This is a genomic window from Streptomyces sp. Y1, assembly GCF_041053115.1.
Classification (GTDB): Bacteria; Actinomycetota; Actinomycetes; order Streptomycetales; family Streptomycetaceae; genus Kitasatospora; species Kitasatospora rubellomurina.
The window spans coordinates 1,480,604-1,594,287 of the sequence record NZ_CP163445.1; the positions used below are offsets into that span (position 1 = coordinate 1,480,604).

At 75.6% G+C, this 113,684-nt stretch carries 94 protein-coding genes (2 of these 94 running past the window's edge); 40 read left to right on the plus strand and 54 right to left on the minus strand.

Annotated features, from left to right (window positions below; translation table 11 throughout):
- A protein-coding gene (gene fahA, locus AB2U05_RS06255) for a fumarylacetoacetase (protein ID WP_369182654.1) crosses the window boundary here: on the plus strand, positions 1-866 show its 3' portion. 364 nt of this gene lie to the left of the window's left edge; 866 of the gene's 1,230 nt are visible here — the last part of the coding sequence; its start codon lies off the left edge, out of view; it ends in the stop codon at positions 864-866.
- A gap of 203 nt (positions 867-1,069) precedes the next feature.
- Here fahA and AB2U05_RS06260 read toward each other — a convergent pair whose 3' ends face one another.
- The gene (locus AB2U05_RS06260; protein WP_369182655.1) at positions 1,070-1,843 is read right to left on the minus strand and encodes an SDR family oxidoreductase; all 774 of its coding nucleotides are present in this window, start codon (positions 1,841-1,843) and stop codon (positions 1,070-1,072) included.
- 99 nt (positions 1,844-1,942) lie between these two features.
- Between AB2U05_RS06260 and AB2U05_RS06265 the strand changes: the two genes are divergently transcribed.
- From AB2U05_RS06265 to AB2U05_RS06275, 3 genes are all read left to right on the plus strand, one after another.
- Positions 1,943-2,620 carry a TetR/AcrR family transcriptional regulator gene (locus AB2U05_RS06265; RefSeq protein WP_369182656.1) on the plus strand — a complete coding sequence of 226 codons (678 nt, stop codon included), beginning with the start codon at positions 1,943-1,945 and terminating at the stop codon, positions 2,618-2,620.
- A gap of 108 nt (positions 2,621-2,728) precedes the next feature.
- Positions 2,729-3,850, plus strand: a complete 1,122-nt coding sequence (locus AB2U05_RS06270; protein ID WP_369182657.1) for an enoyl-CoA hydratase/isomerase family protein — start codon at positions 2,729-2,731, stop codon at positions 3,848-3,850.
- A gap of 187 nt (positions 3,851-4,037) precedes the next feature.
- Positions 4,038-4,823, plus strand: a complete 786-nt coding sequence (locus AB2U05_RS06275) for an enoyl-CoA hydratase (protein WP_369182658.1) — start codon at positions 4,038-4,040, stop codon at positions 4,821-4,823.
- A 100-nt stretch (positions 4,824-4,923) separates the two neighbouring features.
- Here AB2U05_RS06275 and AB2U05_RS06280 read toward each other — a convergent pair whose 3' ends face one another.
- Positions 4,924-6,864: an NAD-binding protein gene (locus AB2U05_RS06280; protein WP_369182659.1), complete on the minus strand. Its 1,941-nt coding sequence runs from the start codon at positions 6,862-6,864 to the stop codon at positions 4,924-4,926.
- A 255-nt stretch (positions 6,865-7,119) separates the two neighbouring features.
- On the opposite strand from AB2U05_RS06280, the gene AB2U05_RS06285 reads away from it, so the two are divergent.
- Positions 7,120-7,719, plus strand: a complete 600-nt coding sequence (locus AB2U05_RS06285) for an HdeD family acid-resistance protein (RefSeq protein ID WP_045704648.1) — start codon at positions 7,120-7,122, stop codon at positions 7,717-7,719.
- Between the two features lie 129 nt (positions 7,720-7,848).
- Here the strand turns inward: AB2U05_RS06285 and AB2U05_RS06290 are convergent, their stop codons facing one another.
- The gene (locus AB2U05_RS06290) at positions 7,849-8,559 is read right to left on the minus strand and encodes a DUF6461 domain-containing protein (protein WP_369182660.1); all 711 of its coding nucleotides are present in this window, start codon (positions 8,557-8,559) and stop codon (positions 7,849-7,851) included.
- An 88-nt stretch (positions 8,560-8,647) separates the two neighbouring features.
- Positions 8,648-10,135: a CoA transferase gene (locus AB2U05_RS06295; protein WP_369182661.1), complete on the minus strand. Its 1,488-nt coding sequence runs from the start codon at positions 10,133-10,135 to the stop codon at positions 8,648-8,650.
- 287 nt (positions 10,136-10,422) lie between these two features.
- Between AB2U05_RS06295 and AB2U05_RS06300 the strand changes: the two genes are divergently transcribed.
- Positions 10,423-11,118, plus strand: coding sequence for an N-acyl homoserine lactonase family protein (locus AB2U05_RS06300; RefSeq protein WP_045704653.1), 696 nt, complete (start codon positions 10,423-10,425; stop codon positions 11,116-11,118).
- A 115-nt stretch (positions 11,119-11,233) separates the two neighbouring features.
- Positions 11,234-12,100: a hypothetical protein gene (locus AB2U05_RS06305; protein WP_369182662.1), complete on the plus strand. Its 867-nt coding sequence runs from the start codon at positions 11,234-11,236 to the stop codon at positions 12,098-12,100.
- A 342-nt stretch (positions 12,101-12,442) separates the two neighbouring features.
- On the opposite strand, the gene AB2U05_RS06310 is transcribed toward AB2U05_RS06305, so the two are convergent.
- A complete protein-coding gene (locus tag AB2U05_RS06310) occupies positions 12,443-12,691 on the minus strand; it encodes a zf-HC2 domain-containing protein (protein WP_052706661.1) in 249 nt (82 codons plus the stop codon).
- A gap of 55 nt (positions 12,692-12,746) precedes the next feature.
- Here AB2U05_RS06310 and AB2U05_RS06315 point away from each other — a divergent pair, with 55 nt between their 5' ends.
- The 5 genes from AB2U05_RS06315 (at position 12,747) to AB2U05_RS06335 (ending at position 18,075) form a co-directional block, all read left to right on the plus strand.
- Positions 12,747-13,316 carry a sigma-70 family RNA polymerase sigma factor gene (locus AB2U05_RS06315; protein WP_045704658.1) on the plus strand — a complete coding sequence of 190 codons (570 nt, stop codon included), beginning with the start codon at positions 12,747-12,749 and terminating at the stop codon, positions 13,314-13,316.
- 191 nt (positions 13,317-13,507) lie between these two features.
- The gene (locus AB2U05_RS06320) at positions 13,508-13,864 is read left to right on the plus strand and encodes a hypothetical protein (RefSeq protein WP_369182663.1); all 357 of its coding nucleotides are present in this window, start codon (positions 13,508-13,510) and stop codon (positions 13,862-13,864) included.
- Positions 13,865-14,080: 216 nt separating this feature from the next.
- Entirely contained in the window at positions 14,081-15,388 is a 1,308-nt protein-coding gene (locus AB2U05_RS06325) for an MFS transporter (RefSeq protein ID WP_369182664.1), read from the plus strand.
- A 137-nt stretch (positions 15,389-15,525) separates the two neighbouring features.
- Positions 15,526-16,920, plus strand: coding sequence for a cytochrome P450 (locus AB2U05_RS06330; protein WP_369182665.1), 1,395 nt, complete (start codon positions 15,526-15,528; stop codon positions 16,918-16,920).
- Between the two features lie 78 nt (positions 16,921-16,998).
- Positions 16,999-18,075: an L-tyrosine/L-tryptophan isonitrile synthase family protein gene (locus tag AB2U05_RS06335; RefSeq protein ID WP_078861021.1), complete on the plus strand. Its 1,077-nt coding sequence runs from the start codon at positions 16,999-17,001 to the stop codon at positions 18,073-18,075.
- A 40-nt stretch (positions 18,076-18,115) separates the two neighbouring features.
- Here the strand turns inward: AB2U05_RS06335 and AB2U05_RS06340 are convergent, their stop codons facing one another.
- Genes AB2U05_RS06340 through AB2U05_RS06350 form a run of 3 tightly spaced genes read right to left on the minus strand, consistent with a single transcriptional unit; the run spans position 18,116 to position 21,102 of the window.
- On the minus strand, positions 18,116-18,901 hold the full coding sequence (locus tag AB2U05_RS06340) for an ABC transporter ATP-binding protein (protein WP_369182666.1): 786 nt from the start codon (positions 18,899-18,901) through the stop codon (positions 18,116-18,118).
- The gene (locus tag AB2U05_RS06345) at positions 18,898-19,989 is read right to left on the minus strand and encodes an iron ABC transporter permease (protein ID WP_045710594.1); all 1,092 of its coding nucleotides are present in this window, start codon (positions 19,987-19,989) and stop codon (positions 18,898-18,900) included. The genes AB2U05_RS06340 and AB2U05_RS06345 overlap by 4 nt, the downstream gene beginning before the upstream one ends.
- Positions 19,990-19,992: 3 nt before the next feature.
- The gene (locus tag AB2U05_RS06350; protein WP_369182667.1) at positions 19,993-21,102 is read right to left on the minus strand and encodes an ABC transporter substrate-binding protein; all 1,110 of its coding nucleotides are present in this window, start codon (positions 21,100-21,102) and stop codon (positions 19,993-19,995) included.
- Between the two features lie 201 nt (positions 21,103-21,303).
- Between AB2U05_RS06350 and AB2U05_RS06355 the strand changes: the two genes are divergently transcribed.
- Both AB2U05_RS06355 and AB2U05_RS06360 read left to right on the plus strand, forming a co-directional pair.
- Positions 21,304-22,110: a helical backbone metal receptor gene (locus AB2U05_RS06355; protein WP_369182668.1), complete on the plus strand. Its 807-nt coding sequence runs from the start codon at positions 21,304-21,306 to the stop codon at positions 22,108-22,110.
- A 50-nt stretch (positions 22,111-22,160) separates the two neighbouring features.
- Entirely contained in the window at positions 22,161-23,192 is a 1,032-nt protein-coding gene (locus AB2U05_RS06360) for a lytic transglycosylase domain-containing protein (protein WP_052706939.1), read from the plus strand.
- Between the two features lie 132 nt (positions 23,193-23,324).
- Here AB2U05_RS06360 and AB2U05_RS06365 read toward each other — a convergent pair whose 3' ends face one another.
- From AB2U05_RS06365 to AB2U05_RS06410, 10 genes are all read right to left on the minus strand, one after another.
- A complete protein-coding gene (locus AB2U05_RS06365) occupies positions 23,325-25,487 on the minus strand; it encodes a hypothetical protein (RefSeq protein ID WP_369182669.1) in 2,163 nt (720 codons plus the stop codon).
- Between the two features lie 187 nt (positions 25,488-25,674).
- Positions 25,675-27,312 (minus strand): lipase maturation factor family protein, encoded by a 1,638-nt coding sequence (locus AB2U05_RS06370; RefSeq protein WP_369182670.1) that lies wholly within the window; start codon positions 27,310-27,312, stop codon positions 25,675-25,677.
- 168 nt (positions 27,313-27,480) lie between these two features.
- On the minus strand, positions 27,481-27,933 hold the full coding sequence (locus AB2U05_RS06375; RefSeq protein ID WP_045705262.1) for a MarR family winged helix-turn-helix transcriptional regulator: 453 nt from the start codon (positions 27,931-27,933) through the stop codon (positions 27,481-27,483).
- A gap of 133 nt (positions 27,934-28,066) precedes the next feature.
- Positions 28,067-30,016: a hypothetical protein gene (locus AB2U05_RS06380; protein WP_369182671.1), complete on the minus strand. Its 1,950-nt coding sequence runs from the start codon at positions 30,014-30,016 to the stop codon at positions 28,067-28,069.
- On the minus strand, positions 30,013-34,020 hold the full coding sequence (locus AB2U05_RS06385) for a DUF5682 family protein (protein ID WP_369182672.1): 4,008 nt from the start codon (positions 34,018-34,020) through the stop codon (positions 30,013-30,015). The genes AB2U05_RS06380 and AB2U05_RS06385 overlap by 4 nt, the downstream gene beginning before the upstream one ends.
- Before the next feature lie 3 nt (positions 34,021-34,023).
- Positions 34,024-35,178 carry an AAA family ATPase gene (locus AB2U05_RS06390; RefSeq protein WP_045705256.1) on the minus strand — a complete coding sequence of 385 codons (1,155 nt, stop codon included), beginning with the start codon at positions 35,176-35,178 and terminating at the stop codon, positions 34,024-34,026.
- The gene (locus tag AB2U05_RS06395; protein WP_369182673.1) at positions 35,175-40,481 is read right to left on the minus strand and encodes a hypothetical protein; all 5,307 of its coding nucleotides are present in this window, start codon (positions 40,479-40,481) and stop codon (positions 35,175-35,177) included. Before AB2U05_RS06395 ends, AB2U05_RS06390 begins: the two co-directional genes overlap by 4 nt.
- Positions 40,478-41,326 carry a DUF4132 domain-containing protein gene (locus AB2U05_RS06400; RefSeq protein WP_369185912.1) on the minus strand — a complete coding sequence of 283 codons (849 nt, stop codon included), beginning with the start codon at positions 41,324-41,326 and terminating at the stop codon, positions 40,478-40,480. Before AB2U05_RS06400 ends, AB2U05_RS06395 begins: the two co-directional genes overlap by 4 nt.
- 270 nt (positions 41,327-41,596) lie before the next feature.
- Positions 41,597-42,454 (minus strand): ABC transporter ATP-binding protein, encoded by an 858-nt coding sequence (locus tag AB2U05_RS06405; protein ID WP_045704379.1) that lies wholly within the window; start codon positions 42,452-42,454, stop codon positions 41,597-41,599.
- A 28-nt stretch (positions 42,455-42,482) separates the two neighbouring features.
- Positions 42,483-43,499 (minus strand): ABC transporter substrate-binding protein, encoded by a 1,017-nt coding sequence (locus tag AB2U05_RS06410; RefSeq protein WP_369182674.1) that lies wholly within the window; start codon positions 43,497-43,499, stop codon positions 42,483-42,485.
- 150 nt (positions 43,500-43,649) lie between these two features.
- Here AB2U05_RS06410 and fhuB point away from each other — a divergent pair, with 150 nt between their 5' ends.
- The gene (fhuB, locus tag AB2U05_RS06415; RefSeq protein WP_369182675.1) at positions 43,650-45,848 is read left to right on the plus strand and encodes a Fe(3+)-hydroxamate ABC transporter permease FhuB; all 2,199 of its coding nucleotides are present in this window, start codon (positions 43,650-43,652) and stop codon (positions 45,846-45,848) included.
- Positions 45,849-45,910: 62 nt separating this feature from the next.
- On the plus strand, positions 45,911-47,020 hold the full coding sequence (locus AB2U05_RS06420; RefSeq protein ID WP_369182676.1) for an alpha/beta hydrolase-fold protein: 1,110 nt from the start codon (positions 45,911-45,913) through the stop codon (positions 47,018-47,020).
- A 24-nt stretch (positions 47,021-47,044) separates the two neighbouring features.
- On the opposite strand, the gene AB2U05_RS06425 is transcribed toward AB2U05_RS06420, so the two are convergent.
- The 4 genes from AB2U05_RS06425 to AB2U05_RS06440 form a co-directional block, all read right to left on the minus strand.
- Positions 47,045-47,596: a Uma2 family endonuclease gene (locus AB2U05_RS06425; RefSeq protein ID WP_369182677.1), complete on the minus strand. Its 552-nt coding sequence runs from the start codon at positions 47,594-47,596 to the stop codon at positions 47,045-47,047.
- Between the two features lie 129 nt (positions 47,597-47,725).
- Positions 47,726-49,090 carry a DHA2 family efflux MFS transporter permease subunit gene (locus AB2U05_RS06430; RefSeq protein WP_369182678.1) on the minus strand — a complete coding sequence of 455 codons (1,365 nt, stop codon included), beginning with the start codon at positions 49,088-49,090 and terminating at the stop codon, positions 47,726-47,728.
- Positions 49,087-49,272 carry an MbtH family protein gene (locus AB2U05_RS06435; protein WP_045704387.1) on the minus strand — a complete coding sequence of 62 codons (186 nt, stop codon included), beginning with the start codon at positions 49,270-49,272 and terminating at the stop codon, positions 49,087-49,089. Before AB2U05_RS06435 ends, AB2U05_RS06430 begins: the two co-directional genes overlap by 4 nt.
- The gene (locus AB2U05_RS06440) at positions 49,265-56,512 is read right to left on the minus strand and encodes an amino acid adenylation domain-containing protein (RefSeq protein ID WP_369182679.1); all 7,248 of its coding nucleotides are present in this window, start codon (positions 56,510-56,512) and stop codon (positions 49,265-49,267) included. The genes AB2U05_RS06435 and AB2U05_RS06440 overlap by 8 nt, the downstream gene beginning before the upstream one ends.
- 152 nt (positions 56,513-56,664) lie before the next feature.
- Here AB2U05_RS06440 and AB2U05_RS06445 point away from each other — a divergent pair, with 152 nt between their 5' ends.
- Positions 56,665-57,861, plus strand: coding sequence for an amidohydrolase (locus AB2U05_RS06445; RefSeq protein WP_369182680.1), 1,197 nt, complete (start codon positions 56,665-56,667; stop codon positions 57,859-57,861).
- Between the two features lie 134 nt (positions 57,862-57,995).
- Here AB2U05_RS06445 and AB2U05_RS06450 read toward each other — a convergent pair whose 3' ends face one another.
- The 7 genes from AB2U05_RS06450 to AB2U05_RS06480 all read right to left on the minus strand — a co-directional run bounded on the left by AB2U05_RS06450 (position 57,996) and on the right by AB2U05_RS06480 (position 65,142).
- A complete protein-coding gene (locus AB2U05_RS06450; protein WP_369182681.1) occupies positions 57,996-58,829 on the minus strand; it encodes an AMP-binding protein in 834 nt (277 codons plus the stop codon).
- Positions 58,829-59,062: a phosphopantetheine-binding protein gene (locus AB2U05_RS06455; RefSeq protein ID WP_045710385.1), complete on the minus strand. Its 234-nt coding sequence runs from the start codon at positions 59,060-59,062 to the stop codon at positions 58,829-58,831. Before AB2U05_RS06455 ends, AB2U05_RS06450 begins: the two co-directional genes overlap by 1 nt.
- Positions 59,059-59,724, minus strand: a complete 666-nt coding sequence (locus AB2U05_RS06460; RefSeq protein ID WP_045699022.1) for an isochorismatase family protein — start codon at positions 59,722-59,724, stop codon at positions 59,059-59,061. Before AB2U05_RS06460 ends, AB2U05_RS06455 begins: the two co-directional genes overlap by 4 nt.
- Before the next feature lie 29 nt (positions 59,725-59,753).
- Positions 59,754-61,439: a (2,3-dihydroxybenzoyl)adenylate synthase gene (locus AB2U05_RS06465; protein ID WP_369185913.1), complete on the minus strand. Its 1,686-nt coding sequence runs from the start codon at positions 61,437-61,439 to the stop codon at positions 59,754-59,756.
- Between the two features lie 101 nt (positions 61,440-61,540).
- Positions 61,541-62,740 carry an isochorismate synthase gene (locus AB2U05_RS06470; RefSeq protein WP_369185914.1) on the minus strand — a complete coding sequence of 400 codons (1,200 nt, stop codon included), beginning with the start codon at positions 62,738-62,740 and terminating at the stop codon, positions 61,541-61,543.
- Between the two features lie 222 nt (positions 62,741-62,962).
- Positions 62,963-63,742, minus strand: coding sequence for a 2,3-dihydro-2,3-dihydroxybenzoate dehydrogenase (locus tag AB2U05_RS06475; protein ID WP_369182682.1), 780 nt, complete (start codon positions 63,740-63,742; stop codon positions 62,963-62,965).
- Positions 63,743-63,978: 236 nt separating this feature from the next.
- Entirely contained in the window at positions 63,979-65,142 is a 1,164-nt protein-coding gene (locus tag AB2U05_RS06480; RefSeq protein ID WP_045699028.1) for a CapA family protein, read from the minus strand.
- 306 nt (positions 65,143-65,448) lie between these two features.
- Here AB2U05_RS06480 and AB2U05_RS06485 point away from each other — a divergent pair, with 306 nt between their 5' ends.
- Positions 65,449-66,231 (plus strand): universal stress protein, encoded by a 783-nt coding sequence (locus tag AB2U05_RS06485; RefSeq protein ID WP_369182683.1) that lies wholly within the window; start codon positions 65,449-65,451, stop codon positions 66,229-66,231.
- Positions 66,232-66,363: 132 nt separating this feature from the next.
- Here the strand turns inward: AB2U05_RS06485 and AB2U05_RS06490 are convergent, their stop codons facing one another.
- Positions 66,364-67,686, minus strand: coding sequence for an MFS transporter (locus AB2U05_RS06490; protein WP_045699110.1), 1,323 nt, complete (start codon positions 67,684-67,686; stop codon positions 66,364-66,366).
- Positions 67,687-67,796: 110 nt separating this feature from the next.
- Positions 67,797-68,588, minus strand: coding sequence for a glycerophosphodiester phosphodiesterase (locus tag AB2U05_RS06495; RefSeq protein WP_045710381.1), 792 nt, complete (start codon positions 68,586-68,588; stop codon positions 67,797-67,799).
- Positions 68,589-68,841: 253 nt separating this feature from the next.
- Between AB2U05_RS06495 and AB2U05_RS06500 the strand changes: the two genes are divergently transcribed.
- The 3 genes from AB2U05_RS06500 (at position 68,842) to AB2U05_RS06510 (ending at position 72,031) form a co-directional block, all read left to right on the plus strand.
- Entirely contained in the window at positions 68,842-70,134 is a 1,293-nt protein-coding gene (locus tag AB2U05_RS06500; protein WP_369182684.1) for a M48 family metalloprotease, read from the plus strand.
- Positions 70,135-70,164: 30 nt separating this feature from the next.
- On the plus strand, positions 70,165-70,587 hold the full coding sequence (locus tag AB2U05_RS06505; RefSeq protein ID WP_045699031.1) for a MarR family winged helix-turn-helix transcriptional regulator: 423 nt from the start codon (positions 70,165-70,167) through the stop codon (positions 70,585-70,587).
- Positions 70,588-70,759: 172 nt separating this feature from the next.
- Positions 70,760-72,031: a PP2C family protein-serine/threonine phosphatase gene (locus AB2U05_RS06510; RefSeq protein WP_369182685.1), complete on the plus strand. Its 1,272-nt coding sequence runs from the start codon at positions 70,760-70,762 to the stop codon at positions 72,029-72,031.
- 108 nt (positions 72,032-72,139) lie between these two features.
- Here the strand turns inward: AB2U05_RS06510 and AB2U05_RS06515 are convergent, their stop codons facing one another.
- Both AB2U05_RS06515 and AB2U05_RS06520 read right to left on the minus strand, forming a co-directional pair.
- Complete coding sequence (locus tag AB2U05_RS06515; RefSeq protein ID WP_369182686.1) at positions 72,140-73,486, minus strand: ABC transporter substrate-binding protein; 1,347 nt, start codon at positions 73,484-73,486, stop codon at positions 72,140-72,142.
- A 104-nt stretch (positions 73,487-73,590) separates the two neighbouring features.
- Positions 73,591-74,208, minus strand: coding sequence for a hypothetical protein (locus AB2U05_RS06520; RefSeq protein ID WP_045710379.1), 618 nt, complete (start codon positions 74,206-74,208; stop codon positions 73,591-73,593).
- A 210-nt stretch (positions 74,209-74,418) separates the two neighbouring features.
- Here AB2U05_RS06520 and AB2U05_RS06525 point away from each other — a divergent pair, with 210 nt between their 5' ends.
- From AB2U05_RS06525 to AB2U05_RS06545, 5 genes are all read left to right on the plus strand, one after another.
- Positions 74,419-75,057 carry a hypothetical protein gene (locus AB2U05_RS06525; RefSeq protein ID WP_369185915.1) on the plus strand — a complete coding sequence of 213 codons (639 nt, stop codon included), beginning with the start codon at positions 74,419-74,421 and terminating at the stop codon, positions 75,055-75,057.
- A 12-nt stretch (positions 75,058-75,069) separates the two neighbouring features.
- The gene (locus AB2U05_RS06530) at positions 75,070-77,118 is read left to right on the plus strand and encodes an ABC transporter permease (protein ID WP_369182687.1); all 2,049 of its coding nucleotides are present in this window, start codon (positions 75,070-75,072) and stop codon (positions 77,116-77,118) included.
- Positions 77,119-77,299: 181 nt separating this feature from the next.
- A complete protein-coding gene (locus tag AB2U05_RS06535; RefSeq protein ID WP_167352941.1) occupies positions 77,300-78,022 on the plus strand; it encodes an ABC transporter ATP-binding protein in 723 nt (240 codons plus the stop codon).
- Between the two features lie 84 nt (positions 78,023-78,106).
- Complete coding sequence (locus AB2U05_RS06540) at positions 78,107-78,841, plus strand: ABC transporter ATP-binding protein (protein ID WP_369182688.1); 735 nt, start codon at positions 78,107-78,109, stop codon at positions 78,839-78,841.
- Between the two features lie 150 nt (positions 78,842-78,991).
- A complete protein-coding gene (locus tag AB2U05_RS06545; protein ID WP_045699036.1) occupies positions 78,992-79,456 on the plus strand; it encodes a hypothetical protein in 465 nt (154 codons plus the stop codon).
- Between the two features lie 283 nt (positions 79,457-79,739).
- Here AB2U05_RS06545 and AB2U05_RS06550 read toward each other — a convergent pair whose 3' ends face one another.
- From AB2U05_RS06550 to AB2U05_RS06560, 3 genes are all read right to left on the minus strand, one after another.
- On the minus strand, positions 79,740-80,519 hold the full coding sequence (locus tag AB2U05_RS06550; protein ID WP_369182689.1) for a GNAT family N-acetyltransferase: 780 nt from the start codon (positions 80,517-80,519) through the stop codon (positions 79,740-79,742).
- Between the two features lie 77 nt (positions 80,520-80,596).
- Positions 80,597-81,379, minus strand: coding sequence for an SDR family NAD(P)-dependent oxidoreductase (locus AB2U05_RS06555; RefSeq protein WP_369182690.1), 783 nt, complete (start codon positions 81,377-81,379; stop codon positions 80,597-80,599).
- A gap of 76 nt (positions 81,380-81,455) precedes the next feature.
- Complete coding sequence (locus AB2U05_RS06560; protein WP_045711113.1) at positions 81,456-82,424, minus strand: NADP-dependent oxidoreductase; 969 nt, start codon at positions 82,422-82,424, stop codon at positions 81,456-81,458.
- Between the two features lie 174 nt (positions 82,425-82,598).
- On the opposite strand from AB2U05_RS06560, the gene AB2U05_RS06565 reads away from it, so the two are divergent.
- From AB2U05_RS06565 to AB2U05_RS06580, 4 genes are all read left to right on the plus strand, one after another.
- Entirely contained in the window at positions 82,599-83,984 is a 1,386-nt protein-coding gene (locus tag AB2U05_RS06565; protein WP_369182691.1) for a LuxR C-terminal-related transcriptional regulator, read from the plus strand.
- A 416-nt stretch (positions 83,985-84,400) separates the two neighbouring features.
- On the plus strand, positions 84,401-84,859 hold the full coding sequence (locus tag AB2U05_RS06570) for a hypothetical protein (protein WP_045699044.1): 459 nt from the start codon (positions 84,401-84,403) through the stop codon (positions 84,857-84,859).
- 74 nt (positions 84,860-84,933) lie between these two features.
- Positions 84,934-85,311, plus strand: coding sequence for a hypothetical protein (locus tag AB2U05_RS06575; protein WP_045699045.1), 378 nt, complete (start codon positions 84,934-84,936; stop codon positions 85,309-85,311).
- A gap of 94 nt (positions 85,312-85,405) precedes the next feature.
- Entirely contained in the window at positions 85,406-86,197 is a 792-nt protein-coding gene (locus tag AB2U05_RS06580) for a class I SAM-dependent methyltransferase (protein WP_107073030.1), read from the plus strand.
- A gap of 19 nt (positions 86,198-86,216) precedes the next feature.
- Here AB2U05_RS06580 and AB2U05_RS06585 read toward each other — a convergent pair whose 3' ends face one another.
- The 4 genes from AB2U05_RS06585 to AB2U05_RS06600 all read right to left on the minus strand — a co-directional run bounded on the left by AB2U05_RS06585 (position 86,217) and on the right by AB2U05_RS06600 (position 91,942).
- Positions 86,217-89,099 carry a hypothetical protein gene (locus AB2U05_RS06585; RefSeq protein WP_369182692.1) on the minus strand — a complete coding sequence of 961 codons (2,883 nt, stop codon included), beginning with the start codon at positions 89,097-89,099 and terminating at the stop codon, positions 86,217-86,219.
- Positions 89,100-89,473: 374 nt separating this feature from the next.
- Positions 89,474-90,532: an urea transporter gene (locus AB2U05_RS06590; RefSeq protein WP_369182693.1), complete on the minus strand. Its 1,059-nt coding sequence runs from the start codon at positions 90,530-90,532 to the stop codon at positions 89,474-89,476.
- A gap of 92 nt (positions 90,533-90,624) precedes the next feature.
- Positions 90,625-91,365 (minus strand): dienelactone hydrolase family protein, encoded by a 741-nt coding sequence (locus AB2U05_RS06595; RefSeq protein WP_045699051.1) that lies wholly within the window; start codon positions 91,363-91,365, stop codon positions 90,625-90,627.
- A 220-nt stretch (positions 91,366-91,585) separates the two neighbouring features.
- Positions 91,586-91,942 (minus strand): hypothetical protein, encoded by a 357-nt coding sequence (locus AB2U05_RS06600; RefSeq protein ID WP_045699053.1) that lies wholly within the window; start codon positions 91,940-91,942, stop codon positions 91,586-91,588.
- Between the two features lie 185 nt (positions 91,943-92,127).
- Here AB2U05_RS06600 and AB2U05_RS06605 point away from each other — a divergent pair, with 185 nt between their 5' ends.
- Positions 92,128-92,661: a SigE family RNA polymerase sigma factor gene (locus AB2U05_RS06605; RefSeq protein WP_369182694.1), complete on the plus strand. Its 534-nt coding sequence runs from the start codon at positions 92,128-92,130 to the stop codon at positions 92,659-92,661.
- The gene (locus AB2U05_RS06610) at positions 92,658-93,539 is read left to right on the plus strand and encodes a hypothetical protein (protein WP_369182695.1); all 882 of its coding nucleotides are present in this window, start codon (positions 92,658-92,660) and stop codon (positions 93,537-93,539) included. The genes AB2U05_RS06605 and AB2U05_RS06610 overlap by 4 nt, the downstream gene beginning before the upstream one ends.
- Positions 93,540-93,602: 63 nt before the next feature.
- Here the strand turns inward: AB2U05_RS06610 and AB2U05_RS06615 are convergent, their stop codons facing one another.
- The 4 genes from AB2U05_RS06615 to AB2U05_RS06630 form a co-directional block, all read right to left on the minus strand.
- Positions 93,603-93,950 (minus strand): hypothetical protein, encoded by a 348-nt coding sequence (locus AB2U05_RS06615; protein WP_052706915.1) that lies wholly within the window; start codon positions 93,948-93,950, stop codon positions 93,603-93,605.
- A 164-nt stretch (positions 93,951-94,114) separates the two neighbouring features.
- Positions 94,115-95,362: a glycosyltransferase gene (locus tag AB2U05_RS06620; protein ID WP_369182696.1), complete on the minus strand. Its 1,248-nt coding sequence runs from the start codon at positions 95,360-95,362 to the stop codon at positions 94,115-94,117.
- A 147-nt stretch (positions 95,363-95,509) separates the two neighbouring features.
- Positions 95,510-99,619, minus strand: coding sequence for an AAA family ATPase (locus tag AB2U05_RS06625; protein ID WP_369182697.1), 4,110 nt, complete (start codon positions 99,617-99,619; stop codon positions 95,510-95,512).
- Positions 99,616-100,068 carry a hypothetical protein gene (locus tag AB2U05_RS06630; RefSeq protein WP_369182698.1) on the minus strand — a complete coding sequence of 151 codons (453 nt, stop codon included), beginning with the start codon at positions 100,066-100,068 and terminating at the stop codon, positions 99,616-99,618. Before AB2U05_RS06630 ends, AB2U05_RS06625 begins: the two co-directional genes overlap by 4 nt.
- Positions 100,069-100,394: 326 nt before the next feature.
- On the opposite strand from AB2U05_RS06630, the gene AB2U05_RS06635 reads away from it, so the two are divergent.
- Positions 100,395-101,594 carry a hypothetical protein gene (locus tag AB2U05_RS06635; protein ID WP_052707473.1) on the plus strand — a complete coding sequence of 400 codons (1,200 nt, stop codon included), beginning with the start codon at positions 100,395-100,397 and terminating at the stop codon, positions 101,592-101,594.
- A gap of 80 nt (positions 101,595-101,674) precedes the next feature.
- Here the strand turns inward: AB2U05_RS06635 and AB2U05_RS06640 are convergent, their stop codons facing one another.
- The 4 genes from AB2U05_RS06640 to AB2U05_RS06655 form a co-directional block, all read right to left on the minus strand.
- On the minus strand, positions 101,675-102,763 hold the full coding sequence (locus AB2U05_RS06640; protein WP_369182699.1) for an ABC transporter substrate-binding protein: 1,089 nt from the start codon (positions 102,761-102,763) through the stop codon (positions 101,675-101,677).
- A gap of 38 nt (positions 102,764-102,801) precedes the next feature.
- Positions 102,802-103,797: a hypothetical protein gene (locus tag AB2U05_RS06645; RefSeq protein ID WP_369182700.1), complete on the minus strand. Its 996-nt coding sequence runs from the start codon at positions 103,795-103,797 to the stop codon at positions 102,802-102,804.
- A gap of 119 nt (positions 103,798-103,916) precedes the next feature.
- Positions 103,917-104,387, minus strand: coding sequence for a hypothetical protein (locus AB2U05_RS06650; RefSeq protein WP_369182701.1), 471 nt, complete (start codon positions 104,385-104,387; stop codon positions 103,917-103,919).
- Between the two features lie 236 nt (positions 104,388-104,623).
- Entirely contained in the window at positions 104,624-105,094 is a 471-nt protein-coding gene (locus tag AB2U05_RS06655; protein WP_045699072.1) for an ATP-binding protein, read from the minus strand.
- A 125-nt stretch (positions 105,095-105,219) separates the two neighbouring features.
- Here AB2U05_RS06655 and AB2U05_RS06660 point away from each other — a divergent pair, with 125 nt between their 5' ends.
- From AB2U05_RS06660 to AB2U05_RS06675, 4 genes are all read left to right on the plus strand, one after another.
- Positions 105,220-106,098, plus strand: a complete 879-nt coding sequence (locus AB2U05_RS06660) for a helix-turn-helix domain-containing protein (protein ID WP_369182702.1) — start codon at positions 105,220-105,222, stop codon at positions 106,096-106,098.
- Entirely contained in the window at positions 106,095-106,286 is a 192-nt protein-coding gene (locus AB2U05_RS06665) for a DUF397 domain-containing protein (RefSeq protein ID WP_369182703.1), read from the plus strand. Before AB2U05_RS06660 ends, AB2U05_RS06665 begins: the two co-directional genes overlap by 4 nt.
- A gap of 65 nt (positions 106,287-106,351) precedes the next feature.
- Positions 106,352-106,543, plus strand: a complete 192-nt coding sequence (locus tag AB2U05_RS06670) for a DUF397 domain-containing protein (protein WP_369182704.1) — start codon at positions 106,352-106,354, stop codon at positions 106,541-106,543.
- Positions 106,544-106,700: 157 nt separating this feature from the next.
- Positions 106,701-106,982, plus strand: coding sequence for a hypothetical protein (locus AB2U05_RS06675; protein WP_369182705.1), 282 nt, complete (start codon positions 106,701-106,703; stop codon positions 106,980-106,982).
- A gap of 65 nt (positions 106,983-107,047) precedes the next feature.
- Here the strand turns inward: AB2U05_RS06675 and AB2U05_RS06680 are convergent, their stop codons facing one another.
- A complete protein-coding gene (locus AB2U05_RS06680; RefSeq protein WP_369182706.1) occupies positions 107,048-107,953 on the minus strand; it encodes a hypothetical protein in 906 nt (301 codons plus the stop codon).
- 75 nt (positions 107,954-108,028) lie between these two features.
- On the opposite strand from AB2U05_RS06680, the gene AB2U05_RS06685 reads away from it, so the two are divergent.
- A complete protein-coding gene (locus tag AB2U05_RS06685) occupies positions 108,029-108,337 on the plus strand; it encodes a hypothetical protein (RefSeq protein ID WP_369182707.1) in 309 nt (102 codons plus the stop codon).
- A gap of 39 nt (positions 108,338-108,376) precedes the next feature.
- Here AB2U05_RS06685 and AB2U05_RS06690 read toward each other — a convergent pair whose 3' ends face one another.
- Both AB2U05_RS06690 and AB2U05_RS06695 read right to left on the minus strand, forming a co-directional pair.
- Positions 108,377-108,745, minus strand: coding sequence for a hypothetical protein (locus AB2U05_RS06690; RefSeq protein WP_369182708.1), 369 nt, complete (start codon positions 108,743-108,745; stop codon positions 108,377-108,379).
- A gap of 18 nt (positions 108,746-108,763) precedes the next feature.
- On the minus strand, positions 108,764-109,456 hold the full coding sequence (locus AB2U05_RS06695; RefSeq protein ID WP_369182709.1) for a DUF4937 domain-containing protein: 693 nt from the start codon (positions 109,454-109,456) through the stop codon (positions 108,764-108,766).
- 303 nt (positions 109,457-109,759) lie between these two features.
- Here AB2U05_RS06695 and AB2U05_RS06700 point away from each other — a divergent pair, with 303 nt between their 5' ends.
- On the plus strand, positions 109,760-110,596 hold the full coding sequence (locus AB2U05_RS06700; protein ID WP_369182710.1) for a hypothetical protein: 837 nt from the start codon (positions 109,760-109,762) through the stop codon (positions 110,594-110,596).
- Here the strand turns inward: AB2U05_RS06700 and AB2U05_RS06705 are convergent.
- From AB2U05_RS06705 to AB2U05_RS06715, 3 genes are all read right to left on the minus strand, one after another.
- A complete protein-coding gene (locus tag AB2U05_RS06705) occupies positions 110,580-111,401 on the minus strand; it encodes an alpha/beta fold hydrolase (protein WP_045699088.1) in 822 nt (273 codons plus the stop codon). The two genes, AB2U05_RS06700 and AB2U05_RS06705, sit on opposite strands and share 17 nt — an antisense overlap.
- A gap of 40 nt (positions 111,402-111,441) precedes the next feature.
- Positions 111,442-111,732 carry a DUF4287 domain-containing protein gene (locus tag AB2U05_RS06710; protein WP_045699090.1) on the minus strand — a complete coding sequence of 97 codons (291 nt, stop codon included), beginning with the start codon at positions 111,730-111,732 and terminating at the stop codon, positions 111,442-111,444.
- Positions 111,733-111,867: 135 nt separating this feature from the next.
- Positions 111,868-112,350 (minus strand): YbaK/EbsC family protein, encoded by a 483-nt coding sequence (locus AB2U05_RS06715; protein ID WP_045709204.1) that lies wholly within the window; start codon positions 112,348-112,350, stop codon positions 111,868-111,870.
- A gap of 435 nt (positions 112,351-112,785) precedes the next feature.
- Here AB2U05_RS06715 and AB2U05_RS06720 point away from each other — a divergent pair, with 435 nt between their 5' ends.
- Positions 112,786-113,684 carry the 5' portion of a nitrate- and nitrite sensing domain-containing protein gene (locus tag AB2U05_RS06720; protein WP_063889700.1) on the plus strand. It continues 1,687 nt past the right edge of the window, so only the first 899 of its 2,586 coding nucleotides appear in the window; it begins with the start codon at positions 112,786-112,788; its stop codon lies beyond the right edge, outside the window.

Sequence of the window (113,684 nt, forward strand, 5' to 3'; positions counted from 1 at the left end):
ACTACGTCGACTTCTACGCCTCCGAGCACCACGCCACCAACCTCGGCAAGATCTTCCGCCCCGGCTCCGAGCCGCTCACCCCCAACTGGAAGCACCTGCCGATCGGTTACCACGGCCGGGCCGGCACGGTCGTCGTCTCCGGCACGCCCGTCGTGCGGCCGCAGGGGCAGCGCAAGGCGCCCGCCGACGCCGCGCCGACCTTCGGGCCGAGCCGGCGCCTGGACATCGAGGCGGAGGTCGGCTTCGTCGTCGGCACGCCCTCGCAGCTGGGACGGCCGGTGGCGCTGGACGACTTCGAGCAGCACGTGTTCGGCGTCTGCCTGCTCAACGACTGGTCCGCGCGCGACATCCAGGCCTGGGAGTACGTGCCGCTCGGGCCGTTCCTCGGCAAGTCCTTCGCGACCTCGGTCTCGCCGTGGATCGTGCCGCTGGACGCGCTGCGGCACGCCCGGGTCGCGCCGCCGCGGCGCGATGTCGAGCCGCTCGCCTACCTGGACGACCGCGGCGGCGAGCCGTGGGGCCTGGACCTGGCGATGGAGGTCCGGCTGAACGGGCACCTGGTGTCCCGCCCGCCGTTCGCCACCATGTACTGGACGGCGCAGCAGCAGCTCGCCCACATGACCGTCAACGGCGCCTCGCTGCGCACCGGCGACCTGTTCGCCTCGGGCACCGTCAGCGGGCCGGAGCCGGACACCCGCGGCGCGCTGATCGAGCTGACCTGGAACGGCGAGGAGCCGGTGAAGCTCCCGGACGGCACCACCCGCACCTTCCTGGAGGACGGCGACGAGGTCGTCATCACCGCCACCGCACCGGGGCCGGACGGGACGGTCGTCGGCTTCGGCGAGGTCGCGGGGCGCGTGGGCTGACACCCCGGGGGCCCGGCCGGCGGCGGACGGCGGAGGCCGCGGAACGAGTGACGAACGACGGCTGACAGATGACAGCTGACAGATTTCAGATGATGAAATCTGTCAGCTGTCATCTGTTTTCTGTGATCCGTTTCCTGTCAGCTGTGACCGGTCGGCTGTTCGCCTGTGACCGGACAGCTGTTCGCCGGAGCCCGCCCTCCGCGCTACAGCGCCGACCCTCCGGTGGCGTCGACCACCCGCCCGGTGACCCAGCGCGCGTCGTCGGAGGCGAGGAAGGCGACGACGCCCGAGATGTCCTCCGGCTGCCCGACGCGGCCGAGCGCGGAGAGCGAGGCCGCGTGGGCGGCGGCGGCGGGGTTGCCGCGCAGCCAGCTCGCGTTGACGTCGGTGTCGATGATGCCGGGCGCCACCGAGTTGACGGTGATGCCGCGCGGCCCGAGTTCCTTGGCCAGGTTGAGGGTGAAGGTGTCGAGCGCGCCCTTCGTCGAGCCGTAGGCCATGATCTCCGGCATCGCCACCCGGGCGAGGCCGCTGGAGATGTTGATGATCCGGCCGCCGTCGCGCAGCCGCTCCAGCCCGTGCTTGACGATGAAGAACGGCGCGCGGACGTTGACCGCGAAGACCTCGTCGAAGCCCTCCTCGGTCAGGTTCGCGAGGTCGGCGCTGCGCCCGATCCCGGCGTTGTTCACGATGATGTCGACGCCGCCGGTGGGCGCGTGCTCGACGATCCGCTCGTCGAAGGCCTCCCACAGTGCGACGGCGTCGCCGTGCCACCCGAGTGCGGCCGGCAGCGCGAACGCCCGGCCGCCGGCCGCGCGGATGCCGTCGACCACCTCGGCGGCCGCGTCCTCCTCCCGCGCGTAGCCCACGGCGACGACGGCGCCGTCCCGGCCGAGCCGCTCGGCGGTGGCCCGCCCGATCCCCCGGCTGCCGCCGGTGACCAGCGCCGTCCTGCCCTCCAGTGCGCGCCCTGCCATGGCTGACCCTCCCTGTTCGCGTCGCCACCCATTTATTGAGTGATCGCTCAAGAAATAACCTAGCACACCCTTCTTGAGCGACTGCTCTAAAATTTCGGCATGGCCGAGAAGACACCCCCGTTGCCGCCGCCGTCGCCGACACCCACGACGACGACGACCCCGCCCGCACCGGGCACCCGGCCGGCCCGGCGCGGCCGTCCGCCGGCCTTCGACCGCGCCGAGGCGCTGACCGCCGCCACCCGCCTGTTCTGGGAGCGCGGCTACGAGGCGACGTCCGTCGCCGACCTCACCGCCGCCATGGGCATCCGGCCCGGCAGCCTGTACGCCGCGTTCGGCGACAAGCGCGCGCTCTTCGAAGAGGTCGTGCGGGAGTACGGGCGCTCCCCCGCCGGCGCGTTCCTCGGCGCGGCCCTCGCCGAGGAGCCCACGGCCCGCGCGACCTTCGCCCGCATGCTGCGCGACGCCGCCGCCGTCTACGCCGACCCCGGCCACCCGGCCGGCTGCCTGGTGATCAGCGCCGCCACCAACGTCTCCGCCCAGGACGCCGAGGTCCAGACCCACCTGCGCGACCTGCGCAACGCCAACCTGCAGGTCTTCGAGGCCCGGCTGCACGCCGCGCAGCGGGACGGCGAACTGCCGCCGGAGGCCGACCCGCCCGCGCTCGCCCGCTACTTCGCCGCGGTGATCCAGGGCATGTCGCAGCAGGCCCGGGACGGCGCCACCGCCGCCGAACTGGCCCGCACCGCCGAACTCGCCCTGCGCGCCTGGCCCGGGTAGCCGCCCGGGGCCGACACCTCCCGCACCTCCCACCCCTCCCGCGCCTCACCGGCCCCGGTACGGTGGACGGCGGAAGTCGACATCGCCGAGGGGACGGGAGCGGGCCCGATGAGCGCAGAGGTGACGGCAGGGGTCGCGGCGCAGGTCGCGGCGGGCGGCGCCGAGGAGGCCACGGCGGAGGTCCGGACCTTCCTCGACGGCGGGCTCGGACGGATCGTGCTGAACCGTCCGCGTGCCCTCAACTCCCTGACCCACGACATGATCACGGCCCTGCGCGCGACGCTGGACGCCTGGGCCGCGGACGACCGGGTGCGCGCCGTCGCCCTCACCGGCGCGGGCGAGCGCGGCCTGTGCGCGGGCGCCGACATCCGCGCGATGCACGACGACGCCAAGGCCGGCGGGGCCGGCACCCGCGCCTTCTTCCGCGACGAGTACCGGCTGAACGCGCTGATCGCCCGCTACCCGAAGCCGTACCTCGCGGTGATGGACGGCATCACCATGGGCGGCGGCGTCGGCCTGTCCGCCCACGGCGCGGTGCGGATCGTGACCGAACGCTCCGTCGTCGCGATGCCCGAGACCCGGATCGGGCTCACCCCGGACGTCGGCGGCAGCTTCCTCCTCGCCCGCGCCCCGGGCGAGTTGGGCACCCACCTGGCGCTGACCTCCTCCTCGATGGGCCCCGGCGACGCGCTGCTGTGCGGGTTCGCCGACCGCTTCGTCCCGTCCGCGCGCGTCCCCGACCTGCTGGCCGAACTGCCCGCAGCGCTCGCACGCGGCACCGAACCGGCCTCGACGGTCGGCGGCCTCGTCGCCGCGCACGCCGAACCCGCACCGCCCGCCGCCCTCGACGCCCGGCGCGACTGGATCGACGCCTGCTACGCGGCCGACACCGTCGAGGAGATCGTCGAGCGGCTGCTGAACTCCGGTGTGGCGGAGGCGAAGGAGGCCGCCGAACTGGTCCTCGGGAACTCCCCCACCGCCGTCAAGGTCGCCCTCGCCGCGCTGCGCCTGGCCCGTACGCTCCCGTCGCTGGAGGCGGTGCTCGACCAGGAGTACCGGATCTCCTGCGCGGCGCTGGAGAGCCACGACCTGGTCGAGGGCATCCGCGCGCAGGTGATCGACAAGGACCGCGACCCGCGCTGGTCGCCCGCCTCGGCGGCGGAGGTGACGGCGGCGGACGTCGCGCGCTTCCTCGCCCCGCGCACGGACGACGAGTTGGGCCTGGCCTGATCCGGCCGGGTCCGTCCTGGCCCGTCCTGGTCCGGCCGGCTGCCTGCTCCCGGCGGCCGGCCCCCGGGCGACTCGTGACCGGCGTCTCGCATGCCAAGACTGGCGCCAGGCGGCTCGCGTCGTGGATCGTTGGGGGGTCAGAGCGCGCCCCCGGGGCGCCGAGCAGCGGAAATGGGAGTCAACGGCGATGACCGAGACCGACACGTACGAGACGATCCTGGTCGAGCGCAGGGGCCGGGTGGGGCTGATCACCCTCAACCGGCCCAAGGCGCTGAACGCGCTGAACACCCAGCTGATGAACGAGGTGGTCGCCGCCGCCACCGCCTTCGACCGGGACCCGGAGATCGGCTGTCTGGTGGTCACCGGCTCGGAGAAGGCCTTCGCGGCCGGCGCCGACATCAAGGAGATGCAGGGCAACCGGTTCCCGGACGTCTACCTGGACGACTGGCTGGGCCCGTGGGACCGCTTCGGCGCGCTGCGCAAGCCGGTGGTCGCGGCCGTGGCCGGCTTCGCCCTCGGCGGTGGCTGCGAGTTGGCGATGATGTGCGACGTGCTGCTCGCGGCCGACACGGCGAAGTTCGGGCAGCCGGAGATCAAGCTCGGCGTGATCCCGGGCATCGGCGGCTCGCAGCGGCTGACCCGGGCGATCGGCAAGGCCAAGTCGATGGAACTGTGCCTGACCGGCCGGATGATGGGCGCCGAGGAGGCCGAGCGGGCCGGACTGGTCTCCCGCATCGTCCCCGCCGACCAGCTGCTCGACGAGGCGCTGTCCACCGCCGAGACCATCGCCGCCATGTCCACCCCGGCGGCGATCATGATGAAGGAGGCGGTCAACCGCGCCTTCGAGACGACGCTGTCCGAGGGCGTGCGCTTCGAGCGGCGGCTCTTCCACGCCGCCTTCGCCACGGCGGACCAGAAGGAGGGCATGACGGCCTTCGCCGAGAAGCGCCCGCCGAAGTTCGAGAACCGCTGACGGACGACAGTCGGCGCATGACGGCGAACAGATAACAGCTGACAGATAACAGCTGACAGATTTCAGATTTCATCATCTGAAATCTGTCAGCTGTTCGTCGTCAGCTGTCCGCCGTCTCCTCCTCCACCAGCGCCGTGTTGAGGCGGGCGAGCCCGCTGCGGGTGGCGGCGACGACGATCCGGTCGCCCGGGGCGAGGCGCCGGGTGCGGTCGGGGAAGTTCCAGTCCAGCCGGGGGCTGCGGGCGAACCCGACCGCGATGACCCGGACGCCGCCCGGGTCCTCCAGGTCGTGCCGGTTCAGGTCGATCAGGGGGCTGCCGTCCTCCACCGTCAGTTCGGCGATGAGCAGCACGTGCCGGAACACCGACAGCGTGCCGCGCACCTCACGCCCCATCAGGGCGGCGGCGAAGGCCGGCGCGGCCAGATAGGAGACCGAGCGGGAGGCCGCATTGTCCAGCGTGGCGTAGAAGTGCCTGGCGAAGTCGTCGTCGAACAGCCGCACCACCACCCGGACGTCGGGGTTCCCGTGCCGGGCCTCCAGGGCCGCCTCCACGTTGGTGGCGTCGTCGCCGCTGACCGCGACCAGCGCCCGGCTGTACCGGAGCCGGGCCCGGCGCAGTTGCTGCTCCAGCGGCCCGTCGCCCATGACGACCGGGATCCCGAGCGCCCGGACGGCGCCGATGCCGCGCGCCTGCGGGTCGCGTTCCATGCAGACCACCGGCACGCCGAGCTGGTGCAGTTGGACGGCGACGCGGGTGCCGACGTTGCCGAGGCCGACGACGATCACGTGGTCCCGGGTGCCGGCTCCGGGGTTGCGGGGCTGCCCGCGGCGTCCGGAGCCGAGCACCTCGACCGCGATGGCGGTGGCGACCGGGGCGAAGGTGATGCCGCAGACGGTGATGACCACCTGGGCGACCCGCTGCCAGATCCCGCCGGTGCCGGTGCCGTTGGCGATGTCGGCGAGCTGGTCGGGCTGGGCGGCGCCGGCCAGGTCGAGCAGCGAGATGTAGACCGTCCAGCCGAAGTCCCGGTTGAGGTACCAGAGCACGCCGAACGCCATGAGCACTGCGGCCAGGGCGGTGAGCAGCACCAGCCGCATCCGGGCGCTGGTGAAGAAGCGCATGGTGTCGAGCAGTCGCCAGCGCAGCCGCCGCGCCCAGCTGATCGGTTCGCGGGGTTCCATGGGCAGCGCCTGGAGGGCGGCGATCCCGCCCGGGTCGGCCGGGCCGCTCTCGTCCGCCGGGTCGTACTCGTTCGCCGGGCCGTGCTCAGCCGCCGGATCGTGCTCGTTCGCCGGGTCGTGCCGGCCCGGTGGGTCCTGGGGCGCGTCGGCCTGTTCCGGGATCGTCCCGGACCGCTCCGGTGGGCGCCGCACGCCACCGGGTCGCACCGGGCCGTCGTCGCCGAACTCGCGGGCGAGCTTGACGAATTCGGCGAACTCCTGCTGCTCCGGCAAGAGGCGGATCCGGCTGAGGTCCTGGCGGTCGACGTGGTCGGCGACCACGCAGATCCGGTCGGGGGTGATGGCGTCGTCGAAGGCGACGTGCAGGAAGCGCCCGCCGACCTCGACGGAGTTGGGCCGTCCGAGCGCGGCGGCGGCGAAGGCCGGGGCGGCGGTGGCGGAGCCGGAGAGTGCGGCGCCGTTCTTGAGCAGCCGTTCGATGTGGTCGCCGAGGCGCTGGTTGAACATGCGGAACACGATCCGGATGTCCGGGTTGTGGCCCTGCGCGCTGAGTGCGGCGTGGATGTTGTCCTGGTCGCTGCCCTCGACGAGGGCGAGGCCGCGGGCGGTGCCGATGGACACGGCGCGCAGGGCCTCGTCGGTGATGGTGGCGTACTCGACGACGGCGGAGACGCCGGGTAGTTGCTCGATCTGGGGCGCGTGGTCCCGGGTGCGGTCGGCGACGAGGACGACGACCGGGACTTCGTAGTGTTCGACGAGTTCCAGTACCAGTCGGTGGGCGAGCGCGTTGCCGCCGCACACGATGTAGTGCTGGCTGATCGGTTCGACCGGCGGGGTCCCCCACCCTGCAGGAGTCATACCACCGGATGGTATCGACCACGGGTGGATGGAACATGGCATTCCGGCAACCGGGCGCCCATCCACTGTGGCACGTGGGGCACCGGGCGTCTCCGAACCGATGGCCCCCGAACGGCGGTGTCGGGCGCGCGGACCGGCGGCGGCGCGGTGAGGCTGGGGACCGTCCCCTGTCCGTTCCCTGTCCGTTCCCTGTTCGTCCGCCGTCCTCGCCCGCCGCGCGGGCCGGCCGGCCGCCAGTCCGAGGAGTGCGCCACCGTGGTTTCTCCGATCGTCACCCCCGAGGGTTCCCCGGTCCAGGGTCCGCTCGGACTGCTCGCCAAGGCGGCGTGGCAGATCCTGCTGGCCGCCGGGATCGCCTCGCTCGCCCTCGGGATCGTCGTCTTCGCCTGGCCGCGCGAGACCCTGCTGGTGGTGGGCGTGCTGTTCGGCCTCTACCTGCTGGTGATCGGCGTCGTGCAGCTGGCCGCCGCGTTCGGCACCCACGTCACCACCGCGCTGCGGGTGATGGCGTTCATCAGCGGCGCGATCTGCGTGCTGCTGGGCCTGCTGTGCTTCCGCAGCGCCGTGCAGTCGTTGCTGCTGCTGGGGTTGTGGATCGGGATCGGCTGGTTGTTCAGGGGGATCACGCAGCTCGCGGCGGCGGCGTCCGATCCGCTGATGCCGGCCCGGGGCTGGCAGGCGTTCGCGGGCGTGGCCAACACGCTGGCCGGGGTGCTGCTGATGGTGTGGCCGGTCGGTTCGATCGCCGCGTTGACGGTGTTGGCGGGCTGCTGGCTGGTGATCCTCGGGGTGATCGAGGTCGCGACGGCGATCCAGGTGCGGGGGCGGGCCAAGCGGATCCCGTCCGGGATGTGACACGGCGAGGGCCCCGAGGTCGGGCGCGGCCCGGCCGGGCGCACTGCGGCAGGGCGCAGCGGGGTCGGACCGTCAGCGGGCCCGGGCGGGGCGTCTGCTCTGGGCCGGGCCTCAGCCCCGGGCGGGGCGTCAGCTCTGGGCGGACGGGCTGACGGGCCTCGGCGCGTAGCCGAGCAGGAAGGTCGCGGCCTCCAGCCGTTCCGGGCTGAGCCGGACGTCGGTCAGCCGCTCGGCGAGGGCGAACGCGGCCTCGGTGCAGAGCTCGTGGTCCTCGGTGTCGAGGTGGAAGCCGCAGTGGGTCATCAGCTCGGGGATGCCGGGGGCGTCGGCGTCCGAGCCGTGGCGGTCGTCGGGGAACAGCGGCTCGAAGTGCAGTCGGCAGGAGCCGTGCTCCCACCAGTCGAAGGTGTCGGCTGCGTTGACGTTCCGGTAGTGCGAGACCAGCCGGGTGCCCTCGGCGAGCCGCGGTATGACCTCCCACAGGGTGCCGAGGTAACCGTACGGCTCCACGGCGATCGCCCAGCCGTCGAGTTCGGTGACGGCGACGAAGATCCGGTCCTCGGTCGGGTCGGACTGCGCCGCGGCCTCCCCGGGCCCCTCGCCGTCCTCGTCCTCGTCCTCGTCCTCGTAGTCGTCGTCGTCCTCGTCCTCCCCCTCCTCGTACGCGTCCCAGGCGGCGAGGACCGCGTCCAGGCCGACGACGCTGCCGGCGGGCAGCGCGTCGTAGCGGCGCAGCAGTTCCTCGGCGTCCAGCCCCTGGACCTGGGCGAGGCAGTAGGCCTCGCCCAGGATGGGGTAGCGCTGGGCGGTCCACGTGTAGTCGGCGGCGTGTGCGGTCATGGCGGTGATGCTGCCAGACGCCACTGACAGACCGTCCGCGCGGGGGCCGGTCAGATCCGGACGGGCCGGTCAGAGCCAAACCGGCCGGTCAGAGCCAAACGGGCCGGTCCGTGCCCCAACGGCCGGGCGGGCGGGCCCAGTCGGTGGGCGCGCCGTCGTAGCCGATCGGGGGGAGGGCGTGGCGCAGTTTCCCGTACGCGGAGTCGGTGACGGTGAGGTACGGCGCCGGGTCGTACGGCTCGGTGCCCTGCTCGGAGGATTCGGCGGGCGGTTCGGGGGCGATGCCGTGCAGCAGCCAGGAGGCGGTGCCGGCGAAGGAGTAGCGCAGGTGGCGGCCGCCGGGGCGGCCGGTGCGCTGGTCGGTGAGGGCGCGCAGGATTCCGGCGGCGGCGAGGTAGCCGGTGCCGTGGTCGAGGGCCTGGGCGGGCAGGGCGCCGGGGCGGCCGTCCGGTCCGGCCTCGTGGGCGGCGATGCCGACGCCGGCCTGGACGAGGCTGTCGAAGCCGCGTCGCCCGGCCCAGGGGCCGGTCCAGCCCCAGGCGCAGATCTGGGCGAGGACGAGGTCGGGGCGGCGGGCGAACAGCGCCTCGGGGGCCAGTCCGTAGGCGTCGAGGGTGCCGGGGCGGTAGGCGTTGACGACGACGTCGGCGGTGGCGAGCAGGTCGTCGAAGGCGGCGCGGTCGGCCGGGTCGGCGAGGTCGAGGCGGGTGGAGCGCTTGCCGAAGCCGGTGTCGGTGTGGGCGTCCTCGGCCTCGGGCAGGCGGGGTGAGTCGATCCGCAGGACGTCGGCGCCGAGCAGGGCGAGGGTGCGGGTGGCGACCGGTCCCGCGATGACCCGGGTGAGGTCGAGGACGCGGATGCCCGCGGCGGGCCGGTCCACCGGGGCCGGTCCGAGCGGCCGGGCGGCCGCGGTGCCGGGTACGGGCAGGCTCTCGGCCAGGGGGTGCGTGGCGTCGCTCACGGGCGCGACCGCGACGGCGAGCGCCCCTGCGGCGTACGCGCGCTCCTGGACGTCCTCGGCCCGCAGTCCGCTCAGCGTCTCGGCGAGCCGTTCCGGGCCGGCGTCCGCGGGTAGGCCGAGGACGGCGAGGAGGCGGTCGCGGTGGTGCGGGTAGTTGGCGTGGGTGCGGACCCAGCCGTCCGAGGCGCGCCAGAAGCCGGAGAGCGGGGCGAAGCCGACCGGGGTGCGGCCGTCGACGGTCAGGTGGCGTTCACTGACGAAGGAGGTGCCGACCGCGCCCTGGTCGACCCGGACGGCGGGGACGGGCCCGCCGATGCGGTGGGCGGCGAGTTCGGCGGCGGCGAGCGAGCAGGCGGCGACGGTGGCCCGGGCGAGGCGGCGTACGGGCAGGCCGGAGGGCAGGACGTCGTCCGGGCCGTGGAAGCCGACGCGGTCCAGCAGCTCCGGCGCGCCGCCGAGGGCCGCCCAGGCGTCGGCGGTGGGGCGGTCGACGCGGGCGGCGGTGGGACCGGTGGCGGTGGCGGTGCCGGAGCCGGTGTCGGCGGCTGGGGCTGGGGCGTCGGTGGGCGGCTGGTCGGTGGGGCGGCCCCCTGCGGGCGACGGTTGCTCAGTCATGTCCGGCATTGTGCTCCCGGGTTCGGCCGCTCGCAGTGACGCCCGCCACCTGCGCGGCTCGGCGCCTGACGGGGAACCAGCTGAAGCCCGGCCGGGGACTTCCGGCGGGCGGGTAGGGTGCGGATGAGGGCCCCGGCCGGGCCCTCGGCCGCGGGGAGCGGGGGTCACCCGGGCTTGCGCGGCCGTACGGGCCGTACACGCCGTGCGGGCCGTACGGGTTTCACGGGCCGTACGGGCTGCTCGGGCCGTACGGGTTTCACGGACAGTTTGAACAGGGGGGACCGACCATGTACCCGATCCGCCGACTCGACCTGGGCTTCTTCGTCCGGCCGGCCTCCGAAACGGGCGGGACGGAGCCGCGGGTGGAGCCCGTCCTGGCATACCTGGTGCAGCGGCCGGAGGGCCTGCTGCTGTTCGACACCGGGATCGGTGCGGGCGAGCCGGAGACCGAGGCGCACTACCGTCCGGTCCGCCGGCCGCTGCCGGAGGCGCTGGCGGCGGTCGGGGTGTCGGTGGCCGACATCGACCTGGTGGTCAACTGCCACCTGCACTTCGACCACTGCGGCGGCAACCCGCTGCTGGCCGGGGTGCCGGTGGTGGTGCAGGCCACCGAGCTGGCCGCGGCGCGGGCCGGCGGCCACACCATCGACGCGCTGGTCGACTTCCCCGCCGCCGACTACCGGGTACTCGACGGGGAGGCCGAGGTGTGGCCGGGGGTGTGGGTGCTGCCGACTCCCGGTCACACGGAGGGGCACCAGTCGCTGCTGGTGGAGCGCCCCGGCGGGCGCTCGGCCCTGCTGGCCGGGCAGGCGTACGACTCCGCGTCCGAGTACGGCCGGGCGGCGCTGGCCCGGCGGGCGGCGCTCGACGGTGTGGCGCCGCCGCTGCCGAGCTACCCGGCTTGGCTGGACCGGGTCGAGCGGTTCGCGCCGCACCGGGTGCTGTTCGCGCACGACCTGGCGCTGTGGGAGCGTCTCGGGTAGCGGCGGGGGCGCGGACAGGAGCGGACGGGCCGGGCACGGGCCGGGCATGGTCTCACGAGGGGGAACCGGTCTTCACCGCAGGGTGCGGTCCGGACCGGGCGGGGCGGATGCGACGATGAGTGCCATCGTGATGACCGACCGAGTTCGCCTGCTGCGCGCCGTGGTCTTCGCCGCGCTGTGCGTGGCGCTGGCCGCCGCGGCGCACGTCGCCATGTCCGGCGCCGGCGTCTCGCCGGCCGTGCTGGCCGGCGCGTTCGGGGCCGTCCTCGGACTGACCTGGCTGCTCGCCGGGCGGCGGCGCGGGCTCGCAGTGATCGGCGTCTGGATGGTGGCGGCGCAGGGCGCGCTGCACCTGCTCTTCGAACAGGCCGGGGCGGCCGCCCGTGGGGGCGGCGCCGGCCTGGGCCGCCTCGCCACCACGGACTGGGCCGCGCTGCTGCTCTGCAACCCGGACCGGGCACCGGGCGGCCTCTCCGCCGCCGAACTGGCACGGATGGCCGGCCTCGACCCGGGCGTCCCGCCGCCGGCGGGCCGTCTGCACGTCATGGCCGGGATGCACCACGGGGCGGCGACGCACGCCGCCTCGGGGGGCGGCGGCATGGCGCACGACGCGGCGGCGGGCAGGGTGTCCGGCGCTGCTGACGGGATGACGGACGGCGTGTCCCAGGGCATGGCGCACGGCATGTCGCCGGGGATGCTCGCCGCACACGTGCTGGCCGCGCTGGCCTGTGCGTTGCTGCTCTGGCGCGGCGAGGCCGCGCTGGTGCGGCTGTTCGACCTGCTGGGCGCGCTCGGCGGGGTGGTCGCCGGGGCGCTGCTGCGGCCGCTGCTCCCGCTGCTGGCACTGGTCGGGCGGCCTCTCGGCTACCGGCGGCCGGCCGCGCCCCGGCCCGTCGACCGCGCCGCCCGGCCGCCCCGGTCGGTGCTGCTCACGCATGCCGTCGTGCGGCGCGGGCCGCCGGCTCTCGCGTTCGCCTGCTGACGCGCCCGCCGCGCTCCTTCCGCCCTCCGCCGTCGTACCGGTTCCGGCTGTTCACGCTGTCGCCGGTCACCGGCCGCCGGGGGCCTCACCCGTGGCGGGCAGGTCGCCCCTGCCGGTCGGTCGCACCCTGTGCCGCCGCCGTGCCGGGGCCCGGGCCTCGCCGCTGACGCCGCCCTCCGGGAGGTGCGACGCGGTGCGCGCGACGCCCACGGACGCCGACGGTGCCGCCACGCGCGGCGCCGTCCCCAGCCCTTCCCCCGGGACCTTCCCATGCCTCACCACGACGGCGCGCCGACTCCGGCCCGCGCCCGCTCCGCCTTCGCCGTTCCGGCTTCGGCCGCTTCAGCGCGGCCCGTCCGCCGACCCGGTTCCCGCTTCGCCCAGCCCGGCCAGCAGCCGGGCCGACCACTCCTGCGAGGGGCCGTCCGCGGCGGTCCGCCCGGTGCGGGTGCGCAGCCGCTCGGCGTGGTCCAGCCACGTGCGGCAGCCGGTGCAGCGCGCGAGGTGCTTGTCCAGACGGATGCCCGGCAGGCCGGTCGGTTCGCCGTCGAGCCGGGCGGACAGAGCGGTACGGAACTGCGCGCATCTCATCTGACCATCGTCTCGCACGGTCGCCGTGCCGGGACCGGCCGGGTGGGGGGCTGCCGTGGATGACGACCAGCTCACCGCGCTCGCGCTGACCGCCCGGGCCGGCCGGGCCGCCGACGTCGAGGCCTTCATCCGCGCCACCCAGCGGGACGTCTGGCGGTTCGTGGCCCATCTCACGGACGTGCAGTCCGCCGACGACCTCGCCCAGGAGACCTTCCTGCGCGCGCTGCGCGGCCTGCCCGCGTTCGCCGGACGCTCCTCGGCCCGCACCTGGCTGCTCTCGATCGCCCGGCGGACGGTGATCGACCGCTACCGGATGGCCGCCGCCCGGCCACGCTGCGCCGCGCTGCCGGACTGGCAGGAGGCGGCGGAGCGCCAGGGGGCGGGAGCCGCGCCGGCCGCCGGGTTCGAGGACGGCATCGCGCTCGGCGACCTGCTGGACCGGGTGCCCGCGCAGCGGCGGGAGGCCTTCGTCCTGACCCAGGTGCTCGGCCTCAGCTACGTGGAGGCGGCGGAAGTCGCCGGATGCCCGGTCGGCACCGTCCGCTCCCGTGTCGCCCGCGCCCGGGAGGAGCTGATCGCCCGGCTGCGAGCGGCCGAGCACGGGGAGCTCGCGACGGCCTGCTGAGCGGACGGGGCGGCGGGGGCTCCCGGCCGGCTGCGAACGACTGACGGCCGACGGATGTCAGCGAACAGATAACAGATAACAGCTTTCAGATTTCAGCTTTCATCATCTGTTATCTGTTCGCTGAAAGTTGTTCGCGCGCGACCGTCGTCCGTCCGGGGGCGTCTTGCCCGCGTGCGCGGGGGCCGCGCGCCATGGCCATTCGGCCGCCGCCGCCGGACGGGCCCAGGGACGGCGACGTCATCTCCGCGTCGCCACTGGAGGCCGCGCCGCGAGCCATCGCGCTACTGCGCGCCGCGAGGGCGGAGTTGGACGAGGTGCTCCGGGAGTACCGCGACGGGCTCACCGAGGTCTACCGGCTGCAAACGATGCCCGGCTGGCGGGGCACGGGCCACCGTCCCACGGAGGGCGTCAACTCCTTCCTCGGCCCGATCAGGAACGAGGAGCGGAGGTCGAAGCGCATGACGGAGCTGCTGTTCAACGGCGGCACCCTCCCGCTGAAGCAGGACGGCGAGATCGACTTCGGGGCGATCGAGCGCGGCGAGTTCTGAGCCCCCTCCCGCACACCCCCGAAGAAATCCTTCAGGTGTTCGGAACCAGGGGCGCCCCTCCCCCGACTGCTGTACCGGACCCGCCGACGAGGCGGTGTCCGGCAGAACAGCGGCAGGCGATCGGAGGGCACCATGGCGGCTCACCAGAACCCCTCCCCACCAAATCTGACGGATCGTCGGATTCCGCAACCGACGCAGGACCGGTGGAGCCTGGTCGTGGCCGCCGGGATGCTCTCGTTCGTCGCGATGCTCGACATGAACGTGGTCAACCTGGCGCTCACCGACATCTCGGTCGGCCTGCACGTCTCCCCCGGTGTCGCCCAGTGGGCCGCGCTCGGGTACCAACTCCCTCTGGTGGCCCTGCTGTTGCCCGCCGGCCGATGGCTGGACCAGGTCGGCACGCGACCGGCGCTGCTGCTGGCGGTGGGCGGCTTCGCCGGCTGCAGCGTGCTGGCGGCACTCGCGCCGTGGGCGGCCTGGCTGATCGCCGCCCGGCTGGCCCAAGGGGCCTTCGCCGCCGTGCTGTTCGTGCTGATGCCGGTGCTCGCCGCCACCTCCGTACGGCCGGAGCTGCGCGGGCGGGCGATGAGCGTGCCCGCCACGCTGGGGCCGCTCGGGGCCGTCACCGGGCCGGTGGTCGGCGGGCTGCTGCTGGACCACTTCGGCTGGCGGGCGGTCTTCCTGGTCAAACTGCCGGTCTGCCTGGCCGCCGCCCTGATCGTGCACCGGTGCGCCCCTCGGCGCGGCGGGCTGCGGCCGCCCGAGCGCGAGGCGCTCGGCGACGCGGCGCTGATCGGTGCCGCCGTCGCCTCCGTCCTGCTCGGCCTCACCCTGTCCGCGCGGGCGCCGCAGTGCCTGCTGCTCGCGCCGGCCGCCGTCCCACTCGTGCTGCTGTGGCTGCGCCGGCCCGGCGGGCGGCCGGTCGCGGAGCTGCTGCGCACCGCCCGTACCGCCGGGGCGAACGCCTCGGTGCTGGCGCTCGCCGCGGGCTTCGCGGCCTGCCACTACCTGCTCGCCCAGAATCTTCGCGGCCCGCGCGGCGAGAGCGCGACCGCCACCGCGCTGACCATGCTGGCCTTCCCGCTCGGCATGGTGCTGGCCGGCCGGTTCGGCGGGCGGCTCGCCGACCGCTGGGGCGCTCGCCCCACCGCACTGATCGGCGCCGCCGTCACCGCGCTCGGCCTGGCCCTGCTCGTCCCGCTGGACCCCGGCTGGTCCGGCGGCGAGATCGCCTGGCGGCTCGCCCTGGCCGGCGCCGGGATGGGCCTCAACGGCGGCCCCACCCAGGCCCTGGTGATGTCCGCCGCCCCGCCGGGCCGGCTCGCCACCGCCGGGTCCGCCGTCCAGCTCTGCCGCAGCCTGGGCTTCGCGTTCGGCCCCGCGCTCGGCACCGCCGCCGCCCTGGCCGGCGACCGTGCCGGCACCGGCACCGGCACCGGTGCGCACACGGGCCTGGCCCTGGCCGCCCTGCTGGCGGCGTCCGCCGTGGCGCTGCTCGCCCGGCGCCGCCCGTCCGCCCGCTGACCTCACGCTCCGGCTCCCCGGGCTCCGACCTCCGGGCTCCGGCCCCGGGGGCTCCGACCCCACCCGCTGACCTCACGCATCGACCCCGCGGCCCGATCTCACCGTCCCGCCGCCAACTCCCCGAAGGAACACCGAAGATGACCGACACCGCCCACCAGGGCGCCGAGGCCGCGCGCTGCCCGTACGCCGGAGGCGACGGCGGCCCGCTGCCCGATCCGGTGCCGCTGTACGGGCCCGCGTACAAGCGCGACCCGTACCCGCTCTACCGGCGGATGCGCGAGGCCGGGCCGGTGCACCGGGTGGAGTTCCCGAGCGGCATCCACGCCTGGCTGGTCACCGGCTATCAGGCCGCCCACGCCGCCCTCAACGACCCGCGCCTGGGCAAGAACCACGCGCTCGGGAACGCCAATTGGCGCCGACTGGCGTCGATCATGCCCGAGCCGCAGCACTCGGCGCTGCAGGTCCACCTGCTGCACCAGGACCCGCCGAAGCACACCTCGATGCGCCGGCTCGTGCTGGACGCCTTCGCCCCGCGCCGGGTGGAGTCGCTGCGCCCGCGCTTCCAGCAGCTCGCCGACGCCCTCGTCGACGAGCTGCCCGAGACCGGCGGCGCCGACCTGGTGGCCGGATTCGCCGCCCACTACCCCTTCCGGGTGCTCGCCGAAGTCATCGGCCTGCCCGCCGAATTGGCCGCACGTTTCGACCGCGACTGGGGCAAGGTCGTCCAGCCGGTGGGCCCGCAGGACCCGGGCCGGCCCGCGTACGAGGCACGGCTGCGCGGCCTGCAGACGTACATCGCGGACGTGGTCGACCGCAAGCGCGCCGACCGCGCGGCGCCCGGCTGGACGGCGACCGAGGACCTGCTCGGCCGGCTCGTCGAGGCCCACGACGCGGGCGAGTTGAGCCGTGCCGAACTCGACTCGATGGTGTTCCAGCTGCTGGTCGCCGGGCAGGAGCCGGTCACCAACCAGATCACCACCATGGTGGTCACCCTGCTGCGCCACCCCGACCAACTCGCCCGGCTTCGCGACTCCTTGCTCGGCTCCTCACCCGACTCCCCACGCGACTCCCCGCGCGACTCCTCGCCCGACCGGCCGGGCCACGACCCGGGCACGCTCGCCCGCGCCGTGGAGGAACTGCTGCGCCACGACGCCGCGTTCGAACTCACCACCTGGCGGTTCCTCGCGGAGGACGACGACCTGTTCGGCACCACCGTCCCGGCCGGAGACTCGGTGATCGTCTCGCTCTGCGCCGCCAACCGCGACGAGGCGCGCTTCCCGGACGCCGACCGGCTCGACCTCGACCGCACGCCCAACGCCCACCTGGCCTTCGGCCACGGCATCCACTACTGCCCCGGCGCCGCCCTGGCCAGGGCCGAACTCCAGGTCGCCCTCGCCACCCTGCTCACCCGGCTGCCCGCGCTGCGCCCGTCGCCGGAGCCCGGCGAGGGACTGGACGAGCTGGGCTGGATCCCCGCCGTCCTGGCGCGCGGGGTCGACCGGCTGCCGGTCGCCTACGACCGCCGCGCCTGACCACGCCGCCCCGCGCACCCCCGCGCACCGCCGCGCACCGCCCCGACTTCCCCGCCCCTCGTCACGGAGGACCCCGCCATGCCATCCGCCGGCACCCTCACCGCACCCGCCCGTCCCGCCTCCATACCCGAGCGCGACCGCCGCGACGGCCAGGATGCCCCCGGCGCCGCCCGCCTCGCCGCCCGCGTCCTCGCCCTGCTGCTGCCCCACCGGCGCGCCGCCGACCCGGAGTTCGACGCCCGCCCGGAGCACTTCCCGCTCCAGCTCGCCCAGGTGGCCGACTTCATCGCGGCGGGCGAGCCGATCCGGTTCACCCTGCCGGGCTTCCCCTGCAAGTCCCCCAACCCGGCGAAGGTGCTGGGCCACCTGCCCGACGAGGGCGAGCGCCTGTCGCTGACCTTCCTCGACGGCCTCTGCGCCGAGATCGGCCGCCTGTACGCGCCCGGCGCCCGCATCCTGATCTGCTCGGACGGGCACATCTTCGGGGACCTCGTCCACGTCCCCGACCGCCACATCGACGAGTACTCCGACGCGCTGACTCGCATGATCGCCTCCGAGGGCCTGACCCGCCTGGACACCTTCGACCTGCGGGCCGTCCTCGGCGACCTGCCGCACGACGAGAAGCGCGCCCTGGTGCACGCCCGGTACGCCCCGGGCCTGGAAGAGTTGCGCGAGCAGGTGCTGGCGGACGAGGAGACCCGGCGGCTGTACCTCGGCATCACCCGGTTCCTCACCGAGGACTCGACCGGCTTCCCCGGTACCCGCTCGGCGCTGCAGCGGGACTGCCGCCGCCGCGCCTACGGGGTGATCCAACGCAGCCGGGCCTGGGGAGAGTTGATCGCCGAGCGACACCCCCGGTCGGTCCGGCTGTCGATCCACCCGCAGCCGGCCGGCGCGCCCAAGTTCGGCATCCGGCTGCTCGCCGCGCCCGATGCCTGGACCACCCCCTGGCACTCCGCGGTGCTCCACCGTACGGACGGGAGCTGGGAGTTGCTGCGCAGCGAGGAGGCGGCCCGGCTCGGCCGCCCGGTGCTGCGGGACGGCCGGCCGAGCCATTACGAGAGCCACGACGAGAGCAGCGACGAGAGCAGCGACCAGGGCCAGGACCAGGGCCATGACGAGAGTCGCGACCAGGGCCACGACGGGGGCAGCTGAGCGCTCGACGTACGACGCACGCCGGCCGGGCAGGAGGCCGCTACGCGCCCTGCCCGGCCGGTGTGCGGTGGTCGAAGGCGATCAGCGGATCGCCGGTGAGCGGGTGTTCGACCACCGCCGCCCGGACGCCGAAGACCTCGGCCAGCAGCTCGGCGGTCAGCACCTCGCGCGGCGCCCCGGAGGCCACCAGGGCGCCGTCGTGCAGGACGTGCAGCCGGTCGCAGACCGAGGCGGCGGCGTTGAGGTCGTGCAGCGCGACCAGGGTGGTGCGCCGCTGTTCCCGCAGCAGGGCCAGGAGTTCGACCTGGTGCCGGACGTCGAGGTGGTTGGTCGGCTCGTCCAGGACCAGGACGTCGGGCTGCTGGGCGAGGGCGCGGGCGAGCAGCACCCGCTGCCGTTCGCCGCCGGAGAGTTGGGCGAAGCGGCGGTCGGCGGCGGCCGCCATGCCGACCCGGGCCAGCGCCTCGGCGGTGATCCGGTGGTCCTCGGCGTCGTCGGCGGCGAACGCCCCCTTGTAGGGGGTGCGGCCCATCGCGACGACCTCGCGCACGTTCAACTCGAAGTCACCGCCGCGCTCCTGGGGCAGGGCGGCGATGTGCCGGGCGGACTGCGCGGGCCGCAACGCGGCCACGTCCCGCCCGGCGAGCAGCACCCGCCCGGCGCTCGGCCGCAGGTGCCGGTAGACGGTGCGCAGCAGGCTGGACTTGCCGCTGCCGTTGGGGCCGACGAGTCCGGCGATCTCGCCGTCCTCGGCGACGAGGTGGACTCCGGCCACCACCCGCCGGCCGGCCAGGGTGACGCTCAGGTCCTCGACGGCGATCCTCACTTGGGCTCCAGTCGTCGGTCCAGCAGGTAGAGCAGGGTGGGGGCGCCGAGGACGGCGGTGACCACGCCGATGGGCAGTTCCTGGCCGTCCAGGGCGGTGCGGGCGGCGGTGTCGACGACGACGAGCAGGACGGCGCCGGTGAGGGCGGACAGGGGCAGCAGGCGGCGGTGGTCGCCGCCGACGAGGAGTCGGCACACGTGCGGCACCATGAGTCCGACGAAGCCGATGGCGCCGGAGACGGCGACCAGGACGCCGGTGAGCAGGCTGGTGACGACGAAGACCTCGCGGCGCAGCCGGGTGACGTCGATGCCGAGTCCGGCGGCGGTCTCGTCGCCCATGAGGAGGGCGTTGAGGCCGCGGGCGCGGGCCTGGAGGAGGGCGAGTGCGAGTGCCACGGCTGCGGCGGGGAGGGCGAGTTGGGCCCAGACGGCGCCGCCGAGGCTGCCCATGAGCCAGAACAGCACGCCGCGGGTCTGCTGTTCGTCGCGGGTCTGCAGGACGAGGTAGCTGGTGAGGCCGCCGAGGAACTGGGCGATGCCGATGCCGGCGAGGACGAGGCGCAGGGGGGCGAAGCCGCCGCCGCGGCGGGCGATCAGCCAGACCAGGGCGAAGGCGGCGAGGGCGCCGGTGAAGGCGGCGAGGGAGACGGTGAGGCCGAGGGCGCTGCCGAAGGTGAGGTCGAGGCCGAGGGTGGTGCCGAGGACGACGGCGGCGACGGCGCCGAGGGAGGCGCCGGAGGAGATGCCGAGCAGGTACGGGTCGGCGAGGGGGTTGCGGACGATGGCCTGGACGGCGGTGCCGACCAGGCCGAGTCCGGCGCCGACGACGGCGGCCAGCAGGGCGCGGGGGAAGCGCAGTTGCCAGACGATGAGGTCGCGGGTGCCGGGTTCGGGGGTGCGTCCGGTGAGGCGGCGGGCGATCACGGCCCAGACCTCGCCGGGTGGGATGTCGACGGAGCCGAGGGAGACGGCGGCGGTGAGGGCGAGGAGCAGGGCGGCGGTGAGGGCGGCGGCCAGCGGCCCGGCCCGCAGGGTGCGGGCCGGGCGCCGGGTGCTGCTCGTGGCGGGGGCGGGGGTGGCCGAAGTCACGTCCTACTGGCCACTCTTGGCGGTGTCGGGCTTGACGAGGTCGGGGTGGACGGTGGCGGCGATCTGCCGGACGGCGTCGGCGTTGCGCACGCCCGCGATGGTGGTGGCTTCGGAGCCGAGGCGGATGAAGTGCCCCTGCTGGACGGCCGTCAGGCCCTGGGTGGCGGGGAAGCTGCGCAGGAAGGCCTCGGCGTCGTCGTAGGCCTTGCGGGTGGCGTCCTCGCTGCCGCGGTTGCGGACGGCGAGCTGGATCCAGTCGGGGTTCTTGGCGACGACGTCCTCCCAGCTGCCGGGCTTGAAGTCGGCGTCGCAGTCGGCGAAGACGTTGCGTGCGCCGGCCAGGGTGATGACGGCGTTGGCGACCTGTCGGCCGCAGACTGCCGTCGGCTGCTTGGTGCCGGCGTCGAAGTCGAAGAGGAAGTAGCTGGGGCGCTGTTCGGCGGGGACGGCGGCGAGTGCGGTGCGGACTTCGCCGATCCGCTGTTCCATGCCGGTGACGAGTTCCTCGGCACGGGCGGCGGTGCCGGTGACGGCGCCGACGCGGCGCAGGTCGTCCTCGACGGCGGCGAGGTCGGTGCGCGGCGCCTTGGCGGCCTTGGGGGTGCCGGCGCAGGCGGTGGAGAGGAGTTGGACGTGCTGGATGCCGGCCGCCGCGTACTCCTCCTCGCTGGGGGCGGTGGCGGCGCCGCCCATCATCGGCATCGCGCCGAAGGTGTCGAGGTAGAGGTCGGCGCCGGAGCCGAGGAGCTTCTCCTTGGGGATGGTCTTGTCGCCGAGGACGGGCACCTTGGCGCCCTGGTCGGCGAGTTCGGCGGGCAGGGTGCCCTTGCCGGGCGGGAAGCCGGTGCCGATGACGCGGTCGCCGGCGCCGAGTCGCAGCAGCATCTCAAGGCTGGCCGCGTTGCTGGTGACGATCTTCGTCGGTGCCTTGGTGACGGTGGTCTCCTTGCCCGCGCAGTCGGCGACCTTGACGGGGAAGCCGCTCGCCGGGGCGGCCTTGGCGGTGTCCGCCGCGGCGGTGCCGTTCCCGTTTCCGTTCCCGGCGCCGCTTCCGCAGGCCGTGGCGAACAGGGCGACGGCGGCCGCGATACCGCAGACGACGCGAGGGCGCATGGATTCTCTCCTGGTCGGTGATCGTGCGTGGAACTGCTGCGGGGCCGTAGGCCGTACGGCACGGACCCGGACCAGGTAGTCGGCCGGCGGGCGGGGCGGGTTCCCGGGGATTTCCGGCTCGGCGGCGGACGGGGGCTCGGCTGGGGGCGCGGCGGCGGACGGGGGCGGGGCGGCGCGGGGTCGCGCGCGTACGCTGGCCGGATGACCGACCCCGTTGCCCCGCACGACGACCTCGGCCTGCCCGTTCCGCTCGGGCCGCGCCCGCCGCGCCGGGTGGTGTCGCTGGTGCCGTCGCTGACCGAGGCGGTGGCCGTCACGGCGCCCGGCCTGCTGGTCGGCGCGACGGACTGGTGCAGTCACCCGGCCGACCTGGCCGTGGCCCGGATCGGCGGCACGAAGAACCCGGACGTGCCGGGAGTCCTGGCGCTGGAGCCGGACCTGGTGATCGCCAACGACGAGGAGAACCGCCGCCCGGACCTGGACGCGCTGCGGGCGGCCGGGGTGCCGGTCTGGGTCACCGACGTCCGGGACCTGGACGGCGCGTTTCGTTCGCTGGAGCGCCTGTTGACGACGGCGTGCGGGCTGGCGCGCCCGTCGTGGCTGGACGAGGCGGAGGCGGCGTGGCGGGAGGTGCGGCCGGTGGCGGGCGGTCCGCGGGCGATCGTGCCGATCTGGCGCCGCCCGTGGATGGTGCTGGGCCGGGACACCTTCGCCGGCGACCTGCTGGGCCGCCTCGGCCTGCGGCTGGTGCACTCCGGTCACGCCGAGCGGTACCCGGCCGTGCCGCTGCCCGAACTGCTGGCCGCCCGGCCGGACTTGGTGGTGCTGCCGGACGAGCCGTACCGGTTCACGGCGCAGGACGGCCCGGAGGCGTTCCCGGGTGTGCCGGTGGCACTGGTCAGCGGGCGGCACCTGACCTGGTACGGGCCGTCGCTGGTGGGCGCCGCCGCGGTGCTGGGGCGGGCGGTGGGCGACCCGTTCGTACAAGACGGGCCGGGCACATCGTAGGATGACCGGCACTCACCGGGCCCGCCGGTGACGAGTGGGGGGAACCACTGTTGAACAAGCGCCCCAGCAGAACCGTCGTCGTGCTGTCGTCGGTCGCCGCCGTGTCGACCGCCGCCCTGGCCGGCTACCTCGCCAGCGGCTCGGACGACAGCCGCACGGACGCCGCGCCGAAGACCGCCGTCGTCGCGGGGACGGCCGCCGCGAGCGACACCCCGAGCCCCGGCCCGTCGACCAGCCCGGCCGCGACCCCGACCGAGACCGCGTCGGCGAGCCCGACCGCCTCGGCCTCGCCCAGCGCCACCGCGAGCAGGTCCGCGAAGGCCTCGCCGAGCGCGCCGGGCGGCAACGCCCGTGCCGGGGGCGGCAGCCAGCCCGGCGGCGCGGCCACCCAGCCGCCGGTCGCCAAGCCCGCCATCGCGGCGCCCGTGCCGACCGCCAAGCCCGGCCCGGTCGCGCCCCCGCCGCCGCCCGCGCCGGCGACCCCGCACGTGCCGCCGCTGCAGAGCGGCTGCAAGCCCAGCAAGCCCCGCCCGGACGAGGCCAAGGACGCCGTCGGCGCGGCCCTCGCCTCGGCCGCCGGGCAGTCCCGGACGCTCAACCTCAGCAGCGGCGGCACCGACAAGCTCCCGCCGCTGCCCGTCAACCTGGTCAAGGCGATCGCCTGGCAGGAGAGCGGCTGGCAGTCCGGCATCGTCGCCTGCGACGGCGGGATCGGCACCATGCAGGTCATGCCGAACACGGTCAGCTGGATGAACAGCAAGTTCGGCACCACCTCGGACCCGGCCACGCTCGCCGGGAACGTCCAGCTCGGCAGCCAGCTGCTCGACTGGCTCGTCGCCTACTACGGCGACTCCTCCTTCGGCGGCAAGTACGACCTCTCCCCCGACCCGGCCACCGGCAAGACGCCGCTGCTCGACCTGGTCATCTCCGCGTACAACGCCGGCGCGGGGAACGTGCACTACAACACCGTCACCGACCCGGCCACGGGCGAGGTCGTCGGCAGCCTGGTCATCCCGAACCCGACGTACGTCGCCAACGTCAAGGCGCTGATGGCCAGCCAGCCGTGGAACAAGGCCGGCTGACGGGACGCCCCGACGCCCTCGGCCGCGGCCTCGGCGCCGTCGTGCGGCAGGGCCCGGGACGCGAACTCCTCGCGTCCCGGGCCCTGTGCTGTGCCGTGCTGGTACGGCTCCGCCCCTCGGTGCGGCCCCGGATCAGCCGCGCGCGGTGGCGACGGCGGCGCCCAGCGCCTCCTTGATGCGCGGGCCGAGACGGGCGAAGCCCAGCTCCTTCATGGCCGCGCGCAGCAGCTCGTCCTCGGTGCGCTCGATCCCGTCGCCGTCCACCCAGCGGACGACGGCGAGCAGTTCGTCGGCCGAGTAGGCGGTCACGGGGCGGCCGGGGGTGAAGTCCGGCTTCTCGGGGCGGCCGGTGGCGGCGGGCTCGGGCTCGACGGGCTCGACGGGCTCGACGGGCTCGACGACGGCCTCCTCGGCGGGGGTCTCCACGGCCTCGACCGTCAGGGCGGCCTCGGCGGCCGGCTCCTCGACCTCGGCCTCGGGCGCCTCCTCGGCGGCCTCCGGCTCGGCCTCGGGCTCCACGACGGCTTCGGGGACCTCGACGGTCTCGGCGGCCTCGGCGGCCTCGGCGGTCTCGACCTCCGACTCCGGCTCCACGACCGGCTCTTCGGCCTCTTCGAGTTCTTCGACGAGGGCCGACGCCGCCGGCTCGACGGCCGTGTCCTCGGCGACGACCTCGGTCTCCGCGTGGACGACCTCGGGAACCTCAGCCGTCTCCACCTCCACGGCCTCGACCGTCTCGATCTCGATCTCGGCCTCGGCCTCGGCCTCGACGTCCGCCTCGGCCAGCGGCTCCTCGACCTGCTCGGCCTGCTCCGCCGGCTCCTCGTCCGTCGCAGCGGCCTCGGCCAGGGCGGCGGTCGCGGCGGCCACCAGGTCGTCGGCGGCCGGCGAGGGAGCGGGGAGGGACACCACGGTCGGCGCGGCCTCCTCGGGGGCCGCGTCCTCCGTCACCACCTCGGCGACCGGCTCGGCGTCGACGGAGTCGGCGTCCGCCTCGGGGGCCGACTCCTCGATCGCCTCGGCCTCGACCGCCTCGGCGTCCGTGGCCTCCTCGGCCAGACCGTCCCGCTGACCGCCGGCCAGCGCCTGAAGCGCGGCGGCCTCAGCTTCGACCTCGACCTCGTCGGTCCCGGCGGTCTCCGCCGGCTCGGCGACGCCCTCGGCCTCTGCCCCGGCCTCTGCCTCGACCTCGGCTTCAACCTCGACCTCGGCCTCGACCTCGGCCTCGACCTCGGTCGTGGTCTCGACGGCCTCCGCCGTGGTGTCCTCAGCCGTGTCCTCGACCTCGACGGCCTCCGAAGCAACGGCCTCCGAAGCAACGACGTCCGAAGCGGCGGCGTCCTCCGCCAGACCGTCCCGCTGCCCGCCCGCCAGCGCCTGGCGCGCGGCGTACGCGGCCTCGGCGGCGCGGCGGTCGGCGCGGACGGCGGTGAGTTCGGCGAGCAGCTCGCCGAGGCCGGCTTCCTCCAGGTCGGCGCGCAGGGCGCGGATGGTGGGCAGGCGGTAGAGGGTGCCCTCGTCGGCGGCCAGTCGTTCGACCAGCTCGACGAGTTCGGCGAAGGCGATCCCGTCGAGGTCGTGGCCCGGGAGCAGCCGGGCGAGGTCGCGCAGGCCGGTGTTGATCGCCTCGAAGGCCTGGGCGGTGATCTCGACGCGGGCGCCGTCCGCGGGGACGGCGGGGAGGGTCCCGGCGGGGGCGAGGACGGCCCAGGCGCGGCGCTCGACGGAGGCGGAGCCGAGGGCTTCGTGCAGGTCCTCGCGGCGGATCCGGCGGTCGTGCGCGAGGGCGGCGGCCTGCTTGCGCAGCGAGCGGGCGCGCAGCCAGGACAGCTTGACGCCGTGCTCCTTGCGCCAGGCGCTGTCGGCGGTGGCGGCGACGAGGGGGCCGAGGTCGGTGTCGTAGGCGGCGGCGGTGAGGACGGCGCCGGTGTTGCGCACCCGCTGGAGGGTCTCGACCAGCAGCGCGGTCTTGGCGACGGTGTCGGGTTCGTCGAGCTGGACCTCGGCGGCCAGTTCGGTGACGGTCTCCCAGGTCTGCTGGAGGTCGCGGCCGCGCAGTTCGGCGAGGACGGTGGAGGCGGCGCGGGCGTCCTCGGGGGTGGCGACGGTGTCGACGGCCGCGTACCAGGCGTGGGTGTCGGCACTGAGGGTGAAGGCCCCGAGGTCGGCGTAGCGGCCGAGGTCCTCGCGGAGGTCGGGCTGCGCGGCGGCGTCCTGGGGGTCCTTGACGTCTGCGGCGTCGGCGACGTCCGCCGGGTCGGCTGCGTCGGCGTTGCGCGAGTGAAGCACTGTCATGTGAGGTCCGGTTCTGGGCGACGGCGGCGGGGCTGGCGGCGAGGGGGGCGGCGGACCGGGGTGCGCGGGGTTGCCCCTGGGCGGGGCGGGGGCGCGCGGTCGGGCCGCCGGGTGTGGACGCCCAGAATACGGGTGCCCGTTCGAGCCTTGCACGCACCCACCGCCCGACTGGCCGGTGTCGCGTGCCCTACCGCTCGCGTGGCCGCCACCCGGGAGGTCCGTCCGGGGGCGTGTCCGGAGGTCCGGACGGGTGACCGTGCCGGTCCGGGCGGTCGGCGCGGTCGGCGCGGTGGTCGCGGCCGGGGAGGGGGCGGCCGGGCCGCCGGGGCCGGTCGAGCGGGACCTGGCGGACGGGCCGGGCGGGCCGGCCGAGCGGTGGCCGGTACCCGGCGCGGCCCAGGGTGGGCAGGTCGACGGGCGCGAGGTACTCGTGCAGCGCGGTGCGGTGCCACCACGCGCCGGTTTCGCGCAGTTCGCGCCATCCGGTGAACCGGTACAGGTGGAGGGTCGCCCGGACGTGGGTCGGTGGGGCGTCGGGGAAGGGGTTGTGGTGGAGCAGCCGGAGGGTGGCGCGGTCGCCGGAGAGCAGGCGGGCGACGAACGGCAGGAACCAGGGGCGGGCGTAGGCGGGCGAGATGCCGGCGAACCACATCAGCCAGTCCAGCCGCAGGTGGTAGGGGGCGTACTGGCGGGGTAGGCGGCGCACGTCGCCGGGTTTGCCCTTGAATCCGTACTCGCGCCAGACGGTGTGCGGGGTGACGGTGGCCTCGTCGGTGCCCTCGACGACGATCTCCTGGCGGATCCGGTTGATGCTGCCGAAGGCGCCGTAGGTGTTGACGAGGTGGAGCCGGTTGAAGGAGCGGTTCATGACCTGGCGGCGGGAGAGCAGGTTCCGTACCGGCCAGTAGCTGAGGACGGCGACGGCGGCGGTGACGGCGACGACCAGCACCTCGTACCAGGCGGGGGCGGCGGGGTAGCCGCGGGGGCGGAGGGTGAGGCCGAGGCGGGCCGGTTCGACGGCGGCGAGGGCGAGGACGACGGTCAGCCAGTTGAGCCAGGCGAAGTTGCCGGAGGCGATCAGCCACAGCTGGGTGGCGACGACGGCGCAGGCGGCCCAGGTCGCGACCGGTTGGGGGAGGAACAGGCCGATCGGGACGAGGAGTTGGACGACGTGGTTGGCGGCGGCCTCGACCCGGTGCAGTGGGGCGGGCAGGTGGTGGAAGAACCAGCTGAGCGGCCCGGGCATCGGCTGGGTCTCGTGGTGGAAGCGCAGGCAGGTCAGGTCGCGCCAGCAGCTGTCGCCGCGCAGCTTGATCAGCCCGGCGCCGAACTCGACGCGGAAGACGAGCCAGCGCATCAGCCACAGGACGAGGGCGGGCGGGGCGGTGTCGGCGTTGCCGAGGAAGGCGGCGAGGGAGCCGGCCTCCAGGAGCAGCGACTCCCAGCCGAAGGAGTACCAGGTCTGGCCGACGTTGACGATGGAGAGGTAGAGCGCCCACAGGACGGCCCACAGTGCGATGGACGCCGCCAGCGGGACGGCGTCGCCGAGCCCGGCGGCCACGGCGGCGGCGAGGGCGGCGCCGGTCCACGCGACGGCGGCGAAGAAGCGGTCGCTGTAGTGGACGTGGAAGAGGCTCGGTGACTGCCGGAACGGGACGCGGGCCGTGAAGCGGGGCACCGGGAGCATGCCGTCCGCGCCGAGGAGGGCGCGGAACTGGGCGGCGGCGGCGAGGAATCCGATCAGGTAGAGGCCGGCGAGCAGGCGTTGGACGAGCAGCCGGCTCGGCCAGTAGTCGGGGGCGGCGAACCAGGCGGACCAGTCCATGCGGCCCATGCCTACCATCGGCGGCGGGTGGCCGGGCCCGGCCGGGGCGCGGGCGGGCGGCGGTTCACCCGCTCGGGCCCGGCGGCGCGGGCGGGCGGGGGGACGGGGTGGGCGGGGGCGGGGGCGGGGGCGGGGGCGGGGCCTTGGGCAGCCGGGGCCGGGGCCGGGTCAGGCGCTGGCGGGCGCGGGTTCGGCGATGGAGTCGACGAGCGGGGCCAGCTCGGGGATCCCGGCGGCCTCGGCGAGGACCGTCTCCAGGGCGGCGTCGTGCACCGGGCGGGCGGACTCCAGCAGGGCGCGGCCCTCGGGCGTCACCTCGGTGTAGATGCCGCGCCGGTCGTCCGCGCACAGGTAGCGGGCGAGCAGGCCGCGGTCCTCCAGTCGGGACACCAGCCGGGTGGTCGCACTGCTGCTGAGCGCCGCCGCGCGGGCCAGCTGCTGCATCCTCATGTGCCAGCCGTCCTGGCGGGAGAGCGCGTCCAGCACGGTGAACTCGACCACGGAGAGCTGGTGCTCGGCCTGCAGCGCCTTCTCCAGCGCGGTGTCGATCAGGCCGTGCAGTGCGGCGAGCGTCCGCCAGCCGCGGGCCCGGACCTCGGCCGCGTCGTCGCGGATCCCCATCGCTCGCTCACCCTTCGCGTTCACCGGCGCCTGCCGTCGCGGGTCTGGTCTCCGCGACGGCCCAGTATGCCAGCCTGCGCGGATCGCCCGTCCGTGCACGTGGTTTCGCCGTCCGCTCCCGGTTCTCCGTTCCTCACCCCTCTCCCGCCCAGGCGGCCGTGCAGAGCGCGGCGCCCAGCGCCTCGGTGTAGCAGGCGGCCGCCAACCAGGCGGCGGCGAAGGCGTCGTGGTCGTCGGGGACCACCCGGCCGAACACGTCCCGGCCGCGGCTCGCCGCCTCGGCCCGCAGGCCGTCCAGCAGTTCGGCGGCCGTGGCCAGACCGGCGGCGCGCAGCAGGCGGCGATCGGCGGCGGCCGTGGCCGCGTTCGGGACCGGGGCCTGGCGGCCGGTGGTGACCGTCTGCGCGACCCGGCGGGCGAGGAGGTGGACGGGCGGGGTGGGGGTGGTGACGGTGAGCGTGGTGTTGGTGAGCCTGGTGTTGGTGGGCGTGGTGTCGGCGGCGCTGACGGGGGGCTCGGCGGGGGGCCCGGCGGGGAGGTCGGCAGGGAGGTCGGCGGTCTGGAGGCGTTCGAGGCCGAGGTTGACCCGGCCGGCCCGGTCCGCCGGGAGCGCGGGCACCGGGCCGGCCGGCTGCGGGTCGGCGGGCTGCGGGGGTGCGCCGAGGGCGAGCAGGCGCAGCTCCGGGCGGTCCGAGCGTTCCAGGCGGCCGATCACCCGCAGTCGCAGGCCCGGGGCGGTGGCCAGCAGGGCCAGGTTGGCCCGGAAGGCCAGCTCGGGGTGCTCGTGCCCGGGCAGCAGCGCGATCACCGGTCCGGCCGGGCCCGGGCGGCCGGCGCACCGGGCCAGCAGCTGCGGTGCACCGTCCGGCCCGGAGGGGGCCGGGCCCAGCAGGGTGACGTCCAGGAACAGCAGGTCGGACCCGGCCGGGCGGCTCTCGTACGGCAGTTCCTCGGCGGCGAGGGCCCGGGCCACCTGGTCGGCCACCGGCTCCGACCACAGCCGGGCGGCGGGCCCGGCCGTCCACGCCGAGCCCGCCGCGCGCACCGCCCGTACGGCGGCGCCCGCGCCCAGCCGGCCGGTGGCGGACCTGGTCGCGCCCTGGACGGTCAGGCCGGCGCGGCTGAACTCGCGGTGGCTGAGCGGGGCGTCGCCGAGGCGCAGGGCCCGGTTGCCCGCGCCGGCCGCCTGGGCGGGGGCCGTGGCGGCGTCGGTGTGCGGCATCACCTCGGCGATGGTGCTGAGCCGGCCGTCGCCGTCCACCGCCCAGCTGACCGCCCCGGCGTGGGTGGCGGTCAGCACCGGTTCGGTGAACAGCCCGTGGAGGCGCAGCCCGCCTTCCGGGGCGTACGTCCGGCGGGCGGTGCCGCGCAGTTCGGCGAGCGGGGCGCTGGTCTCGGCACCGGCCGGGGGCCTGGTCAGGGCGGTGGTGAGGGCGAGTAGATCGCGCAGGCCGGACACCAGGTCGGCCAGTCGGTGGTCGGGTGCGCCGGAGCGGGCCGCGCGCAGCCGGGTGGCCACGGTCACCGCCGCCGCGGCCGGGCGGTGCAGTCCGGCCAGGCGGGCTCCGTGGGCGGCGTGCAGCAGTTCGGCCTGGGTCACGGCGCCGGCGGCGCCGACCCCGGCGGCCAGCACGGCGCAGGCGGCGTGGTGGAGGTGGCGGGCGGCGGCGAGTTCGGACGGGGCCAGGGTGGGGTTGTCCTCGGCGAGGGTGTCCTCGGCGGGTGCGTCCTGGGTGCGGGCGGTGTCCGGGGCCTGGGGCTCGGTGGTGTCGGGCCCGGGCTCGGCGAGGGTGCAGAGGGTGACGGCGGCGGCCCGGTGCACGCAGGCCGGGGCGAGCAGGCAGCCGCAGCGGACGTCCGCCGGGTCGGCGACCACCCCGTCCGGGGCGTGCAGGACGAGCAGCGTCTCCTCGTCCACCTCCACCCGCCACTGGTGGCCGGAGCGCGTCACCGGGCGCTGCGCCAGTTTCGCGGCCGCGCCGTCCAGCCGCTTCTGCAGGCGGGCGCTCAGCGCGGACACCACCTCGGCGACCACCTCCGGCCGCACGCCCGGCCAGTCGCCGTCGCTCGTCGTCTCGTTCATCGCACCTTCTCCCCCGCCCAGCGGGCCAGTTCCAGCGGGCTCAGCGCCGCCACGGGCATGCCGGCCGCGACCAGTTGGCCCGCGACCGCCTTCGAGTACCGGGCCGTGCCGGTGTCGTCCATGGCGGCGCAGCCGAGCAGGTGCACGCCGGAGTCGACCAGGGCCCGGGCCTGGGCCAGCAGGGCGCCGAGCGGGCCGCCCTCCTCGAAGTCGCTGACCACGGCGACCAGCGTGCGGGAGGGCACCGTCACCAGGTCGCGGGCGTACCGCAGGCCGCTCGCGATGCTGGTGCCGCCGCCGATCCGCACCTCCAGCAGGAGGCTCAGCGGGTCCGCCACCCGCTCGGTGAGGTCGACCACCTCGGTGGAGAAGGCGACGAAGTGGGTGCTCAGCGAGGGCACGCCGGCCAGGATCGAGGCCGTCAGCGCCGCCCAGACCGTGGACGCCTCCATCGACCCGGAGACGTCGACGACCAGGATCAGGCGCCAGTCGTTCGCCTGCCGGGCCCTGGTCCGGAACACCGGGCGCTCGGGCACGATCAGGGTGCCGCCGTCCGGGGACGGGCGGGCGGTGGCCAGGTTGGCCCGGATCGTCCGGTCCAGGTCGAGCCCGCCGCCGGGGCGGCGGGAGGGGCGCGGCAGCGCGATGCCGGTCAGGGCCGGGCGCAGCCTGGTCGCCAGCTCGCGGCCCAGCTCGTCGACGAGGCGGCGGACCAGCGGACGCAGCCGGGCCACCCGTGCCTCGGGCAGGCCGCCGGCGTGCTCCAGCACGGTGCGCAGCAGGTCGACGGACGGGCGGACGGCGGACGGGTCGAGCTCCTCGAGGGCGTCGGTGCGACCCCGGGCGACGGCGGCGGCCAGGACCTCCTCCCGGATGCCCGGGCCGAAGAGCGCCTCCAGTTCCTCGGCCCACTCGCGCGCGCCCGGGTACGGCGCTTCGCGGCCGCCGCGGTGGCCTGCCGCCGCGCGGCTGCGGCTGTCCAGGCCCGGGCCGGATCCTTCGCCGTGCCCGTTTCCGTACAGCTCGTCGAGGGCGGTGGCGAGTCGGGCGCCGCGGCCGTGGAGGCCGCCGCTGCCGGGGCGGCCGAGCAGCAGGCGCCAGCGCTCGGCCGGGCCGAGATCGTGGGGCCGTGCGGGTGCGGGTCCTTCCGTGATCGGTTCTGGTGTCGGTGTCGACGGCGGTGCGGGCGCGGGCTCGTGGACCGGCTCGCGGGCCGGCAGGAGGCCGCGGCGGGCGAGCGCGGCACGGGCGGCCAGGTCGGCGCGGACCCAGGCGGCGAGCACGGCGGGGTCCGTTTCCTCGGGCAGGGCGGTGAGCCGGGTGCCGAGCCGTTCCTCGACCAGGGTCAGCAGCCGGTCGCGGGCTGCGGGGCCGAGGGTGTCGAAGCCGCCGCGCAGCGCGGGCAGGCGGTCCAGGAAGGCGGCGTCGGGCAGCGCGGTGACCCGTTCCAGCAGCGGCTGCAACGCCTCCGGCGCGCTGTCGAACAGGCCCTCGGCCGCCGTGAGCAGTCCGGTCAGGCTCCGCCCGAGCGCGCGCCGGGATTCCGGGGTGGTCGCGCCGTCCACCCAGGAGGCGGCGCGGGCGCCCAGCGCCTGTGCGCCGTCCTGCCCGAGCAGCACCCGCACCGCCCCCGCGGCGCCCCGCACCAACGGGCTGCCCCGCTCGGCGAGTTCGGCCAGCGCCCGGCCCAGGCGCAGCCCGCCCCGCAGGTCCGCCCGCCGGGCCAGCTCCACCAGCGCCCTGGCGTCGGCCGGGTCGTCCGACCCGCCCAGGCCCTCCAACTGCCGCACCGCCGCTACCGTCAGCGCCTCCCCGGCGGCCTCCACCGGCCCGCCGGGCGCGGGCAGCGGCGGCCGCTGCGCGGAGCCGCCGGGAAGGGGGCCGGGCACGTCGTGGACGGCGGAGTTCGGCGGCTCGGATGCGGAAGTGCCGACCGCTCCCGCCGAGTTCGGGCCGGACAGGACGACCGCCTGCGGCTGCGCGGCCCGGTGGCGTTCCGGCTGCGCCGCCGCTGCCCGGGCAGGCGGGGAGGTGGCGGAATCGGGGCGGTGACCGGGGGCCGGGCCGCCGCCGGCACCGTCCGCCGGCCAGGTGCCGGGTGCCTCGACGCCGGCCCCGTCCGGAGGCGCGGCTACGGTCCCGCCCGACGAGGACGGCCCGGCCGGAGCCGTCCGAGAGGGCGGCTCCGCGGTGCCTCCCGGGAGGGCGCCGGACGTGGGATCCCCCGCGCGGGTACCGGGATCCCCGGGTGTGGGGAGCACGTGGTTCGGCGCGGGCGGCGGGGTGAGGTCGACGGGGAGGTGGCCTGCGGTGAGGCGGTCGAGAAGGGCGAGGGCGTCGAGGAGGTCGGGGAGGGTGCCGGCAGTGGGGAGGACGGTGGTGAGTTGGGTGAGGCGGGTGGCGGTGAGGGCGGGGAGGGCGCAGGAGGCGGCGGCGGTGAGGCCGTCGATGACGTCGCGCGGGGTGGGGTGGTCGGTGAGTCGGGTGCGGAGGGTGCCTTCGGCGGCCTGGGCGGGGGTGACTCCGCGGGTGCCGGCGACGGTGAGCATGGCGGCGGTGGCCGGGGTCCAGTGGAGGCGCCAGCGGGTGCCGAGGGTTTCGGTGCCGCCGGCGCCGGTGGTGGGGATCGGGTCGGCGTAGGGGACGTCGCAGGCGGTCAGGCGGTGGAGGAGGGTTTCGCGGCGGCGGTCGAGGGGGCTGCGCCGGGGGTCGAGGCGCAGCTCGCGGGGGCCGGGGTCGGTGGGGTCGGGGAGGCCGAGGTCGGCGAGGAGGGTTTCGACGGCGGGGGCGAGTCCGCTGCGCGTGGCGGCGGGGGTGGGGCGGCCGGTGCGGGTGCCGACGAGGACGCGTTCGAGGGCGCGGGCGACGGCTCGGCCGCGGCCGAGGGGTTCGCCCTGGGCGAGGACGGTCTGGACGGCTTCGACGAGTTCGCCGCGGCCGGGGGCGGCGTGGCCGCGCAGGCGGGCGAGGTCGCCGGCGAGGCGGACGATCTCGCGGGCGTCGGCCGGGCCGCTGGGGTGGTCGTCGGTGCGCAGGGCGGCGCAGATGCGGACGGCGGTGGTGGTGAGCGCCCGGGTGAGGCGGTCGGGGTCGCCGCCCGCGTCGAGGACGGTGTGCTGCCATTCGGGGTCGCGGATGCCGGCCGGGTAGCCGGAGCGGGCGTCGAGCAGTGGGTAGGTGTACGGGATCAGGGAGAGGGTGGGCTCGGGTGCGGCGGGGCCGGGCGGCGGCGGTTCGGTGGCGGTGGGCCCGTCGAGCAGGGCGGGGGCGTGGAAGGCGCCGACGACGACGGCGATCCGACGGCCGCCGGCGGTGGCGTCCTGGATGCGGGCGCGCATCCAGGCTTCGCGGCGCTGGTCGTGGGGGTCGACGCCGGGGCCGGTCTCGGCGTCGTGGCGCAGGGCCCAGCCGACGAGCAGGGCGGCGCGGCGGACGGCGTCCGGGGTGGAGCCGGGGGCTGCGGTCTCGACGAGGCGGTCCCACAGGTCCTCGTCGCTGTCGCGGCCGGTGAGGCGGTGGCGCAGCGCCACGGCCAGGCCTGGGGCCGCCAGGCCGTCCGGGGACCGGTGTTCGGCGGTGCGCCGTTCGGCGGTGCGGTGGGCGAGCGGGAGGTCGCAGGCGATGGCTTCGACGCCGTGGCGCCGGGCCCAGCGCAGGGCGACGAGTTCCGGGGAGAAGTCGGCGAACGGGTAGAAGGCCGGACCGGGGCCGTCGTCGGGGCCGGCGGGGGCGGCGGCGAGGGCGACGGGGGCTTCGGTGGCCTCGTCGGCGAGCAGGCCGAGCCAGGGCTGGAACTCGGCGGGGAGTTCGATCAGGACGGCCTCGGGCCGGGCGGCGTCGAGCAGCGCGGGCAGGACCGCGCTGAGGGAGGGCGCGTGGTGGCGCACGCCGATCAGGTAGGGCCCGGGCCGGGCGGTGCCGGAGGCGGCCAGCTGCTCGGCGGCGGCCCGGACGGCGTCCTCGTCGGCCCGGGCTGGTGCCTGTGCGCTGCTCAACGTCCGCATGGGTCAGGCCTCCAGTGCCGGGCGGAGGTCCCACAGGGTGCGCCAGGTGGCGGCGCCCTGCTCGGCGCGGCGGCGCACCGCGCCGTCCCAGTAGCCGAGCAGCCGGGCGGCGTCGGCCGGGTCGTCCTTGCGGACGACGCCGAGGAGTTGGCCGGGCAGGCGGGTCAGGAGGTCGCCGCCGTCCGGGAGGTAGGCGGCGGTGACGCCGAGGGCGGTGGCGACGGAGACGGCCTCGGCGGTGCTCATCACGGTGGAGGGGCGTTCGACGTCCCAGCCTTCGGTGGAACGCCCGGTGCGCAGGTCGCGGAAGGCGGTGACGAGGGCGTCGAGGACGGCGTCGTCGACGGCGTAGGCGGCGCCGGCCCGGGCGACGGCGGCGGTGGACTGACGGCGGACGAGGTCGACTTCGGCGGCCAGGCTGCCGATCGGGCCGACCGTCTCGAAGTTGAACCGGCGTTTGAGGGCGGCGGACATCTCGCTGACGCCCTTGTCGCGCAGGTTGGCGGTGGCGATCAGGGTGAATCCGGCGGCGGCGTACAGCTGCCCGTCCGGGGTGCCGGCCAACTCGGGGACGGCGACGCGTCGTTCGGAGAGCAGGGAGACCAGGGCGTCCTGCACCTCGGGCAGGCAGCGGGTGACCTCCTCGACCCGGGCGACGGCGCCGGTGGTCATGGCGGTGAGCACCGGCGAGGGGACGAGGGCGTCGCGGCTGGGGCCCTTGGCGAGCAGGAGGGCGTAGTTCCAGCCGTACTTGAGCTGCTCCTCGGTGGTGCCGGCGGTGCCCTGGACGGTGAGCGCGCTGGTGCCGCAGACGGCGGCGGCGAGCAGTTCGGAGAGCATGGACTTGGCGGTGCCGGGCTCGCCGACGAGCAGCAGGCCGCGCTCGCCGGCGAGGGTGACGACGCAGCGCTCGACGAGGGCCCGCTCGCCGACGAACTTCTGCTCGATGACGAGGCTCCTGCGCCCGGCCTTGAGCTTCTCGCCGTCGCTGCCCATGACGAAGGTGACGACGGCGCGCGGGGTGAGCCGCCAGCCGGGCGGGCGCGGGCCGCTGTCGTGGGCCGCGAGGAACTCCAGTTCGGCGGCGTACTTCTCCTCGGGCGGGACGGTCTGGCGGTCCGTGGCGGTGCTGGTGGAGGTTCTGGTGGTGCTGGTCATCGGCGGGCCTTCCTGCGCGTGCCGGTCCGGAGCTCTTCGTAGCCGGGGGTGTCGCCGTCGACGGTGCGCTGCCAGGCCCGGGCGAACAGGTCCGGGACGGGCAGGCGCGGCAGCACCGGCTTGTGGGTGGGCAGTTCGTACAGGGCGGCCTTCCAGGTCTCGACGGGCAGCGCGGGGGCCTTGGCCTCCTGCCAGCCGCAGGGCAGGAAGAGGCTGCGGCCGGCCCGGGGCCGCTTGGCCTCCAGCACGAGGCCGGTGGCGGCGAGTTCGGCGCGGGCCCGCTTCAGCCTGGCGGGCTTCCAGCCCGTCCAGCGGGCGACGTTGCGGTCGGTGGGGTCGGGCAGGGCGAGCAGTTGCAGGTAGAGGGTGGCGGCGTCCGCGCCGAGGCCGTGGGTGCGGGCCGCCTCGGCGACCAGCGCGGGGGCGGACAGCTGCGGGTTCTGCAGCCAGGCCGCGCGGCCCTCGGCCGTCGCCGGGTCGGCCGTCACGGCGGTGACGGACGCGACGGCGGACTCGGCCAGCCGCCGCGCCTCGCCGTTGAGCACGGCGACGAGGGCGCCCTGGTCGTCGCCGTACCAGGAGCCGTTGCGCAGCCCGGTGATGAGGTCGAGGAGCGGGTCGTCCGGGCCGGTCAGCCCGGCCGGACGCAGCCAGACCTGCTCGTACGCCTCGTGGTAGGGGCTGAGGACGAGCGCCGGGCCGCAGCGGACCAGGCCGTCCGGGTCGGCGCCGCCCTCGGCGGGCAGGCCGAAGCGGGCGCGCATGACGGCACCCATCGGGCCGTTCTTGGCGGTGTTGACGAGTTGGAGGTCGAGCAGCAGGTCGGGGTCGCCGAGGCGGGTGTGCAGGGCGTCGACGGCCCGGGGCAGCAGTGGGCGCAGCGGGCTGTCGGCGGGCAGGTGGTAGGCGAGCCAGCGCAGGGCGTCGAGGGTCCGGTGGAGTTCACCGGGCGCGGGGACGGCGTCGGCGTCCTCGGGTCGGAGGTGGGGTTCGGCGCGGTGGTCGGTGGTGAGGCGGTAGGTGGTGGTGCGGGTGAGCCAGCGGGTGCGGGCGGGGTTGAGGACGGCTTCGAGGTGGTCGATCCGGACGCCCTTGACGGCGGCCTGGTCGGCTTCGGGGAGGGTGACGAGGTGTCCGAAGTGGCGGATCCAGGTGTCGGCGCCGGCGGCGAGGTCGGGGCCTTCGGTCCACAGGGTCTTGGGGTCGGGCGGCAGCAGGGCGCCCCAGACGTCGATGAGGGCGTCGTGGGGGTGGCTGCGCAGCCATTCCTTGGCGGCCTTGGCCTCGGTGGCCTTGATGCCGAGTTCGGCGAGCCGTTCGGCGGTCAGGGCGGTGGTGCCCCAGTGGAGGAGGGTGGGGGGCGGGCAGAGCAGCAGGGTGGCGCGGGCGGTGCCGATGCCGGTGAGTTCGGCGAAGGCGGTGGCCCGGGCCCGGTCCCAGGGGACGCTGCCGCGCAGGGCGGCGACCCGCCAGAACTTCTGGACCCAGGCGGCGCTGATCCGTTCCTCGGTGCGGCGCTCCCGGACGGTGGTGAAGTGGGCGACGGGGCCGAAGCGGCCGCTCGGGTCGTGGTCGACGGCGAGCCAGTGGATGGCGCCGTTCTGGTGGGTGCGGTAGCCGAGGATGACGACGGTGCGGTCGCCGTGGCGCAGCACCTGGCCCTGGCGGAAGTCGGCGGGGCGCGGGTCGGTGGCGGGCCGGTGGGGCTCGCTGAGGACGAGTTCGCGCAGGGTGTCGCCGCGGTCGGCGAGCGGGCCCTTGGTGAGTTCGCCGAGGAGTTCGACGAGCGAGGAGCGGTGGGCGGGTTCGGTGAGCGGGTTGGCGACGGCCTGGGCGAGGACGTGGAGCAGGCCGAGCAGGTGGAGCCAGCCGTGGCCGCCGTCGCCGCCGCGCAGGGTGATCCTGGCGGGGGCGGCGGACCAGCCGTCTGCCTGGCCCTCGCTCGTGTCGGTGGTGGCGGGCGGGTCGGCGAGGACGGCGAGGACGGTGCGCAGGTTGTTGAGCGTCCACCAGCGGTCGCGGATGAGCCAGCCGGAGCCGAAGCCGGGGATGTCGGGCAGCAGGGCGGTGACGGCGTCCTGCAGTTGCTGGTCGCGGCCGTGGTCGGGGCGGTACTCGGGGGTCTGGGCCCGGTCGGGCCGTTCGGCTTCGGGCTGCGGCACGAACCGGGCGATGCCGTCGAGCAGGTCGGCGGCGGCGCGGGCGAGTCCGGCGACGCCGGCGAGCAGCAGCGGGTGGGTGACCTCGGGCAGCAGGGCGGCGACGGCGGGGACGGGCAGGCTGCTGCGGGTCGGCTCGTTGTGCTGGGCGATGGGGCGCCGTACGCCCTGGACGGTGAGCCAGCGCCGGTCGTCCTCGGGGACGGGCCGGGTGTCGACGGGCCGGGTGTCGACGGGCCGGGTGTCGACGGGCCAGGCGGCGTCGATCAGTCGGGCGGCCTGTTCGGGGTCGACGCCGCGCAGGGCGCGGGAGCCGGCTTCGTCGCGGGGTCGCAGGGCGTGCCAGTGGTCGAGCGGTGGGACGAGGGCGGTGCCGGCGGCGGAGAGGTCGCCGGCGCGGCAGGGCCGCAGGTCGGCGGTGCGGTCGGTGGCCGTGGCGAGGTCGGGCAGGGTGAGGGCGAGGGTGTCGCCGGAGGTCTCGGTGACGGCCGGTCGGCCGGCGCCGGGCAGGGCGAGTCGGCCGACCGGGACGGTGTCCGGGTGCGGGCCGGTGATCGGCAGGGTGATGTGCTGTCCGTCCGGGGTGACGGCGGTGGCCGTCCGGTCGGGGTCGATCCGGACCCAGCCGCCGAGGACGGTGCCGTCGGTGCCGAGCGGGGTGCCTTCCAGGCCGGGTTGGAGCGGCAGCAGCCGGGTGTTGCGCGCGGCGAGCCGGCCGGCCGCGGCGGAGGCTGCGATCACGGGCGGTTCGGCGGCGCGGCCCAGGGTGCCGGTGTGCGGGTCGAGTTCGCGCGGGGCGGGGTCGCCGTCTCCGGGGCGCAGCGTCCAGTGGCCGGTGCCGTCGCCGAGGACGCGGTGTTCGGACGGCAGCCGGGTGTCGCCGGCGTGCAGCGGGCGTTCGCCGGTGGTGCGGCCGCCGCCGGGCAGCGGGAGGGAGGGCGGTTCGGGCCGCCGGTCGCCGTAGTGGTAGCCGGTGATGGTCTCGCCGCCGAGTTCGAGGATCTGGTCGGGGCGGCCGGACCAGTAGCCGACCTGTTTGCCGTTCTGCTGCCAGGCGACGAGGAGTTCGCCGTCGACGAAGCGCAGTCGGGGGCGGTTCCAGCGGTGGTCCGGCTCGGGGACGCGCAGGGTGTGTTCCAGCACGGTGCCCTGCGGGCCGACGACGACGGCGCGGTCGCCGCGGGCGAGGATCAGGCACGGCCAGGCGTCCTCGACGATCAGGCCGTCGAGGGCCGGGCCGTGGAAGCCGGGGGTGGCGGCGTTGCGGGCGGTGGCCGTCGAGGCGGCGGTGCCCGGGTCGGCGGGGGTGCCGGGGCCTGCGGAGGTGCCCGGGTCGGCGGGGGTACTGGCGTCGGCCGGGTCGGCGAGGGTGGCGAGGGCGTCTTCGAGGGCGGGCCAGCCGAGTTCGTCGAGGATGCCGGCGGCGAGCGCCCGGGCGAGCAGTCCGGCGACGTCGAGGGCGGCGATCCGCTCGGCGGCGGCCGGGGCGATGCCGCGGATGGCGGTGCGGTAGGGGCTGAGCGAGCGGACCAGGTCGGCGGCGCCGGCCAGGCCCCGGACGGCGGCGAGTTCGTCGGCCCGGACCTCGGCCCACTCGGCCATCAGCGTGCGCAGCACCGGGACGGCGGGCGCCTTGCGGGTGACGGCGGTCACCCAGGCGGGCGGGGTGGCGTCGCGCAGCAGCGGCCGGTAGCGCGGGTCGGCGGCGACGGCGCGCAGGCGGGCGCTGCCGGGGCCGCAGTGGTCGGCCCAGTGCTTGACGCCGAGGGCGCGGCCGGCGGGCGGGTCGGCGACGGGCACGCCGGCGGCCAGCAGGTGGTCCAGCAGGTCGAGGTCGGCCAGGTCGCCGCCGCGGTCGGCGAACAGGTCGACGGGGACGGCGTCGGCGCGCAGGCGCTCGGTCATCCGGCCGGCCAGGGCGAGGGTGGCGGCGGTGTCGGACCGGGTGCGCCAGCCGCGGCGGGTGTGCCGGGCCCAGCGCTGGAGCCAGGCCGCGGCCGCGCCGGGCTCCTCGTCGGCGCGGCGGGGCCCGGTGAGCCCGGCGTCGGCGCCGGTCTCGGCGAGCAGGGCGAGCCAGGCGGCGTCGTGCGCGGCGGCGTCGCCGCCGTCCGGGGCGGGCAGCAGGTCGAGCAGGCGGCGTCGGACGGCCTCCTCGCGGCGCCCGAGCCGGACCAGCGGGCCGTGCCAGGACTTCCAGAACGCGGCGGGCGCCCGGTTGATCGCCGGGGATTCCAACAACTCGGCGAGCAGGGCCTGTTCGTGCGTGTCGCGGTCGAGCCCGGCGGCCCGGAGCAGGGCGCGGGCGTCCTCGGCGACCCCGGCGTACGGGGCCATGCCGGCGGTGGAGCGCTCGGTGCAGAGCTGGCGGAAGCGCTGCCAGGCGGTGTGCGGGTCGAGCCTGGTGGACAGTTCCTTGACGTACTGGCGCAGTTCCTTGACGGTGAGGGCGCCGGCCAGGGCGAACTCCAGGAAGACGGCGCGCAGCCGCTCCTCGTCGACGCCGAGGCCGTGGGTGCGCTCGGCCTCGCGGGCCTTGCCGAACCAGGTGGCGGCGTAGGCCTGGTTGCCCTGGGCGAGGAAGATCCGGCCGACCTCCTCGCAGAAGGTGGGCAGGAAGTGCGGCACGGCGCGGCCGAGGCGGGTGGCGAGCGCGGCGAAGCCGTCCTTGGCGGCGCCCGGCTTGGACTTGACCTGCCGGGCCAGCCGCTCCGTCTCCTTGACCAGGGCGAGCGCGTGGTGGCCGTTGGCCGGGTCGTTGACGAGGGCCCAGGCGGGGAAGCCGAGCGCCTCCTGGCGGACCTGGCCGACGTCGGCGGGCGTGCCGGCGGGGGTGAGGCCGAGGAAGTCGAGGGCGGCGTCCTCGGCCGCGCCGAGGGCGCCGGGGACGAGCCGGACGATCCGGCGGCCGTCCAGCGCGGGGTGGGTGTAGGTGCGGGCGGTGAGCACGTCGGCGGCGCTGTCCGGGCGGCCGGCGTCGGGCAGGGTGCCGGCGGGCAGCACGGCGCCCGCGTCGAGCAGGGCCTCGTGGCGGGCCCGCGCCCGGTCGGCGCGGGTGCCGGTGCCGACTGCGGTGGCCGTGGTCGCGCCGGTGGTGGTGGCGGTGGCCGTGGTCGCGCCGGTGGTGGTGGCGGTGGTGGCGGTCATGCGGCTTCCTCCCCTTCGATCGTGCGGCCCGCGTACAGCGCGGCGGCCATGCGCATGCCCTCGGACCAGGCGACCGGCCCGACCTCGGTCAGCGGCAGCGCCCGGCCGTCCGGGCCGGCCCAGCTGAGCGTGCCGGTCTCGCAGGCGTCGTAGTCGTAGTAGTCGCCGACCCAGACCCGGGCCTCGACGGTGCGGCCGCCCTCGCTGACCGGCTGGACGGCGGACCCGCCGCGCACCCGGCAGCCGAGCCGGTCGCAGCGGCCGCGCAGTTCGCGCAGCTCCCGGTAGCGGCCGCCGGCGAACTCGTCGACCGCGGTGCCCGGCAGCGGCCCGGCCGGCTTGTGCCAGACCTCGCGGTAGAGCTGCCGGACGCGCTGGGAGACGCCGAGTTCGACGGCGAACTCGCGCAGCTCGTCGAGGTCCGGCAGCAGGACCGGGTGGGGTATCAGGACCTCGGCGGCCGTCAGCCGGACGGTGTCGCCGTCCAGGTCGACCAGGCCGAGGCCGCGTTCGGCGTCCGCGCCGCGCAGGAAGCCGGCGACCTCGCCGTCGACCCCGGTGACCACCACGTCCCGCAGGACGGCCTGCCAGGCCTCGTCGGCCCACACCTCGGTGAGCACGGCGGCGGGCACCGGCAGCGAGCGCACCATCCAGCGCTCGACGTCCGCCAGGCAGCGCCGCTCGTGGGCGCCCAGCCATTCGGCGAGCTGCTTGAGCTGGGTGACCGCCGGGTCGCCGTTGAGCTTCGGCGGGAGGGACTTGAGCGTGCGCCCCGCCGCGTTGCGGCACGCCACCCTGCCCTCCGCGTCCAGCGTGACGCGGTAGCCCCCCGCGCCCGTCTCCACCCATGCCACGGCCGTTCTCCTCCCACCGGTCCCACCGGAATTGCGCGTCCTGATCGCCTGCTGATCAGCGATGCCAGGAACGTAGCGACGCCCACTGACAGCAGGAGGGGCGGGATGGCGCTCTTCGGGGCCCGCGGAGTTCAAACCGCTCGCACGGGTGAACGAATCGGCCGCGCGGCCCGGTTCGGGACGCGCGACCGCCCGGCGCCCCGGAACGGAACGGGCCGTACCGGGCCGCCGGGCGGGAAGGCGTACGGAGGTGGGCGGGCGTCAGCCCCCGGCCGAGGCGGCCGGTGCCCCCGGCACGACCGCCGGCGCGAGCGGAAGAACCGCCGGCGCGAGCGGAACGACCGCAGGCGCCCGCGGCACGATCACCGGCGCCCCGTCCCCCGGCGCGGCGAGCACGTGGCTGTCGATGTCGTACAGCGCCCGCACCAGCGCCGCGTCCACCACCTCGCGCGGCGGCCCGCAGGCGACCACCGCGCCGTCGCGCAGCGCGACCACGAGGTCCGCATACCGGGCCGCCGCCGCGAGGTCGTGCAGCACCATGACGACGGTCCGCCCGCCCGCGGCGACCTGCCGGACCAGCTCCAGCACCTCGACGGCGTGCCCGAGGTCGAGCGCGCTGGTCGGCTCGTCGAGCAGCACCACGGGCGCGTCCTGGGCGAGCACCATGGCCAGCCAGCAGCGCTGTCGCTGGCCGCCGGAGAGCCGGTCGAGCCGCCGGCCGGCCAACTCCTGGACGCCGGTGGCGCGCAGGGCCTCGGCGGTCAGCCGTTCGTCGTCGGGCGACCACTGCCGGAACAGGCCCTGGTGCGGGTGCCGGCCGTAGCGCACCAGCCCTTCGACGGTGACCGCCTCGGGTGCCTGCGGGCTCTGCGGCAGCAGCGCGACCCGGTGGGCGGCCTGGCGCGGGCGCAGCCGCCAGAGGTCCTCGCCGCCGACCAGCACCCGCCCGGCGTCCGGCCGGTGCAGCCGGGCCGCGGCCCGCAGGAGGGTGGACTTGCCGCAGCCGTTCGGGCCGACCACCGCCACCACCTGCCCGGCGGGGACGGTGAGGTCCACGCCGCCGAGTACGGGGCGGCCGGGGCCGTAGCCGGCGCCGAGCCCCTGGATCGTCAACTCCATGGAGTGCCTCTAGTAGTAGGCGGGGCGGTCAGGAGGCCGAAGCGCCGAGCGCCTTGGTGAAGTCGCCGATCACGGCGTCGGCGGCGAGCGGGCCGCCCCGGGTAGACCAGACCGAACCGTCCACGGTGACGGCGCGGTTGTTCTTCACGGCGTTCAACTCCCGGTAGGCGGGCTTGGACTGGACGTCCTTGAGCGCGGCCTTGCCGTCGTCGGTGAGGGTGGACAGGAACAGCCAGTCGCCGTCGATCTCGTTGAGCTTCTCCAGGCTGAGCGCGGGGCTGTGCGCGTTGCCGTCCTTGTCCTGGGCGGCCGGGCGGGTGAGGCCCATGTCGAGGGCGACGCCGCTGGCGAACTGCTTCTTCTCCATCCAGCTGGGGCCGGTGGGGTTCCAGCGGACGATGGAGACGGCGGCGCCCTTGTTCTTGCCGAGGTCGCCGCCGGCCTTCGCGGCCTTGGCCTCGTACTCGGTGATGACCTTGTTGGCCTGGTCGAGCTTGTTGACGGCGTTGCCGATGCCGCGGAAGGCGAGCTTCCAGTCGTCGGTGGGCGCCATGGTGACGAGGGTGGCGGGGGTGATCTCGCGCAGCTGCTTGAGCATCTGCTCGTCCTGCATGTCGCCGGCCAGGATCAGGTCGGGCTTGGCGGCAACCACCTTGTCCAGTACGGGCTGCAGCAGGTTGCCGACGACGGGGACGCCCTGCACCCGGTCCTTCAGGTAGGCGGGCGGCTCGGCCAGCCCCTGGCCGTTGGTGATGCCGACCGGCTTGACGCCGAGGGCGAGCACCGCGTCCAGGTCCTCCTGGGTGAGGGTGACGATCCGCTGGGGCTCGGCGGGGATCTCGACGGCCTTGCCGGTGGCGTCCTTGACGGTGCGCTTGCCGCCGGCGGCCGCCGGGGAGCCGCCGGCCGAGGAGGAGGCGGAGGAGGAGGACGAGCCGGAGGATCCGCAGCCCGCGAGCAGCAGGGCGGCCGCCCCGGTGACGGCCAACGCCCGGGCCGCGCGGCGGCGACGGACGGGGCTGAGCGGGCGACGGGCGAACGGCATGGGTGCCTCCGGGCAACGGTGGTAAGGGAATTGATCAGAGAACCGGCGCGGGAGCTGGTGCGCGGCCCGCACGCGGACGGGCCGGCCCGGCGCCGCGGGCGGCGGCGGGGAGCAACCGGGGCGGCTCGACCATTAGGTTAGCCTTACCTTATGACACCGTCGCAAGTGGGCGTCCACGAAGCGTCCGCCGCCACCCCGCCGGACGCGGCCCCGGGAGCCGTTCCGGGCGCCCCGCCACCCCCGCCGCCCGACCGCCGCCGCACCGGTTGGGCGGTCGCCGCCGGGGCGCTCGCGCTCCTGCTCGTGCTCGCCGCGCTCTCGCTGTCCATCGGCGCCGGCGAGGTCGGCCCCGGCCGGGTCCTGGACTACCTGCTCAACCGCGACGGCGCCCGCGCCGACAGCCGACTCGCCCTCGTCGTCGGCGACTTGCGACTGCCGCGCACCGTCACCGCGCTGCTCGTCGGCGCCGCGCTCGGCGTCGCCGGCGCCCAACTGCAGTCCGTCACCCGCAACCCGCTCGCCGAGACCGGCCTGCTCGGCGTCAACGCCGGCGCCTCGCTCGGCGTCGTCCTCGCCGTCGCCGTCCTCGGCGTCCAGACCTCGTACGGCTACCTCGCGTTCGCCTTCGGCGGCGCCGTGCTCGCCAGCGTCCTGGTGCTGCTGGTCGCGGGCAGCCGGGGCGGCGGCTCGCCGATCCGACTCGTGCTCGGCGGCTCCGCCGTCGCCGCCGTCTTCCGCGGCCTCACCGACGTCCTGGTCGTCAACTCCCCCGAGGCGTACGAGCGGTACCGCGTCTGGGTGCTCGGCTCGCTCGCCGGGGTCGAGGGCTGGACGACGCTGCGCCAGCTCGCGCCCGTGCTGGCCCTCGGGTTCCTGTGCGCCCTGCTCACCACCCGGCCGCTCACCGCGCTCGCCCTCGGCGACGACCTCGCCCGCGGCCTCGGCCACCGGCCCGGCGCCACCCGGGCCGCCGTCGCCCTCGGCGTCACCCTGCTGACCGCCTCCGCCGTCGCCCTCGCCGGCCCGGTCGCCTTCCTCGGACTGCTCTCCGGGTTCCTCGCCCGGACCGTCGCCGGCCCCCGGATCGGACAACTCACCCTGCTCGCCGCACTGTTCGGCGCCGCCGCGCTCACCGGCTCGGATGTGCTCGCCCGCGTGGTGGCCCGGCCGTTCGAGGCGCCGGTGTCCGTGATCGTCGCGCTGATCGGCGCCCCCGCGCTGATCGCCATCGTCCGCTCCCGGCGCTCCGCCGCCCTCGCCCTCACCGACCCCGCCGCCGACGCCCCGCCACCGGCACGGCGGCCCGAACCACCCGCCGCCAAGCCGGACTCGGCCCTGCGGTACGGCGCGTGGTCGCTGCTCGTCCCCCGCCGGGCACTGCTCGCCTCGCTCGGCCTGGCCGCGGCGCTGCTCGCCGCCGTCGTGGTCTCCGCGCACGCCGGGCAGAGCGAACTCGACCTCGGCCGCACCTTCCAGGCCGTGTTCGGCTACGGCGACCGGCTCGATGTGCTGCTCGTCCAGAAGTTCCGCCTCGGCCGGATCGTCGCCGGACTCGCCGCCGGAGCCGCCCTCGGCCTCGCCGGCTGCCTCACCCAGACCCTCGCCCGCAACCGCCTCGCCACCCCCGAACTCCTCGGCGTCAACGACGGCGCCACCGCCGCCGTCCTCATCTCCGCCGGCACCGCCGGCACCTTCGGCGCCTGGTGGGCCGGGCCGCTCGGCGCGCTCGTCGCCGTCCTCGTCGTCACCCTCGCCTCCGGCGGCCTCGGCGCCCGCGGCCTCCGGGTGCTGGTGGTCGGGCTGGCCATGTCCGCGCTCGCCTCCTCCGTCATCCAGGTCGCGATGGCCCGCCGCTCACTCAACTCGGCCGGCTCGCTGTACGTGTGGACCTCCGGCAGCCTCAACGGGCGGGACTACGAGATCGCCACACCCGTCCTCGTCGGGCTCGCGGTGCTGGTGCCGCTCGCGCTCGTCGCCGCGCGGCGACTGGCCGTCCTGCGCTTCGACGACAGCGTCGCCGCCTCGCTCGGCGTCGACCCCGGGCGGGTGCGCCTCGCCTGCCTGCTGCTGTCCGTGGCGCTCGCCGGACTGGCGGTCGGCGTGTGCGGGCCGGTCGGGTTCGTGGCGCTCGCCGCGCCCGTCATCGCCGGACGGCTGGCCGGACCGGCCCGCGTGCCCGTCGTCGGCTCGGCGCTCACCGGAGCCCTGCTCGTGGTGGTCGCGGACACCGTCGGGCGGGTCCTGATCGGCGGCGTCGAGATCCCGGTCGGCATCGTCACCACCGTGCTCGGCGGCCCCTTCCTGCTGTGGGTGCTGCTCGGGCGGCGCGGACGCGACAGCGTCGCGTGAATCGGCGCGCATCGACATGAATCGACATGAACCGACATGAGTCGACTTGAGGAGTAGTGGACTTGAAGACTTCGTCCCCGACCGTCGCCCCCGATCCGGACGACCCGGCGTACCGGCTGGTCACCTTCCGGTACGCCGGCGAGCAGGAGTACGACGGGGTGCTGGCGCTGCTGCACACCGTCACCGACAAGGACCGGCACTCCGGCGACCTGACACCGCATCTGATGCACCGTCGGATCGACGGCTCGTGGTCGATCACCTACCGGCTGCGCGCCGACCACCGGGCGTCCTACCAGCTGTACCCCTTCCGGGGCGCGGCCCCGGGCACGAGCCGGGCCGACTGGCTGCGCGTCCTCGACGGGGCCGTGCCCGACCCGCACGGCGCGGACGGACTCCTGCTCCCCGCGCGCGACGGCCGCCACCCCTCGTCGGTGCTCAGCCTGCCCGACGCGCCCGCCCAGCCGTACGTGCGGCGGCGCGAGGACGTGGCGCGCGGACGGACCACGGCCCATGAGGTCGACGGTCGTCGCGTCGACGTCCACCTCCCGCCCGGGGAAGGCCCGTTGGAGGCGGTGGCGGTGCTGCTGGACGGGGAGATGTGGGGCGGGGTGCTGTCGGTCGGCGACACCTTCGACAACCTGACGGCGGACGGGGCGATCCCCCGGGCCGCCGCCCTGCTCGTCCACACCATGGGCCCGCGGCGCCCGGACGACCTGAGCTGCAACCCGGACTTCGTCGACCTGCTCGCCGACCGGCTACTCCCCTGGGCACAGTGCGAGTTCGGCACGCCCCTCGATCCCGCCCGCACCGTGGTCGCCGGCCAGAGCGCGGGCGGCCTCACCGCCGCCTTCGCCGCGTTCCGCCGCCCGGACCGGTTCGGCAACGCGCTCTCCCAGTCCGGCTCCTTCTGGTGGCCGGACGAGACGGAGTTCGACGAGGGCAGCGAGTGGCTCACCCGGCAGTTCGCCGTCGCCGCCCGGCGCGAGGCCCGGTTCTACCTGGAGGTCGGGCTGCAGGAGTGGATGCTGCTCGCCCAGAACCGCCACCTGCGGGACGTGCTCGTGGCGCGCGGATACGACGTCGAGTACCGCGAGTTCAACGGCGGCCACGACTACGCCTGCTGGCGCGGCGGCCTGGCGGACGGCCTCGCCCACCTGCTCGGAGCGCGCTGACCCGGGCGGCGCGCCCGGGCGGGGTCAGTCCCGGTAGGGGACCAGCCGGGACAGGTCCAGCTCGAAGCCGAACGGCTCGGGGATGCGGATCTGCTCGCCGAACTCCCGCTCGGTGCGGGTGTGGTACCGGTCGCGGTTGGGCTCGGAGAACAGCGTGACGGTCTTCTGTCGCGGGTCGACGATCAGGTAGAGCGGGAAGCCCATGCGGGGGTAGTCGCGGACCTTGCCCGTCCAGTCGTTGTCGGGGTTGGACGGGGAGACGATCTCGACCGCGACCAGCGCGAGCTCGGCCGGGATGTCGTGCCCCTCCAGGTCGATGACGTCTTCCGGCAGGTAGGTGAGGTCCGGGTTGCGGACGGCGCCGACCCCGGGTGAGGCCAGGTCGCTGTTGCCGGTCGGGAAGTAGCCGGCGGGGCAGTGCGGCTCGAACTGGCGCTGCACGATCGAGAGGTTCAGCTGGTGGATCGAGGAAGGCGATGCCTGCATCACGATGACGTCGCCGGACAACTCGACCTTGTAGCCCTCCGGGAGGCTGCGTCTGGCCTCCTCGAGAAGGCGATAGCGCTCAGGGTTCATCGGGTCTCCTCCGCTGCTCCTGTCACAGTACCGCGTACGCGAACGCCGGTCGGCGCACCGGTGGCATGGGCGGGAAGGAGTGTCGTCCGTCCGGGCGGGGCCGGCGACCGGACGGACGACCACCCGGGGTCACTGCCGGGGCAGCCGGGCCGCGAGCGGTGCGCCGGCGGCGACGAGGGCGGCCGTGAGGGCGAGGGCGAGCCGGTAGGGGGTGACGCCGCCGTCCTCGCCGGTCGCGCCGATCAGGGCGGCGACGGCGGCGATGCCGAGGGCTCCGCCGAGGGTGCGGACGAGGGTGAACAGGCCCATCGCCCGGCCCATGGCGGGCGGCGGGACGTCGGCGAAGCCGGCGATCTGGAGGGTGAGCACGGCGGTGCCCAGGATCAGCCCGACGCCGAGCATCAACGCCCGTACGGCCCACGGGTTCTCGGCGAAGCCGAGGCCGGCGAGCACCGCCGCGGCGAGCAGCAGGGCGGGCAGGGCGAGACGGCGGGGACCGAGCCGGGGCAGCAGTCGGTCGACGGCCTGGGAGGCGGCCATCAGGCCGATGGCCTCGGGGAAGACGCTGAGCCCGGCGTCGAGGGCGGTGGCGCCGAGGGCGGCCTGGTGGAGCAGGGGGACGGCGAAGAGCGCGCCCATCAGGCCGGCGGAGGTGAGCAGGGCGAGCCAGGTGGCGGCGCCGTAGCCGCGGTCGGCGAGCAGGCGCAGGTCCACCAGCGGTTCGGGGGCGCGCAGTTGGTGCCGTACGGCGAGTGCCAGCAGGACGAGGCCGAGCGGGCCGGAGAGGGCCACGCCCGGGGAGGTCCAGCCGTGGGCGGGGCCGAAGCCGAGGGCGTAGGTGAGGAGGCCGAGGCCGGGGGTGGCGAGCAGGAAGCCGGTGGTGTCGAAGCGGCCGGCGGCCGGCTCGTCCTCGGTCCGCAGGGCGGCGGCGCCGAGGGCCACCGCCGCGATGCCGACCGGCACGTTGACGAGGAACAGCCAGTGCCAGGAGAGGTGTTGGGTGAGGTAGCCGCCGAGCGGCGGCCCGAGGGCGGGCATCAGGGCGGTGGGGACGATCAGGATGCGGCCGAGGCCGGCCCGTTCGTGCGGGGCGAAGGCCCGGAACAGCAGGGTCGTGCCGACCGGGGTGAGCAGGCCGCCGGCCACGCCCTGGACGGCGCGGGCGGCGGCGAGCCAGCCGAGGCCGGGGGCGGCCGCGCACAGCGCGCTGACCGCGGTGAAGGCGGCGAGCGCGCCGAGGAAGACGCGTTTGACGCCGTACCGGTCGCCGAGCCAGCCGGCGACGGGCAGGCCGAGGGCGAGGCCGACCAGGAAGGCGGTCTCGACGGCGTTGGCGGCGGAGAGCGGGCGGCCGAAGTCCTCGGCGATGCTGTACAGGGCCGGGTTGACGATGGTGGAGTCGAGGCCGTTCATGCACATCGCGGCGGTGTAGACGACGACCACGGCCGCCCGCCCCGCCAGCGGGGGGCGAGCAGCGACGGCGGGTGGGGTCACAGGTCGGTCCAGTGGGCGGTGATCCAGGCGAGGGCGGTGGCGCGGTCGCTCGGGCCGTGGGCGACGCCCCAGCCGGCGGGGACGGCGGCGAAGGCGGGCCAGAGGGAGTGCTGGCCCTGGTCGTTGACGAGGGCGAGGAAGTCGCCGTCGGCGTCGAAGGGGTTGGCGGGCGCGTCACTCATCGGAGGTTCCGTCCAGTCGGTCGGCGATCACGCGGGCGATGTGCGCGATCGGGTCGGGCAGGGTCATGTCCTTGTGGGAGCAGGCGACGTCGGTGTTGTCGATCCGCCCGGTCACGTACGGGGCCCACAGTTCGGGCATCAGGGTGTCGTCGATGGTGTCGACGGTGGCGCGGAAGAACAGCACGTCGCCGTCGAAGGGGCGGTGGTCGTGGCCACGCACCAGGTGGTTGGTGTGCAGGTAGATCCGGTTGAGCGCGGCGACGGTGGTCTCGTCGAGGCCGGCGAGCGGGCTGCCGGCGCCGCGCAACAGGGCGCTGACGGTGTCGAGTTCGAGCGGCTGACCGGCGAGGTCGTCCGGCCCGAAGCCGCCCATGGTGAGCAGCGCCTCCAGGGCTTCGGCCTGGTCGGGGACGGGGAGCTCGCGGAAGCCCTCGGCCGGGTAGGCGTCCAGGATCGCGAGCAACTCGACGTGCTGGCCGAGCTGTTGGAGGCGGACGGCGAGCGCGTGGGCGATGATGCCGCCGGTGGACCAGCCGAGCAGCCGGTAGGGGCCTTCGGGCTGGACCTCGCGCAGCCGGTCGGCGTAGTGCGCGGCCAGCTCCTCCAGCGTGCGCGGCAGCGGGAGTTCGGCGGTGGCGGCGCCGACGCCCTGGGCCTGGAGGCCGTAGATCGGCACGTCGGCGGGCAGGTGGCGGATCAGTCCGGTGTAGCACCAGCTGAGGCCGCCGGCGGGGTGGACGGCGAACAGCGGCGCCGGACGGCCGGGGGCGGCGGGCCGCAGCGGGAGGAGGACGTCGAGGGCGTCGACGGCGGTCGCGCCGGCGGAGAGCGCCGTTTCGAGGCCGGCCGGGGTGGGGGCCTGGAACAGGGTGCCGATGCCGAGGTCGATCCCGAGCACGTCGCGGATGCGCCCGGCGAGGCGGACGGCGAGCAGGGAGTGGCCGCCGAGGGCGAAGAAGTCGTCGTCGACGCCGACCGCTGCCAACCCGAGGGCCTCGGCGAAGAGTTCGCAGAGCTGCTGTTCGCGCGGGCTGCGCGGGGGGCGGCCGGTGCCGACTGCGCCGGCGGGCGCGGAGGGGGCGGGCAGGGCGCGGCGGTCGAGCTTGCCGTTGGCGGTGAGCGGCAGGCGCTCCAGCGGGACGACGGCGGAGGGCACCATGTGGGCGGGCAGTTCGGCGGCGGCGTGGGCGCGCAGTTCGTCCGGCGACGGACCGGGGCTGGTGCCGGGGCCCGAGTCGGATCCGACCACGTAGGCGACCAGCCGCTGGTCCCCCGGCGCGTCCTCGCGGACCACCACGGCGGCGTCGGCGACGGCCGGGTGGGCGGCCAACACGGCTTCGATCTCGCCGAGTTCGATCCGGAAGCCGCGCAGCTTGACCTGCTGGTCGGCGCGCCCGAAGTACTCCAGGACGCCGTCCGGGCGGCGCCGGGCGAGGTCGCCGGAACGGTACATCCGGGTGCCGTGCTCGCCGAAGAGCGCGGCGTACGGGTCGGCGACGAAGCGGGTGGCGGTGAGGTCGGGGCGGCCGAGGTAGCCGCGGGCGAGGCCCGCGCCGGCGACGTACATCTCGCCGGTGACGCCGGGCGGGACGGGCTGCAGGTGCTGGTCGAGGACGTAGACGCGCAGGTCGGGGATGTTGACGCCGATGGTGCTGCTGGTGGCGGCGGCGCTCGCCCGGTCGAGGGCGATGTGGGAGACGTGCACGGTGGTCTCGGTGATGCCGTACATGTTGACCAGGGTCGGCGCGTTCTCGGGGTGGCGCGCGTACCAGTCGTCGAGCCGGCCGAGTTCGAGTGCCTCGCCGCCGAACACGACGTAGCGCAGGGCGAGTTCGCTGCCGGGGCGGTCCCGGTCGGCGGCGGCGAGCTGGTGGAACGCGGACGGGGTCTGGTTGAGGACGGTGACGCGTTCGCGGGCGAGCAGGTCGAGGAAGGCGGCCGGGTCGCGGCTGACCAGGTGCGGGACGACGACCAGGCGGCCGCCGTGCAGCAGGGCGCCCCACAGCTCCCACACGGAGAAGTCGAAGGCGTAGGAGTGGAAGAGCGTCCAGACGTCGTCGGCGCCGAAGTGGAACCAGTGGTCGGTGGCGGTGAACAGCCGGGCCACGTTGCGGTGGGTGACGGGCACGCCCTTGGGCCGGCCGGTGGAGCCGGAGGTGTAGATGACGTACGCGGTGTCCTCGGCGCGCAGCGGGCGGGTGCGTTCGTGCTGGGCCAGCGGGCCCGGCGGGGTGGCCGGCCGCTCGCCCGGTTCCGGTTCGTCGACCAGGAGTTGCGGAACGTCGTGCGCGGGCAGCCGGGGTGCGGTGGCGCGGTCGGTGAGCAGGGCGGCGGGGCGGGCGTCGGCCAGCATGTAGGCGAGGCGGTCGGCCGGGTAGTCGGGGTCCAGCGGCAGGTAGGCGGCGCCGGACTTGGCGACGGCGAGGAGGGCGACGACGAGGCGGACGGAGCGCGGCAGGGCGAGGGCGACGATGGTGCCGGGGCCGATGCCCCGGGCGGCGAGCCGCCGGGCCAGGCGGTCGGCGCGGTCGGAGAGTTCGGTGTAGTCGAGCTGCTCGCCGTCGCAACTGACGGCTACGGCGTGCGGGTTGGCGGCGGCCGCGGCGTCGAAGAGGTCCGGCAGGGTGACGTCCGGCGGGGTGGCGTGCGGCGGGGACGGCGCCGGTTCGCCGTTCCATTCGACCAGGGCGCGGTGCCGTTCCTCGTCGCTGATCAGCGGCAGCCGGCCGATCGGGGTGTCGGGCGCGGTGGCGGCGGCGGTGAGGAGCCGGGCGAGGCGGTCGCAGAGGGCTTCGGCGGTGGCGGCGTCGAAGAGGTCGGTGCGGTACTCGAGGAAGCCGCCGATGCCGCCGCCGGGCCGTTCGCCGGCGTTGAGGGTGAGGTCGAACTTGGCGGTGCCGCTGGGGATCGCGGCGATCTCGGCGGTGAGGCTGCCGCCGAGGTCCACCGGCTCGTCGGCGCGGCTCTGCCAGGCGAGCATCACCTGGAACAGCGGGTGCCGGGCGAGCGAGCGGGGCGGGTTGAGCTCCTCGACCAGGCGGTCGAAGGGCAGGTCGGCGTGTTCGTGGGCGGCGAGGACGGTGTCGCGGACGCGGGTGAGCAGCTCGCGGTAGGTCGGGTCGCCGGAGGTGTCGGTGCGCAGGACGACGGAGTTGACGAAGTAGCCGACGAGGTCGGCGGTCTGCTCGTCGTCGCGCCCGGCGACGGGGGTGCCCACGGGGATGTCGGTGCCGCAGCCGTGCCGGGTGAGCAGGGCGGCGAGTCCGGCCTGGACGGCCATGAAGACGGTGCTGCCGGCGGCGCCGGCGAGGGCGGCGAGGGCGGCGTGGGTGGCCGGGTCGAGGGTGAAGGGCGCGGTGGCGCCGTGGTGTCCGGCGACGGCGGGGCGGGGGCGGTCGGTGGGCAGTTCCAGCTGGTCGGGCAGCCCGGCGAGGGCGGCTCGCCAGTACGCGGACTGTCGGGCGGCGAGCGGCCCGGGCTTGTCGGCCGTGCCGAGCAGGTCGCGCTGGCGGGCCGCGTGGTCGAGGAACTGGACGGCTGACGGCGGGAGTTCGGGGGCGCGGCGGGCGTGCCGGGCGGTGTAGGCGGCGGCCAGGTCGCGGACGAGCGGGGTGGTGGAGGCGCCGTCGCTCGCGATGTGGTGGAGCAGCAGGAGCAGGGTGTGCCGCGCGGGCCCCTCCTCGAACAGGGTGGCGCGCAGCGGCGGTTCGCTCACCAGGTCGAAGGGGTGCTGGACGGCTTCGGCCAACTCGCCGGTGCCGTGGTGCAGTTCGACGGGCGTGGCGGGCAGCACCCGCTGGTACGGGGTGCCGTCCGGCTGCTCGCCGTAGACGGTGCGCAGGATCTCGTGCCGGGCGGTGAGGTCGCCGAGGGCGAGGGTGAGGGCGGTGCGGTCGAGCGGGCCGGTGAGGGTGAGGGCGAGCGGGATGTTGTAGGTGGGGTTGGGGCCCTGGAGGCGGTGCAGGAACCAGAGTCCGCGCTGGGCGGGTGAGAGCGGCATCCGCTCGGTGCGCGGCACGGGCTCCAGGGCGGGGCGCGGTTCGGCGGCAGGGGTGGTGTCGTCGCGGTCGAGCAGCGCGGCGAGCGCGGCGGGGGTGGGGTGGCGGAAGACGTCGGCGAAGGCGACGGGCACGGCGAGGGTGTCGCGCAGTCGGGCGGCGAGGCGGCCGGCGAGCAGGGAGTGGCCGCCGAGGTCGAAGAAGGAGGTGTCGCGGCCGGGCGGTTCGGGCAGGGCGAGGAGTTCGGCGAACAGGGCGCAGACCTGCTCCTCCCGCGGGGTGGCGGCGGGTTCGCCGGTGGCGGTGGTGCCGGGTTCGGGCAGGGCGCGGTGGTCGAGCTTGTCGTGGGCGGTGCGCGGGAGTTCGTCGAGCAGCAGGACGGCGGCGGGGACGAGTTGGGCGGGCAGCCGTTCGGCGAGGGCGGCGCGCAGCGCGTCCGGGTGCGGGGTGGCGCCGGGGGCGGGGACGGCGTAGCCGAGCAGCCGCTTGCCGTGCGGGCCGGGGCGGGCGATCACCACGGCCTGGGCGACGCCGGGGAGTTGGGCGAGGGCCGCGGCGGCCTCGGCGGGTTCGACCCGGAAGCCGCGGATCTTGACCTGGTCGTCGGCGCGGCCGAGGAATTCGAGGGTGCCGTCCGGACGGCGGCGGGCGAGGTCGCCGGTGCGGTACATCCGGCTGCCGGGCGGGCCGTAGGGGTCGGCGGTGAAGCGTTCGGCGGTGAGGTCGGGGCGGCCGAGGTAGCCGCGGGCCAGGCAGGCGCCGGCGACGTGGAGTTCGCCGATCGCGCCCTCGGGGACGGGGCGCAGCGCGCCGTCGAGGACGTAGGCGCGGGAGCCGCGCACCACCCGGCCGGTGGGGGTGCCGTCCGGGCCGGGTGTCCAGGCGTAGGCGTCGACGGTGGTCTCGGTGGGGCCGTACAGGTCGACGGGGTGCACGCCGGGGGTGGCGGCGAGGCGCCGCCAGAGGGCGGGCGGGGTGGCTTCGCCGCCGACCGCGATGACGGCGGGGTGGTGCCGGCCTTCGTCCAACAGGCCTTCGGCGAGGAGGACTTCGAGGTAGGAGGGGGTGACGTCGAGGTAGTCGACGCGTTCGCGGTCGAGGTGGGCGGTGAGGGCGGCGGGGTCGCGGTAGGCGGCGTCGTCGAGCAGGTGGAGTTCGTGGCCGTGGACCATCCACAGCACCGGGTCCCAGGAGGCGTCGAAGGCGAAGGAGGCGCTGTGGGCGACGCGCAGGCGCTCGCGGCCGGTGCGGCGGACGGCGGGGGAGATGTGGTCCTCGCCGTGGCCGGCGTGCAGGTTGGCGAGCGAGGCGTGGGTGACGACGACGCCCTTGGGGCGGCCGGTGGAGCCGGAGGTGTGCAGGATGTAGGCGGGGTCGGCGAGCCGGGGGGCGGGGAGGGGGGCGGCGGGGTCGTACTCGGCGCCCTCGGTGTGCGGGGCGTCCTGGGGCCGCACGGTGGGCACGTGCGGCGGCAGGCCGAGGCCGGCGAGGGCGTCGGCGGCGCCGATCGCGCAGACCGGGCGGGCGTCGTCGAGGACGGCGGCGAGCCGCTGCGCGGGGTGGGCGAGGTCGAGGCTGACGCAGGCGCCGCCGGCCTTGAGCACGGCGAGCATGGCGACGAGGGTGTCGGTGCCGCGCGGCAGGGCGATGGCGACGGGCGCGCCGGCCCGGACGCCGTGGGCGGCCAGGCGGTGGGCGAGGCGGTCGGCGGCGGCGTCGAGTTCGGCGAAGGTGAGGGCGGTGGCGCCGCTGCGGACGGCGACGGCGTCCGGGGTGCGGGCGGCCTGGGCGGCGAAGAGTTCGGGCAGGGTGCGGTCGACGGGCGGTTCGTCGCGGCCCTCGGTGGCGCGCCGGATGCCCTCGGCGTCGAGCAGGTCGATCCGGGCGATCGGGGTGTCCGGGGCGGTGAGCAGGAGGTCGGCGAGGGCGTCGAGGTGGCGCAGCAGGCCGTCGCGGTGGGCGGCGAGCGAGGCGGTGTCGTAGCGGGCCGGGTCGGCGTCGAGGGTGAGGCGCAGGGCGCCTGCGGGGCCGGGTGAGACGTTCAGGGCGAGGTCGTCGACGGGGCCGGCGGCGAGGTTGCGGACGGTGCCGGGCAGGCCGGCCAGGTCGAGGTCGCCCTCGAAGGCCTTGATGTTGACGACCGGGCCGTACAGGGCGCGCCGTTCGCCGGTCAGGCCGAGGTCGCGACGCAGGTCCTCCAGCGGGTAGCGCTGGTGGCGGCGGGTGGCGCGCAGTTCGCGGACGACCCGGCGCAGCAGTGCCTCGGCGGTGTCGGCGGGGCGGACGGCCAGGCGCAGCGGGAGGATGTTGGCGGTGGCGACGGGGGTGCGCAGGGCGGCGGGGCCGCGGCGGTTGGCGAGCGGGAGGCCGAGCAGGACGTCCTCGGTGCCGGTGAGGCGGTGCAGGTAGCCGGCGGTGGCGGCGAGGAGGAGTTCGGCCCAGGTGGCGCGGGCGGCGTGGGCGGCGCGTTCCAGGCGGTCGCGGGTGCCGGCGGGGAGGTCGGCGGTGAGGCGCAGGGGGGGTGATGCGACCGGGGTGGCGGCTCCGGTGCCGGCTCCGGTGCCGGGGGTGGCGGCTTCGGTGCTGGGGGTGCCGGGGAGGGGGGCGGGGGCGTCGGCGCCGGCCAGGCGGGCGGACCAGTGGGCGCGGTCGGCCCGGTACTCGTCGCCGGCCCGGTAGGCGGCCTCTTCGGCGGCGGCCTCGGCGAGGGTGGCGAAGGGTCGGGGGGTGGGCTCGGTGCCGGTGGCGTGGGCGGTGTAGAGGGCGGCGACGCGTTCGCCGAGGAGGGTCAACGCGTAGGCGTCGACGGCGAGATGGTGGATGCGGCGGTACCAGAGGCGGCGGTCGTCGGCGAGGCGGACGAGCGCGTGGGTGAACAGCGGGCCCGCGGTGAGGTCGGCCGGGCGGGCGAGGTCGGCGCGCATCCAGGCCTCTGCCTCGGCGTCCGGGTCGGCGGCGGTGCGCAGGTCGAGGCGGTGCAGCGGCCAGTGCCCGGCGGGGCGGGGCCGCTGGTGCGGGGTGCCGTCCGGGCCGGTGACGACGACGGTGTTCAGCGCCTCGGCCTCGTCGACGGCCTGCCGCAGGGCCTGTTCGAACAGTTCCTCGTCGAGCGGGCCGGTGATCTCCACGGCGTCGCCGGTGTTGTAGACCGGGCTGGCGGGGTCGAGCGCCTGGGCGTACCAGATGGCGGCCTGGGCGGAGAGCAGCGGGACGTCGGCGGCCTGGGTGTCGACGGCGGGCATGGTTCGGGGTGCTCCTCGGGGGTCCGACGCGGGGTCCGCAGGGTCGCTCCGTGAACGGAACGTCTTACTTAGGTTAGCCTAATCTAACTTCATATGATCCGGTCAACGGGTCCTCGACGAGAGGCCCCTGACACTCCGGGAGGACCCCGCCCGTGCCCGACTCCCCGCAGCCCCACACCGCCGAGCCAGCATCCGAGCAGGCCGCCAAGCAGGCCGTCCGCGCCCGCGTCCACGCGCACCGCGAGGACCTGCTCGCCCTCAGCCGCCGCATCCACGCCCACCCCGAGACCGCCTTCGAGGAGCACCGCGCGGCCGCCTGGTGCGCCGAACTCCTGCGCGCCCACGGCTTCGCCGTCACCGCGCCCGCGTACGGCCTGGCCACCGCCTTCGACGCGCGGATCGGCAGCGGGCCGCGCACCGTCGCCCTGGTCTGCGAGTACGACGCGCTGCCCGGCCTCGGACACGCCTGCGGCCACAACCTGATCGCCGCCGCCGGCGTCGGAGCCGCCCTCGGCCTCGCCCCGGACGCGGACCGGCTCGGGCTCACCGTCCGGGTGATCGGCGCGCCCGCCGAGGAACGCGGCGCCGGAAAGGCGCTGCTGCTGGAGGCGGGCGCGTTCGCGGAGGTGGACGCGGCGATGATGGTCCACCCCTGCCCGGTCGAGGTCGCCGACTTCCGCTCCTTCGCGCTCGGCACCCTGTCCGTCCGGTACACCGGGCGGGCGGCCCATCCCAGCCTCAACCCGCACGAAGGGCGCAACGCGGCCGACGCGCTCACCGTCGCCCAGGTCGCGCTCGGGCTGCTGCGCCAGCAACTCCCGCCGCACTGGCGGGTGCACGGCATCACCACCGCCGCCGGGACGGCGCCGAACGTGATCCCCGACAGCGCGAGCGCCGAGTACGAGATCCGCGCCCGCGCCGCCGAGGACCTGGCGGAGCTGCGGACCCGAGTCGAGGACTGCTTCCGCGCCGGGGCGCTCGCCACCGGCTGCGAGGTGACGCTCGACCGGCCCGAACCGGACTACCTCGACATGCGCTCCGACCCCGGCCTGCTGGCCCTGTGGCGGGCCAACGCGGCGGCGCTCGGACGGCCGGAGCCGGTCGAGCGGGCGCCCTTCGCCTGCACGGACATGGGGAACGTCTCGCACGCGGTGCCCGCCATCCACCCGGTGCTGGACATCAGCGGAGGCGCCTGCGCGCCGCACGAGGCGGCGTTCGCCGAGGCGGCGATCGGGGCGGAGGCGGAACGCGCGCTGCTGGACGGCGCGGTGGGGATGGCGTGGACGGCGGTGGACCTGGCGGCGGGCGGGAAGGGGCGGGAAGGGGACGGGGCGACGGCTGACAGCTGACAACTTTCAGCGAACAGCTTTCAACTTTCATCATCTGTCAGCTGAAATCTGTTCGCTGAAAGTTGTCGGTTGAAAGTTGTTCGCTGAACGTTGTTCGCCGGGCGCCGGGCACCGGGCGGCGCCACGGGCGTCCGTCACCCGCCGGGCAGCGCCCCCGGTGCGACCCGCAGCGCCGTCACGCCCCGTTCCCGGACCAGCCCGGCGACATCGCCGGGCCGCTGCGGGGCGGCCAGCACCACGGCCGCGCCGGTGCGCAGCGGCCACAGGAACTCCCAGAGCGGCAACCCCAGTTGCAGCACCCGGTCGCCCGGGCCGAGCGGGTGCGCGGCCTGTAGGTCGCGCACCCGGCGGTCGGCCTCGCCGTGGGTGAGCCGCACGGCCGCCGGGCGTCCGCCGGGGCCGTACCCGACGCACAGCAGGTGCTGCGGGGTGAGCGCCCGGGGCGGGTCGGTGGCCAGTTCGCCGTCCGCCGCCAGGTCGGCCAGCGCCCCGGGCGCGCCCTCCCCCAGCACACACACCGGCGCATTCTCCGCGAGCAGCCGCTCGCGGCGTCCGGGCGCGTCCGCCGGGTCGAGCGGCAGGTACGCGGCGCCGGACTTGACGACCGCTAGCAATGCTGTCAGCAGCAATCCCGGCTGCCGCAGCTCGCCCAGGCCGACCACCGCGCCCGGCCGGGCCCCGCGCGCCGTGAGGGCGCGCGCCAGCCGGTTGGCCGAGGCGTTCAGCTCCCGGTACCGGACCACGGCGCCGTCCGCGAGCAGCAGCGCGGGCGCGCCGGGCGTGCGGGCCGCCTGGGCCTCGATCGGTCCGATCACCGTGGTCGGCGGGTGCCGGTGCGCCCGGCCGGCCGCTGTGCGCACCGCCAGCAGGACGTCCCGCCGGACGTCCCACCGACCGTCCCGCCGACTCTCCCGCTCGACGTCCGGCGGGGCCTCCCACCGGACGTCCTCCCGCACGACGGCGGCCATCAGGCCGCGCCCAGCAGCTCGGCCCAGGCCTCGACCGCCGGGCGTTCGGCGAGCTGGACGAACGCGACCTCGGCGCCCTCCGCCCGCCACCGCTCGGCGAGCGTCATCAGCCTGATGGAGTCCAGGCCCCAGTCGGCCAGGTTCTCGTCCACCGGGATGTCCGCCGGGTCCTCGCCGAGCAGGTCGGCGACCTCGGCCCGGATCCGTTCCACCGTGAAGCCGGCGCCCGTCACTTCCCCACCTCCGCAGCCGCGTTCGTCACGCCGAGGGCTTCGAGCACCTGTGCCGTCGTGGCGACGGCCCCGCAGCGGCCCGCCACCCAGGCGAGTGCGGCGCGGTGCTCCTGCGGCCCGAAGTCGGCGACCGCGTCGGCGACCACGAAGGCGGGGACGTCCCGCATCCAGGCGTCGCAGGCGGTGGCCTGGACGCCGATGTGCGCGTACACGCCGGTGATCACCAGCTGGTCCCGGCCCTGCTCGGCCAGCAGCCGCGCCAACTCGGTGCGCACGAAGGCGCTGTACTTCCACTTGGTGAGCAGCGTGTCGCCGGCCTCGGGGGCGACGGCGTCCGCGATCGCGGTGGCGCGCGGGTCGTCGGGGATGCCGGGCCCCCAGAAGTCCTGTTGGAGCCCGCGCTCGGCCGGACTCTGCCCGCCGGGCTGCGCCGAGTACACCACCGGAATGCCGGCGGCGCGCGCGGCCTTCGCCAACCGGTCGACGTTGCCGAGGAGTTCGGTGAGGGGCGCGGCCTCGGCGGCGAAGGCGTCCAGGAAGTGGTTCTGCAGGTCGTGCACGAGCAGGACGGCGCGCGCCGGGTCGACCGTCCAGGGGACCCGGTTGGCGGGCAGTTCGTCGGCGGCGGGCATGGGATAGGAGGGGATGCGGGGCAGGCCCACGGTGGTGATTCCTTCGGTTTCGGGGTGCTTCAGTGGGTGGTGGCGGGCAGGGCGGCCGCGATGGCGGCGCGCAGGTCCTTCTTGCTGACCTTGCCGATGCCGGTGGCGGGGAAAGCCTCGACGAACTCGACCCGGTCCGGCACCTTGTACTCGGCCAGTCCGCGCCCGCGCACGAAGCGCTTCAACTCAACGGTCTTGGGCGGCTGTTCGCGGTGTTCGGCGCGCAGCACGACGTAGGCGCAGGTGCGCTCGCCGAGGTACGGGTCGGGCATCGACACCACGGCGGCGTCGTGCACGGCGGGGTGGGCGAGCAGGTGGTTCTCGATCTCCTCGGCGGCGACCTTCTCGCCGCCGCGGTTGATCTGGTCCTTGGCCCGCCCCTCCACGACCAGGTGGCCGCTCGGCAGGCGGCGGACGAGGTCGCCGGTGCGGTAGAACCCATCCGCGGTGAAGGAGTTCGCGTTGTGGGCGGGGGCGTTCCAGTAGCCGCGGATGGTGTACGGGCCGCGGGTGAGCAGGTGCCCGGTGGTGCCGTCCGGGAGGTCCCGGTCGTGGTCGTCGACGACCCGGACCTCGTCGTCGGGGGAGATCGGCCGGCCCTGGGTGGTGGTGATCAGCTCCTCCGGGTCGTCCAGCCGGGTGTAGTTGACCAGGCCCTCAGCCATCCCGAAGACCTGCTGCAGGGTGCAGCCGAGCACCGGGCGCACCCTGCGGGCGGCTTCCGCGCTGAACTTGGCGCCGCCGACCAGCAGGACGCGCAGGGTGTCGAGGCGGTGCGGGCCGCGTTCGGCGGCGTCCAGCCAGAGCAGGGCGAGCGGCGGCACGAGGCCGGTGACCGTGACGCCTTCGCGCCCGATCAGCGGGAACGCCGTCTCCGGCCCGGGCTGCGGGCAGAGCACCACGCGGCCGCCGGCGTACAGGGTGCCGAGCGAACCCGGGGAGCTGAGCGGGAAGTTGTGGGCGGCGGGCAGCACGCACAGGTAGACGGCGTGCTGGTCCAGTGCGCACAGCTCGACCGAGCCGCGCAGCGAGTAGATGTAGTCGTCGTGGGTGCGCGGGATCAGCTTCGGCACGCCGGTGCTGCCGCCGGAGAGTTGGAGGAAGGCGACGTCGCCGGGCTCGGGTTCGCGCTCCGGTCCCGGGCCGTCGCAGGGTATGTCGGCGAGCCGGACGTGCTCCCCCGGGTCGTCTCCCGCGACCGCGATCAGGCGCAGCGCCGGGTTTTCGGCCCGTACGCGGGAGGCGAGTTCGCGGTAGTCGTAGCCGCCGGCGAGGTCGGCGACGATGTAGCCGGCCGCGCCGGTGAAGGCGCAGAAGTGGCCGATCTCGGCGTGGCGGTGGGCGGGCAGGGCGAAGACGGGGAGCGCGCCGATCCGGAAGAGGGCGAAGACGACCTCGAAGAACTCGGCGGTGTTGGGCAGTTGGACGACGACGCGGTCGCCGGGGCCGATGCCGCGGGCGAGCAGGCCGGCGGCCATCCGGTCGGCGCGGCGGTCGAGTTCGGCGTACGTCCAGCGCCGTTCCCGCGGTTCCCGGCCGGGCGGGCCGGAGGCGCCGCCGGGGTCGACGACGGCGATCCGCTCGCCGTGCGCGGCGGCGCGTTCGCGCAGCATCCGCCCGAAGGTCTCGCCGCGCCAGTACCCGGCGGCGCGGTAGCGCTCGGCGAACTCGGCGGGGTAGGGGGTGAATCCGTCCGGCACGGCCCGGTCCTGCATGCTCCCGTCCTGCGTGTCCGGCGCGCCCGTGTACGGCGTGCCCATGTGCGGCGTGTTCGTGTCCGGCGTGCCCGTGTCCGGCGTGGTCGTGTACGGCTGCGTCATCGCGGCACCCCCGCCGCGTCCAGGAAGGTGCGGAACTTGGCGCTGGTCTCGGCCAGTTCGGCCTCGGGTCGGGAGCGGTCGACGACGCCGGCGCCCGCGTACACCCGCAGCGTGCGCTGTTCGGCCTCGGCGCAGCGGATGGTGACGACCCACTCGCCGTCGCCGGCGGCGTCCTGCCAGCCGACCATGCCGGTGTACAGGCCCCGGTCGAAGGGCTCCACCTCGCCGATCACCCGGCGGGCGAGGTCGGTGGGGGTGCCGCAGACCGCCGGGGTGGGGTGCAGGGCGGTGGCGAGATCGAGGGCGGTGACGGCCGGGTCGGCGAGTTCGCCGCTGATCGTGGTGGCCAGGTGCCACATGGCGGCGGTGCGGACCAGGGTGGGCCGTTCGGGTACGTCCAGGGTGCGGCAGTGCGGCGCGAGCGCGGTGCGGATGGCGTCGACGACGACGGCGTGCTCGTGCAGGTCCTTGGGCGATTCCAGCAGGGCGGCGGCGCGGCGGACGTCTTCGCCGAGGTCGTCGCTGCGGGGCACCGAGCCGGCCAGCGGGTTGGCGAGGACGGCTGTTCCCCGGCGGGAGAGCAGCAGTTCGGGGCTGGCGCCGATCAGGGTACGGCCGGGGCCGGCGGGGACGGCGAAGGTGTAGCCGCCCGGGTCGCGGCGGGCGAGCCGCTGGAGGACGGCGGGCAGGTCGAGCGGGCGGTCGGCGGTGAGTTCCAGCGTGCGGGCGAGCACGACCTTGCTCAACTCGCCGCCGCGCAGCCGTTCGACGGCGGCGGCGACGCCCGCGCCGTACGCCTCCGGTGCGGGGACGGGGCGCAGCTGCCAGTCCACCCGGTCGGCGGGCGGCGCGGGGAGCGCGATCAGCGGGTCGTCGCGCAGGGCGCCGGCGGTGCGGACGAGGGCGGGGACGACGAGTTCGGCGCGGCGGTCGTGGTCGAAGGCGACCGCACCGACGACCAGCGGCCGCCGGGAGTCGGCGCTGCGGGTACCGGCCTCGGTCTTGGCGTCGGCACGAGCCTCGGCATTGGCCTCGGCTTCGGCCAGGGTGTGGGCGACCCGCTGGGCGAGCGGGCGGGCGTCCTGCGGCACCCGGGCGTGCGCGCCGCTGGTGAGCAGGGTGCGGGTCGGGGAGGCGAAGAAGGCTTCGTCGGTGGCGGCCCGGTACTGGCCGAGCAGGCCACTGGCGGCGCCGATGACGGCCTGGTCGGGGGCGTGGGCGGGCGGGCCTGCCGGGGCGGCGGCGGGCGTCCCCGCCGGGGCGTGGTGCACCGTGGTCACGGTGGATTCTCCAGTCTGGGACGGATCTGGGGGCGGCGTCGGGGGGTGATGCCGGGGGTGATGCCGGGGGGGTGATGCCGGGGGGGGTGATGCCGGGGCCGGGGCCGGGGCCGGGGACGGCGCCGGGGTGGGGCGGCGTCAGGCGCGCAGGGTGGCGCCGCCGTCGACGTACAGGTCGTGCATGGTGATGTGCCGCGCCCGGTCGGAGGCGAGGAAGACGACCGCGTCGGCAATGTCGGCGGGTGCGGCGATCCGCCCGAGCGGGATGCCGACCCGCCAGGCTCCCGGGTCGCCGTCGATCACCCGGCGTTCGGCGGCTTCGGGGTCCGCTCCCCACAGGGCGCGTTGCATCTCGGTGTCGGTGGAGCCGGGCGAGACGATGTTGCAGCGCACGCCGGAGCGGGCGAGTTCGAGGCCGAGGCAGCGGGTGAACATGGTGGCCGCCGCCTTGGACGCCGCGTAGGCGGCCATTCCGGCGCGCGGCACGCCGGCGGCGTTGGACCCGACGGTCACCATCGCGCCGGCGCCTCGGGCGGCCATCCGGCGGCCGACCGCTCGGCTGGCGTGGAAGACGCCGGTGGCGTTGACCGCGAAGGTCTCCGCCCAGTCCTCGTCGGCGAGTTCGACGACGGGTGCGGTGCGCAGGATTCCCGCGACGTTCACCAGAACAGCCAGCGGCCCGAGTTGACGTTCAATCAAGTCGACTGTCTCGTCGACGGCTTGGGAGTCGGTGACGTCCAGGGCGTACGGCCGCACGGCCGGGGAGTCCGCCGCGAGGGCGGCGAGCGGGCCGGGGTTGCGGTCGACGACGGCGACGACGGCGCCCTCGGCGGCCAGCGCCCGGGCGACGGCCGCGCCGATGCCCTGGCCCGCTCCGGTGACCATCGCGACGGCACCGTCGAATTCGGATCGCTGCACAGGACATCCCCTCCGACCAGCAAGATTAGGCAAGCCTAACCTAACACATTCGTTCGCCTACGCCGAGAGTCTGTGCGAGCGTCAACTCGGCCTCCCCTCCCCGACCGAGCCCACGAACCGGCCGCCGCCTCCACCCGGACATGCGAAAGGGCGGGGCCGCGACACTGCCGCGGCCCCGCCCTGAAACCCGCCCTGAACCCGCCCTGGAACCCCTGATACCCCGCCCCGGCGAGACCTCAGCCCGCGGCCGGCGGCGGGGTGAGCCCGGCGCAGCCGCGCAGTCCGTCGCGGCGCTTGAGCGCGGCGGCCGCCGTGGCGCCGGTGACCGGCTGGGGTATGCCCTTGTCGTCGATCGTCGCCGGGGCGAAGGCCTCGCCCTTCACCTTGCCGTCCGGGGTGATGGTGAGCGTGGTGACGCCGGTCTCGTTGGAGTTGGCGTAGTTGGAGGTGCCGTACCAGAGGAAGTTGCCGAAGCCGTACCCGATGTAGGTGTTGCCGAGCATGCCGGAGCCGACCATGGTGTGCGCGTGGGTGCCGACGACCGCGGTGGCGCCGACGCCGGCGAGCTTCTTGGCGACGGCGGTCTGCGCGCTGGTGGGGCAGGCCTTGCCCTCCTCGCCCCAGTGCAGGTAGACGAGCACGACGGGCGCCTGCTGCTTGGCCGTCTCGACGGCCTTGACCAGTGCGGGGACGTCGAGCGCGGAGGCGATGCCGGGCTTGTCGGCGCCGGCCCGCCACTTCTGGTTGGTGATGTCCTCGACCTGGCTGGCGGCGACCACCGCGACCTTCACGCCGCGCACGGTGGTGACGTACGGGGCGTAGGCCTCCTTGGCGTTGTGGCCGACGCCGATCACAGGGATGGGCGAGGAGTCCTTGGCGGCGAGGGTGTCGGCGAGGCCGTCCGGACCGAAGTCGACGGCGTGGTTGTTGGCCATCGAGACGATGTCGACGCCGGAGTCCTTGAGGACGGACAGCGCCTTGGGTGAGGTGCGGAAGGTGTACGTCTTGGGTTCCGGCGCGCCGCGCCCGGTGATCGCGGTCTCCAGGTTGAGCACGGAGAGGTCGGCGCCGGCGAGGGTGCTCGCGATCGGGCCGAGCGCCGGCTCGGGCGCCTTGACGGCGAGCCGGGGCTCGGTGCGGCCCTCGAAGTGGACGTCGCCGGCGAAGGCGACGGTGATGGTGCCGTCCGGCCGGGGCGGGCGGCCGGTCTTGGCGGGGAGCGGGGTCTGGGCCGAGCCGGGCGCCGCATCCGGACCGGTGGGTGCGGCGGCGGCCGGGCTCCCGGTGCCGGGCGCCGCGCCCTGGGCGGCGGGCTTGGCCGGGGCCGGGTCGTCGGGCCCGCAGGCGGCGACGGCGCTCAGTCCGACGAACAGCGCGACGGCGGCCGCGGCACGGCGCATGACTGGTTCCCCCCGGGTTCGGCACAAGAACGGTCAGCCTACGCCACCGCTTCCGCACCGATTCGGTCCACCTCAGCAACAGTCCGTTCACAATCGGACGCAAATCGCCGCGAATGGATGCAGAAACGGGCCAACGCGTCCCGGTCCGCCCGCCCGACCCGGCCACCGCGTCCCTGGCGCGACGGGCCCGGGCGCGCGCAGCGTGGAGGAGGGCGCGGAACACGGCAGCGGCACGACGGCGGAACGCCACGGCGGCCACGACGGCACAACGCCACGGCGGCACGGCGGCACCGGAGGTGGTGCGTGATGGACAGCGAGCGACCCGCCCCCGGCCGGGCCCGCCGGATCGTGGTCGGGATCGACGGCTCGGCGCCCTCGAAGGCGGCGCTGCGCTGGGCGGTCGGCCAGGCCGTGCTGACGGGCGCGACGGTGCACGCGGTGGCGGCCTGGGAGTACCCGTCGCTGTACGGGTGGTTCGCGCCGATGGTGGACGACGGCTTCGAGCGGACCGCGCTGCGCACGCTGACCATCGAGGTGGACGAGGTGGTGGGCCCGGACCGGCCGGTGGAGGTCCGGGAGAGCCTGGTGCTCGGCCACGCCGCCGAGGTGCTGCTGGAGGCGGCCGAGGACGCCGACCTGCTGGTGCTGGGCAGCCGGGGCCGCGGCACCTTCGCCCGGACGCTGCTGGGCTCGGTCAGCACCCGCTGCGCGGTGCACGGCGCCTGCCCGGTGGTGATCGTCCGCGCGGACGGCACGGCGGCCGCGACTCCCGGGGCCGCGACGGTCGCAGAAGCGGCGGCCGCAGGAGCAACGGCCGAACGCGCGACGGCCGGGGCCGTCGCCCGCACGAAGGACTGGCAGCTGAGCCTGCACGTGGTCGAGGACGAGGACACCACCCGGGTGCACGCCGTCCTCGACGCGGACGGCGACGTCCTGCACAGCGACACCCTGGCCCGCCGCAATCCGCACGACGCCCCGGCCCCGGCGGTCGGCGACGACTTCGCGGTCGGCCGCGCCCTGGTCGACCTCGGCCACCAGCTGCTGCGCGCCGGCGTCCGGGACGCCACCGGCCCGGCCGAGACGGAGTGACCGGCCCAGACGGAGTGACCGGCCCAGACGGAGTGACCGGCGATCGGCCGAGACCGAGTGCCCGGCCGGAACGCCGCCGGCCCGGCCGAGGCGGGGTGAGCCGCGGCCGGGCCGGATGATCGGGCGACGGGGCTACAGCCGCTCGGGGACGGGGTTGCCGACCGCCTCGATGGCGCGGCGCACCGGGACCTTCGCCAGCGCGGCGAACCCGATCACGAAGAACACCAGCAGCGAGATGATCGCCGAGCGGTAGCTACCGGTGATCTCGTACGCCATGCCGAAGACCAGCGGGCCCATCCAGCTGGTGCCGCGGTCGCTGATCTTGTAGAGGCTGAAGTACTCCGCCTCCCGGCCGGCCGGGATGAGGTGGGAGAACAGCGAGCGGGAGAGCGCCTGGCTGCCGCCGAGCACCAGGCCGATCATGCAGGCGAGGGCGTAGAACCAGGCGGGCTGGTGGGCGGGCATGAAGTAGCCGAGGGCGAGGGTGATCACCCAGCCGACCAGCGAGCCGAGGATGGTGCGCTTGGCGCCGTGGCGCCGGGCGATCCGGCCGAGCAGCAGCGCGCCGCCGATCGCCACGATCTGGACCAGGAGGACGGCGGTGACCAGGGAGGTCTGGTCCATGCCGAGCTCCTCGCTGCCGTAGAGCGAGGCCTGCGAGACGACGGTCTGGATGCCGTCGTTGTAGAGGAGGAAAGCACCCAGGTAGAGCAGGGTGAGCGGGTGCTCGCGCATGCTGCGCAGGGTGCGGCCGAGTTCGCGCAGGCTGCTGCCGGCGGCGGGCCGGTCGGACGCGGCGGCGGCCTCGGTGCGGGCGGGCGCCGCGCCGGCTCTGGACGGCAGCCGGAACAGCGGGACGAGGGTGAACAGCGCCCACCACAGGCCGGCCGAGGCGAGGCAGATCCGCACGGCGGTGCCGGAGGACAGGCCGAGCGCCTCGTGCCCCTGGAACAGCGCCAGGTTGGCGATCAGCAGCAGCCCGCCGCCCGCGTAGCCGTAGGCCCAGCCCTTGGAGGAGACGGCGTCGCGCTCGTCGGGGGCGGCGAGGCCGGGGAGGTAGGCGTAGGAGAGTGCCACCGACACCGCGTACGAGATGTTGGCGACGACCAGCAGCGCGCCGCCGAGCAGGTAGCGGTCGCCGTCGAGGAAGAACATCCCCATGGTGGCGAGCGCGCCGACGTACGCGAAGCCGCACATCAGCTCCTTGTGCCGCCCGGTGCGGTCCGCGACGGTGCCGGTCAGCAGCATCGCCGCGACCGATATCAGCACGGAGAAGGAGACCGTGTACGGGAAGAACGATCCTGCGCGGATGGACAGGCCCAGCGGGTGGACGTCGCCGGCCGCGTCGGCGGCGTTCTTGGCGATCTCGGTGAGGTACGGCCCGAGGAACACCGTCAGGACGGTCGCCGAGAAGGCGGCGTTGGCCCAGTCGTTGATGTACCAGCCGAACTGCATCCGGCGCAGGGCGCGGGCGGCGTCGTCGGTGGCGGTCGCCGGACGGTCCGGGACGTGGTCCGGCGCGTGGTCCGGCAGGTGGTCCGTGGTGCTCATGGGGCTCCTGGCTCCTAGGCGCTGCCGTCGGTCCAGCAGCCGCGCTCGCCGAGGACGTCCCGCAGGACGTCGATGCGATCGGCCATGATGCCATCCACACCCAGGTCGAGGAGAGTCCTGATCCGTGTGGCATCGTCCACAGTCCACACGTGAACCTGCAGGCCGAGGCGGTGCGCGGCCCGGACGAAGGCCCGGTCGACGACCCGCACGCCCTTGTGCCGCTCCGGCACCTGGGCGCACACCCCGGCGTACGGCGCCCCGCCGATGGACGGCCCGCGCGCGGGCAGCAGCGGCCCGGCCAGGGAGCGCAGCCGCAGCCGGGCGACCTCGCGCGGGCCGAGCGAGGTGGCCAGCCGGGGGCCGGCGGCGGCGCGGACGGCGGCGAGCCGGGAGTCGGAGAAGCCGCCGACGCAGACCCGGTCCCAGGCGTTCGTCCGGCGGATCGTCTCGACCAGCGGCGCGACGGCGGGCGCCGCCTTGACGTCGATGTTGAAGCGGGCGGCGGGGAACGCGCCCAGCAGGTCCTCCAGCAGCGGCACGGGCTCGGTGCCGCCGATCCGGGCCTGCCGGACGGTCTCCCAGGGCAGCTCGGCGACGGCACCGCCGCGGTCGGTGACCCGGTCGAGCCGGGTGTCGTGGAAGGCGACCAGCACCCCGTCGCGGGTGGCGTGCACGTCCGTCTCCAGGTAGCGGTACCCGAGCGCGACGGCCGCCTCGAACGCGGCGAGCGAGTTCTCGGGGTGCCCGAGGTCGCCGCCCCGGTGCGCGAACGCGAGCGGCCCCGGGTGGTCGAGGAAGGGATGCATGTCGTGCTCCGAACTGCTGGGAGGGGGCGCGCGCCGGACCCAGCGTTGACGCCGGCGTTGGTGCGGCCGGACGCGTCAGGGTCGCGTCCGGCCGTGCCACGGCCGCGTCCGACCACGCCACGACGCGTGCCGGGCCGCGCGCGTTACAGTATTACGCACCCTGTCAAGCAGTAACGAGGGGGCGGGCGCGAGTCCGGGAGCGCGATGATGGGGCTCGACGCACCGGATCGCCAGGAGGAGGCGCGCACCGAGCATGGATGCCAGCGACGGAGCAGCCCCGCCCCCCGCTCCCGACTTCACGCCCGCCGAGCGCGCCCGGGGGCGGGCACTGCGCCGGGCACAGGTGCCGTGGGTGCTCGCCGGCCGGGCCGCGGGGCTGGCGCTCAGCCTCGTCCTGGGCCTGACGTCGGCCGGGGCCGGCCTGGTGTCGGCGGCCGGCGGGTGGTTCGGCGGCTCCTGGGCCGCCGAGGTGCTGGCGGGCGCGGCCGCGCTGGTGCTGCTCGGGCAGGCGCTGCAGCTGCCGTTCGGTGCGCGGGTGCGGGCGGTGCGGGCCCGGTTCGGCCTGGTGACGCAGGGGTGGGGCGGCTGGGCGGTGGACGAGCTGCGCGGGCTGGCGCTCGCCCTCGGACTGTTCCTGCCGCTGGCGCTGGGGCTGTTCGCGCTGACCGGGTGGTCGCCCTCGCGGTGGTGGGTGCCGGCGGCGGGCGCGGCGGCTCTGCTGACCGTGGCGCTGTCCTTCCTGCACCCCCTGCTGATCGAGCCGGTGTTCAACCGCTTCACCCCGATGCCGCCGGGCGAGCTGCGCGGCGCGCTGCTGGGGCTCGCCGAGCGGGACGGGGTGCGGGTGGCGGAGGTCCTGGTGGCGGACGCCTCCCGGCGGACCAGTGCGCTCAACGCGTACGTCTCCGGCTTCGGCTCGACCCGCCGGATCGTCGCGTACGACACGCTGCTGTCGACGGCGGAGCCGCGCGAGGTGGAGCTGGTGGTGGCGCACGAGCTGGGGCACGTCAAGCACCGGGACGTGCCGACCGGCACGGCGCTGGGGGCGGTGGGCGCGGCCGCCGCCGTGGCCCTGCTCGGGCTGCTGTCGGCCTGGCGGCCGCTGCTGGACGCGGCCGGCGCCGCGGACGCGGCGGATCCGCGGGCGCTGCCGCTGCTGGCCGCGCTGGCGGTGCTGCTGGGGACGCTGTCGGGGCCGGCCCAGTGCGCGGTGAGCCGCCGGATCGAGGCGCGGGCGGACCGGCACGCCCTCGAACTGACCGGGGACGTCGAGCAGTTCGTCGCGATGCAGCGCAGACTGGCGGTGGCGAACGTCGCCGATGTCGACCCGCCGAGGCTGCTTGAGCTACTGTTCGCCACTCACCCGAGTACGGCGCGCCGGATCGCCGCCGCCCGGGCCTGGCGGGCCACGGGACCGGAAACGGATCCAGGACCGGGACCGAGACCGGGACCGGGACCGGGACCGGGACCGGGACCGGGACCGGGACCGGGACCGGGACCGGAGCCTCGGGGGCCGGGCGCCACACCGGGCGGATCTGTTGTATAGTGCAACAAATTCCGAGGAGGTAGGAACGCCGTGCCCGGCCGCGAGTCGTCCATCGACACCATCCAGCGCGAGCTGACCGCCTTCGCCCGCCGTGCCCGGCACAAGGCCTCCCAGCTGCACCCCGACCTCTCGCTGGTCACCTACAGCATCCTCGACCTGATCACCGAGCGCGGCGGCAGCCGGGCCGCCGACGTCGCGGCGTACTTCATGCTCGACAAGTCGACCGTCAGCCGGCAGGTCGGCGCCCTGGAGAAGCTCGGCCTGCTGGCCCGCGAGGCCGACCCGGACGACCAGCGCGGCCAGATCCTGCGCGCCACCGACGCCGGGCTGACCCTGCTGCGGGACGCCAACGAGCAGCGCCGTCAGGCCTTCACCGCCCGGTTCACCGACTGGTCCGACGAGGACGTCGCCCGCTTCGCCGCCTACCTGGCACGGTACGGCGCCGAGGGCTGACCCCGCGCTGACCCCGGCGCACCGCCCGGCCGCCCGCCCGACGTCCGCCCGGCGCCCGCCCCCGGGATGCCTCGGCCGCCCCGAATGCCCCGAATGCCCGGGCGCGCCCGGCACCCGCCCGCGCGGGCCGCCCGGAATGCGCCCCACCGTCCGGACGGTGTACAGAGGAGGAGTGCCCCTCCGGCAGCGCCCCCGCGACCACCGACGCACCTGGCTCCCCGACCGCCGCGTCCTGACGGCCCTGGTCCTCGTGCTGATCGTGCTGATCACCGTCGTGGACATCCTCTCCCCGCCGCACATCCACCTCGGCCCGCTGCTGATCGTGGCCCCTGCCCTGACCGCCTCCTTCGCCGGCGCCCGCGGAACCGCGGCCGTCGCGCTGCTCGCCATCGCCGCGCTCACCGTGATCGGGGTGGCCCGGGACGGCCTCACCACCGCCAACCACCAGACCCAGCTGGGCGCGCAGCTCGTCGTCTCGGTGCTGATCGTCGGCCTGCGGGTGCTGCGCGACCGGCACGAGCGCGAACTGGCCCGGGTCCGCACCGTCTCCGAGGCCGCCCAGCGGGTGCTGCTGCGCCCGCTGCCGGAGCAGATCGGGCCGCTGCACCTCGCCTCGGTCTACCTGGCCGCCGAGGCCGAGGCGCAGGTCGGCGGCGACCTGTACGCGGCCGCGCGCACCGCCACCGGCACCCGGCTGCTGGTCGGCGACGTCCGCGGCAAGGGCCTGTCCTCGCTCGGCGACGCCGCCCTGCTGCTCGGCGCCTTCCGGGCCGCCGCCCACCTGCACGCCGAGCTGCCCGAACTGGCCGCCTACCTGGACGGCAGCGTCAGCTGGGACCTCGCCCAGCTCGCCGAGCAGTCCCGCCAGGCCCGGCTGCTCCCCTCGCCCTCGCCCGAGGTGGTCGGGGCGAGCAGCGAGGACACCGGTGAGTCCTTCATCACCGCCGTCCTGCTGGACATCCCCGACGACGGCACCGAGGTCAGCCTGATCGACTGCGGCCACCCTCCCCCGCTGCTGCTGCGCCCGGACGGCGTCACCACCGTCGCCGCCCGCCGGCCGGCCCCGCCGCTCGGGCTCGGCGAACTCGCCCCGACCCGCTACGAGGTGGAGGTCTTCCCGTTCGTCCCCGGCGACCGCCTGCTGATCTACACCGACGGCGTGATCGAAGCCCGGAACGCGCAGCGCCACTTCTATCCGCTCGAGGAGCGCGTCACCGCCTGGCTCGGGGACCGCCCGGCCGCCCTGCTGCAGCACCTGCGCCGCGACCTGCTCGGGTACGTCGGCGGGCATCTGGACGACGACGCCGCGATCGTCCTGGTGGAACGGCTCCCGGACGACGGCGCGTCCCGCTTCCGTCTCCCGCTCAGGACCCGAACCCAGCCCCAGACCCAGGCCCAGACCCAGACCCAGACCCAGACCCGGCCTCCGGCCGATACCGGCTGACCTGCCGGGTGCCGACCGGTCAGCGCGGCTCGGGGCCTCCCAGCGCCGCTCAGGGCCGCCCAGGGCCGCTCAGGCCGCTCACGGCCGCTCAGGGCCTTCCAGTGCCGCTCACGGCCGGTACGGCAGCTGCGGGACGTCGAAGCAGGTGGTGGTCATCGACGGCACCTGGGTCACCCAGCCGCCCTGGCCGCCCCGGGCGGAGTCCTGCCAGCGGGCCGCGTTCAGGCAGGCGTGGACCGGGCCGGCGGGCGGCGGCTGCGGGACGAAGGAGGCGGGCAGGATCAGGCCGTGCGCGTCGTACGGCTCGGCGCGGTTCATGAACGCCTCCACGCAGGCCCGGGTCAGCGCGGCGCCGCAGGAGCCCATCGCGTCGGCCAGCCACTGTGCCCCGGCCCAGCCCTCCAGCTCCCAGGCGGACAGCCGGCCGGCGCGGTCCGGGAGGTAACGGGCCATCGCGGCGCGGAAGTCGTGCACCGCCGGGTACTGCTCGTCCTCATAGTTCAGGCTCGACGACGTCGCCCACAGCGCGTTGCGGCAGTTCGGCGAGGAGGCGTAGTCGGTGCGCACCGACTCGGACCAGTTCTGCACGTTGGTGACCTTCGCGGCCACCTGCACCCCCGCCTCGTCCAGCGCCCGGCACAGCGCCGCATTGCCCCGGGTGTCCATGGCGTCGAAGAGCAGCTGCGAGCCGTCCGCCCGGACGGCCGCGGCCACCGCCTGGAAGTTCGGCAGCGCGAAGTCCACCGTCTGGAGCAGCACCCGGTACCCCTCGGCCTCCAGCCCGGCCTTCAGCTGCGCGGCGTACCGGGCCGAGTCGGCCTGGTTGTAGGCCACCACGGCGGCGCTGGCCGCGCCCAGGCGCTGCTTGAAGAACCGGAACACCTCGGTGCTCTGGTAGAGCGTGCCGTTCCAGCCGACCGAGCGGCCGTCGCGCGGCGCGGCGCTGCCGTAGATCCCGTACAGGTGCGGCCAGCGGTCGTACGCGGTGCCGATCGGCTGGCCGCCGACGTCCGGCACCGCCTTGCCGCTCACGTAGGCGGCGCCCGCGTAGTCGAGGACGCTGCCGCTGACGAAGGCGAACACGTGCGCCTGGTCGATCAGCCGGTGGACGCAGTCCTGGTTGCCGATGCCGCTGCCGCCGTCGTCGCAGGTGACCAGCCGGACGGTGCGCCCGTGCAGGCCGCCGCGGTCGTTGAGGGCCTGGAAGAACGCCTGCGCTCCGTAGCGAGGCCCGCTGAACACCTCGCTGCCGACCGGGCTGGTGAGTGAGGTGACGACGCCGATCCGGATCTCGTCGGCGGTGACACCGGTGTCGGAGGCCGGGTTGCCGGTGGCGGCGGAGCCGGTGGGAGCGCTGGTGGGGGTGCCGGGGGTGGGGCGGGGCCGGGCGGTGAAGGCGCCGTCCGGCAGCCGGGTGCCGCAGCCGGTGAGGACCAGCAGGACGGCCAGGAGCACGGCCGGGAGGACTGCCGGGCGCGCCGCCGCCGGAGCCCCCGGCCGGCCGGCGGCAGCGCGGGCGACCGACCGGGGAACGAGTCTGACGATGGGCCGGGCGGTGGTCAGCTGCATCCGGGGATCGGGGTGCCGCTGGCGCCGGCCGCCTGGGTGAGCAGGCCGCACAGCGTCGAGCGGGAGACCTTCCAGGTCCCGTTGTCGAGGACGGCCTGGCCGGTCGCGCTCGGCTCGACCACGTTGCCCTGGAGGGAGAGCGAGTAGGTGACCGTCGCGGAAGCGGCGTCGATGAACCCGACGTCGCTGACCTTCGCCTGCACCTGGCCGACCCGCGGGTCCTGCGAGAAGCCCTGCAGCGCCGGGAGCAGCACGTCGCCGCCCTGGAGCAGCTTGGCCTTGTCGGGGATGGGGGTGTTGGGGTCGAAGAACTTCTCCCAGTTGGTGGTGATCTCCGTCTTGGCGGCGGCCGGGTCGGCGGGCACGGAGTTGGCGGCGCCCGCCGACGCGCTCGCGGAGCTGGCACTCGCGCTGGCACTGGCACTGGCACTGGCACTGGCACTCGCGCTCGCACTGGCGCTGGCGCTGGCGCTCGAACTCGCCGAGGAGCTGGACTTGCTGCTGCTGCACGCGGCCGCCGAGCCCGCCAGCATCAGGGCGAGCAGTGCGCTCACCGTCCGCAGGGCCGGGCCGCCGCCCGTGGGGGTTCCGCTTCGCGTCACGTGCATGGTCTGTGCTCCCTCTCGGCTGCGCCGCCCGGGTGTGCGCGGGCGGTGTGCGCGGGGTCGATGTGCGCGGGGTCGATGTGCGCGAGGCCCGTGCGCGGTGTCCCGGATGCTGTTCCAGGCCGATCCTGGAAACGTCTCAAGTGACACCATGAAGGCGGATCCATGGACGAATCGCAATCCGGCGGCGAAACCGCCCGCAATGCCGCGCGGATGCCGCCCGCCCGGCGCGCCGCCCGGTTCCTGCGGACGGCCCGGGGCGGGAGGGAGTGGGCCGGCTGGGTCGTGCTCGCGGTCGGCGCCGTGCTGTCCGTGCTCGGCTGGTACGGGGTCTCCGGCGAGCGTTACGCCGAGCAGCAGATCCCCTACCTGGCCTCGTCCACGGTGCCGGGCGCGGCACTGATCGTGGCCGGCGCGGTGCTCGTCGCGCTGCGGCCGGGCGGCGGCCGCTCGGGGGGCGGTTTCTCCGAAGGCGATCTGACCGACCGGCGGGTGGCGCGGCTGTACGAGCTGCTGGTCGAACCGGCGGACGGCACGGCCGACGACGGCGCCGGTACGGCCGATGCCGGAGGTGCGGGCGGTGCGAGAGGGGCGACCGGTGAGGCCGGTGAGGAGGGCTGGCTCGCCGTGCCCGAGGGCGCCCACTACCACCGGCCGCAGTGCCCACTGGTCGCCGGCAAGGCCCGGGCGGCCGCGGTGGACGAGGAAGCCGTCCGGGCCCGGGAGCTGACGCCCTGCCCGCTCTGCGAACCCGCCGCGCAGGGCCCGCCCGGTACGCCCGGCGCGTCCGGCACGCCCACCGGACCGGGCCGGCCCACCCGTCCGGGCGAACCCGCCCCGCCGACCGGCTGAACGGCGATTCCCGTGCTGACCGTCCTTCCCGGCCCGGGCACCGCCCCGCTCGCGGTGCTCGCCACCGCCCCCGACCCGCTCACCGTCGACCTCGCGCTCGCCGGGCTCACCGTGGGCAGCGCCGCCGCGCTCAGCGGCATCGGCCTGGTCGTCTGCCACCGCGCCACCGGCGTGCTCAACATCGCCCAGGGCGCCCAGGCCATGGCCGTCGCCTACCTGCTGCGGGACCTCGTGGTGGTGCGGCACTGGCCGATGTGGCCGGCCGTCGCACTCTGCCTGCTGGTGGTCGCCCCGGCCCTCGGCGTGCTGCTGGACGTCCTGGTCTACCGGCCGCTGCAACGGCGCGGGGCCGGACCGGCCGAGACCATGGTCGCCGGGCTCGGAGTGTTCGTGCTGCTCATCGGCGCCGCCGTCCTGCTGTGGGGCGCGGCGCCGCTGGCCGGTGCCCCCTCACCGTTCGGCGGCGCGCCGATCCGGCTGCCCGGCGGGCACGGCCTGCGGCCCGACACCGTCGCCCAGTTGGCCGCCATCCTGGTGCTCGGCCTGGCCGTCGCCGCCACCACCCGCTGGACCGGGTTCGGCCTGCGGTTGCGCGCCGTCGTCGACGACCGGCGCCTCGCCGCCCTCTCCGGCGTCGACGCCGACCGGGTCTCCGCCGCCGGCTGGGCGTTCGGCACCTTCACCGCCGGGCTGGTCGGCATCGCCCTCGCGCCCTACCTGCTGCTCGACCCGTACGGGCTGCCGTTGCTGGTGATGGAGACGATGGCCGTCGCCGTCGCCGCCCGGCTGCGCAGCATCCCGGTCGCCGTCGCCACCGGGCTCGGGCTCGGCATCGCCCAGGCCGAACTGACCCGGCTGCGCCCGGCCGGGCAGCTGCTGCCGCTCGTCGAGGCCGTGCAGTCCAACCTGTTCGTGGTGGCGCTGCTCGCCACCGCGCTGCTGGCCGGGCCGCGCATCACCGGCGAGGAGCGGACGGTGAGCGCACCGCTGGCCGTCCGGCCGCTCGGCGTCGGGATTGGGAGCGGGGGCAGAGACGGGGCCGGGGATGGCGGTCGGGGGCGGCTCGCCGGGACGGTCTGCCTGGTGCTGCTCCTGCTGCCGTTCGGCTTCCGGGGCAACGACCTGCGCAGCGCCCTGCTGGTGCCCGCGCTCGCGCTGGTGCTGCTGTCCGTCGTCGTGGTGACCGGCTACGGCGGGCAGATCTCGCTCGGGCAGGCCGGGTACGCGGGCCTCGGCTCGCTCGGCACCGCGCTGCTGATGTCCGGCCGCGTCCCCGGCCTGCCGGCGCTGCCCGCCGGGCCCGCACTGCTGCTCGCCGTCCTCGCCACCGCGCCGCTCGGCCTGCTCACCGGGTGGCCCGCGATCCGGCGGCGCGGGCTGGCGCTGGCCCTGGTCACCTTCGCGGTCGGGACGGCGATGAGCCGGTTCGTCTTCGAGCAGCCGTACGCCACCACCGGGCTCCTCCTCGAACGACCGTCCTTCCTCTCCGGAGACCGCGCCTTCTACCTCGCCGAACTGCTGCTGCTCGGCGCCGGCCTGCTCGCCGTCCGGGCCCTGCACCGAGGGCGACTCGGCCGGGCGCTGACCGCGATGCGCGACCACGAGCCGGGCGCGGTCGCGGCCGGCGTCGACGTGCCCGGGCTGAAGTCGTTCGCCTTCGTCGTCGGCGCGGCGCTGGCCGCGCTCGGCGGCGGGCTGACGGGGCTCGCCGGGCGGGCCTTCGACGCGGCCTCCTTCGACCCCGTGCGGGGGCTGCTGTGGTTCGCGGCCGTGGTCGTCGTCGGGGCCGACAGCGCGCTCGGCGCCGTCCTCGCCGCCGCGCTGCTGATCGGCCTGGACGCCGGCACCGTCGCGGGCGTCTCGGCCGTCGCCATCGGCGTCCTCGCCACAGCCATGGGGCGCCTGCCCGGGGGGCTCGCCGCCCTCCCGACCAGTCGTCGGCCCGGCGGCGCCGGCGGCCCCGCTTCCGCCGCACCCCTGCCACCCGGTCGACTCTCCCCCGCCGGGCTGCGCGCCCGCGCCGCGATCACCGCCCGGCTCGCGCGGGAGCGTCAGCCATGAACCCGGCCCCGGCCGACGCCTTCCCGCCCGGGGGAACCCCGCACGGCGGCGACCTGCACGTCCCGCCCCGAGCGACACCGGCAGGCGCAGAACCCACCCCGTCCGGGCGGGCGGAGCGCGGGCAGCCCGCGCAACGCCCCGCCCGCACGGCGGCAGCCGGGAGCCCTGCCGGAGCAGCGCGGTGAACGGCCGGCTCACCGCGCGCGGGATCGTACGACGGTACGGCGGCATCGAGGCCGTCGCCGGAGTGGACCTGACCGCCCGGGCCGGACGGATCACCGCGCTGATCGGGCCCAACGGCGCCGGGAAGAGCACCCTCTTCGACTGCCTCGCCGGGACCGCCCGCCCCGACGCCGGACGGGTGCTGCTCAACGGACGGGACGTCACCCGGCTGCCCGCCCACCGGCGCGTCCGGCTCGGGCTGGCGCGGACCTTCCAGCAGATCGCCGTCTTCCCCACCCTCTCGGTGGGCGACAACGTGCGCGTCGGTGCCGAGCACCGGCAGGGCCGTACCGACCCGCGCGCGGTTGCCGCACAAACCGCCCGGGCGCTGGACCTGCTCGGCCTGCGGGACGTCGCCGCCGAGCCCGCCGGCTCCCAGCCCACCGGCACCCTGCGCCTGGTCGAACTCGCCCGTGCCCTCGCCGCCGACCCCTGCGTCCTGCTCCTCGACGAACCGGCCGCCGGACTCGACGCGGCGCAGACCTCCCGCCTGGTCGCCGTCCTCCGGGGCCTCGCCGAGCGCGGCCTGGCGCTGCTGCTGGTCGAGCACGACGCCGGCCTGGTCGCCGAACTCGCCGACACCGTCTACGCCATGGCCCAGGGGCGGCTGGTCGCCGCCGGCCCGACCGCGGCCGTCCTCACCGACCCCCGGGTCGCCGGGGCCTGGGGAGCCCGGACATGACCCCCTCCGCTGCGCACGCCGGGCCGGCCGCCCCGGCGAACGACACCCCTGACTCCCGCCGCCAGCCCCGGAGGTGACCACCCCGTGCCACCCGCAGCAGCCCTCCTCTCCGTCCGCGTCCGCTACGGCCCCCTCGAGGCCCTCCACGGGATCGACCTCGCCTTCCCCGCCGGCGCGGTGACCGTCCTGCTCGGCCGCAACGGCGCCGGGCGGACGAGCGCGCTGAACGCGCTGGCGGGGGTGGTGCGGCTGTCGGGTGGCCGGGTGCTGTGGCAGGGCCGGGACGTGAGCGGGCTGTCGGTGCATCAGCGGGTGCGCAGGGGGCTGGCCCTGGTGCCGGCCGAGCGCGGGGTGTTCGGTTCGCTGACCGTGGCCGAGAACCTGGACCTGGCCAGGTCCGGGCGCGGCCGGGAGGAGGTGCTGGAGCTCTTCCCCGAGCTGGCACCGCTGCTGACCCGCCGGGCCGGCGAGCTCTCCGGCGGTCAGCAGCAACTCGTGGCGATCGGACGGGCGTTGGCGGCGCGGCCGACCCTGCTGCTGCTCGACGAGCCCGAGCGCGGCCTGGCCCCCGCTGTCGCGGCCCGGCTGCACGCGCACCTGCTGGCCGGTGCGGCCGCCGGGCGGACGGTCGTGGTGGCCGGGCAGGGGCTGCCCCGCACCCTCGCCGGGGCGGCGGCCGTGTACGTGCTGCACCGGGGTGGGGTGGCCTTCGCCGGGGAACCCGGGGAGGCGGCCGCTCTCGCGGACCTCGCGGCGTTCTCGGACCTCACCGGGGCCGGCGGCTCCGCCGGGCGGACCGGGGCGCGAGCGGCCGGATGACCCGGCAGCCGGCTCCCCACGGCCCGCCGACCTCCTCCTGCCGACGCCGACGCAGGCAGTGCCGGTGCCGGTACCGCCGGTACCATGGCCGAGCCCATGTCGATCATGGTCGGAACGGCCATGGCCGGAACGCTTGGGCCAGGGGGAGTCATGAACCACGTCCACGCACCCACCGGCGCGTTCCGCGGGGCCGGTGGCCCACTGCTGCTCGCCTGCCTCGGCTGGGCCTGCGCGGTGCCGACGCTCGTCGCGGACGACGACGTCCGCGCGCTGGTGAGCACCTGCCACGACAGCCCCGGCGCCGCCGTGTACGTGCTGCCGCTCGCCTGGGCGGGCGTGGCGCTGGGCGTCGGCGCGGTCTGCTGGGGCGGCTGGCAGCTCGCCACCGGCCTGCGGCACCGGGCGAAGCGCCGGTCCGGCCTGGGGCGCGCCCTGCTCTGCCTGGTGCTGCCGGTGGCGGCCCTCGCCGTGCCCGTCCAGTACGCGCTCGTGCGGACCGCCGCGCACGACACCGGGACGCGGCACAGCACCTGCTTCGGGCTCGGCCGGCTCACGGGGACGGCCGACCCGGTCAGGGCCACGGCAGGGGACGCTCGGGCCTCGCTCACGGTGTGACCCCCGCCACCGGGCGATCGCGGCCAGCGCGACCCCGGTGACGGCGGAGCCGACGACAGCGACGCCGACGACACGGGAACGGGCGCAGCGGAACAAGCGGAACGTACGGAACACGGTAGGTCTCCTCCCCCGGGAGCCCGGACGGCCCCCGTGCAGTGCCCCAACCATGACCCCCGCCACCCCCGCCGCACATGTACCGATCGGCACAACCCCGGCGCCGAAAGCGCCGTGCCCCCTGCCGATCGGCAGGGGGCGCGGCGCGCGAGCGGTCACACCGGAACCGTCAGGACACGCCCTTCACGTACGGCGTGGTCGTGCTCAGCCGGGCGAAGCCGAGGCGCTGCAGGATGGGGCGGCTCTGGTCGCTCGCGTCGACCTGGAGGTAGCGGTAGCCCAGCTCGGCGGCGAGCCGCGCGCGGTGGGCGACCAGGGCGCGGTAGATGCCCCGCCCGCGCCAGTCGGGCGCGGTGCCGCCGCCCCAGAGGCCGGCGAACTCGGTGCCGGGGACGAGCTCCATCCGCGCCGCGGACACCGGCCGGTCGCCGGCCATCGCGACGGTCATGGTGACGGTCTCGGAGCCCTGGGCGAGCTGGTCGAGCAGCCGCTGCCGCTGGGCCGGGTTGGGCTTGCCGAAGGCCTGCTCGGCGGCCTCGGCCATCAGGTCGACGCCGGCCGCGTCGGTGACGGGGACCAGCCGGACGCCCTCGGGCAGCACGACCTCGGTGGGCAGGTCGCGGATGTCCGCCACCATCACCGACTGCTCGTCCTCGGGGATGAACCCGGCGGCCAGCAGCCGCTCGCCCAGGTCGGCGGGCCGGTCGTGGCCGTAGGTCTTCCACTCGAACTCGAGGCCCAGCCCGGCGAAGTACCGCACCTGCGCGGCGATCACCTCGTCCGCCCCCGCCTCGTCCAGGTCCGACCAGAGGACGCCGTTCCAGTCGTGCGCGGTGCCGACCTGGCGCAGGACGGCACCGTCGCGCTCGATGCGGGTGCTGCCGCTGTCCGGCCGCGCGTCGCGTCGGAGCCGGCGGTCGAACAGGGCGAGTACGTCGTCATGATCCATCCGCTCACTCCAGCACGGCCGGGCGCCCCCGCGCCAGCGAATTTCCGCAGGTCGCACGGCGTGTGCCGGGCACCCGCCTACTGCGCGAGGTACCCGCCGTCGACCGGCAGGACGACGCCGGTGACGAAGGACGCCTCGTCCGAGGCGAGGAACAGCACGGCGGCCGCGACCTCGGCCGGGTCGCCGAGGCGCCGCATCGGGTGCAGCCGCTCGATCGCCGCCAGGTACTCGGGCCCGCCGGGTTCGTCGCGCAGCCGGGCGACCCGCTCGGTGGCGGTGGTGCCGGGGGCGACGGCGTTGACCCGGATGCCGCGGTCCGCCCACTCGACGGCCAGGTGCTTGGTCAGCCCGGAGGCGACGAACTTGGCCGGCCCGTACACCGCTTGGCCGCGCTGGCCGGCTTCGCCGGAGATGGAGGACAGGCAGACGATCGAGCCGCCCGGCCGGTCCTGGGCGGTCATCGCCCGGATGGCGTACTTGCAGGTGAGGAACATGCCGCGGCCGTCGACGGCCATCACCCGGTCCCAGTCCTCGGCGGTGGCCTCGGTGATCTCCATCAGCGGGATGACCCCGGCGTTGGCCACCAGCACGTCGAGCCGCCCGTGCCGCTCGACCGCCGCCTCGACCATCCGGCGGGCGTCCTCGTCCCGGGCCACGTCGCCGACCACCGTGCTGACGGTGCCGGGAAGTTGGCGGACGAGCCGGTCCAACCCGGCCTCGTCGATGTCGGTCGCGACCACCGAGGCGCCCTCGCGGACGAACCGTTCCGCGACGGCGCGGCCGATCCCGCTGGCCGCGCCCGTGACCACGGCCGTCCGCCCCGCCAGCCGTCCGCCGTCCGCCGCGCTCGCAATCGTCATGCGGCGGACTCTATCGACCGGCCGTCAGGTGACGTGTCACGACAGGCGGTTGAGGTGCGGACGGCCGATCGACCGGTCACACCGTCAGGACGATCTTGCCGCGCAGGTGCCCGTGCTCGCTGAGCCGGTGCGCCTCGACCGCCTCCGCCAGCGGGAGCACCCGGTGCAGCGGCAGCCGCAGGGTGCCCGCCTCGTGCAGGGCGAGCGCGGCGGCGTAGGCGCGCTGGTGGTACGGCTCGCCGCCCTCCATGCCGCCGGTGAAGCGCACGCCGTGCTCGGGCGCGCCCATCGGGTCGGCGATGGTCAGCACGCGCTGCGCGTCGCCGGCCAGTTCGATCGACAGCGGCAGCACTCCGCCCTGCCCGGCGGCGTCCAGCACCCGGTCGACCCGGCCGCCCGGGGCGGCCGCGCGCACCCGCTCGGCCAGGCCCTCGCCGTAGGTGACCGGGATCGCGCCCAGGTCGCGCAGGTGGGCGTGGTTGGCCTCGCTCGCGGTGCCGACGACGGTGATGCCGCGCGCCCGGGCGAACTGCAGCAGCACGGTGCCGACGCCACCGGCCGCGCCGTGCACCAGCAGCGTCTCGCCGGACCGCACGCCGAGGACGTCCAGGGCCCGCTCGGCGGTCTCGGCCGCCACCGGGATCGCCGCGGCCTCCGCCCAGCCGAGGGTGGCGGGCTTGTGGGCCAGCGTCGCGGCGTCCACCAGGGCGTGCTCGGCGTAGCCGCCGCCCATCGGCGCGCCGAACACCTCGTCGCCGGGGGCGAATCCGGCCACCTCCGCACCGACCGCCTCCACCACGCCGGCCAGTTCGTAGCCGGGGACGGCGGGGAAGACGACCGGGAAGAAGCCGGCCATGGCGCCGCTGCGCAGCTTGTGGTCCAGCGGGTTGACGCCCACCGCGCGGACCGCGATCCGCACCTGGCCGGGGCCGGGGGCGGGCAGCTCGATCTCGACGGGGCTCAGCACGTCCGCGTCGCCGAACCGGTCGAACGCGATGGCCTTGGTGGGCGTGCCGGCCGGGGTGGCGGAGGTGGTCTCGGTCATGGGAATCCCCTTGGGTCGTAACGGGTTGTGGCGGGTTGCGGCCGGTGGCTGGTGTTCCTCCGACGTCTTCCATCCTGTGGCCTCGGCGGCGGGCCTCGGGCTGGCCTTTCGGACGGTTGCACCTGGCCGGAAGGACAGGTCGCGCCGGGCGGCCGGCGGGCTAGGCTCGGCACCATGGCCGACACGCGGGACGACGCAGCGAACGAGGACGTGATGGGCGACAGCACGGACGGCAGCAGCCGGCGGGGCCCCTGGAGCCGCCCCGAGGACGCGCTCGCGCAGGCCGTCCGGATCCTGCGCACGCCCCGGCCGGACGTGCTGCCGCGGCTGTCCGAGGTGCTCGGCACGCTCGTCCCGCACCAGGCGATCGCGCAGTTGAACGGCGTCTGCACCTTCTCCCCCGCCCGGACCCACGGCCCGGCCGAGCTCGCCGACGCGATCAGCGGCCTCGACCTGTCCCGGCTGGCCGACCTCGCCGCCGACGCCACCGCGCAGGGCCGGCCGTGGCAGGGCGAGGCCGAACTGGCCGGCCGCACCCGGACGGTGGTCGTCGCCGCGACGACGCCGGGCGGCGCCCCCGGCGCGGTGCTGGTCCTGGTCCGGGCCGACGCCGAACCGGTCGCGCCCGGCGCGCTCGCCGTCCTGCAGCAGCTGTGGGACCTCGTCATCGCCCACTCCGAGCACCGCGCCACCGACGCCGCCCCCACCCACGCGGCGATCTCCCGCGCGGCCGCCAACGCCCGCGCCCGCACCATCGCCGAGTTGACCGGCGCGCACAACGCCGCGCTCACCGCCGTCCTCGCCCCGCTGCGCTCGGCCGCCCTCGACGACGCCACCGCCCGGCGGGCCGCCACCGACCTGGCCGTCACCGCCCTGCTCGACCTGCGCCGCGCCGCCGACCTCGACCGCGCGCTCAGCGAGGAGCCCGCCGACGCCGCGTTCGCCCGGCTCGACCGGGAGTTGCGGCCGCTGCTGCGGCACACCCGGGTCCGGCTCGACGTGGCTCCCCCGGCCGGGACCGGCGCCCGGACCGTCCCCGCCGACACCGCGCACACCGCCCGCGACGCCGTCCGGGCGGCCGTGCTCGTCATGCTGGAGCAGGACCGGCTGAGCCGACTGCACGTCAGCTGGCAGCTCACCGGCGACACCCTGCGCGCGATCGTCCGCGACGACGGCCCCGGCCTGCTGCCCGCCGACGCCCTCGCCGTCCACCGCACCGCCGACCGGATCACCGCGCTCGGCGGCAGCTGCGCCGTCGAGGCCGTCCCCGGCTGGGGCACCACCGTCACCGTCGACCTGCCGCTCACCGCCCCCGAACCGGCCCTCGCCGCCGACCCGTTGGACGGCCTGCAGCCGCGCGAACGGGAGGTCCTGCTGGAGCTCGCCCAGGGGCGCCGCAACCGCGACATCGCCCAGGCGCTGCACATCAGCGAGTCGACGGTGAAGTTCCATGTCGCCAACATCCTCGGCAAGTTGGGCGTCGCCACCCGCGGCGAGGCGGCCGCCCTAGCCCACCGCGCCGGCCTGCCGGGCGCGACGGCGCTGCACGTGGCGTCCTGAGGGCTCCGACGCGCCCGTTGGTGCCGGTCGGTGCCCGTGCTCGCGCCGTGCCCCCTGCCGATCGGCAGGGGGCACGGCGTTTGCCGGTGCTGAGGTTGTGCCGATCGGTACATGTGCGACGGAGGCGGCGGGGGTCATCGTTGGGGCACTGCACGGGGGCCGTCCGGATCCCCCGGAGAGGAGCCCCACCATGTTCCGTCGTTCCCGAGTCCTCGGCGCCGTCGCCGTCGCCGGATCCGCCGTCATCATCCGGGTGGCACTGACCGCGCTCGCCCGGCGGCGGCAGCACCACGCGTCGCCCCGTGGCGACCGGGGACAGCCCTCCGGCGGCCACGAGCGAACGTCGGCGGCCGGGCCCTCCGTCGCGGGCGGGAGTGAGAGGGTGGGCGTCCGGCGACACCGTGGAAAGCGAGACCATGACCGAGCCCTCCGCCCCCAGCACCTGGGACCCGTCCGCTCCCGGCGTGCTGCGGCTGCCCTCCGGCCGGCTGCTGCGCGGCCGGGGACTGCTGCGCCCGCTGCCGCCCGGGCCCCGGCCCGACGTCGGCTACTACCTGTTGGGGCGGCCGCCGGCCCCGATGGACTGGCCGAGCACGTGGGTGCGCTGGCCGGACTTCCGGCTGCCGGCGGACCGCGCCGTCGCGGCCGAGGTGTTCCGCGAGGTCTGGGAGCGCTGTGCGGGCGAGCGCGTCGAACTCGCCTGCGCCGGCGGGCGGGGCCGCACCGGGACGGCCCTGGCCTGCATCGCCGTCCTCGACGGCGTCCCGCCCGCCGAGGCGGTGGCGTATGTGCGGACGCACTACGACCGGCACGCCGTCGAAACGCCCTGGCAGCGGAAGTTCGTGGAACGCCAGCGCCCGGCGTCAGAGGGCTGAAGCCTGGACGCCCCCCACCGGGACTCCGCGCCCGGACGGCTCGCGCCGGACCCGGCCGTGGGATCGTGCTGCCCATGAGCGAGACGTGGGTGGTCGATGACGACGGTGCCGCACCCCTCCCCTCCGGGGCGGCGGTGGAGGTGCTGCGGGCGAGGGCGGCGGCGGGGCGGCCGGAGACCTGGTTGGCGAGTTCGTGCGGGCGCTCGCTGGGGTTCGTCACGAACGGCGAGCGCGCGATGGTGGTGCTGGTGGACGGGGAGGGCGACGTCGGTGGGCAGGCCGTGGATCCGGGGGCCGAGGGGGTGAGCGGGGGGTTCGTCCTCTCGAACGGGCAGCACGACACGTACCCGGACGAGGACACCGTGCCGGTCGGGGAGGCGTTCAGGATCGTGGAGCACGTCGTGCGTACGGGATCGTGGCCTGCGGACGCGCCGGCCGCGCCGGCGGGCTAGGCTGCGACGGGTGGACAGCCTGATCGACGCGCTCAAGGGCGGCGCCCAGCCCTCAACTCCCGCCCGGGCGAACGACGCGAACGACGCGAACGAGTTGAATGCCGCGAACGACTACGACGCCTTCGCCGAGGCGTACTCGGCGGAGACCGAGAACAACATCCTCAACGCGTACCACGCGCGGCCCGCGATCGTCGCCCTCGCCGGTGATGTGACCGGCCGCCGGATCCTGGACGCCGGCTGCGGTTCCGGGCCGCTGGCCGCTGCGCTGCGCGAGCGCGGCGCCGTCGTCACCGGGGTCGACGCCAGCGCCGGGATGCTGGAGCTGGCGCGGCGGCGGCTGGGCGAGGACGCGGACCTTCACCTGGCCGACCTGAATGGCCGACTGCCCTTCGAGGACGGCGAGTTCGACGACGTCGTGTCCTCGCTGGTGCTGCACTACCTGGAGGACTGGGGGCCGGCCCTGGCCGAGCTGCGGCGCGTGCTGCGGCCCGGCGGCCGGCTGATCGCCTCGGTGCAGCACCCCTTCGTGGACTACGCGATCCAGGACCCCCGCCCGGACTACTTCGCCACCACCAGCTACACCGACGAGTGGACGTTCGACGGGCGCTCCTTCCCGGTGACGTTCTGGCGTCGGCCGCTGCACGCGATGACCGACGCCTTCACGGCGGCCGGCTTCCGCCTCGCCGTCCTCAGCGAGCCCCAACCGGACCCGGCCGCCCGCGAGTTGTTCCCCAAGGACTTCCGGGCGCTGTCGACGAAGATGAGCTTCCTGTTCTTCGTCGTCGAGGTCCCGATCGAGGCTTCGGTCGAGGCTCCGTCCGGGGCCCCGATCGAGGCTCCGTCCGAGGCCCCGGTCGAGAGCCCGCCGACCGCTCCGGCCGCCTAGGATCCTCCGGCGGCAGCCGTCACGGATGCTCGCCCGCGCGCAGTTCGGTGGTGAGTCGGCGCCGCCCGGCGACCAGGGTCTCCAGGACGACGGCGAGACCGATCAGCAGGGCCAGGCCGCCGGCAGGCAGCAGGACGGGTAGCGGCTCGGGGGCCAGGGCGTGGCCGACGCGGGCGCCGACCAGGCTGGACAGGTCGAGGGCGGGGCCGAGCAGGGCGACGGCCGCGAGGGCGGCGAGGCCGCCGCCCGCGGTGGCGGTGAGGGTCTCGGGCAGGGCTTCGGCGACGATCAGGGCGAGGCCCTGCCGGGGTCGCAGGCCCATGGTGCGCAGCCGGGCGAGGACGGCGGCGCGGTCGGGTGCGGCGCGCAGCAGCGTCAGGAGGACGGCGAGCAGGGCGAATCCGGCGGCGGCCACGGCCGCGAGGCGGAAGAGGCGGCCGGCGGCCTGCTGGAGGGGGTCGTCGGCGAGGTCGGCGGCGATCTCGCGGCTGCTGCGGACGGCGTAGCCGGGCGGGAGGCCGTGGGTGGCGCGGCCGGCGGCGGTGGCGTCGGCCTGGATGAGGTCGATGATGCCGGTGGTCCGGGTGAGGCCGCGTTCGCGCAGCAGGGTCCTGACCTGTTCGGGGTCGGGGTCGCCGGCGGCGAGCCAGGCGGTGGGCGGTGCGAGTTCGGGCAGGCGGTGGGCGGCGGGGCCGGCGGGGACGACAACGAACGGCAGGCCCGGGTCCGGCAGGGCGGGGGTGGTGGTGACGGTCCCGGCGACGGTGGTGCGCAGGACGCTGCCGCTGGGCAGGTGCAGGGTGGGCGGGCCGGCGGCGAGGCGGGCGGCCAGGTCGCGGCTGAAGAGCGCGGGCACCGGGGTGTCGGGGCCGCCGGGGGTGCCGGTGAGCGCGGCCGGGTCGAAGGTGTCGGTTCCGGCGGCGCGGGCGAGTTCGGCGTACGCCTGCGGTTCGGCGACCACGGCGATGACCTTGGTGTAGTCGGCGCCCGCGCCGACGAACAGGGCCCGGGGTTCGACCCGGACGGCGGTGGCGCCGCGGACGCCGGGCAGGTCGGCGGCGGCGTCGGTGAACGAGGCGGGCAGGGTGGCGAAGTCGGGGACGGTGACGGCGATGTCGCCTCCGGTGGCGAGGCGGGCGGCGCGGAGCCGGCTGTGGTCGACGGTGTCGAGGACGGTGGCGCCGAAGCCGGTGGCGGTGACGGCGATCAGCAGGGCGAGCAGCGGGAGCGCGGAGGCCCGGCGGCGGCCGGTGGTGCCGCGCGCGGCACGGGCGAGGCCAAGGAAGCCGATCAGGCCGCGGCCCCGGCGGGCGAGCGCGGCCAGTCGGCCGATCAGCAGCGGTTGGAGGCGGGCCAGCAGGAGCCCGACGGTGACGGCGATCAGCAGGGGCGCGGCGATCAGCAGGGGGTCGGAGGCGGCGCCGGGGTGGCCGAGGCCGCGTCGGCGGGCTTCGGCCACGGCGGCGACGGTCACGGCCAGGACGGTGAGTTCGCCGACCAGCCGGCGCGGTCCACCGGCCGCCCCCGACCGGGACCTCGGCCTCGTCCTCGTCCTCGGCCTCGTCCTCAACCGCGCCCGCGACGGCACCCGCACCCCCGCCCCCGCCCGCACCCGCGGCCCGGACCACAGCAGCGCGGCCCGGGCGGGGAAGGCCAGCAGGGCGAGCAGGGTCGCGGCGAGCGCGGCCGTCACCGCGTGGCCCCAGCGCGGGGTGGGCAGCAGCACCAGGGCCAGCGCGGTGCCGAGCGCGGCGGCGGGCAGGACGGTGACCGCTCCCTCGCCGAGCAGCCGCAGCAGCACGCCGCCGCGCGAGCCGCCGCGGGCCCGCAGCAGGTGGATCTCGGCGCGGCGCCGGTCGGTGGTGAGCGCGGCGGCCAGGCACAGCACCACGGCGGCGGTGCCCGCGACGGCGGCCGGTCCGATCGTGCCCAGCGGCATGGCGGCGCGGTAGCGGGCGTCCGCGCGGTCGAGGGTGTCCGGCAGGAAGGAGGCGGTGCGCAGGTCGGTGCGGCCGGTCGCGGCGACGAGCGTCTTGGCGTCGCGCCCGGTCAGGAAGGAGCGGACGGTGGCGCGGGTGTGGTCGAGCCGGTCGGCGCGCAGGGCGGCGGGGTCGACGGGCAGCCGCCAGAAGTCCTCGGCGCCCGCGCCCCAGCGGGCGAGGGCGGGGAGGCTGTCGGCGCCGGTGAACGCGGTGGTCTGCCACCAGTTGTTGCCCAGGCCGTCGAGGCGCAGGCAGGCGCGGTCCGGGCAGCCGAGGTCGTCCCAGAACGGGTCCTGCGGATCGTTGACCCGGTAGAAGCCGACCACCGAAGTGCTGCGCGGCGCACCGGACTTGTCGGTGCCGTTGTCGATGGTGTCGCCGATCCTGATGCCGATGGTCTCGGCGGCGCGGCGGTTCAGCACGATCGGCAGCGGGCCGTCCGCGGCAGCCGGTCCGGGCCAGGTGCCGTCGGTGAGGGTCACCCGGTCGGCGAGGCCGTGCAGGTAGAGCAGGTCCATCGTCGGGGCGGTGCTCCGGACGATCCGGGTGTAGCCCGGATTGTTCAGCGGGGCCTGGCCGAGGGCCCGGGCGCCGTGGGCCTCGCCGGGCGGGGACAGGGTCAGTGCGGTGCCGAGGCGGGCGGCGAGGGTGTCGTGCAGGGCGGCGAGGTCGGCGGCGGTGTCGGCCGGGCGGGTCCGGGAGGTGTACTGCAGGCTGGTCGTGTGGAGACTGCGGTGGCCCACGTAGTCCCGCAGCGCGGCGTCGGCGCCGCGGTCCTGGACCCGCGGGAAGGCGGCCGCGAGGAACACGGTGACGAGGGCGAGGGCCGCCGTGAGCAGCGCGGCCGGGACGTCGGCGCGCAGCCTGGTGCGGACCCACCGCACGCGGCGGCGTCGGTCCTCTGCCGCGGTGCTGGTCACGTCTCCTCCGGGTGCTTTCGGCGAATGCTGGGGACCCGTCTGCGCACGGATCACCGGCGGCGGTTCGCCGGATAGCGGACGATGCTGTCAGACTCGATCGAGGAACGGAAGGGGCCTGTCCGCTCCGGGCAGGTGATCGAGGGCGGCCATAACTACCCGTGCTGACCTGCGGTTTGACTCCGTGGAAGAAAATTTGTCGGTGTGCTGAACCCGTTGGGCCGCGGCGTCCGTGGACAGGGGTGGAGCGGGTTCGCGGGCGTCGGCGTGCTGAGGGGCCGGCGTGCGCCCGGGGCTTCCCGTACCGGCGTCCACACCCCTGAGGGCGCCGGTACGGGACGCACGTCCGTCGACGGCGGGGAGCCGGTTGCGGGCGGCTACGAGCGTGCCGGTTCCTGAGCCGGCCGCAGGCGCGGGATCGCCGGGACGGCTGCCAGGAGCGGCAGGGTGGTCAGGACGAACGGCCAGGTGAAGGCGTGGCCGCCGGAGGGCGCGGCGATCGCGCCGAGCGCCGGGGTGAGGACGGTGGCGGCCGCCGCGCCGAGCAACGCGTACGCCCCGCTGCGCGCGCCGGGCGGGAGGCGGGCCCCGCAGAGCGCGAGGGCCGTCAGCACGCCGTTGTAGCCGTACAGGCCCTGGCCGACCTGCTCCCCCGGCGCGCCGAGCGCCCAGGCGGTGAGCAGGGCGATGGCGCTGCCCGCGCAAGCCGTCAGCGCGGCGGTCCGGCTCGCCGCGAGCAGGCCGGCCAGGACCAGCAGGCCGCAGTACCACTGCGGGAGCAGGAAGACCTGCCCGAAGTCGGCGAGGAAGCCGTGCCAGAGCTGGTCCCAGGTCAGTGCGCCCGGCCCGGCGGCCGGGGCCGGCAGGGCGGCGGCCGGGGCGGCGGGGTCGGGCCACAGGCGCCGGAAGCCGGGCGCGGCGACGGTCACGGCGGTGGCGACCAGGCAGAACGGCGCGGTCAGGACGGGCAGGCGCCGGGGGCCGAGCAGCGCGCCGAGGGCTGCCGAGAGCACCACGGTGACGGCGGCGCCGAGGACGGCGACGGCCACCGTGGCGGGGCGGCCCGGGTCCAGCAGGACGGCGCAGGCCAGGGCCACCAGGCAGCCGTTGTACCCGTACAGCCCGGATTCGACGGCATCGACGGCTCCGACCGCTTCGCCCGCTCCGGCGGCAGCCCCGCCGCCGAGGCCCAGGGCGTGGGCGACGGCGGTGGCGGCGGCGCAGCCGAGCAGGCCGTAGGCGCCGTAGTGCCAGTCGGCGGCGAACAGGGCGGCGGCGAAGAGGAGTCCGCAGGCGGCGGAGCGCATGAACGCGACCTGGCCGAACCCGCGCAGGACGGCGACCGCCCAGGCGGACACCGCCGAGGCAGGCAGCGCCGAGGCAGGCAGCGCACGGCCGGCCGCGGCGGGGCCCTCCGCCCCCTGGTGCTCACTCATGCCGCGCACCCTAGTGGCGCCCGGCCCCGGCGGTCACCCGGATGTCACCACCCGGACACCCGCCCAGAAGCACCGGCGCACGGCACCGGCGCTCACTCCTCCCCGAGCAACCGCCGCCGCAGCGAGCCCTCGGCGGCGGCCAGCTGCCGCTCGGGCACGTCGCCGTGGCCGCCCGGGTTGGCGTGCAGGGTGCGGTCCGGGGAGCCGAAGGCGTCGTAGACGCCGAGTGCCCAGGCGCGCGGGACGAGGGCGTCGTCCCACTGCACCAGGAAGTCGAGCGGCGCGGTGACCCGGGCGGCCGGCTCGGTCTGCGACTCGTGGCCGGTCAGCCCGAACACGGCGGCGCCGATGCGCGGTTCGGCGGCGGCGAGCGGGATGCCGATCACGCTGCCCAGCGACAGTCCCCAGTACCCGATCGGGCCCCGGCCTTCGAGTTCCTCCGCCAGGGTGTCCAGGACGGCGATCCACTCGGGCACGGCCCGCTCGGCGACGGCCGCGGTGTGCCGGGCGACCCAGGCGCTGATCGGCCGGCCGGCGGCCTGCAGTTCGGCGATCTCGCCGACGAACCGCTCGTCCGCCGCCGTGCGCGGCCGTTCCCCGTGGCCGGGCGCGTCGAGCGCCACCGCCGTGAAGCCCGCGTCCGCGACGAACCGGCGGGCCCGCTCGACCAGTCCCGGTGCCAGCTTGTGCTGGCCGCCGCCGTGCCCGAGCAGCACCAGCGGCCGGCCGTACCGCATCGGGCCGGTGGGCCGCCAGAGCACGCCGGGCACGTCGCCGTGGGTGAAGCGGTACTCGACGACACCGTCCGAGAACGTCCGCGTACCGATCCGCACGATGGATCCCCCTCCGTCCCGTTCGCCTGCCGGACCCGGCCGACCGGGCCGCTCGAACAGGCGCTCCAGCAACGTATCGTGTGCGGGCGTTCACGCCGGGGGCGGGCCGGTGTCGCGCGCGTCGGCCGGACGCGGCGCAGGTACGGGGGACCTCAGGTACGGGAGCCTCAGGTACGGGAGCCTCAGGCACGGGGCCTCAGGCTCGACGGGTCCGGCGGGTTCAGCGCTCCGGACTCGACGCTTCCAGGGCGTCGGCGCGCCGCTCCAGGTCCGCCGCGATGTCGTCCCAGTCCGGGCCGTGCGACCACAGGCTCCGCGCGGCCTCGCGCATCAGCTCCGGGTCGTCGGGGCGTTGCAGCAGCGCGAGCCGGTAGGCCAGGTTCCGCACCCACACCGGCAGTTGCCCGTCGACCAGGTACGGGCACAGTTCGCGCAGCATGGCCAGGATCGCGTCCGCGTCGGCGAAGGTGAGCCGCTCGACGAAGAAGTCCCGCGAGTGCTCCTCCGGGCAGTCGGGCACGGGCCCGTACTCGTCCCCGTAGAGGCACCGGGCGTACTCCGTCAGCGTACTGTGCATGGCCGACACCCTACGGTGCCCCCACACACCCCACACCCCCACACCGCCGGCCCCGCCGCACCCCGCTGAGCCCGCCGCACCCCCCGGGCCGTGGCACCGGGCAGAGGGGCGGGCGGCGGAGCGGCGGGGCGGCGGGTAAGCGCTTTCCCCCGCCCCCGGGCTCTAGGTGGGTGAGGAGGTGCTCGATGGGAGAACCGAAGGGCGACCGGGACGAGGAGTTCCAGGCGTTCGTCATCGCGGTCTGGCCGCGGCTGCTGCGGACGGCGTACCTGCTGGCCGGCGAGCAGTACGCGGCGGAGGACCTGGTGCAGTCCGCCGCGGAGCGGGCCTGCGCGTCGTGGTCGAAGGTGCGCCGCGCCGACGACCCGTACGCCTACGTGCGGCGGATCCTGGTGAACCAGCACGCCCGCCGCACCCGGCGCCGGCCGCCGGAGCTGCTCGTGGAGGCGGTGCCGGACGCGGCCGGCACGGAGGACGGCTACGCCCGCTCCGACCAGCGCGGGGCGCTGCTGGCCGCGCTGGCCACCCTGCCGCCGCGCCAGCGCCAGGCGGTGGTGCTGCGGCACTGGGAGGACCTGAGCGACAGCCAGACGGCGACGGCCATGGGCTGCTCGGTCGGCGCCGTGCGCAGTCACGCGGCGAAGGGCATCGCCAAGCTCCGCCAGGTGTCGGCGCTGGTGGAACTCAAGGACAGGACCCACATCGGAGGTACGGTATGAGCTCGAACGGTGACCACGACGCGGACGTGTGGATCGGCCTGGGCATGGCCGAGGCGGCAGCCGGGACGAGGATCGTCCCGGCGCCGCTGGCGGACATCGTGCAGGGCGGCCGCCGGATCCGGCGCCGTCGCCTCACGGTGGTCGGTGCGGTGGCGCTGGCCTCGGTGGTGGCGCTGGGCGGCGGCGCGCTGGCGCAGTTGCGTCCGGCGCCGACGGGGAGCGGCAGTGCGACGGCGCTGGTGCCGGCGGCGGCGCCGGATCCGGCGGCCGCCCTGGCGAAGCGCGATCCGCTCAGGCCGGCCCGGACGCTGCTCGCCGAGGGCACCACCAACGGCCACGCGTGGAAGGTGTGGCGGGCGATCTGGCCGCTCGCGCCGAAGGAGCGCGCGTACGAGCAGGCGGTCGCGTTGTGGCAGGAGCGCAGCGCCTACGATCCGCGGCTGACCAGGCCGACCGAGGAGTTCGTCCGGCAGTACTGGCAGCCCGACTCGGACCTGGTGAACGACTACGTCGAGGTGGACGGCGTCCGGCAGGGCCACGACAGCGGCGGCAGCATCGTGGCGGACGGGCACATCTCGGAGCAGGCCTCGCGCCAGACCACCTTCGGCGCCGGCATGCTCGGCCACTACGGCAAGGACGACCCGGGCCCGTTCTTCCCGGCGGAGATCGGGCTGGTCGACCTCGGGCCCCGGGTCGGCAAGGTGTTCGTGACCTGGTCGGACGGCACCAGGACGGAGGTGCCGATCGTCGTCGTGCCCTTCTCCCCGATCCGGGTGGTCGCGCTGGCGCAGCCGCAGGACAAGCGGTCGACGCTGTGGGAGTTCTTCGACCAGGACGGCCAGAAGATGCCCAACGAGGGCACCACGCTGTTCCGTTGACGCCCAGGCCACCGAGCCGACCGGGCGCCGGCGGCCCTCAAGGACCGCCGCCGCCCGGCGGTGTCACACCGCCTCGGGCTCCGGCTCGGGAACGTACCGCGCCGCGACGAGGCGGGCGATGACGCGCAGCCGCTCGTAGTAGGCGCGGGCGTCCGGGTCGGTGATCCGCGGGACGACGGTGTCGAGTTCGGCGCAGCACTGGTGGAGCATGGCGACGCCCTGCCGGTCGAGGCCGCGGTGGTTGACCTCGCTGGTGACCAGGCCGGCCGTGGCGGAGTCGAGGTACACCAGGTCGATGCCGTCGATCTCGTTGCGCTTGACGCTGTCCGGGAACGGCGCCTCCCCGTGCTGGCGCCAGAGTTCGGCGAGTTCGGCGTCCGCGGGGGTGGTCGAGGGCAGTGAGGTCTCCATCCACCCAGTCTCGCCGCCGGGAGCCTCGGCGCACCAGCACATTTCGCCGGGTCGCCAGGTCGCCGGGCCCCGGCTTTCCGGCCACCGCCCGACTCCCGGCCACCGGCCACCGGCCACCGGCCACCACCCGTCAGCCTTCACCACCCGTCAGCCTTCACCACCCGTCAGCCTTCACCACCCGCCCGTCGGCCCTGACCGTCGATCAGCAGCCGGGCCGCGACCGCCGCCCCGTCCGTCCGGATCCGCCCCCGGACGTCGGCCGCCCGCTCGCGCACGGCGCCGTCGAGGGCCCGGGCGAGCGCGGCCGTGAGGGTGTCGGTGCTCGGCGCCGGCCCGTCGTGGACGGCGCCGATGCCGAGTTCGGCCACCCGCCGCGCCCAGTACGGCTGGTCGGCGATCTGCGGCGCCACGACCTGCGGCGCGCCGGCGGCCGCGGCGGCGGTCGTGGTGCCCGCGCCGCCGTGGTGCACGACGGCGGCGCAACGGGCGAACAGCGCCTGCTGGTTGACCTCCCCGACGACGAGGCAGTCGCCCCGGTCGTCGACGCGGTCCAGCCCGGCCCAGCCCCGCGCGAGGACGACCCGGCGCCCGTGCGCGCGGGCGGCCGCGACGCCGGCCCGGGCGCAGGCCTCGGCGGCGTCGGGCGCGCCGCGCAGCGGCATGCTGCCGAAGCCGACGTACACCGGCGCCTGCCCGGCGTCCAGGAACGCCGACAGCTCGGCGGGCAGCGGGCGTTCGTCCGCGAGCAGCCAGGCGCCGGTCTGGACGACGGCGAGTTCGGCGGGCTGCACCCAGGGGCCGAGGACGGCGTCGGTGGCGAGCCACGGCCGCTCGGTGAACACGTGGTCGCGGACGTTGTCCACCGCCGCCAGGCCGACCGAGGTCCGGAAGCCGTTGACGGGCTCGGCGAACAGCGCGTTCATCACGCCGACGTTCAGCTCCCACAGCTCCCGGGGGTCGGTCACGCCCGGCGGGAAGGGGTGCATCGGGTACTCCAGCGGCGGGTGGTGCGGCGAGGGCAGCGCGTTGGGCTGCAGCGCGGCGTAGACGAAGCGCGCGCCGACCCGCTCGGCCGCCGCCTGTGCGCCGGCGATGGCCGGGAACAGCCCGGTGCCCACCACCGTGTCGCCCGGCCCCGCCAGCGCGCCGACCGCCGCATGGAACTGCTCCACCAGCGCGGCCACCCGCTTGGGGAAGTCGCCGGGCTGCGGCGGCGGCCCGGTCACCAGCGAGCGCACCGACTCCCCCACCGGCACCATCTCCACCCCGGCGACCGCCAGCCGCCGCGCGAACTCCTCGTCGGGCGGCGCGCACACCGTCGCCCGCACCCCGGCCTCCCGCAGCCGCACCGCCAGTGCGGCCAACGGCTGCACGTCCCCGCGCGACCCGTACGTGGACAGCACCACTCGCATCTCGTGAATCTCCCAACTCGCCCTGCTCCAGCCTTGAGTGGGACATTCTGGGGCGCACCGGGGGTCTTGCGGCAAGGCCCCGGGTGCGCTATACGTTGAGAGTGGCGGGGAGTGGGTTTGCCTCCTGTGCCGTACCGCCCGGCTCCGTCAACTCCGCGCGCAGGTGTCCTGGTAGGGCAGGCCGGCGGCGTAGCCGCCCTCCCAGTCCTTCCTGGACAGTCCGCCCGCGGCGATCCGGCAGGCCAGGCCGACCGGGTCGGCGGCGATGGCGGGCAGCGCGCCCAGGTCCCAGATCTGGGCTGTGCCGTCGGTGCGGAGCACGAGCAGCGTCTTCTTGTCGGGGCTGAAGCGGACGGCCTGCACGTCGGCGGCGGAGTCGGGCAGGTCGACGGCCAGGCCCGGCAGGGCCGGGTCGGCGACCTCGTAGAGGCGGACGAGGCCGTTGTCCTGGCCGACCGCGACCAGGTTTCCGCCGGGGTGGTAGTCGATGTGGGCCTCGTGGGTGCTCGGGGTGATGGGCAGCAGGCCCGTCGCGGACGGCCCGATGCCCGCTCCCAGCGGCCAGAGCTTGACGCCGTCTCCGGAGCCTTCGGCCAGGAGCCGTCCGTCCGGGCTGAACGCGGCCCCGCCCGGTCCGCTGAACGGGCGGGCTGCGGCAGGCACCGGGCCGGCCGGTTGGACCACGGGCACCAGGACCGGTGCGGCCGGGTCCGAGACGTCCCACAGCGAGGACGGGAGGACCAGCCGCCGCCCGTCCGGGCCGAACACGGTCGGCTCGTGGACCATCAGCAGCTGGGGATCGAAGTCGAACGCGGGTGGCGTGCGGTCGGGGTGCGCCTTCTTCGTGGCGTCGGACACCGCCACGCCGAGTCGGTCGATCAGCTTGAGCTGACGGGGCGGGTCGGGGGCGCGAGTGTTCCAGAAGCCCACCCAGGTGTCCTCGAAGAACCTGCCGCCGGTGACGACGAGGAGGTCGGAGGTGGGGCTGAAGGCCAGCGACCCGACACCGGACGGCAGTTGCAGGGTGGCCGTCCGCCTGGGGGCGGCCGGCGTGGAGACGTCCCAGAGCACGACCTCGCCCTGCCTGGCGGACTCACCGTACCGGGTGCCCACCGCCACGACGGTGGCATCCCGGTTGAAGGCCACCGCCACGGCGGGCCAGTCGGCCTTGCCCGGCAGCACCGTCGACTCCCTGGGCCGGGCCGGGTCGGAGGTGTCCCAGATCCGGGCGTCGCCGGACCACTCCCCGGTCACCAGCCGGTTGCCGTCCACGCTGTACGCGGCAGCGGCCAGGTTCGTGCGTGGCAGCGTCGCGGTCCTCGCCGGTAGCGGGCGGCCGTCGATCGACCACTGGGAGAGCGTCCCGTCCGCGGCCGCGAGGACGATCCGGCCGCCGGTCCCGTTGTACGCGACGGACTGGATCCGGTCGAACGACCTGGCGTACGTCGTCCCGAGGTCCTTGCCGCCGGAGCCGGGCGCCGCACCGTGAGAGCCGGGCGCGGCACCGTGCGAGCCGACCAGTTCGGCCCGGGAGCGCGGGTTCGCCGGGTCCGTGATGTCCCAGAGGACGGAGCCTCCGTTCGAGGTGGAGGTGACGAGGGACCGGCCGTCCGGGCCGAACGCGAACGCCGAAACGTCGGCGGCGGTGGTCAGAGTGGATCGCTTGCTGGGGGCGCGCGGGTCGGCGAGGTCCCAGAGGGTGACCGTCCGGTCCCGGTTCTCGGCCAGCAGCGGTGCGGTCGGGCTGAGCGCGAACTGCCCGCTCCACGGCCCGTGGGCCGCCGTCGCCTTCGGCGCGGCCGGATCCGCGGCGTCCCAGACCTGCCAGCCCGTGCCGCGGACGATCGACGACGAGGTGAGCGCGTCGCCCCGGTACTCGATCGACCCGGCGCCGGTGATCAGGAGGCGGCCGTCGGAGCTGAAGATCACGTGCTCCGCCTGCACCGCCGGCACCGGGCTTCCCAGCTGCCGGGGAGTGCCACCGGTTGCGATGTCCCACAGGGCCAGCGTGGTCGTCGGTTCGTCCGCCACGAGGGCCAGGGTCCGGCCGTCCGGGCTGATGGCCGCGCCTCGCACCCGCACGCCCGGGTCGGCGTGGAAGGGCAGGCGGCGCGGACGGTGGCGATCCGTCAGGTCCCAGAGGGCGACGTCGGCATCGGAGGACGACCGCTTCTCGACCTGTCGGCCGACGGTGACCAGGCGGCGCTGGTCGGAGCTGAAGGCCACCGCCTCGATCGAGGTGGACTCGCTTCTCAAGGAGGCGAGTTGGAGTGGCTGCCCGAGCTCGGCGGTGTCCCAGAGGTTGACCGTACCGCGCTCGTGGTCCGGGACCACGGCCAGCGTGCCGCCGTCCCCGGTGAACGCGGCCAGGCTCACGCCCGACCCGACCGCGCCCCGGGCCGAACTGCCCTCCAGGTGGGTCTCCTCCAGGGTCCTGAGCATCCCGGACCGGGCCTCCGGGGTCGGGTGCAGGCGCAGCGCGGCCAGGCTGAGCCGCAAGGAGAGCTGGGGGTCGGACTCGCGCAGCGTGTCGGCCTGGGCCTGGATCAGCCGTTCCGTGGCGAGGTCCGCCTGTTCGACGGCCACCCGGCGCTGCTGGTCCGCCCGGTCCTTCTGGTCGCCGGCCAGCTTCGCGGACGCCAGGGCGATCACCGCGAGCACCACCAGCAGCGCGACGGCGCCTCGGCGGAGCGCGGCGGTACGCCGCTTCAACCGGATCGCGGCGTCCAGGAAGGCCGCGACGGTGGAGCCGAGGTCGCCGCCGGGCCGGTCGGTCGCGTCGCGGGCGGCTTGCAGCCGGTTGCCCCGGTACAGCAGCGAGCGGTCGTGGCGCTTGTCCTCCCACTCGGCGGCCGCGTCCTTGAGCTGTTGGCGGACGAGGTGGTCGGCGCGGTCCGTCTCCAGCCAGCCACGGAGACGGGGCCAGGCCTTCAGCAGGGCCTCGTGGGTGATCTGGACGGTGGTGCGGTTGCGGGTGAGCAGTCGGCCCTCGGTGAAGGCGGCCAGCACGGCCTCGGCCACGTCCGGCGCGACGCCTTCGGTGGCCCGGTCGGCGGGCAGGGCCCGGCGGGTGTCCTCCGCGTCCTCGTTGATCCGGACGAGGTTGCGGAGGATCGTTTCGGCGGCGCGGCGCCCTTCCTCGTCGAGCCCCCGGTAGACGTCCTCGGCGGTGGCCTCGATGGCGCCGTGGATCCCGCCGGAGGCCCGGTAGCCGGCGAGGGTGAGGGTCGTGCCGCTGCGGGCCCGCCAGGTGGCGCGCAGGGCGTGGGCGAGCAGGGGGAGGCGTCCGGCGTCGTACCCGCGCCAGGGCCGGGTGGGCTCGGCGTCGTCCGCCTCCTCTTCCTCCTCCGGCTGATCGGCGGCGAGTGCGTCGACGCCGAGGTCGCGCAGCAGGACGTCGACGAGCCGGGGCTCGACGGTCAGTCCCACGCTCGCGGCGGGGGCGGTGACGGCCTCCGCGAGCTCGGTGTCCGACATGGGGCCGACGAAGACCTGGCGGCGTTCCAGCGCGGCCTGCAGGGCGGGGTGTTCGGCGAAGCGGCCGTAGAAGTCGGCGCGCACGCCGTACACGACCAGGGCGGGCGCGCCGGCGCCGTTCGCCAATTGCGTGAGCGCGTCGACGAAGCGGTCCCGTTCCGCCGTCGCCTCCACCTGGGTGAACAGTTCCTCGGCCTGGTCGACGACGACCACCAGCCGGTCGGCGCCGTACCGGTCGAGCGCGGCCCGCAGGCGAGCGGCGAGGGCGGGCGGGTCGTCCGCCAACTCGGCTTCGACAGCGGCGGGTTCGCTGTCGGTGAGAGCAGCGAGGTGTCCGGCGAGGGCGGCCACCGGGTGCTCGCCGGGGGTGAACAGCAGGCAGGGCCAGCGCCGCGAGCCGGGGAGGGCGCCGGCGCCCAGGGCGGGGACGAGGCCGGCGCGCAGCAGCGAGGACTTGCCGGAGCCGGAGGCGCCGACCACCCCGACCGCGCCGCCGCCGCGCAGGCACTCGTCGAGGCGGCTGGTCAGCTTGGCGAGGACGGCCTCGCGGCCGAGGAACCACTTCGCCTGGGCGGCCTCGAAGGCCGCCATGCCGGGGTACGGGCAGTCGTCGCCGCCCTCCTCGGCGGGCTCGATGCGGCGCAGGCCGTCGCCGCCGTAGTGGACGTGCACGACGCCCGTGGCGATGAACTGGTCGCGGCCGGCCATGTAGACGGTGGCGTCGCCCGACGCGTAGGCCTCCTGGCGGAGACCGTCCGGGCCGGGCTCCGGCAGGCTCACTGGCCGTGGATGTGCAGGTCGTTCCCGGCCATGTAGACCTTGGCCCGGTCGGCGGCCGTGGCCCGCATCGTCACCCGGTTCCCGCCGGGTGCGGCGCCGGCCCCGGACTCGCCGTCGCGGCCTTCGAGTTCGGCCAGGACGCGGCGCAGCTCGACCGCGAGCGCGGGGTCGGCACGGAGCAGGTCGCGCAGGCGGGTGCGCCACTCGACGGTCAGCTCCTGCCCGACCCGGCCGTCGTCGGCCTCCCCGGCCGCCCCTGCGGCCAGCAACTCCTCGCGCGCCTCGACCAGTTGTGCCTCGACGACCTCGGCCTCCTCGGGCCGCTCGGGGTGGCGCCGACGCCAGAGCGCCACGACGGCCTGCCGGGCCTGGTCCCAGCCGTCCGCGGCCAGCCGGCCGACGAGGGCGGTCGCGGCCGATGAGGCCAGTGCCGCCAGTTCCGGATCCATGTCGGGCTCCCTGCGCGTGCGGTGGGGCGGTGGGTGGACGTGCGGTCGGCGACATTCTCGGACGTGGTCGGCGCCGCTGACAACCTGCCTGGCCAGGGGCCGGTGCCGGGACCGGATGGGGCTGCAGGAGAAGGAATTGCCGAACAACGCACGGGATTTCGCGCAATTGTCCGACAAACCATCAGAAGTTCACTCGTTGGAGTGACGCGTGCATGATGCACGGAAGTGCCTGGGTAGGTCGGGTCCGGACGGCCGGGGCCCCGGTTCGGCCGTCCTCCCCCGCCACATCGCTGCGGGGACCTACCCACCCTTGAAAGGGACTTGCCTTGACCACCGAGAACGAGCCCGTCATCGAGCCCTTCGGCTTCCTCGCGCCGCCCGCGCCGCCGGAGATCCCGGCCGCGCCCACTCCCGACCGGACCTGGCAGCTGCCCGGCGGCAAGGCCTGGGTGTACCTCGCGAACCCCGAGGGCCAGATCGAAAGGCCGGTCATCCTCTCGGACGGCTTCAACACCGGCCCGAGCAAGCTCGACGAGCTCTACCACGGCCTGGAGCGCGGCGAGTTCCCGTTCATCAGCGAGCTGCGCAGGCGCGGCCGCGACCTGATCATCCTCGGCTACGACGAGCGCAGCGCCCTCATCCAGGAGAACGCCCAGACGGCGATGGCGTGCATCATGCAGACCATCGCCGAGCGCGTCAGCGACACGCCGCTGGTGGTCGGCGGCTTCAGCATGGGCGGTCTGGTCACCCGCTACGCGCTGCTCAAGATGGAGCGGATGCGCATGGACCACCAGGTCGCCGTGTACCTCTCCTACGACAGCCCGCAGCGCGGTGCCTGGATCCCGATCGCCCTCCAGGCCTTCGCCCACTTCCTCAAGGCCACCCCGGCGCTGTCGAAGCAGATCAACAGCCCGGCCGCCCGCCAGCTGCTCTGGCGGCACATCGAGACCCCCGAGGACACGCCCCGCGAGGACCCGCTGCGCACCGACTTCCTGGCCGAACTGGAGCAGATGGGCAGCTGGCCCATGCGCCCGCTCAAGCTCGCGGTCGCCAACGGCACCGGGAACGGCGGCGGCAACGGCGTGAAGCCCGGCATCGACGCGATCAAGGTCACCTCCGGCTGGTTCAACGGCACCACGCTGCGCACCCAGTCGACGGGTAAGGACCAGGAGGTAGCCCGTCTCAAGGGCCTGCTGTCCGAGAAGCGCGTGGTCACCAACGACCTGCCCGAGCTGGACGGCGCCCCCGGCGGCACCCTGGAGAGCTTCGGCATCGCCGGCCAGAAGCTGAAGGTCACCGGCAAGGTCGAGATCGAGCCCGGCACCGAGTCGATCTGCTTCGTCCCCTCGGTCAGCGCCGTCTCCGTCCGCAAGCTGGACACGCAGGCGGACGTCTACACCGACATCGAGCAGCTGCCGCCGGAGGAGAGCGACTTCGACGACTTCGTCTGTTCCTCGACCAACACCCGGCACACCGCCATGACGGCGGAGCTGGGTGAGTGGATTCTGGACCGCCTGCCCAACTGACCCCGCGAGCCCGCGCCCGGTCCGGCTCCCACCGCCGCACGTGGTGGGGGCCGGACCCGGCCGCGTCGGCCGGTGCCGGGTCAGCCGGAGTGCAGGACCCGGAAGCGCCCGGTGTCCGCCGGGTCCCGGTCGACGACCTGGACCGGCGGCCAGGCCCACTGCCACACGCTCACGCCCGGCACGCGCGAGAACCGGATCCGCCCGCGCGTGCCCTCGACGTCGACGCCCGACCAGGCCCCGGAGCTGCCGCCCGAGCGCAGCACGTCCGCGAGGACGGCGACCGTGTCGTACCCCTCGAAGGCGACGAACGACGGCGCGCCGCCCAACCCTTCGCGCAGCTCCGCCTCGACGCGCGCGCCGAGCGGGTCGAGCTCGTCCGGCCGGTAGCGCAGGAACGGGATCCCCGAGCCGTCCGCGCCCAGCAGCGCCGCCCACTCGGCGAACTCCGGCTGCCCGGCCGGCGCGCCGATCAGGACCTCGGCGAGCCGCTGGTCGGCCCGTACGGCCCTGACCAGCGACGCGGCCGGCTCCGGGTGTCCGGCCAGCAGGAGGACGGCGGTGGCGCCGCGTCGGGCGAGTTCGTCGCAGACGGCGGCCGGGTCGAGCGCGGTCAGGTCGAGTTCGGCGACGGTGCCGCCGCGCGCGGCGAGGTGCTCGCGCAGGATGCGGGTTCCGGCGGCCCAGTACACGCTCGGCTGGGTCGCCACGGCGATGTCGCGGTGGCCGGCGGCGAGGAGGTGGTCGGCGTAGATCCGCCAGCCGTGGGACTGCGCGGGGCACAGCCGCGCGACCCGGTCGGCCGGCTCGTCGGTGAGCGCGTCGAGGACCGCCGACGAGCAGAGGTACGGCAGGCCGAGCCCTGCGGCCCGGGCGGCGACGGCCCGGGCGACGACGCTGTGGTACTCCCCCGCCAGCGCGACCACGCCCAGCGCGGCCAGTTCGTCGACGGCCGCCTCGGCCCGCCGCGGATCGGCCGCCGTGTCCCGGACGAGCAGTTCCAGCGGGCGCCCGGCGATGCCGCCGGCGGCGTTGACGTCGCGGACGCCCAGTTCGAGCCCGGCGAGCAGGTGCCGCCCGGCCTCGGCCCAGCCTGGCCGGGTGAGCGGGGCGAGGGCGCCGATCCGGACGGACGGACCGTCACTGTGCGGCGGTGGTGGTGGAGTGGTCATGCGGGCGAGTCTCCACCACCGGCCGCACGGCCGGGCGCCTACTGCATGACTTCCAGGTGCGGGTGCTCGAAGGATTGCGGGCAGTGGTAGAGCTGCATCGAGTAGCTGCGGCCGATCTTGACGCCGAGGTCCTCCTCCGCGTCCCGGTCTTCCACGGGATCCCAGCCGCTGCCGTCCAGTTGGCCGGAGCTGATCGTCAGGAGCGGGCTCATGACCGACTCGCACGCGCCGCAGCGCATGACCCACGGATCGCGGAAGCCCCACGGCCCCCAACCGCCGGCCTTCCAGCCGGGGGCGACCGACAGTTCGAAGCTGTAGTAGGCGCGGAACTGGTACTCCTGCTGGTACCTCGGGTCGGCTCCGGTGAGCTCCCGCACGCACCAGTCCTCGATCCGCTCGGCCAGCCCCGGCTCCAGTTCCCCCGGCGCCGGGTACTCCGTCACCACCTCGGGGTGCAGGACGCAGGGCTCGGGCACGTAGTCGCCGTGGTTCGACAGGTGGGCGGGCTCGGGCGGCGCCGGCAGCACCGCGCCGACCTCGGCGGCGGAACGCCACACCAGGCGGGCGGCCGGCAGCTCCTCCGGTTCGTGCTCCAGCGGGCACCACAGCACCTGGAGCAGGTCCGCCCCGTCCGGGCAGGGCAGGCCCGGGATGTCGCGCGCGTAGAGCTGCGCCACCGGGAGGAGGGCGTTCGGCTCCCGGCCCCACGCGTGCCCCTCGTACGTCGCGTCCAGCGCCGCCCGTTCCTGGTCGTCGAGGCGGTGGCCGGCCGACATCCGCGCGTAGAGGGCGCGGCGCAGCCGGACGTCGACCGGCGACACCGGCAGCTCGTCGTCCCCTTCCTCGGGGTGCGGGCCCTCGCACACCGGCCACGGCTCGTCGGCGGGCCACAGCAGCGGGCCGCCGACCGAACTGTCCCGGACGCCCGGCGCGCCCAGGCGCGGGTGCAGGCGCACCGTCCGGCGCGCCAGGGGCGCCAGTTCCGGGAAGACCGCGGCTATGTCCACCCGGCGCGGTGGGGTCGTGCGGGACATCGGATTCCCTTCGAGGGCGGCGGAATTCGCTGACGAACGGACCTTATCCGCCGCCGCCGACAACGGCGGTCCCGGGATCGCGGCGGCCCATCCCCCAGCAGGCTCATCCCCTTGCAGGCTCATCCGCCTGCGGGCTCGGCCAGGCGGCGGTGCCACCAGAGGTGGGCCGTCCACGTGCGCCGGTCCGCGAAGGGGTCGGGGAGGGTGCGGCGCCGGTACTCCGCGTCCAAGGGGAGGAGGAGGCGGGCGAGTTCGGCGCGGGAGCGCGGTGGCAGCCGTTCCAGGACGGAGTCCAGGACGTCACGGCAGTGCCGGACGTCGTCGAAGGCGCAGCCGGGGCAGGAGGGGCACGGCGATTCCCGGGGGTAGAGCGGGCGGCGGCCTGGTGGGTGCAGGAACGCGCGGTAGCCGTGCAGGGCTTGGCTGGTGGCGCCGAGGCCGATGTGGAAGTCCGGGTACAGCCGCTCGACGCGGCGGACGTCCCGGCTCGCGCGGAGGGAGAGTCCGGGGATCGGCTGGGGCGGGGTGGGCGCCCAGACGCGGGGCGCGGGCTCCTGGGCGCGCAGTGCGCGCGGCCGTCTACGCGGCATGGGCCTTTCGGCAGGTGGTGGTCACGGGGACATTCTGCCAGGAGTGGGAAGTCGATGGGGTCGACTTCCCACTCCTGGGATCTTGTCAGGGAGTTGGGGAGGGTGAGGCCGTTGCGGCGGGGGCGGGTCGAGGGTGACGGGGCTCGGTGAGGGGGTGGATCCAGGCCAGGAGGGCGAGGAGCAGGGCGAAGGGGAGGATCGTGCAGAGAGTCGCCCGGCCGGGGGTATCGCGGGGTTCAGGACGCATCGGTGGCGTCGGGGGCGGTGAGGTCGAGTTCGGCCCAGACGGTCTTGGAGTTGGGGAAGCGCGGGATGGTGCCCCAGCGGTCGCAGAGGGCGTCGACGAGGGTGAGGCCGCGCCCGGACTGGGCGTCGGCGACGTGGACGGTCGGCAGGGCGGGCAGGCGGTCGCCCCGGGGGTCGCTGATCTCGATGCGGAGGGTGGCGCCGCCCCGGCGCGCGGAGGTGGTGAGGGAGAGGTGAAGTTCGAAGCCGCGCCCCGCGATGCGTCCGTGCGTGATCGCGTTCGCGGCGAGCTCGGTGACGATGAGGAGCGCGCAGTGGAACGGCTCGGTGTGCGTGGAGTCCAGCCCCCAGGTGGCGAGTTGACGTCTGGCGATGCGCCGGCAGATGGCGGCGCCCTTGGGCGTGGCGTCGAGGAGGCTGGTGTGGCTGTCGGGGCTGTCGAGGGGGATTTCCGTCGTCATGGGGAAAAGCGTGGTGGCGCGAACGTACTCTGACCATGCATCCGGCGTGCACGGAGAGTGGCTGTACGGGTGCTCACGGTTCGCCCGACGGGCGGGCGCGGATCAATCGATCGAAAGGACGGGAGATGGCGGCTGACGGTGTCACGGGGACGGTCTTCGAGGACGGCGAGAAGGAGGTCCTGTCGGACGGGGTGGCGGAGCTCTACAGCGCGGTCGGAAAGCTGATCAAGTTCTTCCGGGAGCGGGCCGGCTACACGCAGAAGCAGGTGGCCAAGCTGACCGGCTACAGCGAGGACCAGATCGGCTCGATGGAGCGAGGTGTCCGAACCGCCAGGGTCGAGTACCTGACGGTGGTCGACGACCTGTTCAACGCGCAGGGTGCGCTGAAGGTCGTCGCGGACGACGTGATGAGGGCGCAGGTCCGGATGAAAGAGCGCCACCCGGCCTTCAACAAGACGTTCACGAGCGTGGAGGCGAGGGCGTTGGAAATCCACGACTACAGCACTCTCGACATCCCGGGTCTGCTCCAGACCGAGGCGCACACTCGGGCCTTGTACGAGATGCGCCGGCCCTGGCTCTCGGTCGAGCAGATCGAGAAGTGGGTCGAGGCGCGTAGGGCCCGGCAGGAAATCCTGACCCGATGGCCACTGCCGCTCATGACCTGGGTCATCGACGAAAGCGTCCTGCGGCGCCCTCTGGGCGGTTGGGACGTGCACGAGGAACAGCTCCGGCACATCCTGAAGATCGGAGAGATCCGAGGCCTCGAGATCCAGGTGATGCCGCTCGGCAGCACGGAGCACGCCGGAATGGGCGGGCCCTTCACCCTCCTGACCCCGCCCGGGCGTCCGCAGATCGCGTACGTCGAGGTGCAGCACGTGAATCGGCTGATCACCGACCCCGAGGAAGTGCGTAGGATGGCTGCACGGTACGGCACCCTCAGGGGGCAGTCGCTCAACGTGAGGGAGTCCTTGGCCTTGATCGAGAAGATCTTGGGAGAGCGGTGAGCATGTCCGAGCTGGCGTGGTTCAAGAGCAGCTACAGCGGTAACGAGGGCGCCAACTGCGTCGAGGTCGCCGAAACCCCCGGCGTCGTCCACGTCCGTGACTCCAAGGACAAGAGCGGCCCCCAGCTGGCCTTCGAGCCGGCCGCGTGGGAGGCGTTCGTGAAGTTCGCCGCCATCCACGAGGTCTGATCCGGACCTCCCCTCAACGGCCCACCGCTTCCGAGCGGCGGGCCGTTGGCGTACCGTCAACCGGTATGGAACTCCTCTGGTTCAAGAGCAGTTACAGCGGCAACGAAGGCGCCAACTGCGTCGAGATCGCCGAGACCGCCGAGGCCGTCCTCGTCCGCGACTCCAAGGACCTGACCGGCCCCCACCTCGCCTTCTCCCCCGCCGCCTGGCAGTCCTTCGTCACCTACGCCGCCGCCACCGCCGCCGTTCCGGACTAGGCAGGTGCGCCCTTGAGGGTGATCTTGATCGGGCGCGGCGCGGCATCGGGCCGGGCGGTTCGAGCCTTCCGGTAGGCATGGGCACGGCTGGGATTCGTGGGCGAAGGACGCCCGCGCCGGCCGTCAACTCCACGCTGACCGAAAGGATCCACCCACGATGAAGCTGGCACGACGGGTCGCCGCCGCCGGTTGCACCCTCGCCCTCGCCCTCGGCGGTGTCATCGCCCTCGCCCCGGCCGCGAGCGCCACCCCGCACGCGTGCTTCTCCTACGTCCTGGATAACAAGCCCGACGCCGACAAGCTGCTCGTGCAGGACGCCTGCAAGGTCGGGGCGGCCGGCGGCGAGGAGGACTTCCGGGCCTGTTACCGGATCCTGCGGGACGACTTCGTCCCCGCCGTCATCGCGGCCAACGGGTGCCGCCAGGCCCCCCAGGAGTAGTCCGCCCGAACCGCTGCCGCTCGGGACGTCGGACCGGCCGACTTCCCGCGCTGCCGCGAAACCGCTCAGCTCGGGGCCGTGGTTCCGGCCAGGGTGAGGCCGACCGCAAGCCGGTCGGACATCTGGGCGGCGAGCTGCTGGGCCTCGTCCTTCGTGAACGAGCCGCTGATCACCGCGGTGCCGCCGGGGATGGAGCTGCGCACGGCCGGGTGCGACAGGACCCGGCCGTCCAGCACGATCGCGAACTCGTTGGTCGGCGTGGGCTGGGGCGCCAACTTGCCGGTGATGTCGGCGAACGCCGCCGTGCCGGTGGCGTCGAAGGCCAGCTGGATCTGCCAGCCCGCGCCGTTCTGCTCGTCGTTCACGGCCTTCGCCGACGTCAGGTTCTGCCCGTCGACCACGACCGGGGCGAGCACCAGCTTCTCCCACAAGCTCGGCTTCTGAGGTGAGCAGGCGAGGACCTCGGCCCCGGGGTCGGCCGTCAGCGCCCCGCGCTGCGCCGCATCGGCGCAGTCGAGCGCGTTGAACTGGCCGGCCAGCGCGGCCGGCACCGCGCCCTGGGTCACCGCCTCCGCCGCCCCGGGCCCGGTCGGCAGGGTGACCCCGCTCGGGGCGAGCGCGACCACCGGGCGGAAGCCGAGCTGGCCCTGGGCCGCCAGCGCCGTGAACGTCTCCTTGGTCCCGCCGACCGCCGTCACCGTGAGCGTGCCGTCGCCACCGACCTCGACCTTCGGGTCGCCCAGGCCCAGCGCCGCCGCCCGGTGCTTCAACTTCTGGGCCGTCTGCTCCAGTTCGACCGAGGTGACGACCCGCCGGGGCGTGTAGGTGGCCGTGGTCGTGGGCCCGCCGGGAACCGTGGACGCCACCGCCGGCGTGGAAGGGGCCGGACGGGCGCCACCGCCGTCCGAGCCCGAACAGGCCGCCAGCAGCATCGCCGCACCGGACAGGAAAACGCCGTACCTGATTCTCATACCGATCATTCTCCCGGCCGCTACCCCTGCCATAAATCGGATTGACCGACATGTGATCTCGGAGCGGAGCCGTCCGTGTTCATCGTCCTCGTCCTGCTCGTCGCGGGCACCGGCCTGCTGGTGATGGGCTACGACAAGCTGCACACCGCCGTGCCGACCTGCTTCGGCAAGCCGATGTCCCCCGGCGACGTCTGCCACGCCCGCCCGGTCGAGGTCACCGAGGGCATGCCGAAGCCCCAGGACTCCACCTACGCGGAGCAGTTGGACAGCCTGACCAGCGGCGGCTGGACGGCCATCGGCATCGGAGCCGCCGTGCTGGCCCTCGCGGTCGTCCTGGCGGCCGCCTTCACCACCTCGGCGATCCAGGAGCGGCGCGACCCCTGACCTGAACCACAGCATCACACGGTGGCGCAGCGGCCGTGATCACCAGGAGCCCCACAGGGCGTCGGACCTGTCGATGATCCTCCGCAGCTCGCGGGCGGCCCGCGGGGGCAGGGCGCTGTGCACGGTGTCGAGGAGGGCGCGGGCTTCGAGGGGGTCGCCGCAGCAGTGGCACTCGGCGCTGCCGTGCTCGTAGTCGTCCCACAGGTCGCGCTCGGGGCGGTGGACGTACTCCTGCCACAGGCGCAGGGCGCGGGCGACGGCCCCCGGTTGCAGGTGGGTGCGGGTGCGTTCGAGGTGGGCGATCGCGGACAGCGTGCGGGCGGAGACGCCGTCGATCACCGGTTGTGCGCCGTGCGTCCGGTGGCGGGGGAGCCGGGCCCGGACCTGGTCCGGCCGGCTACGCGGCATGGGCCCTTCGGTTGGTCGTCATGCGGTGCATGGTGCCACGGATCCGGTGCCCGGCGCCGGTGGTTTTCCGCCCGGTCGGGCTTCCGGCAGGACGCGCCAGGCCGGTTCGAGGGTGAGCACGTGGCCGGTCAGCGACCGGACGTCGCCCGCGAGCCCGGCGCGGGAGCGCAGGCCGGGCAGGTACTCGGCGGTGTAGTGCCGGTGGGCGGCGGCGTCGGACCAGAGGGTGGCGACCAGGTGGCGGGCCTCGTCGAGGCGGGTGACGACGCCGCCGAGCAGGCCGCCGGCCGCCGCCATGCCGGGGGCCCACACCTGGCGCTGGACGTCCAGGAAGTGCTCCTCGCGGCCGGGCAGCAGGCGGCAGTCGGCGAGGCGGAGCAAGGCCGCGCGGGCGAGCGCCCCGGGCAGGTCGGGCTCCTCCCCCGCCATCGTGAGGACGACCTCGCCGCCGGCGGTCTCGATGGCCGTGTAGGCGCCGCGCTGCCCGGAGCCGGCGAGCACCTGGTCGTGCCGCTCGCGCAGGAAGCGCCCGTGGGCGTCCGCGTCGCGCCACAGGCCCAGCACGTGCGCGCGCCCGGTCGCCTGGTCCCAGCCGCCCACCTGCCCGACCAGGCCCGGCTGGTCGCCGATCGCCTCCCACGCCCGCTGGGCCGCCCAGAACCGCCCGCGCGCGGCGTCCGGCACCTCGCAACCGATCCACTTGCCCCACATGCGCAGCCGTCCTCCCAGCCGTACGGCACCCGACGATCCGGCACGACCGGCACCGGTTCTGCATCATCGGCCGCGCACCCGGCCGGCCGTCAATCGGGCGTCGGGCGCAGCGGATCCGGGACCGGCGACGTACGACCCCGACGTACGACCCCGACGTACGACCCCGACGTACGACCCCGCGCCGCGCGCTCCGCACAACTCCCGGCAGCGGCAGGGCCCGCCGCTTCCGCGCGGCGGGCCGGTGCCGTACCGTCAGGGCCTACCGCGCCCACCGCGTCCAGGAAAAGACGTCCGAGGAGCCCCATGGCCGACACCGTCAGCGCCCTCGCCGCGCGCGTCCACGAGCTGCTGGTGGCGAACCTGACCAGCCCGGCCGCCGCGGCCGTTCCCGGGCAGGGCGCGTTCGCCTCGCTCGCGCGGGCGTTCCTGGGCGCTCCGCAGGGCGTCGACCCCGCGGCGGGCTTCCACGACGTCATCGCCCGCGCCGCCGGGCTCGGCCCGGACGCGGCGTGGCTCGTCGCCGCCGGGCACAGCGGCCTGGCCGGCATGGCGTTCGAGCGCGGGCAGGCCGACCAGGGCCTGTACCACCTCAACGCCGCGGTCTCCTACGGGTTCAACGACTGCCTCGCCCTGCACGGGGAGGCGCTGCGCCCGTTCCACGCCGACCCGGCGTTCCGCAACGCCTACCAGCGGATGGTCATCTCCCCCGCCGACCTCGACGAGGTCACCTGGGCGCACCGGGAGATCCTGCTGATGTCCCGGGACGCCACGCGGGCGTCCGTCGACAACATCGGCCGCCTGGACACCGGGATCTCGGCGCTCCCCCAGGCGCCGCTGCCGACCCGGGTGCCGAACACCCCCGGCGTCCTGGTCACCCGGCTCGAACTCTCGGCCGTCCAGACCGCCCTGCAGCGGGCCGCGATCAAGGCGGACACCAGCCGCGCCTCCGGCAACGTCGCCCTCGACCTCGTCTCCGACGACTGGGACTTCGCCCGCGCCCGCCGCGACGCCTGGCGTGCCGACGAGCTCGATTCCCACCGCCAACAGGCCGCCGCCGCCCGGGCGTTCGTGGAGCGGCCGGGCGTCAGCACCGTTCCCGGCCCGTGCCCGCCGCTGGGGTCCCTCATCCCCCCGGCGTGAGGTCAGCGGCGGGCCCGTCGAGGAAGGCGCGGAGCAACTGCCGCAGGGCGTCCGGCTGTTCGAGGTGGACGTCGTGGCCGGCCGCGAGGACGCTGGCGGCCACGGTCTCCGGGCGCCGGTCGAGCATGGCCGCCGTGTCGGCGGCGGGGATGATGCCCGAGCGGCCGAGGACGAGCAGCGTCGGGCAGGCGATGCCCGTCCACTCGTCCCAGTAGGAGCGCCGGGTGTTCTCGGCCAGCGCGTCGACCATCACGTCCCGGTCGAAGCGCGGCCGCCAGCCGCCGTCGCGTTCCTCCAGGCCGGCCGCCCAGGCCTCGCCGACCTCGCCGCCGCCGAAGAACTCGACGGCGGCCGGGCGGGAGGGGAACGGCGTCGGCCACGCGTCGAGCGCGGCGCCGATCTCGGCCGGCAGGCCGGGCGCGGCGCGGCCCGCGCCCGCCTCGACGAGGACGAGTGCGCGCGCCAGGCCGGGGTGGGCGGCGGCGGTGAGCATGGCGGTGTGGCCGCCCAGCGACTGCCCCAGCAGGACCGGGCGGTGCAGGTCGAGCTGCTCGACGACGGCGACGACGTCGGCGACGTACGCGGCGCGGGAGACGTCACCGGGCCGGCGCTCGCTCGCGCCGTGGCCGCGCTGGTCGACGGCGACGACGCGGTGGCGGCGGCTCAGGTCCCGGGCGAGGGCGTCCCATTCGCCCGCGTGGCCGGCCAGTCCGTGCAGCAGGACGACCGGCGGGCCCGATCCGCCCCAGTCGCGGCAGGCGAGGCGGACGCCCTCGCGGACGACGGTGCGTTCGGTCCAGGTCATACCGGGTCCTCCGGGAACGGACGAGGGGCGGGCCAACGGTTCAGGACGGGCGCGTGGCCTTGCCGTCGAGCCAGAGGGTGTCGGACTCGTCGCGGTGCGAGCCGGTCGTGCCGACGTGCTTGGCGTCGATCTTGGGGCCGTTCTTGATGACGTGCACCAGCGCCATGCCGTGGCCGCGCCCGAGGTCGTAGTCCTCCTTGAGCCAGGTGAGGATCGCGCCCGCCTTGGTGGACGGGTCGTCGAAGCCGCGCTCCTGCGCCAGGGCGATGAAGGCGCGGGGGGTCAGGCCCGTCTTGGTCTCGATGGTGTCCAGGTACGCCTGAAACGACATGTGGCCGTTTCCTCTCGTCAGATGATCATGTGTGACAAGGATTGATGATCGGCGATCAACCGCCGATGATCAACGGCCTTTTCCCGGAGCCAGGAGAGGATTTCATGCCCGGGCCGGGCGGCCCGGGCGGGCGGGTCAGTCGGGGGTCACGGCGGACGGGGTGCCGCCCGTGACATGCAGCAGCTCGTCGTAGGTCATCGGGACGACGGTGTGCGGGTGCCCGGCGGCGGCCCACAGCTGTGAGTACTGCGCGAGGGCGGTGTCGACGACGGTGCGCAGCGGGGCCGGGTGGCCGGTGGGGGCGACGCCGCCGATGGCCTGGCCGGTGGCTTCGCGGACCTCGTCGGCGCCGGCGCGGGTGATGGAGCCGGCACCCAGCCGCGCTGCCAGGTAGGCGGTGTCGACGCGGTGGGCGCCGCTGGTCATGACGAGCAGGGGTGCGCCGTCGCAGTGGAAGACCAGGCTGTTGGCGATGGCGCCGACCTCGCAGCCGAGGGCGGCGGCGGCCTCGGCTGCGGTGCGGGCGGAGTCGGGCAGGACGACGATCCGGCCAGGGACTCCGGCGGCGGCGAGTGCTTCGGCGACGGCCCGGCTGCGGGCGGGGAGGGAGTCGGTCATCGGCCCATCATGCCGTTCGGGCGCCAACGGCCGTACCGGAGGGGCGTCACGCAGTTTTCACGCGGTCGTCATCCGGCGGGCGCGACCTGCGGTGACGGCGCCTCAGACACCGCCGACCAGGGGCACTTCGTGTGCGGACGTTCAACGCGCGGGTGACGTCGGGTCCGCGTGACGACGGAGCACCGGGTGGACAGCGCACACCCTTTCACGTCAATCACACGGTATGACTAATATCGGCTCGTCAACTCGTCAACTCGTTATAGTCCGAACCCCGGACGGCCCGCCCCCTCAAGGCCTGCCGCCATCCCCTAGGAGTCAGCTCTGCGCGCGCGTGCGAATCGGCGGCCCCCGACGCCGAAGGCCCCCCGCAGGCGACCACGCCTGTCCCTGCGGACGGCACTTCTCGTCCTGGCCGTCGTCCCCAGCCTCGCCCTGGTGGCCCTGTGGGCCGTCACCAGCGGCCGGACCGCCTTCGACTTCAGCCGGCAGGCCGCCCAGGGGCTGCTCGCCCAGAAGGCCGGCCAGCCCTCCAACCACGTCTACTACAACCTCCAGGACGAGCGCCGGCTCACCGCCGAGGCCCTCGCCCGGCCCGGCACCGACGCCGACCGGCTGCGCCGACAGCGGCAGGCCACCGACGAGGCGGTGCGCCAGTTCCAGGCCCTGTCCGCCGAGACCGCCGACAGCGCGCCCCAGGAGGTCCGGGACGCCGTCGCCGAGGCCCGGCAGGCGATGAACCGGCTGCCCGAACAGCGGGCCGCCGTCGACCGCGCCCTCGCCGACCGCGCGCCGGCCGACCAGCAGGCCGTCTACACCTACTACACCGACCTGATCGCGGTGGACCTGCGGCTGTTCACCGCCCTCAGCCACGTCGACACCGGCGAGGTCACCTGGATCTCCAAGACCCTGGTGAACGCCTTCTGGGCCAAGGAGATGCTCGCCCGCGAGGACGCGATCCTCGCCCGCGGCTGGCCCGCCGGGCTGCTCAGCACCGCCGACCACCAGCAGGTCCAGCTCGCCATCGGCGCCCAGGACCACCTCTTCACCGTGCAGGTTCTCCCCTACCTGCCCGGCGGCGAGGCCACCGCCTGGCACCAGCTGATGGCCGGCCCCGCCTGGCAGGCCAAGACCGCCGTCGAGCAGCAGCTCACCCGGCCCACCGCCGCCGACGCCACCGGCGCCGTCCGGCTCCCGCCCGTCCAGGACCAGTGGCGCCAGGCCGTCGACCAGCTCAACCCGCAGCTGGTCAAGGCCATCGAGACCCGCACCGACGGCGTCGTCGAGGTCGGCAAGGGCACCATCCTCCACCTGCTCACCGTGGTCGTGCTCACCAC

Coding starts and splice junctions, on each gene's coding strand:
- AB2U05_RS06260 (WP_369182655.1), bottom strand. CDS start 1,843: ATGGCAGGGCGCGCACTGGAGGGCAGGACGGCGCTGGTCACCGGCGGC.
- AB2U05_RS06265 (WP_369182656.1), top strand. CDS start 1,943: ATGGCCGAGAAGACACCCCCGTTGCCGCCGCCGTCGCCGACACCCACG.
- AB2U05_RS06270 (WP_369182657.1), top strand. CDS start 2,729: ATGAGCGCAGAGGTGACGGCAGGGGTCGCGGCGCAGGTCGCGGCGGGC.
- AB2U05_RS06275 (WP_369182658.1), top strand. CDS start 4,038: ATGACCGAGACCGACACGTACGAGACGATCCTGGTCGAGCGCAGGGGC.
- AB2U05_RS06280 (WP_369182659.1), bottom strand. CDS start 6,864: ATGACTCCTGCAGGGTGGGGGACCCCGCCGGTCGAACCGATCAGCCAG.
- AB2U05_RS06290 (WP_369182660.1), bottom strand. CDS start 8,559: ATGACCGCACACGCCGCCGACTACACGTGGACCGCCCAGCGCTACCCC.
- AB2U05_RS06295 (WP_369182661.1), bottom strand. CDS start 10,135: ATGACTGAGCAACCGTCGCCCGCAGGGGGCCGCCCCACCGACCAGCCG.
- AB2U05_RS06300 (WP_045704653.1), top strand. CDS start 10,423: ATGTACCCGATCCGCCGACTCGACCTGGGCTTCTTCGTCCGGCCGGCC.
- AB2U05_RS06305 (WP_369182662.1), top strand. CDS start 11,234: ATGAGTGCCATCGTGATGACCGACCGAGTTCGCCTGCTGCGCGCCGTG.
- AB2U05_RS06310 (WP_052706661.1), bottom strand. CDS start 12,691: ATGAGATGCGCGCAGTTCCGTACCGCTCTGTCCGCCCGGCTCGACGGC.
- AB2U05_RS06320 (WP_369182663.1), top strand. CDS start 13,508: ATGGCCATTCGGCCGCCGCCGCCGGACGGGCCCAGGGACGGCGACGTC.
- AB2U05_RS06330 (WP_369182665.1), top strand. CDS start 15,526: ATGACCGACACCGCCCACCAGGGCGCCGAGGCCGCGCGCTGCCCGTAC.
- AB2U05_RS06335 (WP_078861021.1), top strand. CDS start 16,999: ATGCCATCCGCCGGCACCCTCACCGCACCCGCCCGTCCCGCCTCCATA.
- AB2U05_RS06350 (WP_369182667.1), bottom strand. CDS start 21,102: ATGCGCCCTCGCGTCGTCTGCGGTATCGCGGCCGCCGTCGCCCTGTTC.
- AB2U05_RS06355 (WP_369182668.1), top strand. CDS start 21,304: ATGACCGACCCCGTTGCCCCGCACGACGACCTCGGCCTGCCCGTTCCG.
- AB2U05_RS06365 (WP_369182669.1), bottom strand. CDS start 25,487: ATGACAGTGCTTCACTCGCGCAACGCCGACGCAGCCGACCCGGCGGAC.
- AB2U05_RS06370 (WP_369182670.1), bottom strand. CDS start 27,312: ATGGACTGGTCCGCCTGGTTCGCCGCCCCCGACTACTGGCCGAGCCGG.
- AB2U05_RS06375 (WP_045705262.1), bottom strand. CDS start 27,933: ATGGGGATCCGCGACGACGCGGCCGAGGTCCGGGCCCGCGGCTGGCGG.
- AB2U05_RS06380 (WP_369182671.1), bottom strand. CDS start 30,016: ATGAACGAGACGACGAGCGACGGCGACTGGCCGGGCGTGCGGCCGGAG.
- AB2U05_RS06385 (WP_369182672.1), bottom strand. CDS start 34,020: ATGCGGACGTTGAGCAGCGCACAGGCACCAGCCCGGGCCGACGAGGAC.
- AB2U05_RS06390 (WP_045705256.1), bottom strand. CDS start 35,178: ATGACCAGCACCACCAGAACCTCCACCAGCACCGCCACGGACCGCCAG.
- AB2U05_RS06395 (WP_369182673.1), bottom strand. CDS start 40,481: ATGACCGCCACCACCGCCACCACCACCGGCGCGACCACGGCCACCGCC.
- AB2U05_RS06405 (WP_045704379.1), bottom strand. CDS start 42,454: ATGGAGTTGACGATCCAGGGGCTCGGCGCCGGCTACGGCCCCGGCCGC.
- AB2U05_RS06410 (WP_369182674.1), bottom strand. CDS start 43,499: ATGCCGTTCGCCCGTCGCCCGCTCAGCCCCGTCCGTCGCCGCCGCGCG.
- fhuB (WP_369182675.1), top strand. CDS start 43,650: ATGACACCGTCGCAAGTGGGCGTCCACGAAGCGTCCGCCGCCACCCCG.
- AB2U05_RS06425 (WP_369182677.1), bottom strand. CDS start 47,596: ATGAACCCTGAGCGCTATCGCCTTCTCGAGGAGGCCAGACGCAGCCTC.
- AB2U05_RS06435 (WP_045704387.1), bottom strand. CDS start 49,272: ATGAGTGACGCGCCCGCCAACCCCTTCGACGCCGACGGCGACTTCCTC.
- AB2U05_RS06440 (WP_369182679.1), bottom strand. CDS start 56,512: ATGCCCGCCGTCGACACCCAGGCCGCCGACGTCCCGCTGCTCTCCGCC.
- AB2U05_RS06450 (WP_369182681.1), bottom strand. CDS start 58,829: ATGGCCGCCGTCGTGCGGGAGGACGTCCGGTGGGAGGCCCCGCCGGAC.
- AB2U05_RS06465 (WP_369185913.1), bottom strand. CDS start 61,439: ATGCAGGACCGGGCCGTGCCGGACGGATTCACCCCCTACCCCGCCGAG.
- AB2U05_RS06480 (WP_045699028.1), bottom strand. CDS start 65,142: ATGCGCCGTGCCGCGGCCGCCGTCGCGCTGTTCGTCGGACTGAGCGCC.
- AB2U05_RS06485 (WP_369182683.1), top strand. CDS start 65,449: ATGGACAGCGAGCGACCCGCCCCCGGCCGGGCCCGCCGGATCGTGGTC.
- AB2U05_RS06490 (WP_045699110.1), bottom strand. CDS start 67,686: ATGCAGTTCGGCTGGTACATCAACGACTGGGCCAACGCCGCCTTCTCG.
- AB2U05_RS06495 (WP_045710381.1), bottom strand. CDS start 68,588: ATGCATCCCTTCCTCGACCACCCGGGGCCGCTCGCGTTCGCGCACCGG.
- AB2U05_RS06500 (WP_369182684.1), top strand. CDS start 68,842: ATGGATGCCAGCGACGGAGCAGCCCCGCCCCCCGCTCCCGACTTCACG.
- AB2U05_RS06520 (WP_045710379.1), bottom strand. CDS start 74,208: ATGCACGTGACGCGAAGCGGAACCCCCACGGGCGGCGGCCCGGCCCTG.
- AB2U05_RS06525 (WP_369185915.1), top strand. CDS start 74,419: ATGCCGCCCGCCCGGCGCGCCGCCCGGTTCCTGCGGACGGCCCGGGGC.
- AB2U05_RS06545 (WP_045699036.1), top strand. CDS start 78,992: ATGAACCACGTCCACGCACCCACCGGCGCGTTCCGCGGGGCCGGTGGC.
- AB2U05_RS06550 (WP_369182689.1), bottom strand. CDS start 80,519: ATGGATCATGACGACGTACTCGCCCTGTTCGACCGCCGGCTCCGACGC.
- AB2U05_RS06555 (WP_369182690.1), bottom strand. CDS start 81,379: ATGACGATTGCGAGCGCGGCGGACGGCGGACGGCTGGCGGGGCGGACG.
- AB2U05_RS06560 (WP_045711113.1), bottom strand. CDS start 82,424: ATGACCGAGACCACCTCCGCCACCCCGGCCGGCACGCCCACCAAGGCC.
- AB2U05_RS06565 (WP_369182691.1), top strand. CDS start 82,599: ATGGCCGACACGCGGGACGACGCAGCGAACGAGGACGTGATGGGCGAC.
- AB2U05_RS06570 (WP_045699044.1), top strand. CDS start 84,401: ATGACCGAGCCCTCCGCCCCCAGCACCTGGGACCCGTCCGCTCCCGGC.
- AB2U05_RS06575 (WP_045699045.1), top strand. CDS start 84,934: ATGAGCGAGACGTGGGTGGTCGATGACGACGGTGCCGCACCCCTCCCC.
- AB2U05_RS06590 (WP_369182693.1), bottom strand. CDS start 90,532: ATGAGTGAGCACCAGGGGGCGGAGGGCCCCGCCGCGGCCGGCCGTGCG.
- AB2U05_RS06600 (WP_045699053.1), bottom strand. CDS start 91,942: ATGCACAGTACGCTGACGGAGTACGCCCGGTGCCTCTACGGGGACGAG.
- AB2U05_RS06605 (WP_369182694.1), top strand. CDS start 92,128: ATGGGAGAACCGAAGGGCGACCGGGACGAGGAGTTCCAGGCGTTCGTC.
- AB2U05_RS06610 (WP_369182695.1), top strand. CDS start 92,658: ATGAGCTCGAACGGTGACCACGACGCGGACGTGTGGATCGGCCTGGGC.
- AB2U05_RS06615 (WP_052706915.1), bottom strand. CDS start 93,950: ATGGAGACCTCACTGCCCTCGACCACCCCCGCGGACGCCGAACTCGCC.
- AB2U05_RS06620 (WP_369182696.1), bottom strand. CDS start 95,362: ATGCGAGTGGTGCTGTCCACGTACGGGTCGCGCGGGGACGTGCAGCCG.
- AB2U05_RS06630 (WP_369182698.1), bottom strand. CDS start 100,068: ATGGATCCGGAACTGGCGGCACTGGCCTCATCGGCCGCGACCGCCCTC.
- AB2U05_RS06640 (WP_369182699.1), bottom strand. CDS start 102,763: ATGACCACTCCACCACCACCGCCGCACAGTGACGGTCCGTCCGTCCGG.
- AB2U05_RS06645 (WP_369182700.1), bottom strand. CDS start 103,797: ATGTCCCGCACGACCCCACCGCGCCGGGTGGACATAGCCGCGGTCTTC.
- AB2U05_RS06650 (WP_369182701.1), bottom strand. CDS start 104,387: ATGCCGCGTAGACGGCCGCGCGCACTGCGCGCCCAGGAGCCCGCGCCC.
- AB2U05_RS06655 (WP_045699072.1), bottom strand. CDS start 105,094: ATGACGACGGAAATCCCCCTCGACAGCCCCGACAGCCACACCAGCCTC.
- AB2U05_RS06660 (WP_369182702.1), top strand. CDS start 105,220: ATGGCGGCTGACGGTGTCACGGGGACGGTCTTCGAGGACGGCGAGAAG.
- AB2U05_RS06670 (WP_369182704.1), top strand. CDS start 106,352: ATGGAACTCCTCTGGTTCAAGAGCAGTTACAGCGGCAACGAAGGCGCC.
- AB2U05_RS06675 (WP_369182705.1), top strand. CDS start 106,701: ATGAAGCTGGCACGACGGGTCGCCGCCGCCGGTTGCACCCTCGCCCTC.
- AB2U05_RS06680 (WP_369182706.1), bottom strand. CDS start 107,953: ATGAGAATCAGGTACGGCGTTTTCCTGTCCGGTGCGGCGATGCTGCTG.
- AB2U05_RS06690 (WP_369182708.1), bottom strand. CDS start 108,745: ATGCCGCGTAGCCGGCCGGACCAGGTCCGGGCCCGGCTCCCCCGCCAC.
- AB2U05_RS06695 (WP_369182709.1), bottom strand. CDS start 109,456: ATGTGGGGCAAGTGGATCGGTTGCGAGGTGCCGGACGCCGCGCGCGGG.
- AB2U05_RS06700 (WP_369182710.1), top strand. CDS start 109,760: ATGGCCGACACCGTCAGCGCCCTCGCCGCGCGCGTCCACGAGCTGCTG.
- AB2U05_RS06705 (WP_045699088.1), bottom strand. CDS start 111,401: ATGACCTGGACCGAACGCACCGTCGTCCGCGAGGGCGTCCGCCTCGCC.
- AB2U05_RS06710 (WP_045699090.1), bottom strand. CDS start 111,732: ATGTCGTTTCAGGCGTACCTGGACACCATCGAGACCAAGACGGGCCTG.
- AB2U05_RS06715 (WP_045709204.1), bottom strand. CDS start 112,350: ATGACCGACTCCCTCCCCGCCCGCAGCCGGGCCGTCGCCGAAGCACTC.